Genomic DNA, 110,940 nt, shown 5'->3' with positions numbered 1-110,940 from the left:
GGTCTATCTCGAACGGCATCTGCCCGTCAGGCTGGCCGATGCGCGCCGGGTCCGCGCGCTGGCCTACGTGGTCGACCGCAATCACGGCCAATATGCGGGCCGGCTGTCCGACGAGGAGGTCTTGCGGCTCGTGCGCCAGGGAGAGGGCGTTTCAGGGCGCAATCCGGACTACGTCCGCTCCACCTATGATCACCTCATCGGCATGCACGTGGTCGACCCGCTGCTGCACCGGATCGTCGACGCGCTCGATCAGCAGTCCTGAGTCTCGTTCTCGCGCAGATCCTCGAAGATCGCGCGGCGGTCGTCCTCGGTGGCTGCGAGGCGATGGATGTGGAGTTCGGTGGCGCCCCGGTCGCGGACCCTGGCGAGCCAGCGCATCCGGGGCTGCTCGCTCGGATCGGAGGCGGCCATCGCGGCATCGACCACGATCCCGGTGCCTGCGGCGTCCCGCTTCACGGCGAGGATCACCGCGTCGGTGACGTCGAGAAGCTCCGTCTCGTTCAGCGGATGGACCCCGACGATGTAGCGGCGTCCCGAACGGCCGCGCCAGGAGCTTAAGGTCGAAGAGGAGCGAAGCCCTGCGGTCGCCCGTAGCCGTTCCTCGCGCACGCCAGCCCTCCGCATTCGGTCGTTGCGGAGATCCCGCATGGCCGCATTCCAGGATATGGTTCGTTTGTTCGCCATATGTTCTTATATGTAAGAACGGGCGCGTGAGTCGTCAAGATTGCCGAAAGCTTGGCTGCGCCTGGGTTTGCGGGATTTTGTGCGCTCCCGCACTCGACCCGTCTGTCGGCGGCCCCGTCAGACCTTCGACAGCGACGCCCCGGAGGCGGATGCGGGGCCGAGGCCGAGTTCCCGGCGGCCTTCCTCCAGGAGCCGGTTGGACGACGTCTCGATCCGCTCCTGCACGAGCCTGAAGAACTCCTCCCGCGGCAGTCCGGGGGCGATCGGGTCCTGGACCTCGATCCGCACCGTGCCGGGGCGGCGGATGAACTGGCGGCGCGGCCAGTAGAGGCCGGAATTCATGCCGATCGGAACGCAGGGAAAGCCGAGATTCTGGTAGAGATGGGCCACGCCGTACTTGTAGGCCGGGGGAGCGCCCGGCGGGCGACGGGTGCCCTCGGGGAAGATGATGATCTGGCGGCCGTGCTGGGCCTCGTCCCTGGCCCGGGCGGTCATCTGGACCAGGGCGAACGACCCGGCCTTGCGGTTGACCGGCACGCAGCGCGCCTTCGCCAGGTACCAGCCGAAGAAGGGGATCCACATCAGCTCGCGCTTGAGGATGTAGGTCGGGTCGTCGAGGATCGTCACGAGGGCGAAGGTCTCGAGGAACGACTGGTGCTTGGCCGCCACAAGGGCGCCGCCCGGCGGGATCTTCTCCTGGCCGGTGATCACCACGCGGGTTCCGGCGATCACGCGCAGAAGCCAGATCGAGGTGCGCCCCCAGGTCTTGACCAGTTCCATGAACATGCGGCGCGGCACCAGGAAGCCCGGGATCAGGATGATCAGCCACAGGATCAGGTTGGCGTAGAAGGCGACGTTGAACAGCAGGGAGCGGACGATGAGCATGGCTTCTTGGAAAACGGGAAGCGGAGCATCGTGCTCCGCGGGCCGCGCACCATAGAGGGTTTTTCGCCGGGGCTCTAGCGCCAGAGCGGCTCGGCGAGCATCTGCGCCTTGATGGGGGCTCCGCCGCTGATGATCTTCGCCACCGAGGAGCGCTCCGGATCGCCCTCGAACCGGGTCCGGACCCAGACGGCCAGGAACTTCAGATATTCCGTGAAGATCACCCGGGCGACGGACGGGTTGTGCCACCACTCGTGGGGATCGATGGTCGCCGCGACCGGGTAGGGGATCTTCTGGAGGTTCGGCAGGGCGTGGTCGAGCTCCACGAGGGTGCGCGGCATATGGTAGTTCGACGTCACCACGATGATGGCGTCGAACCCGTTCGCTTCGGCCCAGCGCCGGGTCTCGATGGCGTTGCCGATGGTGTTGCGGGCGCGGTAGTCGAGGTCCACGCAGCAATCGAACAGCCGCCGCTGGCCCGGATTGAGGCGGGCGATCTGGTCGCGGCTGGTGTTCTCGTTGACGCCGGAGATCAGGAGCCGCTTGGCATAGCCCTTGGCGAGCAGGTCGATGGCGTCGCCGATCCGCTGCGCGCCGCCCGTCATGGCGACGATCCCGTCGGCCCGGGTCTCGGGCGGCTGCTCGAATCGGTCGAGGTGATAGACGAATCCGAGAAATCCGAGGAAACCGGCGACCAGGACCGCGATGCAGCTCCAGAACCCGAAGGCCAGCAGGCGGTTCACCGGCGAACGTCGGACGGGATGCTTAGCCGTTGGCGCCATGGTCCAGCCCCAGCCCAAGGCCTCTGTGGACTCCGTGGCGCCCGGCGCACTCCAACTCTGCGTTCGCGAGGTCATCCTGGACGACATTAACGGAGATTGCGGCAATGGAGAGGCAACCCCTTCGGTTTGGGTCAACTGTCACCATCAACCATTTTCATTAAGAAATCGTCTCACGGTCAAGCGCGAGACGATGCCCGTGATGAGAGCGACCAGCAGCGCGATGAGGATCACCACCGCGTAGCCGCTCCAGCTGATCGTGAAGGCGCCGAAGAGCGCCTCGAGCTGGTCGCCCGTGGGGCTGGCCCGCCAGGAGCGTGTGACGAAGCCCAGGATCAGGGTGAGGATCAGGGCCGCCGCCGCCCCGATGGCGCTGCCGCGCAATCCCAGGCGGAAGAAGCGGCGCTGGAACTCCCGGGCGATGAAATCGTCGTTGGCACCCACGAAATGCAGCACCTCCACGACCTCCCGGTTGCCCGCCATGGCGCCCCGCGTGGCGAAGATCACGGCGAGGCCCGCGGCCACGAGCACCAGGGCGACGAGAAACACCCCGACGCCGATGATCGTGTTGGCCATGGTCGAGAGCCGGGACACCCAGAGGGCATGATCGTCCAGGGACGCGCCGGGCACCTCCCGCTGCAGGGATTGCCGCAGCGGGCCGAAATCGGGCTTCGCGTCCTGCTTGATCTTGATCACGATCAGGCGGGGAACCGGCAGATCCTTGAAGTCGAGCCCGGTTCCGAGCCACGGCTCCAGGAGACGCTCCGATTCCTCCTTCGAGAAGGCCTGGGCCTGCTCCACGCCCGGCGCCTGCCGGGCCAGCGCCACGGCGCGGTCCACGTCCTGGTCGATCGCGCGCTGCGGATTGGGGCGGATCTGGATCGTGACTTCCCGGGCGATTTCCGAGCGCCACTGGGCCGAGGAGGCCGAGACCAGTTCGGCGCCGCCGGCGCAGAGCGCGGCCAGGAAGGTCAGGATGGCGATGACGGCGGCGAGCGCCTGCCCGCCGGCCGAGTCGACCGGGACGAGCGGGGCGTTCCGGCTCAAGGAGGCGGGCAGGGAGCGCTTCTGCCCGTCGGGCGCGGCGGCCTTCCTCAGGCGGGGTTGGGACGCGGCGCTCATCTCAGGTCACTCGTCGATGTGCAGCCGGCCGTCGCCGAGCACGAGGCGGCGCACGTCGAGCTGATCCATGAGGCTGAAGTCGTGGGTCGCGATCACCACCGAGGTTCCGAGCCGGTTGAGTTCGATGAAGAGGCGCAGCAGGCGGCGGGCGAGCGACGGGTCCACGTTGCCGGTGGGCTCGTCGGCGAGCAGCAGGTCGGGGCGCACGATCAGCGCGCGGGCGATGGCGGCGCGCTGCTTCTCGCCGCCCGAGAGCACCGGCGGCAGCATGTGCATGCGGTCGCCCAGGCCGACCCAGCGCAGGAGCTCCACGACCTCCGCCCGGTAGCTCGCCTCCTCCTTGCCCTGCACCCGCAGCGGCAGGGCCACGTTCTCGTAGGTGGTCAGGTGGTCGAGGAGGCGGAAATCCTGGAACACCACCCCCATGCGGCGGCGCAGCGACGTGAGATCGTCCTTGGAGATCCGCGACACGTCCTCGCCGAACAGGGAGATCAGGCCGCGGGTCGGCTTCACCGACATCAGGATGAGCCGCAGCAGGGTCGTCTTGCCGGCGCCCGACGGGCCGGTGAGGAACTGGAAGGAGTTCGGCTCGATGGAGAAGGTCAGGTCGCGCAGGACCTCGGGGCCCATGCCGTAGCGCACGCCCACATTCTCGAAATGCACGGCCGCCGCCATGCCCTCGTCGTCGTCCTCGTGGTGAAACGCCCTCACGCGTGCTCTAGCCATCCTTGGAGGTTGCCGGTTCTTGTGGCGGACGAAGGCCGCGATTCGCCCTCTTATCGCCCCTGTATGGTTAGCAAGCCATAAACTTGCGGGACCTTGACGGAAAGCGAGGGTTTCGCGGGACATTGCCGCAGGAGGGACGGGGATCGCGCATCGCGCATCCTCCCCGCTGGCCATCGCCGGCCCCGTGCGGGCGGCCCCGGGAGGGGCGCCGAAACCCGCCCGTCAGCCGCGAAAACCATCGAGTCCGTTTGACATCCCGGGCCAAGCATGGTCGTGAAGGGGAAAGGCCCAGGGCCTTCCATTCTTTGCTGGATTGATGACGATGAGCACTGCCCCCCGCATCCGGGTTCTCTTCGACGAAGACACGATCGCCAGGCGCAACGAGGCCCTGGCCCAGGAAATCGCCGCCGCCAAGCCGCAGAACCTGCTCGTCGTCGCCGTGCTCAAGGGCAGCTTCATGTTCGCCGCCGACCTGATCCGCGCCCTGCACCGCTCGGGCCTCGCCCCGCAGGTCGAGTTCGTGCACCTGTCGAGCTATCTCGACGGCACCGTCTCGACCGGCAACGTGACGATCCTGCGGGACGTGGAGAGCGACGTGCGCGGCCGCGACGTGCTGCTCGTGGACGACATTCTCGAGTCGGGCCGGACGGTGACCTTCGCCAAGGACCTGCTGATGGCCCGCGGCGCCAAGAGCGTGAAGACCGCGGTGCTCCTGGAGAAGCCCGGCAAGCGCGCCGTGCAGATCAGCCCGGATTACGTGGGCTTCACCTGCCCGGACGTGTTCGTCGTCGGCTACGGCATGGACGTGGCCCATTCCTACCGCCAGCTCCCCTTCGTGGGCGTGGTCGACCACCTGGACAAGAGCCCCGACCTCTTCGATAAGCCGGAATGATCAGCCGTTGAGCCGCCAGATCGTCCCGTTGAGCAGGGTCGCATAGGCCACCCAGGCGAGATACGGCAGGAGGAGGAGGCCGGCCGTGCGGTCGAGCCTCCAGAAGGCGCGGATCGTCGCCAGGATCGCCACGATCAGGGCCGCGATCACCACGAGGCCCGCGAGCGGGCTCCTGCCGCCGAAGAAGGCGAAGGACCAGAGCCCGTTCAGGGTCAGCTGCACGAAGAACGCCACGATGGCGGTCCCGCGGCCGGGCCGGTTCTCCGGCAGGCTGAGGATGCGCCAGAGCGCGTACGCCATCAGGGCATAGAGCAGCGTCCACGCGACCGGGAAGGCCCAGTTCGGCGGCGTGAAGCCGGGCTTCTGCAGGGCCGCGTACCAGCCGGGGATGTTCGGCTGCGTGATCAGGCTCGCCGAGACCGCCACGGCCACCACCGGCAGCACGCTCACCAGGAAGCGCGGCAGCCGCGGCGTTGCATGGCTGCCCGGCGCAGTTTGGTCTGTATGCATGCTCGAAATCCCTCTATGAGGTGCGCATCATTGTCCCTGTGACGCAACCTGTCACGCTTGCGGAGGTTCCCTCATGTCGTCATCGCGTTCCCCGTGGTCGAAGCGCAGCCTGACCGCTCAGGCCATGGGCCATGTGGATCCGATCACGAAGGCGATCGTGCGGCCGATCCACGTGACGACCACCTATATCCGCGACGAGGACAACGCCTATTCGTCCGGCTTCGTCTACGGCCGGCCGGACAATGCCACCATCCGGGAGGCGGAAGAGGTGCTGGCCATGCTGGAGGAGGCCGAGGCCGGCGCCCTGCTGTTCTCGTCCGGCATGGCGGCGGCCACGGCCGTGTTCCAGGCGCTCGATCCCGGCGATCACATCGTGGCCTCCAAGGTCATGTACTGGGCCCTGCGCAGCTGGCTGATGACGGAAGCCGTGCGCTGGGGCCTCAAGGTCGATTTCGTCGAGACGGACAGCCTCGACGCCCTCCGGCAAGCCGTGAAGCCCGGTGAGACCAAGCTGGTCTGGATCGAGACGCCCTCGAACCCGCTCTGGACCGTCACCGACATCGCGGCCGCCGCCGAGATCGCCCATGCGGCCGGGGCGCGGCTCGCGGTCGATTCCACCACCGCCTCGCCGTATCACACCAGGCCGCTGACGCTCGGCGCCGATATCGTCATGCATGCGGCCACCAAGGTGCTGAACGGCCATTCCGACGTGGTGGCCGGCGTGCTCGCGGGCGCCAAGGCCGACGCCTTCTGGGCGCGGGTCGCGTCGATCCGCAAGATGCAGGGCGCCATCCTCGGGCCGTTCGAGGCCTATCTCCTGATGCGCGGCATGCGCACGCTCCACGTCCGGGCGGCCGCCCAGGCGCGGAGCGCGCTCGACCTGGCGCAGCGCTTCTCCGACCACCCGAAGGTCGCCCGCGTGCTCTATCCCGGCCTGCCGCAGCATCCCGGCCACGACATCGCGGCCCGTCAGATGGAGAACGGCTTCGGCTACATGCTGTCGATCCAGGTCTCGGACGGGGAGGCCGCGGCGATCCGCACGGCCGCCCGCGTCGGCCTGTGGAAGCGCGCCACATCGCTGGGCGGCGTCGAGAGCCTCATCGAGCACCGCGCCTCCATCGAAGGCCCCGGCACCCCGTGCCCGCCGGACCTCCTGCGCCTCTCCACCGGCATCGAGGACGTGGAGGACCTTTATCAGGATCTCGACGAGGCCCTGCGGGGCTGACGCTCGCTTCCGCGACCGTTCCGTCATGGCCGGCGCTGCCCCGGCCATCTCGAGACGGTGAAGCGGGAGGCTTCGATCCATCGGGATCACCGGGACGAGCCCGGTGACGGCCGGGGAGCCGCGTCGGCCGGGCTTATCCCCGCTCTTCGGCCCCGTTAGCCAGCTATCTTGATCCTGTCACAAAACCTGTGCTTCTCTCGGCTAGAGCATTTTTCGGCGAAGTGGATCCGGTTCGCCGTTAAAAATGCGGCAAGCCAACCAAGAGAGATGATTCCACGCCAGTGGAAACACCTCTAGACGCGAATGCCATTCGCCAAAAGACACGCCAAGGGAAGACCATGACACATTCCATCACCCGTCGCCGCGTCCTTCAGACCGGCGTCGCCGCCGCCGCCGTTGCCGGCATGCCCCGGTTCGCCGTCGCGGCCGGCCCGGTCGTGAAGCTCCGCATCCTGGAGACCACCGACCTTCACGTGAACATCTTCCCGTATGATTATTACCGCGATGCGGCGGACGACACGGTGGGCCTGGCGCGTACCGCGACGCTCGTGAAAGGAGCCCGGGCCGAGGCCAGGAACAGCCTGCTCTTCGACAACGGCGATCTGATCCAGGGCTCGCCGCTGGGCGACTTCGTCGCCTATCGGCGCGGCATGAAGCCGGGCGACGTGCATCCGATGGTCGCCGCCATGAACGAGCTCAATTACGATTGCGGCACGCTGGGCAACCACGAGTTCAACTACGGCCTGGAATTCCTTCAGAACTCCCTCGGGGCGGCGAAATTCCCCCTGGTCTGCGCCAACGTCATCAAGACGAACGGCGAGACCCTGCTCAAGCCCTGGCTCGTGCTCGACCGCGAATTCGTCGACGAGGCCGGCGCCAAGCAGGCGCTCAAGATCGGCGTGATCGGGTTCGTGCCGCCGCAGATCGTGCAGTGGGACAAGGCCAATCTCGACGGCAAGGCCACCACCATCGACATCGTCGACGCGGCCGCCAAGCATGTGCCGGAACTCAAGAAGGCCGGCGCCGACATCGTCGTGGCGCTCTGCCATTCCGGCATCGCCGGCGGCGAGCGCAAGGGCGGCGAGGAGAATGCCGCCCTGCATCTGGCCAAGGTCGAGGGCATCGACGTGATCCTCACGGGCCACCAGCATTTCACGTTCCCGGGCGGCAAGGAATTCGCCAACATTCCCGGCGTCGACGTGAAGGCCGGCACGCTGCACGGCAAGCCCGCCGTCATGGCCGGCTTCTGGGGCAGCCATCTCGGCCTGGTCGATCTCGAGCTGACCAAGGAGGGCGATGCCTGGAAGGTGGCGAATTTCCGCACCGAGGCGCGCCCGATCTACGACCGCGTCGACCGCAAGATCGTCGCGAAGGTCGATTCCGATGCGGCCGTCATGGCGGCCGCCCAGGCCGGCCACGACGCGACCCTGAAATACGTGCGCGAGCCCGTCGGCACGACGGCCGTGCCAATCCACTCCTACTACTCGCTCGTGTCGGACGACGCGTCGGTGAAGCTCGTCGCCGAGGCGCAGGCCTGGTACGTGGCCGACCAGCTCAAGGCCTCGCCGTTCAAGGACCTGCCGATCCTCTCGGCGGCGGCGCCCTTCAAGGCCGGCGGCCGCGGCGGACCCAACTACTTCACCGAGATCAAGCCGGGCCCGCTCGCCATCAAGGACATGGCGGACATCTACATCTATCCGAACACGATCCGCGTGGTGAAGGTCACGGGCGCGCAGGTGCGGGAGTGGCTGGAGCGCTCGGCCGGGATCTACAACCAGATCGACCCGGCCAAGGGCGGCGAGCAGGAGCTCGTCAACCAAAAGTTCCCGGCCTACAATTTCGACGTGATCGCGGGAGTGCAGTACAGGATCGACCCGACCCAAGCCTCGCGCTACGACGACAACGGCAAGGTCGTGAATGCCGATGCGCACCGCATCAAGGACCTGACCTATAACGGCAAGCCCGTGACGGACGATCAGCAGTTCCTCGTGGTGACCAACAACTACCGGGCCGGCGGCGGCGGCAACTTCCCCGGAGCGGACGGCACCACCATCGTGTTCGAGGCGCCGGACCTCACCCGCGACGCGATCATGCGCTACATCGTCGAGAAGAAGGAAGTGGCCCCGAAGGCCGACGGCTCCTGGTCGCTCGCGGCGCCCGCGGGCGTCACCGTGACCTTCACCACCGGCCCGAACGCCTCCAATTACCAGCCGGCCGGCATCAAGGTCGAGAAGATGGGCGACGCCCCGGAGGGCTTCGTGAAGTACCGCATCGTGAGCTGATCCTCACGCAAGCCGGATGCGAGGCGGCCGGGCGCGAGCGCATCGTGCGGAAAACCGGGTCCACTTTTCCGCACGATGCGCCGCTTCAGAGGTTGAGCACCGGATCGATCCCAAAAGTGGATCCGGTTTTCACGAGCGTGGCCCTTCGGGTCGCTGGCGCGGCCCGCTGGGTCCGTTCTGACCGATGCTCTCATTCAAGAAGAATGCATCGGATGGATCCCAAAAGGGCAAGTCCACTTTTCACGTCCGATGCTTTAGCGGCAAGATCGGCCCCTCTGGCGATTGAGAGAGCTTTAACGTCGCGTTAACCAGCGTCATCGCGAATGCCCGCATCGCTCCTGTCCGATCCTCATTGCCGCGCTGATTGTTTCGATGATTTTGCCGTTTTGCCGCTCGCCGTCGCTTCCCGTGACGTCGCTTCCCGTGACGTCGCTTCTCCTGGCATCGTTTCTCCTGGCATCGCTTCTCCCGGCTTCGCTCGCGCTGTCGACGGTCGCCGTGGCCAACGAGGTCGAGATCTGGACCGAGCCGCTCACCTCGACCTGGCTCGACGATCATCTGGCGGTCAAGCGTGCGACCCGGCCGCGCGCGCCGGTCCGGTTGAACCGCACCCAGGTCTGGGCCAGCGGCATTGCCCGCACCGACATGCAGGCCTTCCTGCCGACGGATGTCGATCGCGCGGTCGGGGCCAAGATGCAGCCGTTCCAGGATTATAACTTTCTGATCGGGACGGAGCTGGTCCGCGGCGGCCGCGACACGGCCCTCCTGTCGTCGAAAGCGAGCTGGGAGGCTTTCATGACGCGGGGCTGGGAGCGGCTCGGCGTCACGGTGGGACTGACGACGGCGGGCTTCCTCGACCCGGGGCAGAGCGCCTATTCGCAATCGCTGAGCGGCATCATGGACATTCCGCTCGATCTCTCCCTCCAGGCGTGGAGCACGGAGCTGCGGCTCTCTCCCAGCATGAATCTGGACGGCGTCAGCGGGGACATCAGCACGGGCCTCGTGTCGGAACTCGTCGGCCGGACCCGGCTGACCAAGCCGGCGGACCGGTTCCGGTCGGACCTCAAGGTCAGGCTCGGCTATGGGGTCGCGCCCAACACCCGGCCCGTCGCCTCCGCGACGCTCGAGCTGCGGATCGCGCCTAACCTCTGACGCCGGCAGCCATGGCGACGCTCCCGGCCCTTTCTTCGCACAACCTGGAGACCCGAATCCGCCCTCTGGCGCATATCTTGCTCGCCGAGGCGCAGGATGCCGTCTTCGCATGGCTTGAAAAATCGCGTGAAGGGAAGACATAGAACCGGGACTGCCAGCAGCGCCCGGGCTTCGACCCGTCGACGACGGGGCGCGTGATCGGAGAGAATTGTGGGACAGCTGACCTTCGACGGCCTCGGGCCCTACGACCTGCCCGATGCAACCCATGCCGATGCGCAGAAAGATGGCGACGGGTTCATGATCTCGTTCCGCCTGTGGAAGTCGGAGAAGGAATGGACCCTGGTCCGGATCCACGTGAGCGACCAGGAGGCCGAGAAGCTCGGCCGCCAGATCGGAGATGCCCGCGTCAGATCGGATGGATCGACCATCATCTAGCGCACCGTGCGAAAGAGTGGACCCGGTTTTTCGCGTCGAACGATGCGCCAGCCCAGAGTGGAGCATCGGACAATCGGGATCACCGGGACGAGCCCGGTGATGACGTGGCGGGTGGGACAGGCCCGTTGATGACGTGGACACGGTGGTGCGGACCGGCGCCGACACCCCGTCATGGCACCCTCCGCCCTTCCCGCCACCCTCCGCCCGTCATGGCCGGCCTTGTGCCGGCCATCCCGATTGTCTTGAGCACGGCGCCTCTCGGAATCGGGATCACCGGCACAAGGCCGGTGATGACGTGGAGAAGATGGTCAGAGCCCGGTGATGACGGGGTGCCATCCGGCCGAGCGATCAAGACAGGGTTCCGGACGATGCGCCCCTTGAGGCGGGGAGCATCGGATCCGATCCCAAAAGTGGACCCACTTTTCGCTGACGCGGCCCTCTGGGTCACGTCCGATGCTCTAGACCCGATGGTGACCGACCGTCCCGATTCCAAGCGAGGGGCGTCGCCAGGATGCTTCCGGACCCGGCCAACGAACCTCTCAAAAGCCGCATTGTCGCTCTAGACGAGGGGAATCAGCAGCGCAACGATCGGCTGCTGTCCTTTTAGGCGCAATCCTGCCCTCGAAGCCCATTTCATTTCGAGGTGTACCATGAAGACGCAACTGCAGCCGATCCGCGGCTATCGAGCGCTCGTCGTCGACCGCTCGACAGGGAACTTCGCGACGCATCATCTCAACAGCGATGATCACGAGCTCGCCAATGAATGGGCCCGTTGCCTGGCTCAATCGTGCCGAGTGGAGCTTTGGCATGACGCTCAGCTTGTCGGGTCCTTCCCTCCCATGGTGAGCCGCAGGGCGGCGCATCTCGATTGAGGCGTCCGCCCTGAGCCGGGGCGTGCCCTTACAAATGACGTGTTGACGCGATATGTTTGAGGGATCAGCGGTTCCCTAGCGCATCGGACGGACCCAGAGGGCCGCCTCATCCGATGCGCCGGTCAAGACAGGGAGCCTCGGATCAATCCCAAAAGTGGTGTCCACTTTTGGGTCCGAGGCTCTGGTCAGCCGCTGCCCCTTTGGGCGCATGAGGCGTCTCGAAGCTTTTCGGGCTTTGGAGAATGACGCATGCCAGTCGATCTGCCGCCGAACAAGAAGCCCCCTCTTTCCGCCGAGGCCACGTTCAACCTGTTGCTGGACCGGTCCTTGAACTGGCTTGCGGTGGTCGTGGTGATCGCCCTGCTGCTGTGGGCCTACGAGCTGGGTCTCATCCCGCTCACCTAGCGCATCGGACCCAAAAACGGGTCCACTTTTCACGTCCGATGCTCGAGACGGCGCGCCGTGCACGAGCGGCCGCAACCTCAAGGCAGCGGGATCAGATCGCTCATGGTCTCCGGTTTCGGCTCCTTGCCGAGGCGTCGGCGCTTGGCCAGGATGAGGGTGCCGTTCAGCTCGCCGCCGAAGAGGAAGATGGCGCCGAGCGTATAGAGAAAGATCAGCGCCACCATGGCGGTGGCGAGACCCCCGTAGGTCGACGCGTAGGCCCCTGGATAGAACTCGAGATACCAGCTGAAGGCGAAGCCGCCGAGAAGCCACAGGGCCAGCGTCACGCCGACGCCCGGCAGCACGGCGCGGAAGCGGCGGCGTCCCGCGGGCACGAGCTTGTGGGCGAAGAGCAGGCCGGCCACGATGACGACGGTCGCCACCCCGACCCGCAGGAACCCGATCAGGCCGTCGAGGGGCTTCAGCGCCGGGACCCAGGAGAGCACGCCGCGCCAGACGAAGGGGCCGAGCACCACGAGGAACGCCAGGGCGAGCAGCATCATGGCGCCCGCGATGACGAACGCGATGGATTCGAGGCGCGTCAGCCACCAGGCGCGGGTTTCACGCACGCCATAGGCGCGGTTGAGTCCGACCCGGAGGCTCTCCACGCCGCTCGATGCGAAATAGAGCGCGAGCACGAGGCCCAGGGTCACCACGTCGCTGCGCCGCACCGACAGGATGTTGTGCACCTCGCCGGCGATCGGCCCCGCCACCTCCTTGGGCCACGCCTCGAGGATGATGTCCGCCACCTCGTCGGCCAGGGTCCCGGTCCCGAACAGGCTCGCCAGGGCCGTGACCAGGATCAGGAATGGAAACAGCGAAGTCAGCACCGAGAGGGCGATATGGCTCGCGATCGCCCAGGAATCGTGCAGCACGAAGCGGGTGGACGCGATGGCGACGAGTTCGAGCCAGAGGCGAAGGCGGTTCAAAAGACGGGTCTCCAGGGTGCTGGAGATGGTGCGGCGGAGGCCGAGGGCAAGGAAGCCGCGCCGGCGAGGGTTTCAGAGTCGCGCGATCGGAACCCCATTGTCCTCCCTCCCGGCTCCTGGCCCCTGCGGGTCGACTTTTAGACGAGAGCGCGCGGATCGACAAAGGCCGAGGTTCGGGCCTACAAGCCGGTAGATCATTCGCGCTCCTCCACGGCCATGAACCCCACCGTCTTCGCCCGCCTCGCGCCCCCGCTCTTCGTGCTCATCTGGGCGACAGGCTTCATCGTCGCCCGGTTCGTGGCGCCCTATGCGGAGCCGCTGACCTTCCTGCTCGTCCGGTACGTTCTGGCCACCCTGGTGCTGGCCGGCATCGTCACCGCGGCACGGGTGTCCTGGCCCCGCACCTGGCGCGATTGGCGCAACAGCCTGATCGCCGGCATCCTCCTGCACGGGCTCTATCTCGGTGGCGTCTTCTGGGCGGTGAAGCACGGGTTGCCGGCGGGGATCTCCGCCCTGGTGGCCGGCCTCCAGCCGCTGGCGACAGGTCTTCTGGCCGGACCCCTGCTGGGCGAGCGGGTGTCCCCGCGCCGATGGGTCGGGATCGGCATCGGCTTCATGGGAGCGGCGCTCGTGGTCGCCCCCAAGCTGGGAGATGGCGGCGTGCCGCCGCTGGCGCTCGCGATCTGCGTGCTCGGAATGCTCTCCATCACGTTCGGGACGATCTGGCAGAAGCGCACCGGCAGCAGCCTCGATCTGCGGGTCAATGCGGCCATCCAGTATATCGGAGCGGCCGCCGTCACCCTGCCCCTCGTGCTGCTGACGGAGGAGGGGCACATGGAGTGGAGCCTGCCGCTTCTGGGCGCCCTCGCCTGGGCCGTGCTCGGGCTGTCGATCGGCGCCATCGGGTTGCTGCTCTTCCTCATCCGCCAGGGCGCCGTCGTCGGCGTCGCGACGCTGCTCTACCTGGTGCCGCCGGTCGCAGCGCTCATGGCCTTCGCACTCTTCGGCGAGACCCTGAGCCTGGTCCAGCTCGCCGGCATGGGGCTCGCCGCTCTCGGCGTCGCGGTGGCGAGCCGGAGCTGAAACGCGAAGAGCCCCGGGAAGCATGCCTTCCGGGGCTCTTCGCACGGTTGCGCTATTTCGTGATCTTCACGGAGACCGGATCGCTCGCCGGGAACGTCTCCTCCACACCTTCGTCGAGGAGCTCGTCCTGGTGCTTCTTGCGGTTCTCGGACCCCTGGTCGTCCTTGCGCTCCGGCTTGTCCGTCGGGGTGTCCTGCCTGCGGTCCTTATCGGTCATGGCGTTTCTCCATCATGAGGATTTGAGCTCGTGTTGAGAGGTCAACGCAACAGGCCAAGCTTCGATCCTTCCGACTGGCTAAAGCATCGGACGTGAAAAGTGGACTTGCACTTTTGGGATCAATCCGATGCTTTCTTCTTGAATGAGAGCATCGGTCAAGACGGACCCAGCGGGCCGCGCCAGCGAAAACCGGGGTCACTTTTCGCTGACGCGGCCCTCTGGGTCCGTCCGATGCTCTAGGAACGAAAACGGCGCCTTCCGGCGCCGCTCTCTCCCTCGGATCGACAGGATTCAGCGCGGCTGCCCCTGCTGCTGGTTGACGAAGTAGTCGAAGGGCAGCTCGGCGATGCGGAACCAGGTCAGCTCCTTCTCGCGGAAGGCATTCCAGGAATCGTACACCTTCTTGAACTTGGGATTGGAGGCGGCAATCTCGTTGTAGAGCTTGTAGGCTTCCTTGTAGCTCTGCTCCATCACGTCCCGCGGGAAGGGACGAAGCTGCACGCCCTGGCCGACGAGGCGGCGGATCGCGTCGGCGTTCTGCGCATCGTACTTGGCCACGCACATGGCATTGGCCTCTGCGCAGGCGGCTTCGAGAATGGCTTTGTAATTGGCCGGCAGCTCGTTCCACTTGCTCATGTTCACGTAGAGCGAAGGCTGCGCGCCGCCCTCCCAGAAGCCCGGATAGTAGTAGTACTGGGCGACCTTCACGAAGCCGAGCTTCTCGTCGTCGTGCGGCCCCGAGAACTCCACCGCATCGAGAGTGCCGCGCTCGAGCGCCGGGTAGATGTCGCCGGCGGCGAGCACCTGGGGCACCACCCCGAGCTTCTGCATGATCTGGCCGCCCATGCCGGCGATGCGCATCTTGAGGCCCTGCAGGTCGGCGATGCTTTTGATCTCCTTGCGGAACCAGCCGCCCATCTGGGCGCCCGTCTGACCGGCCGGAATCGGATAGATGTTGTAGTCCTTCGTGAACTCGCGGACGAGATCGAGCCCTCCGCCGTAATGCATCCAGGCATTGTGCTGGCGCACGTTCATGCCCCAGGGCACGGAGGTCTCGAACATGAAGGTCGGGTCCTTGCCGATGAAGAAGCTCGACAGGGTGTAGGAGCACTCGACCGTGCCGTTCTGCGTGGCGTCGAGGGTCTGGAGCGCCCCGACGATCTCGCCCGCGGCGAAGACCTGGATCTGGAACTTGTTGTCGGTGGCGGCCGCGACGCGCTTGGCGATCATCTCGCCGGCGCCGAAGAGGGTGTCGAGGCTCTTCGGATAGGCCGAGCTCATGCGCCAGCGGATCTCCGGCTGCGCCTGGGCGAGCGCCGGGGAGGAGACGGCGCCTGCGGCCGCCGCCAGGCCCGCACCTTTGAGAACTTTTCTTCTGTCCATGAGCATTTCCTCGACCGATTTATGTCGTCACTGCCGGTTTGGCTGAACATTCCATAAAGCCGGAGGAGGGCCGCTGTCACTCCGCCTTCCGTTGGGACAGTTATGCAGCCGGGAGGGCCTAGCTATGCGTTGGCGTCATTGAGGCCGATAGGCGGCAACCGCCGTGCACGTCGCCACCGGTCGGTCCGGTGATTCCGATTGTCGGAAGCACCGCGCTCTTCGGATCGGAATGGCCGGCACGATGCCGGCCATGACGCGGGAGGGGTCTGCCTCCAATCGTCCGAAAAGGCCGCGGGACGATTACCGTTCCTCCGTACCGCCCTTGGACAGTGGACGCTGCTGCTGGCCGCTATGGGCGCGGGCGGAGCGCTTCGGCGGCTTCTCGTCGCCGGTGGAGGAGGTCGAGCGCCCGCCGGACTGGCTCGCCGTGGGACGGCCGCGCACCAGCGTGCCCTTGGGCACGTCCACCGCGTTTCCGGGGGCCGGGACCCGGGCCCGGGACGTGGCTCCGCCGCTCATGCCGGTCGGCCCAGTGGTGCCTTCGGTCTGCGCGCCGCGGGGCGCCGGGCTCTTGGCCGCGGTGGTGTTCACGCTGTCGGCGATCTCCTCGTTCGACATCCGGAAGCCGGCGTCGTCGTCTTCCTCTTCCGGCACTTCCTTGAAGGAGTGGATGCCAGCCTTCGAGCCGCTCGTCGGGCGGTTGTCGTCCACATGATCGATGTCGAGTTCCGGATCGAGCTTTTTCGAGGCTCCCATGATGCCGGTGGCTTTCGCCGCGGCCCGCTTGGTGTTGCCGACGTCGTTGCGCTGGGTCGGGCCGGCCACGAAGTCGTCGCCGGTCTCTTCCAGGGTGACGTCGTTCAGCACCTCGTCGACCGGCGGCTCCGGGGGGCGGCCACGTTTGTCTTGCGCCATGGACTATTCCTCTTCCTTGGTTTCGAGCAGACTGCGTGTCTGCGGCTTGCAAAGGCAACGTCCTGTCGAAGCCGGGTGTTCCGGCCCCGGATCCGTGAAAACGGGGCCGATTTCCCTTATTTGCCAAGCTCTTTCTGGATGTCCTGCAGGAGCGTCAGATGCTCCCTGATCTGCCCGCTGGCGAGGCGCGCCACATTGGCCGTCTCACGGTTGCCGGAGCCCTGCTTGAGGTAGCTCTCCTGAAGCTTCAGCAGGTCCTGGTGGCCCTGAATCTGCAGGGCGACGTAATCACGATCGAAGGCGTCTCCCGGCTGCGCCTTCGAAAGACGCTCCATGGCTTCCGAATCCTTCTGCGGCAGTTCCGGGGCCGTCGCGGCGGATTGCCGAGCGCCCTGTGTGGTGGAGGCGGTCGCGTTCGGATCGGCGAAGGAATGCATGATGTCGGTGAGCAGGTTCTGCTCGCCGATCTCGAAATCGGCGAACTGCTTCACGCGCGGGTTCTGCGCCTTGCTGTGCGCGAAGTTCGACTGTTGCAGCGACACGGTGCTGAGCGCCAGGACCTGCTGCACGTATTGGCGCTCGACCTGCGATTGCTGCTGGCCCATGGCGGCCGGCGCGCTGTTGGCCTGGCCCTGCCGGGCCGGGGTCTGCGTGTCCTGCGGGGCGCCGCCCTGCTGAGTGCGCTGCTGGCGCTCCTGCGCGTTCCGGCCAAGAGCCGGGTTGGCCTGCGTTTCCGCGGGCTGCGGCGTCGTGGACTGGGGAATGGCCTGGTTCTGCTGCTGGGCGAGGGCGGGAAGGCTGGCGGCGGCCACGAGGCCGGCGATCACGAGACGGCGTGACGACATGAAGGGCTCCTGCAAACGGATTGTGAGAGCGAACGCTTGCGGGAGGGTTTGGTTCGGGCAGCAGGCGCGGGCGGCCTGTCCTATCCGGCTTTCGCAAGCGCGAGACCGGTCACGATCATGAGGGCCGATGCCCACCGGGCGATGCCGAACCGTTCCTTCAGGACCATTGCGGCGATCAGCGCGGCGAACAGGACCGAGGTCTCGCGGACGGCGCCGACCAGGCCGATCGGGGCCTTCGTCATGGCCCACAGGGCCGTCCCGTAGGAGATGTTGGCGATGGCCCCCGCGGCAACGCTCTTGCCCCATACGGAGGCCGGCGCGCTGAACAGGGCCGCTCCCTGAAGGTAGATCATTCCCGGGACCATGAGGGCTCCCGTGAGCGCCATCATCGCGAGCAGGTATCCGGAGGAATTGCCCGACAGGCGTGCGCCCACGCCGTCGACCAGGGTGTAGCCGACCACCGTCGCGGCGGTCAGAGCGGCGACCGTCAGGCTCCGCGCGTTCAAGCCGCCGCGGCGCACGGCATCGATGCCGAGGCCGAGAATGCCGCCGCACAGCACGCCGATCCCCAGCCAGGTCACGGGCTTGAGCGTTTCGCCCAGGAGCAGCATCGCCAGGAGCGTGGTGAACAGGGGCGCGCTGCCTCTCACGAGCGGATAGATGGCGGAATAATCCGCGTACCGGTAGGCGAGGCCGATCAGGACGAAATACGCCACGTGGATCAGCGCCGATCCCGCCAGGTGAACGCAACTGGCCGCGGCGGGCAGGCCTGTGACGAGCAGGGCCGGAACCGCCGCGAGAGCCGACCCGATGGCGATCCGGCCGGCCTGGATCAGCGGGTCGCCCTTGCCGGATTTGGCCATGGCGTTCCAGCTCGCGTGCAGGAACGCGGCGACGAGAACGAGGGCGAAGACATCGAGGGACATCGCGGGTCGGGATTTTCGCGGCGGCGGGCCGTCCCTTGCTACATCATGGCGGCGGCCCGGGGAAGCCGAATGCCGCTGCGAAGCGGCGTTCGACCTTTCCTGCCCGATGATCAGCACCAATCCTTGTCGGACGTCATCTGCATTTCGTCGGCCGCGCGCTTGATGTCGGCGAGATCGACCGGATCGCTGAACGGATCCTCGTCGAGCACCGTCACCCGGTTCAGGCGCTTCTGCCAGCGCCGCAGCTCGTCGATATAGGGCTGATATGGCACCCGCTTCAGGCGCCCATTGTCCTCGACCAGATCGCACAGGCCGTTGTGCAGCCATTCGCCCGTATGCCAGTCGGGCATGTCGACCGCCGGGAACAGGCATACGCCGTGCAGGTCGATACCCTTGCGCACCGCCGCCAACGATTCCTCGACGATGTCGCAGAGCCAGTCCGGGCGGCCTTCGCGCAACCCGCTCGTTTCGCCCACGATCATCGGGCGCCGGTAGCGCTCCCAGGCATACGACAGGAGATCGCCGAGCGGCCGGATGCGCTCGTCATGCGGCTCGAGCGACGCGTGCGGCCCGTTCTCGCGGTATTCCATCTGGCCGAACGAGTAGCAGTTGACCCCCAGGATATCGAGCACTTCCGGCGAGCCGCCGAACTCAGGGTGCCGTCGTCCGGCGATCACGTCCCAGGCATAGAACGTGTCCGTGTAGGTTTCGTGCTCGGCCTCGTCCTTCAGGTCGGGCCGGTCGCGGGGCGCGACCACGAGGATGAGCGGATCGATATGCACCATGCGGGCCTGCGGGTCGACGGCCCGGATGGCGTTGACGGCCGCGATATCGGCCCGGCACAGGGACAGGCGCAGCCTGTGTCGCAAGTCGTCCGTCCTGCCGAACGGCGCCGTCCAGCCCCACTCGCCGCCCATGAAGGCGAAGAAGGTGATCTCGTTGATGGGGGTGAAGAAATGCGGGCCGCGGATGCGCGGCGTCAGGTATTCGGCAGCGGCCCGGGCATAGGCGGCGAACCTTGCCGCGAATTCCGGGCCGAACGGATCGAGGCCGTCGGGATAGCCGTAATGGCACAGGTCCCAGATCGGCAGGATCTGGTGCCGGTTCATGGCCGCGATGAAGGGATCGAGGCCGGAGAAGTCGTAGGCGCCACCCCTGTCCACGAAGGGCCAGGGGATCCCCTGGCGGGCGACCGCGATGCCGAGCGAGCGCAGGAAGGCGTAATCCTCCTCCACATGCTCCCGGTGCTGCGTCTCCGCGACGAGGTCCCGCCGGCCCTGGTCCTTCCAGATGAAGGTGGAGCATTCGAAGCCCGACAGGAAGAAGGTTGGGAAGATTCCCGCCTGGACGGCGGAGGCGTCGGCGTTTCCCGGCGGCGGCGGATCGTGCAAGGCGGCGTCTCCCTCGAATCCGTGGACGGGACCGGCCCTGTGGGACGCAAGCGCGACCATCCACCGTCAGGACAAGCTCAGGGACGACGAGCGGTTCCTCGCCCGGATCCCGAGCTCCGCGATGAACTTCGACCAAGCGCGTCCGTTGTGACAGAGGGGGATCAGGCACGGGAGGGCTTATGCAGGAGCGGACGACACGGACCATCGTGCTGGCGATCGCGGTGCTGCTCGCGCTCGTGGCGCTTCAGCCCTCCGTGACCGGCTATCTCTTCTCGGCCCGGGAGCCGCGGCCGGTCGCGGCGCGCGGCGACCTGTCTGACTACGAGCAGTCGACGATCCGCGTGTTCGAGACGGTGGCGCCCTCCGTGGTTCAGGTGGTGGCCCTGCAGGGCCGCGGGCCCTCGGGCGGAGAGCCGGCGGGATCCGGCACCGGATTCATCTGGGACGCGGCCGGCAACGTGGTGACGAACAACCACGTGGTCGAGAACGGCTCTTCCTTCGTGGTGCGCCTGGCCTCGGGAGAGGTTCTGCCGGCCGAGGTGGTGGGCCGCGCGCCGAACTACGACCTGGCGGTGCTGCGGGTCGAGCGCCGGGGCGGGCTGCCGGCGCCGGTTCCGGTGGGACGCTCGGCCGATCTCAAGGTGGGCCAGACGGCCTATGCCATCGGCAATCCGTTCGGTCTCGACCAGTCGCTCACCACCGGCATCATCAGCGCCCTGAAGCGCCGCCTGCCCACCAGCGGCGGCCGCGAGGTCGCCGACGTGATCCAGACGGACGCGGCGATTAACCCGGGCAATTCCGGGGGGCCGCTGCTCGATTCCGCCGGCCGCCTGATCGGCGTCAACACGGCGATTTTTTCGCCCTCTGGCACCAATGCGGGCATCGGCTTCGCCATCCCGGTCGACGTGGTCAACCGCGTGGTGCCCGAGCTCATCCGCAGCGGCCGCGTGCCGACCCCGGGGATCGGGATCCTGGCCGGCGACGAGACGCTTGCGGCCCAGCTCGGCGTGAACGGCGTAATCGTGGCCGGCGTCGTGCCGGGCTCGCCGGCGGACCGGGCGGGCCTGCGCGGCGTCGACACGCGGGCCGGCATCATCGGGGATGTCATCGTGGGCGTGGAGGACGCGCCCGTGCGGCACCTGTCGGACCTGACGGACAAGCTCGAGAGCACCGGCGTAGGGAGTACGGTGTCGCTGACGATCCTGCGCGACAACCGGCGGCAGAATGTCGAAGTGGCGATCGTGGATGTGGGAGAACAGACGCCGCGCACGCGCAGACCATAAAGAGAACAGAACTTCGGCCGGGTCCGATTTGTTTCCTGGGGGCCGAAACTTTCATCCGATCCCGCCGTTAGCCATCGAACCTTCACCAACGGAGGAGCGAATGAAACCTGACAGCACCGAACCCAACATCCTGGTGCAAAGCTCGGCAGTCGATCTGGGCGACATGTTTCCCGAATATGCGAAGACCAACATCCTTCAGGTTGCCGGAAAATACTTCGGTCACCTGAGCTCGGCCTCGGTTCACGTGACGCGCGAGGGCATCACCTATCGCTGCACGGTGAACATGCAGATGGGCGCGCTCAAGATGATGAGCGGCGAGGCCAAGAACAAGGACCTCTACGCGGCCTTCCGGGCCGCCCTGCAGAAGACCGGAAAGCAGCTCCGCCGGTCCAAGCGCGAGCTGCGCGAGGACAAAGCCGAGCGCATCGACAAGGACATGCTCCTGCGTGAAGGTACATCGCCGCGCCGCACGGAACGGCGCAGTGAAGACATCGCCCCGGCAGCCAACGACGAGGGCGAGTACCGCGCCGCCGCCGAATAATCCGACAGGTTGAGGCCTCCGCCGCACTCGGCTGATCTCAAGGCCGGGAGGTGCGTTTCACTCGCACGTCATCACCGGCCTTGTGCCGGTGATCCCGATTGTCTGAAACGCAGCGCTCTATCTGTCGGGATGGCCGGGACAAGCCCGGCCATGACGTGGTGAGGGTGTCACTGCTTGCGGCGACAAGCCTGACATCACCGGAGCGGTGTCGTGTGAACAAAAATGGCCGGGCGCAAGGCCCGGCCATTCTCATGAACTCTGCCGGGAGGGTGCCGCTCAGTTCAGCCGCACGCCTTCCGGCGGACGCTCCGAGCCGACCGTCACGTCCCCGATCATCAAGCCCATGGGGCCCGCATGCACGGGCACGGTCTCCCCGTCGCGGATCTCGCCCGACAGGATGAGCTCCGCCAGCGGGTCCTGCACGTGCTTCTGGATCACGCGCTTCAGGGGGCGCGCCCCGTAGGCCGGGTCGTAGCCCTTCTGGCTCAGCCAGTTGCGCGCCTCCTCGTCGAGCTGCAGCACGATCTTGCGATCCTCCAGCAGCTTCTGCAGGCGGCGCATCTGGATATCGACGATCGCCCCCATCTCCGAGCGCTTCAGCCGGTGGAACAGGATGATCTCGTCCACGCGGTTGAGGAACTCCGGCCGGAAGTGCGAGCGCACCACCGTCAACACCTCGTCGCGCACCGCATCGGTGTCCTGGCCCTCCGGCTGGTTCACCAGATATTCGGCGCCGAGATTCGACGTCATGATGATGAGCGTGTTGCGGAAGTCCACGGTGCGGCCCTGGCCGTCCGTGAGGCGTCCGTCGTCGAGCACCTGCAGCAGCACGTTGAACACGTCCGGATGCGCCTTCTCGATCTCGTCGAACAGCACGACCTGATAGGGCCTGCGGCGCACGGCTTCGGTCAGCGCGCCGCCCTCCTCGTAGCCCACATAGCCGGGAGGCGCGCCGATGAGGCGGGCGACCGAGTGCTTCTCCATGTATTCCGACATGTCGAGGCGGATCAGCGCCGTCTCGTCGTCGAACAGGAAGCTCGCGAGCGCCTTCGTCAGCTCGGTCTTGCCGACACCCGTGGGGCCGAGGAACATGAACGAGCCGATCGGCCGGTTCGGATCCTGCAGGCCCGCGCGGGCGCGGCGCACGGCGGTCGACACCGCCGAGACGGCCTCGGCCTGGCCGACGACGCGCTTGCCGAGATCCTGCTCCATGTGCAGCAGCTTCTCGCGCTCGCCCTCGAGCATCTTGTCGACCGGCACGCCGGTCCAGCGCGACACCACCTGCGCCACGTGATCGGGCGTCACGGCCTCTTCCATCAGGCCGCCGCCGTCGGCTTTCGCCTCCACGTCGGCGAGCTGCTTCTCGAGCCCGGGAATGACCCCGTAGGAGAGCTCGCCGGCCTTCGCCCAGTCGCCGTTGCGCTGTGCGGACGCCAGCTGGTTGCGGGCCTCCTCGAGCTTCTTCTTCAGGTCGGCCGCAGTGCCGAGCTTGTCCTTCTCGGCCTTCCAGCGCGTCGTGATGGCGTCCGACTGCTCCTCGAGGTCCGCCAGCTCCTTGGTGAGGCGCTCCAGGCGGTCCTTGGAGGCGGAATCCGTCTCCTTCTTGAGCGCTTCCTGCTCGATCTTCAGGCGCACGATCTCGCGGTCGATGTTGTCGAGCTCCTCGGGCTTCGAATCGACCTGCATGCGCAGGCGCGACGAGGCCTCGTCGACGAGGTCGATGGCCTTGTCGGGCAGGAAGCGGTCGGTGATGTAGCGGTTCGAGAGCGTCGCGGCGGCCACGAGCGCCGAGTCGGTGATGCGCACCCCGTGATGCTGCTCGTACTTCTCCTTCAGGCCGCGCAGGATCGACACGGTGTCCTCCACCGTGGGCTCGCTCACGAAGACCGGCTGGAACCGGCGGGCGAGCGCCGCGTCCTTCTCCACGTGCTTGCGGTACTCGTCGAGGGTGGTGGCACCCACGCAGTGCAGCTCGCCGCGGGCGAGCGCGGGCTTCAGGAGGTTCGACGCGTCCATAGCCCCGTCGGCCTTGCCGGCGCCGACCAGCGTGTGCATCTCGTCGATGAACAGGATGATGCCGCCTTCGGCGGAGGTCACTTCCTGCAGCACGCTCTTCAGGCGCTCCTCGAACTCGCCGCGGTATTTCGCGCCGGCGATCAGCGCGCCCATGTCGAGGGCGAGCAGCTGCTTGTCCTTCAGGGATTCCGGCACGTCGCCGTTGACGATGCGCAGGGCGAGGCCCTCGACGATGGCGGTCTTGCCGACGCCGGGCTCGCCGATCAGCACCGGGTTGTTCTTGGTGCGGCGCGAGAGAACCTGGATCGTGCGGCGGATCTCCTCGTCGCGGCCGATCACCGGATCGAGCTTGCCGTCGCGGGCGGCCTCGGTGAGATCGCGCGCATATTTCTTCAGCGCGTCATAGGCGTTCTCCGCCGTCGCGTTGTCGGCGGTGCGGCCCTTGCGCAGGGCGTTGATGGCGGTGTTCAGGCCCTGGGCGGTCACGCCGGCCTGGGCCAGAATCCTGCCCGCTTCCGTGTCCTTCTCGACCGCGAGCGCCAGCAGCATCCGTTCGACGGTGACGAAGGAATCGCCCGCCTTCTCGGCAGCCTTTTCGGCGGTGTCGAAGAAGCGCATGAGCTCGCGGGTGGCCTGCGGCTGCGAGGCCGAGCCGGACACCTTCGGCTGCTTGGCGAGCCATTGCTCGACCGCAGCATGGGCCTCGCGGGAGCGCCCGCCCGCGCGGTCGATCAGGCCGGCGCACAGGCCTTCCGGATCGTCGAGCAGAACTTTCAGCACGTGGCCGGGAGCCAGCTGCGGATGGCCTTCGCGCACGGCGAGGTTCTGCGCCGCCTGCACGAAGCCCCGGGCACGCTCGGTATACTTTTCGAAATTCATTCTCATCCCTCCTCAGATCCACCCGCCCTCCTCGAGGCACGGGCCGATCCTGCGATGTCGGACCTCCCTGGGGAGCATCCGCGAACCTTAGGTGGTGTGTCCAATTCGTCACAACAAGGGGGAGGAACCCGCTCGCGATGCTGGCATTGACCCTGCAACAGTCTTGAGGAGACCCCCATGACACGCGATCCGCGCTCGGACGCCGAGAAAGCCCGCGCCGACCTGGCCCGCAATGCGGAGCTCGGCCTGGCGGTCCCCGAAAGCCCGATCGAGGAGGGGCCTTCGGTCACGCCGGAGACCTTCGGCGACACCACCGAGAACGGACAGGTGCCCCCTCGGCCCGGCCAGACCCTGGCGCAGGCCGAGGCGGACCGCGACATCGGTGATTCGACCGGGACCATCGCCACGTCCCGGGACATTCCGGTCGACCCCAAGACCGTGAAAGCCCCGCCCACCCATCGCAGCGACGAAGAAGACGGCGTGCTCACCCGCGCCAAGGAGTGACGAATGATGGCCCTTTCCGATCTGATCGCCCGTTTGAGCCCGAGCCGCCGCCGCGCCGAAAAGGCCGAGAAGGCGCGCGACGAGCTGAAGGCCAATGCCGAGAAGGCCCTGCGCATGAAGCAGGAGGCCGGCCCCCAGGCCAACATCCCCGAGCACCAGACCTCCCATGAGGGCATGCAGAAGGACCCGCACATGGTGGAGTTCGACCGCTCGAGCGGCCGCGAGGCCGGCTTCACGCCCCAGCTCAAGCGGTCCAAGGTGGCCCGTTCGGGCGACGCCTCGTAAGGCTTGCGTCTGCGTCTGCAGCAGGCCCCGCCGTCTCGGCGGGGCCTGCTGTCTTGTTGTCTGACCCGCGCCGTGACTGGTCGCCCTCCTGTCGTCACCGGGCTTGTCCCGGTGATCGCGACGCCCTGAAACGCCGCGCTGTTCCGATCGGGATGGCCGGCGAGAGGCGAGCGATGACCGGCCGGCCATGACGTGAGAGGGCGTGGGTCGCTGCGGCTGCAGGTCGGTGATGACGGGTGCGGGTCCCTTGCCCGCTCGCGCGACGCCTTCTATCGATAGGCCATGAGCATCCGCATCGCCTCTCTCCAGCGCTATCCGGTCAAGGGTCTCTCGCCCGAGACCCTGTCCTCGGTCACCCTCACGAAGGGCGACTACTTTCCCGGCGACCGGCTGTTCGCCATCGAGAACGGCCCGGCCGGCTTCGACCCGGAGAACCCGCAGCATCAGCCCAAGATCAAGTTCCTGATGCTGATGCGCAACGAGGGCCTGGCGCGGCTGAAAACCCGCTATCTCGATTCGATCACGACGCTGTTCATCGAGGAGGGCGGCCGCGAGGTGGTGCGGGGCGATCTCTCCACGCGGGAAGGGCGGCTTTCCGTCGAAGCCTTCTTCCGCCGCTTCATGCCCGGGGAGCTGCGCGGCCCGCCGAAGGTGCTTGCCGCTCCGCAGGGCTTCCGCTTCACCGATTCCCGGCGCGGCTTCGTCTCGCTCATCAACCTGGCGAGCGTGCGCGCGCTGGAGAATGTGGTCGGGGCGCCGGTCGATCCCCTGCGCTTTCGCGGCAACGTCCACCTGGAGGGGCTCGCGCCTTTCGCCGAGTTCGACCTCGTCGGCCAGGTGCTGACCACGGCCTCGGGAGCACGCCTCAAGGTGACCAAGCGCATCGAGCGCTGCGCCGCCACCAACGTGGACCCGGACACGGGCATCCGCGACCTGGAGATCCCGAAGAGTCTCATGAAGGCCTATGGGCATTTCGATTGCGGCATCTATGCCGAGGTGGTGGACGGGGGCACGCTGGAGGTCGGGGAAGAACTCGCCGCCGAACAGGCGACGCTGGGGCTGTGATCTAGAGCATCGGACGGCCCGCTGGGTCCGTTCTGACCGATGCTCTCATTCAAGAAGAAAGCATCGGATGGATCCCAAAAGGGCAAGTCCACTTTTCACGTCCGATGCTTTAGCCTCGTGACGCCTCTCCCGGTCCTGGCCGGGCTCGTTCCGGCCATCCCTATGGTAAGAACGCCGCACCTCTCCCGTCGAGATCACCGGGACGGGCCCGGTGACGCCGAGACGTGGATTCCTGCCGGCCGTTCGTCCTGCCCTCAGCCAACAAAAAAGGGAGAGCCAGGCTCTCCCTTTCGGATCCTTCGTGAGGTGACGGCCTACTCGGCCGCCGGGGTCTCGGCCGGGTCCGGCGTGAAGCCGGCATTCTCGGCATTGGCCGCCTCGATCATCTCCTGGCGGGTGCGGCGGCGGCGGCGCGGACGGGGGGCCTCCTCGTCGTTGGCCGCTTCCTGCACCACCGGCGGAGCCGGGGGAGCCTCTTCCACGGCGGCCGGAGCCGGCGCGCGGACCGGGTTCGTCAGGAAGGCCGGCAGGGTGCCCTGCTCGGGCGTCTCGGCCTCATCGCGGCGTCGCTCGCGCGGGAAGCGCTCGCGGCGCTCACCACGCTCGAAGCGGTCGCTGCGCTCGGGCCGGTCGGTCCGCTCCGGGCGGTCTTGGCGGTCCTGGCGATCGAAGCGGGCAGGGCGGTCGGTCCGCTCCTGGCGCTCGCCGCCCTCGGAACGCGCCTCGTAGGGCTGCTCGTCGCGCGGCTGATCCTGTCGCTGGAAATCCTGGCGTGGGCCCCGGTCGCGCTGGAAGCGCTCGCGGCGGTCATTCCGGTCGCCGCGGTCCTGGCGATCGTTGCGGTCCTGACGGTCGCCCCGATCCTGACGGTCGTTGCGGTCGAAGCGCGGCTGGCGGTCGTTGCGCTCGCCCCGGTTCTCGTAGGGCTGCGGCTGGGAGCCGAAATCCTGGTCGTCGCCGTTGCCGTAATCCTGGCCGCCGGCCCGCTCGAAACCGGCCCGCTCGCCCTGGCCGAAGCCCTCGTCCTCGCCGCCTTCCTCGTCGAAGGGGCGCTGCTGGTAGCCATACTGCTCGCGCAGCTGCTCCTGGGCGGCCGCGATGATGCGGAAGTAATGCTCGGCGTGCTGGAAGTAATTCTCGGCCGCCACCGGGTCGCCGCTCGACTGCGCATCGCGGGCGAGCTGGCTGTATTTCTCGGCGATATGCTGAGCCGTGCCGCGGATCTTCACGTCCGGGCCGTTCGACTCGTAGCTCTTCGTCAGGGGATTGGGCCCCTTGTTGTTGTTGCGGTTGTTGTTACGACCGCGCATACGCCTGTTCTGTCCTGGTCTCATTGTTCGCTCTATGAGCCTCGCTGGTTCTTCACGCCCACGCGATATGCAAGCCAATATTCACCGAACGGGCTCAACGCCCACCGTTCGCGTGGCAACCGTCTGACGTTCGGCCATAGCCCGTCATGGGCTTCAGGCCATCCTTCAGTGTCGGGTTCAGATAATCGCGCCAGGCTGTTTCTGTTTCAAAAGCCCCTGCCTGCGCGATTGATATCGTTTGGTCTTCCGGCATGCCCCGAGGGCTGCCGATTTGTTTAGACCGAGGACGATCTCTAAGCCCGAATCTAGCGGGTTCCTCACGGTCCAACAAGGGCTAATTCCGATTTTATCCCGCCCTTGGACACAAAAGCCGCATCCTGTTCATCACGATCGCTTCATGGCGATGCAGCGGGGGTTGCCTGACAGATCGTGGGCGATCCGCAGGATTTCAAGGCCGTAAGCCCTTGCCAAGCTTCTTAAATCGTCCGCCTGATCGTAGCCGATCTCGACCACGAGCAGGCCGCCGGGCGCCAGCAGCCGCCCCGCCTCGCCCAGAAGGACCCGGTAGGGCTCGAGGCCGTCCGGGCCCCCGTCGAGGGCGAGAAGCGGATCATGGTCGCGGACCTCCGCGTCGAGGGTCGGGATCACCCCCGAGGCGATGTAGGGCGGGTTCGACACGACGAGGTCGAAGGGACCCGAGACCGCATCGGCCCAGCGGGAGAGGGCGAAACGGCAGCGGCCGCCGACGCCGTTCTCCGCCGCGTTGGCCCGGGCCGTCACGAGGGCCCCGAAGGACAGATCGATTCCCAGCCCCGTGGCGTTCGGCAGCTCGTGGAGGAGCGACACCAGGATGATGCCCGATCCGGTGCCGAAATCGACGATCCTGTGCGAGGCCTGTCGGTCCGGGAGCAACGTGAGAGCGGTTTCGACCACCGTCTCCGTGTCGGGGCGGGGCACCAGGGTCTCGGGGGAGAGGCGGAAGGGCAGGCCCCAGAACTCCCGGAGGCCGACGATGCGGGCGACCGGCTCCTGGGCGAGGCGCCGGCGCGTGAAGGCGAGGAGCGTTCCGGCCTCGTCGGGTGAGAGCGGGAGGTCCGGCCGGGTGATCAGGTCCGTGGCCGAAATGCCGAGGGCCGTCAGGAGGAGAAGCCTGGCGTCGAGCGCCGCGGTCTCGAACCCGGCCTCCTGGAGGGTCCGGCGCAGCTCCCTCAGGGCCTCGGAGCGGGTCGTCAAGACCGGGGGCCCGGCCGCGCGCTCACGCCGCTTGGTCCTGGGCGGCGAGTTGGGCCGCCTGATGCTCAGTGACCAGCGCGTCGATGAGCTCGTCCAGGGCGTTGCCGCCGATGACCTCCTCCAGCTTGTAGAGGGTCAGGTTGATCCGGTGGTCGGTCACGCGCCCCTGGGGGAAGTTGTAGGTGCGGATGCGCTCGGAGCGGTCGCCGGAGCCGACCTGGGCCTTGCGGTCGGCGGCCCGCGCAGCGTCCTTGGCGGTGCGTTCGGCGTCGTAGAGGCGGGCGCGCAGGAGCGCCATGGCGCGGGCGCGGTTCTTGTGCTGGGAGCGCTCGTCCTGGACGAACACCACCATGCCGGTCGGCAGATGGGTGATGCGGATCGCCGATTCGGTCTTGTTCACGTGCTGGCCGCCGGCTCCTTGAGCCCGCATGGTGTCGATCTTCAGGTCCGCGTCGTTGAGGACGACGTCCACGTCCTCGGCTTCGGGCAGCACCGCCACGGTGGCCGCGGAGGTGTGGATGCGGCCCTGCGTCTCCGTGTCCGGCACGCGCTGCACCCGGTGGACGCCGCTCTCGAACTTCAGCCGGGCGAACACCCCGCGTCCCTTGATCTCGGCCACCACTTCCTTGTAGCCGCCGGCCGTGCCCTCGCTCTCGGACACGATCTCGACCTTCCAGCCCTTCAGGTCCGCATAGCGGGTGTACATGCGCAGCAGGTCGCCGGCGAAGAGGGCCGCCTCGTCGCCGCCGGTGCCGGCGCGGATCTCCAGGATGGCGCTCTTCTCGTCGGCCTCGTCCCGGGGCAGGAGCATGATGCGCAGGTCCTGGGCGGCCTTCTCCAGGTCCGCGCGGGCCTGGGGCAGCTCGTCCTCGGCGAGGGAGCGCATCTCGGCATCGGTCGACGAATCGTCGATCAGGGCCTGGAGGCCGTTCAGGTTGTCCTCCATGGCGCGATAGGCCCGGATGGCGTCCACGACGCCATCGAGTTCGGACAATTCGCGCGACAGGGCCACGAAGGTCTCGGGATCCGGGCCGGCATTGAGCGTCGCCGTGATGATGTCATGGCGGGCCAGGATGGCGTTCAGGCGATCAGAGGGAGGGGCAATCGACATCAGACCGGAATACCATGGGTTTCCGCAAAATGGGCAAGCTTGGGGCGCAGCGTTTGGCCGCCCCCGGCGGTCTTCAGCTCCTCGCGGATCAGGGCGCTGAGCTCCGCGACGTTCATTTCCAGCAGCATGGCCTTCACGGGCCCGATGGCGGCCGGAGACATGGAGAGCGAGCGGAAGCCCAGCCCGATCAGGGCCATGGCCTCGAGGGGACGCCCGCCGATCTCGCCGCACACGGTCGCCAGGCAGCCGGCCGCCTGGGCCTGCTCGGCCACCATGTTGAGGGCCCGCAGCATGGGGGCGCTCAAGGGGTCGAACCGGTCCGCCACGCGCCGGTTCTCCCGGTCGATGGCGAAGAAGAACTGCATCAGGTCGTTGGTGCCCAGCGAGATGAAGTCGGCGCTCTCGCAGATCTCCTTGAGCTGGAACAGGAGCGAGGGCACCTCCAGCATGACGCCGAGCTTCAGGTCCGACGGCAGGGGGTGGCTGTGGTTGGCCAGATGGGCCTTCTCGCGCTCGACGATCTGCTTGGCGCGCTCGAACTCGTCGCAGGTCGCCACCATGGGGAACATGATCTTCAGCGGGCGTCCGGCCGCCGCCTTGAGGAGGGCACGGACCTGGGCGCGCAGCAGGCCCGGCCGGTCGAGCCCGATCCGGATGGCCCGCCAGCCGAGAGCCGGGTTCTCCTCCTCGACGGACTGCATGTAGGGCAGGATCTTGTCGCCCCCGATGTCCAGGGTGCGGAAGGTCACGGGCCGGTCGCCGGCTTCCGCGAAGACCGTGCTGTAGAGCGCCTGCTGCTCCGTGGCCGAGGGCATGCGCTCGGCGATCATGAACTGCAGCTCGGTGCGGAACAGCCCGACGCCGGCCGCCCCGGTCTCGGCGAGATGCGGCAGGTCGACCACGAGCCCGGCATTGATCTGCAGGGTGACCTCGACCCCGTCCTTGGTGACGGCCGGCACGTCGCGCAGCTTGAGATACTGCTCCTGCCGGCGGGCCCGGAGGCGCGCCTTTTCGGCATAGGCCGCCTCCACGTCGGGATTGGGCCGGATCTGCACCTCGCCGGCCGCCCCGTCCACGATGATGGCGTCGCCCGGCTCGGTCAGGGAGGTGGCGTTCGACACCTCGCCCACGGCCGGGATGCCGAGCGCCCGGGCCACGATGGCGATGTGGCTCGTCGGTCCGCCCTCCTCGAGCACGACGCCGCGCAGGCGCGAGCGGTCGTAGTCGAGGAGCGCCGCCGGGCCCATGGAGCGGGCCACCAGGATGGCGTTCTCCGGAAGCTGCGTCCGCTCGAGCACCAGGTCGCGCCCGACCAGGCGGTGCAGCAGGCGGTTGGCGAGGTCGTCCAGGTCGTGCAGGCGCTCGCGCAGGTAGGGGTCGGTCTGGCGCAGCATGCGGGCGCGGTTGTCGGACTGGACCCGCTCGACGGCGGCTTCCGCCGTCAGGCCCGAAGCCACGGCCTCGCGCATGCGGCGGAGCCAGCCCTGGTCGTGGGCGAACATGCGGAAGGTCTCCAGGACCTCCCGGTGCTCCCCGTGATGGGCCACGTCGCCGCGCTCGATCAGCTCGTCGATGGACAGCCGCACCTCGGCGATGGCCGAGTCCAGGCGCCTGAGCTCGGCCTCGCTGTTCTCGGCGATGAGGTTCTTGACCACCACGCGGGGCTCGTGGAGCACCACGTGGCCGAGGCCCACCCCGTCGGCGAGCGCGACGCCCTTCTGGTAGACGGGGCGGCGGAGCGCGATGCCCGTATCGACCGGCGCCAGGGCCTGCAGCTCGCCGGTGGCGAGCATCTCGGCCACCACCATGGCGGTGGTCTGGAGGGCCTCGACCTCCTCCTCCGTATAGACCCGGTAGGTGCGGTTCTGGACGACCAGGACGCCCAGGGTGTTGCCGGCCCGCAGCAGCGGCACGCCCAGGAAGGCGTGGTAGATCTCCTCGCCCGTCTCCGGCTTGTAGGAGAAGGCCGGGTGGCTCTGGGCGTCGGACAGGGCCAGGGGTTCGGCGGTGGACGCGATGAGGCCCACGAGGCCCTCGCCCGACCGCATGATGGTGAGGTGGACGGCCTCCCGGTTCAGGCCTTCGGTGGCGAACAGCTCGAGCACGCCGTCGCCGCGCATCACGTAGACGGAGCACACCTCGGCCACCATGTTGGCGGCGATCTGGGTGACGATCTTGTCGAGACGGTCCTGCGCCCCGACCGGCTCCGCCATGATCTCGCGGAGGCGGCGCAGCAGAAGGCGCGGACCGCCGGGAGCGCTTGGCATGAGCTTACAGTTCCCGTCCTCACGAGCCGGCAGGGCGAACCGGCGGCTACCTATGATGAATGTCGCAGCCCGACAGTTCCCTCGTCAATCAGGCTTGATCAAGGCCGTATAGCGAGTGGAGCGTGCGCACGGCAAGCTCCGTATAGGCCGATTCGATCAGAACCGAGAATTTGATCTCCGACGTGGTGATGGCCCGGATGTTGATGCCCTTGTCGGCCAGAGCCTTGAAGGCGCGCGCCGCGACGCCCGCGTGGCTGCGCATGCCCACCCCGATGGCCGAGACCTTCACCACGTCGGTCGCGCCCTGGAGCTCCTTGAAGGCGATCTCGTCCCGATGGCTGTTGAGGATGGCGCAGGCCCGCTCGTAATCGGCCGTGGGCACCGTGAAGGTCAGGTCCGTGGTGGCGGCGTTGTCGGACACGACCTGGATGATCATGTCCACGTTGATGTTGGCGTCCGCCAGGGGCACGAAGATCGAGGCCGCGATGCCCGGCTTGTCGGCAATGTCCCGCAGCGTGATCTGGGCTTCGTCGCGCGAATAGGCGATGCCCGTGACAACCTGCTGTTCCATGATGTCTTCCTCGTCGCAGATGAGGGTGCCGAGCTTGGGATCGGCGGGATCGTCGAAGCTGGAGCGCACGTAGGTCGGCACGCGGTGCATCATGGCGAGCTCGACCGAGCGCACCTGAAGCACCTTGGCCCCCAGCGAGGCCATTTCCAGCATTTCCTCGTAGGAAACCTTGTCCAGGCGCCGGGCCTTGGGCACGATGCGCGGATCGGTGGTGTAGACGCCGTCCACGTCCGTGTAGATGTCGCAGCGCTCCGCCTGGACGGCGGCGGCGAGCGCCACGGCGCTCGTGTCCGAGCCGCCGCGGCCCAGCGTCGTGACGCGGCCCGTGGGCTGGTGGACGCCCTGGAAGCCCGACACCACGGCGACCTCCCGGCCGTCCGTGAAACCTTTCAGGATCCCCGTGCCGTCGATGGCGGCGATCCGCGCCGAGCCATGGGCCTCGGAGGTCATGATCGGGATCTGCCAGCCCTGCCAGGAGCGCGCCTTGAGGCCCATCTCCTGCAACGCGATGGCGAGAAGGCCGGACGTGACCTGCTCGCCGGAGGCGACGACCACGTCGTATTCCTTCGAATCGTAGAGGGCGGAGGCGTCCTTGACCCAGCCGACGAGCTCGTTGGTCTTGCCCGCCATGGCGGACACGACCACGGCTACGTCGTAGCCGGCCTCGACCTCGCGTCTGACATGCCGCGCCACGTTGCGGATGCGCTCTACGGTGGCGACGGAGGTTCCGCCGAACTTCATGACGAGACGGGGCATGGGCAAGGAAGGCCGTGATGTGAAATTGATATTTTGCCCCTTCGCGCCGCGAAAAGGCGCGTATACATGACGGCAGGTCCGCGCCCTGTCAACGCGCGATTTCCCTGTCCGGAGGCCATTCTTGCGGAGGATCTCATGACGACCATCGACCCGGCCGAGGTCGCCCGATTCGAAAAGATCGCCGAGACCTGGTGGGATCCGAAGGGCCCCATGAAGGTCCTGCACCGGTTCAATCCCGTGCGCCTGGCCTATGTCCGGGACGAGGCCTGCCGCCGCTTCGGGCGCGATCCGCGCTCGGCCCGGTCGCTCGAGGGGATCACGATCCTCGACGTGGGCTGCGGTGGCGGCGTGCTGTCAGAGCCCCTGGCGCGCCTGGGCGCGCGGGTGACCGGGCTCGATCCGGCGCCCACCAACATCTCGGTCGCCCGGCTCCATGCGGAGCGGGCGGGGGTCCCGGTCGATTACCGCAACGAGACCGTGGAGACCGTGGTGGCCCGGGGGGAGACCTTCGACCTGGTGCTCGCGATGGAGGTGGTGGAGCATGTGGCCGACCGGCAGGCCTTCGTGGAGGCCTGCGTGCGGGCGGTGAAGCCCGGCGGATGCTTGGCCATGGCGACGATCAACCGGACCCTGCGCTCCTTCGCGTCGGCCATTGTGGGGGCCGAATACATCCTCGGCTGGCTGCCGAAGGGCACCCACGAATGGGACAGGTTCGTCACCCCCGACGAGCTGACGGACGCCATCCGCGCGGCGGGCTTTTCCGTCCACGACCTCGCGGGCGTCGCCTACAACCCGCTGCGGGACAGCTGGTCCCTGTCCCGCGACACGGCGGTCAATTATATGCTGCTGGCCGCGAAGGCCTGAGCGGCCGCTCCCGCGGGGCGAGGCGGAGCACCAGATAGCCCGCCAGTCCCGAGAGGGCCGAGCCCATGAGCACGCCGATCTTGGTGGCGTCCCCCAGCTCCGGCTGGTCCGGGAACGCAAGGGCGCCGATGAACAGGCTCATGGTGAAGCCGATGCCACAGAGCAGCGCGACCCCGTAGCACTGGGCCCGGCTCGCGCCCGCGGGCATGTCGGCGAAGCCCAGATGGACGGCCGCATAGGAGAAGGCATAGACGCCCACCTGCTTGCCGACGAAGAGGCCGAGCGCGATGCCCAGCGGCAGCGGGTTCAGGAGGCCGTCGAGGGACAGCCCGGAGAGCGACACCCCCGCATTGGCGAAGCCGAAGATCGGGATGACCGCATAGGCGATCCAGGGCTGCAGGGCATGCTCGAGCCGGTGCAGGGGCGAATCCTCCGCCCTGGTCTTCTTCGGGTTGGCATGGAGCGGGATCGTGAGGGCCAGCGCCACCCCGGCGAGGGTCGCATGGATGCCGGATTTCAGCACGAACACCCACAGCACCGCGCCGATGACGAGATAGGGCAGGAGGGACGTGACGTCGAAGCGGTTGAGGGCGACGAGCACGAGCAGGCACAGGGCCGCCCCGGCGAGCATCGGAAGCGAGAGGCCGCCCGTGTAGAAGAGCGCGATGACGATGATCGCCCCGAGATCGTCGAGAATGGCGAGCGCCGTCAGGAAGATGGTGAGGGATTTCGGCACCCGCGGGCCCAGGATGGCCAGCACGCCCAGGGCGAAGGCGATGTCGGTGGCGGTCGGGATCGCCCAGCCGTGGTGGAGCTGCGGCTCGTTGCGGGTGACCGCGAGATAGACGAGCGCCGGCACGATCATGCCGCCAAGGGCCGCGATCCCCGGCAGGATCCGGCGCGGCCAGGTGGAGAGCTGCCCGTCCAGCATCTCGCGCTTGATCTCGAGCCCCACCAGCAGGAAGAACACCGCCATGAGCGCGTCGTTGATCCAGTGCAGGACGCTCAGGCCCAGCACATAGGTCTTCAGGACGCCGAAATAGGCTCCGGCCAGGGGCGAGTTGGCGGCCGCGAGCGCGATCACCGTGACGCCCATGAGGATCATGCCGCCGGAGGCCTCGCTGTCGAAGAACCGGCGCATCAGCGAGACGCGGCGTTGCGGCCTCGGGTCGGTTTTCGGCTGATCCATGAAGAGCTCCGTGAAGCCTCGACCGGGCGTGAGGCATGATTTGGATAAAGCGCCCCGCCTGGCAAGCGTCCAATGACAAAACCAGGAGCAACTCTGCTCAATCCGGGCGCAGGGTCTCGACGAGATAGTCCAGGAAGGCCCGGACCCGAGCGGGCAGGTGGCCGCCGCCCACATAGACCGCGTGGATGCTTTCCATGTCGCCCGGATTGTAGGCCTCCAGCACCGGCACGAGCCGGCCGGCCTCCACGTCGGGACCGACATGAAGGCCGGACAGACGGCTGATTCCCAGGCCGGTCAGCACGAGAAGCCGCATCGACTCGCCGTCGCTCACCTGGGCGTTGCCGGTGGGCACGACGGCGGTCACGTTGCCCTGCCTGTCCCGGAACGGCCAGCCGTTGCTCTGGCGGGCGAAGCTGAAGCCGAGCAGGTTGTGCCGGGCGAGATCCTCCGGGCTACCCGGCGTACCGTGCCGGTCGAGATAGGCAGGCGCGGCCACCAGCATCATCCGGCTCTCGGCGAGCTTGCGCGCCACGAGCTGCGAGGACTTCAGGGGGCCGACCCGGATGGCGACGTCGGCCCGGTCCTCCAGCAGGTCGACTACCGTGTCGGTGAGCGTCACCTCCACGCTCACCTCGGGGTGCCGGGCGAGAAAGCCCGGCAGAAGGGGGATCAGGCGGTGGGTGCCGAACGGAACGCTCGTGTTCACCCGCAGCCGGCCGCGCGGGGCGGCGCCCGCGGCGGCGCTGCGCTCGGCCTCGTCGAGATCGGCCAGGACCCTCACGGCCCGGTCGTAGAAGGCAGCGCCTTCCGGCGTCAGCTGGAGCTTGCGGGTCGACCGGTTGACGAGACGGGCGCCGAGGCGGCTCTCCAGCCGGGCGACGAGCTTGCTCACCGCCGAGGGCGTCATCCGCAGGGCGCGCGCGGCGGCCGAGAAGCCGCCGAGCTCGACGGCCCGCACGAAGACCTCCATCTCGCCGGAGCGGTTGACGTCCGTCCTGGCCATTGTGACTTCAACTCACAAATTCTGTTCCGGCCGGCAGGCTAGTTCATAAGCGATCACGCGTCCATCTTGCCGCCACCAAGCGGCGCTTGCCGCTCCTCGCAAGGACGTGCTTCTCATGCCTCTCGCTCTTTACGCCCTGACGGCCGGTGCCTTCGGCATCGGGGTCACGGAATTCGTCATCATGGGGCTGCTGCTGCAGGTGAGCGCCGATCTCGGCGTGTCGATCTCGGCCGCGGGCCTGCTCATTTCCGGCTACGCGCTCGGCGTCGTGGTCGGCGCGCCGCTTCTCACCACGGTCACGGGCCGCTGGTCGCGCAAGACGGTGCTTCTCGCCCTCATGGTCGTGTTCACCCTGGGCAATCTCGCCTGCGCGGTCGCGCCGGACTACGCGACCCTCATGGCGGCCCGGGTGCTGACGGCGTTTGCCCACGGCACCTTCTTCGGCGTCGGCTCGGTCGTGGCCACGAGCCTGGTGCCGGCCGACAAGAAGGCCTCGGCCATCGCGGTGATGTTCACCGGCCTCACCGTGGCCAACATCCTGGGCGTCCCGTTCGGCACCTGGCTCGGCCAGGCCTATGGCTGGCGCGCCACCTTCTGGGCCGTCACCCTCGTGGGCGTCTTGGCGGTCGCCGTGATCGCGCTCTTCGTGCCCAAGGATCGCCAGGATACGGCCGAGGGCGGCAGCCTCGCGGACGAACTCAAGGTGCTGGCGCGCCGCCCGGTGCTGCTCGGGCTGCTCACCACGGTGCTCGGCTATGCGGGCGTGTTCGCGGTCTTCACCTATATCGCGCCGATCCTCACGGGGATCACCGGCTTCTCGGAGGAGGCGGTGTCGCCGATCCTGCTCGTCTTCGGCGGCGGCCTGGTGCTCGGCAACCTCCTCGGCGGCAAGCTCGCCGACCGGCGCCTGATGGCGACCTTGCTCGGGTCCCTCGCCCTGCTCGCCGTGGTGCTCGCCGCCATGACTCTCGGCGTTCATGACAAGATCATGGCGATCGCCTTCGTGGGCCTGCTCGGTGCCGCCGCCTTCGCGACCGTGCCGCCGCTGCAGATGTGGGTCCTGGAGAAGGCGGACGGCGCCGGCCAGAGCCTGGCCTCGAGCCTCAACATCGCGGCCTTCAATCTCGGCAACGCGCTCGGGGCCTGGCTCGGCGGCTTCGTGATCGATCACGGCCTGGGGCTCGGTTCGATCCCCTGGGTGGCGGCCCTGCTGCCCGCCTCCGGCCTCGTCCTGGCCCTGTGGAGCCGCAGGCTCGACCGCACCGACGCCTCGCCGGTGCTGGAGCCTGTGAAATCTCCTGTCTGACAGCGCCTATCAGCCCGATACCATTTCAGCACTGGCCTTCCGGCGTCGCGTCCGGGAGGCCAGGATCGTTTCGAGGCTGACGGGGCGATAGTCGAAGGCATCCACGCCCACGTCGAACTGGCGGGTCTGCGGCTTCAGCTTGCCGTGCGAGTGGCCGTGCAGGTCGATCCAGCCGCGGCCCATGTTCTTCCAGGTGCGGAACGCGTAGTGGCATAGGACGAGCGCGTGGCCGTCGAGCATGAGCTCCGCATAGGCCTGAACGCTGTCCCAGCCGCTGGCAGCAAGGGTTGTCGGCCCGTCGTTGTTGCCGGTGATCAGATGCTTGCGGCCGTTGAGGAGTCCCAGCAGTTCCTCGATCCGCTCCGGGCGCACATGGAGGGCGAAATCACCCAGGTGCCAGATCTCGTCCTCGGTCGAGACGACCTCGTTCCAGTTGGCGACCAGAGCGGCATCGTGCTCGGGGATGGTCCTGAACGGCCGCTTGTCGATTCGCAGCACCCGGGGATCACCGAAATGGGTGTCGCTGGTGAAGAAAGTCGCCAAGAGAAGCTCATCCTCATCGTCGTTTCCGATGAGGCGTAATCCCGCAGCGCAGCAGCTAGTTCCGATCGTCCGGGACGACGGGCAGCGGCAGCACGTCGATGCCTTCCTCCAACAGCGCCTTGGCTTCGGCGAGATCCGCCTCGCCGTAGATCGAGCGCTCTTCCGTCTCGCCGTAATGCATCTTGCGGGCTTCCTCGACGAAGCCTTTGCCGACATCCTCGGCGTTCTTCATGACGTGCTCGCGCAGGGCCCGCAGGGCCGCGCGCAGCTCCCGCTCCCGCTCGGAGAGGACCGTGACCGGCTGGGTGTCCGGCGCGGCAACCTTCGGGGCCCTGTCCGTGCGCGCGACCGACGGCGCCATGATCTGCTTCTCGACCTTGGCCGAGTTGCAGAACGGACAGGTCACGAAGCCGCGCTTGCGCTGCGTCTCGAACGCGTCGCTCGACGGAAACCAGCTCTCGAACTCATGGGCCTGCTCGCAGGCCAGGGCATACTTGATCATCTCTCGGTGAGACTTAAGGATTCAGACCTGGAATGAGAAGGGGGTCAGGCGATGGCCGCCTGGTCCGTCTCGATGGCGGGAACGACCTCGACCCTGAACGGCCGCGCGTTCTTGAGGGTTGGGATCCGGCCGCGCACCTCCGCCACGAGAGCGGTGTCGATCTCGGCCAGGAACACGCCGGGCTCCGTGCCGCCGTCCGCCAGCACCCGTCCCCAGGGGTCGATGATGACCGAATGGCCGAAGGTCTCGCGCCCGTCCTCGTGAAGGCCGCCCTGAGCGGCCGAGATCATGAAGGAGCCGGTCTCGATGGCCCTGGCCCGGTGCAGCACGTGCCAATGGGCCTCCCCGGTCTGCCGGGTGAACGCGGCCGGCGCGGAGAGGAACGAGGCGCCGTTCTCGGCCAGCGCCTTGTAGAGGGCGGCGAAGCGCACGTCATAGCAGATGGTCATGCCGAGATAGCCCCAGGGCGTCTCGGCGGCCACGGCCGAGGAGCCGCCCGTATAGGTGGCCGATTCGCGCCAGCTCTCGCCGTTGGGCAGGTCCACGTCGTAGAGGTGGATCTTGTCGTAGGAGGCGATGACCTCGCCGTCCTGGCCGATGAGGAACGCGCGGTTGGCGACCTTGTCGCCCTCCTTGACCGCGATGGAGCCGATCTGGACCACGATGTTCCGCTCCCGCGCCACCTCGCGCAGGGCGGCGAGCACCGGGTCCTGAGCCTCGGGCCCGACCTTGTCGAACAGCTCCGCCCGATCCCGGCACACCAGGGAGGTCATTTCCGGGGTCTGGGCGAAATGCGCCCCCTGGGAGGCCGCCTCGCGCACCAGCGCGACCGCGTCGTCGCGGTTCTTGAGGACGTCGCGCCCGGAGCGCATCTGGACGCAGGCGGCGGTGAAGCGGGTCGAGGTCATGAGTTCTGGTCTCCGTCAGGCCTGCAATAAAGGCTCAAGCTGGCCCCTGTCATCAAGAGCATACAGGTCATCGCAGCCGCCGACATGCCTCTCGCCGATGAAAATCTGCGGGACCGTGGAGCGCCCGTTGGCCCGCTGGATCATCTCGGCCCGGGCTTCCGGCTTCTTCTCGATGTCGATCTCGGTGAAGGCGACGCCCTTGTCGCCGAGAAGCTTCTTGGCCGCCGAGCAATAGGGGCACCAGCTCTTCGTGTAGATCGTAATGGATGGCATGACAGAGAGTTCTCCTTCGATGGCGAGGATATAGGGAGCGTTGCGCTTAGATCACAACTCCTGGACAACTCGGGCAAAGGCCAGAATATCCACGCAGGCCGCGCCGCCGCGCAGGAGCGCCCGGGATGCGGCGTTGGCCGTGGAGGCGGTGGTCAGCACGTCGTCGACGAGGAGCACGCGCCTGCCCTTCAGCCTGGCCTTCGCCTCGGCGGGCACGCGGAAGGCACCCTGGAGGTTGTCCTGACGCTGCGCCTTGGTGAGCCCGACCTGGCGGCGGGTGTGCTTGACGCGGGCGAGCAGGAACGGGTCGCACGGTATGCCGCACTGCGCCGAGACGGCCCCGGCCAGGGCCATCGCCTGATTGAACCGCCGCCGCCACAGCCGCCAGCGATGCAGCGGCACGGGAACGATCACGTCGGCCTCCCGCAGCAGCTCGGCGCCGGCCCGGACCATCATGCCGCCCAAGGCGCGGGCGAGTTCCAGGCGGTCGTCGTATTTGAGCCGGTGCACGAGCAGGCTCGCCGCGCCGTCGTATTCCGCCACCGCGCGGGCGCGCCGGAACACCGGCGGATCGGCCATGGCGGCCGGCGAGAGCCGTGGCCCGCCGAGATCCACCGCGAACGGCGTCCCCAGCCGCTCGCAGAAGGGCCGCTCGATGAAGCGGATCTGCGACCAGCAGCCGGCGCAAAGGGCGTGAGGTTCGCCGGTGGCGGCCTGGCAGGCGATGCAGGTCGGCGGATAGAGGAGGCCGAGGGCCGTATGCCATGCCGCGCGCGCCCCCGCCCGGAAGCGGGCGCTCAGCGGGATCGGCCGGATGTCGGCTGGGGCGTTCATGGGACAAGCTTAGCCGATGGGCCGGCTCCTGGCACCCGGCGCGGGCGGACAAAATAGTGCTTGGTTCCTGGCCGCGCCCGCGCCATATCCAGCGCCTCATGAGCACGCCTCTCGTTTTCGATCGCTCCCTTGTCCGCCGCCGCCTGGCCCGTGCGCTGCGCCAGGGGTATGTCGACTTCCTTCTGGTCCGCGCCGTTGAGGACTTGGAAGAGCGCCTCTCCACGGTGCTGCGGACCTTCTCCCTCGCGCTCGACGTGGGAACGCCGACGCCTGCCGCCGCCGAGGCCCTGCGCCGGAGCGGACGCGCCGAGACGGTGGTCCGCCTGTCGTCGGTAGCGGAGGAGGGCGGCATTCTCGGGGACGAGGAGCGCCTTCCGTTCTCGGGCGAGCGCTTCGACCTCGCCGTATCGCTTCTGGCCCTGCAGGGCGTCAACGATCTGCCCGGCACGCTCATCCAGATCCGCCGGGCGCTGAAGGCCGACGGCCTGTTCATCGGCGCGCTTCTCGGGGGCTCCACCCTGACCGAACTGCGCCAGTCCCTGACCCAGGCCGAAGCCGAGACCGAGGGCGGCGTCAGTCCGCGGGTGGCGCCCTTCGCCGATTTGCGCGACATCGGCGGTCTGCTGCAGCGGGCGGGTTTTGCCCTGCCGGTGACCGATTCGGACGTGGTCCGGGTGCGCTACGCCAGCGCTTTCGCGCTCATGCAGGACCTGCGCCGGATGGGGTTGACCAACGCCCTGCATGACCGGCGCAGGGTCCCCCTGCGGCGCGCGACCCTGATGCGGACGGCGGAGATCTACGCGGAGCGGTTCGGGGATTCGGACGGCCGCATTCCGGCGACCTTCGAGATCGTCTGGCTCTCCGGCTGGGCGCCGCATGAAAGCCAGCAGAAGCCCCTCCGCCCCGGCTCCGCCAAGGCCCGGCTGGCCGATGCCCTCGGCGTGAAGGAAGGAGCGCCCACGCGTCCGGTCGACAAGAAGTGATTCTCATCCCGCCTTGGGCCGCAACCCGCTTGCCCTATCTTCATCGTTGAGAAGACCTCTCTGGAAAGCCATGGACCCATGAAAGAGCCCGGACCGGATCATCCGATCACCATCACGAAGAACCCCCACCGAATCCGGGTCATGCTCGGCGGCTTCATCGTGGCCGAAACCACGCAGGCTCTGACCCTGCAGGAAGCGACCCTGCCGCCGGTCCAGTACATCCCCCGCGGGGACGTCCACATGGATCTCCTCGACCCCACCGAGCACAGGACTCATTGCCCCTACAAGGGCGACGCGTCGTATTTCACCGTCAACGGCGGCGGACTGGTGCGGGAGAACGCCGCCTGGAGCTATGAAGAGCCGGCTCCCTCGGTCGCGGCCATCAAGGACCATCTCGCCTTCTACCCGGAGAAGATGGACGCCATCGAGGAATTCGAGGATTAGGGTCTTCTCCTAATGGCTGAAGCGCAGGCGGGTTGCTGGCCCGCCGAGGCCGGGGCAATCTCCCGCGCAGAGGCCCCCATCGCGGGAAGATCCATGTCGCCCTTCACCTTCAGCACCGCTCCGTCCCTCATCGTCGGCTCCGGCAGCATCGCCCGGCTGGGCGAGATCACGGCCCAGCGTCTCGGTCCTCGCGTCTTCCTGGTGACCGACGCGGGACTGGTGAAGGCCGGGTTGATCGCGCCCGTTCTCCAGGTGCTGGAGGAGGCCGGCATCGTGGTCGACGTCTTCGACGCGGTCGTTGCCGATCCGCCCGAGGACGTGGTGCTGGCGGCTGTCGCCCAGGCGAAGGCCTTCGAGGCCCGGGCCGTGATCGGCTTCGGCGGCGGCTCCTCCATCGATGTGGCGAAGCTCGTGGCCCTTCTTGCGGCAAGCGACGAGAGACTTCCGGAGATCTACGGGGTCGGCATCGCCAAGGGCCCGCGACTGCCGCTCCTCGCCGTCCCCACCACGGCGGGGACCGGATCGGAGGTCACGCCGATCTCCATCGTGACCACCGGGGCGCATGAGAAGAAGGGCGTGGTCTCGGCCCTCCTCATCCCCGATGTCGCCTTGCTCGACCCGGATCTCACCGTGAACCTGCCGCCGGCCGTGACGGCGGCGACGGGCATCGACGCGATGGTGCACGCCATCGAGGCCTACACGTCGACGAGCCCCAACAACAACCCGCTCTCGCAGGCGCTCGCGAGGGAGGCCCTCTCGTGGCTCGGGCGCAACATCGAACGCGCGGTTCATCACGGCCAGGACATCGAGGCACGCTCGGCCATGCTGCTCGGCTCCATGCTCGCCGGTCAGGCCTTCGCCAACTCGCCCGTCGCGGCCGTCCATGCGCTCGCCTATCCCATCGGCGGGCATTTCGGCGTGCCGCACGGGCTCTCGAACGCCCTCGTGCTGCCGCACGTGCTGCGCTTCAACGCCTCCGCCTGCGAGACCGCCTACGCGGAACTCGCGCCTCATGCGTTTCCGGACCTCGCGGGACGGGCCACCGGATCGGCCTTCGTCGAGGGGCTCGCCGCCCTGTGTGCGAGGGTCGGGCTGCCGCCACGCCTGCGCGACGTGGGCATTCCCCGCGAGGCCCTGCCGATGATGGCCGAGGACGCCATGAAGCAGACGCGGCTTCTCGTGAACAATCCCCGGCCGGTCGCCCTTGAGGATGCCCGCGCGATCTACGAAGCGGCCTGGTGACGAACCCCATGGCAGACCGTCCGACGCGCCCCGACCGCTCCGCCTTCCGGCTGTTTCGCCCCGTCGCGACCCGCTGGATGGACAACGATGCCTACGGGCATGTGAACAACGTCCACTACTACTCGTATTTCGACAGCGCCGTGAACGCGTGGCTGATCGAGAAGGGCCTGCTCGCCATCGCCGCGAGCCCGGTCATCGGCCTGGTGGTGGAATCGGGCTGCACCTATTTCGAGAGCGTCGCCTTTCCCGACCAGCTGGAGGCCGGCATCGCGGTCGCGCATCTCGGGCGCTCCTCGGTGCGCTACCGGATCGGGATCTTCAAGACGGGCGCCGATCAGGCCGCCGCCCAAGGCCATTTCGTCCATGTCTATGTGGACCGGGCCACCCAGCGGCCGGTGGAGATCCCGCACGGGACCCGCGCGGCGCTCAGCGCGCTCGCCTGAGCCGCCCGGTGAAGGAGACCAGCGCGACGCCGGCCAGCACCACGGCACCACCGGTGAGTTCACGCGGGCCGATGCTCTCGTTGAGGAACAGCACGGCCATGACGGTGGTCCAGAACGGCCCGAGATAGCCCACCATCGAGGCGCGGGTCGGACCCGTGCGGCGGATCAGGTGCATGAAGAGCAGGATCGGCAGGGCCGTGGACAGGGCGCCGAGGGCGATGAGCGGCCCCCAATGGGCCGGCACGGCCGCGAAGGCCGAGGGGCCCACGAAGGCAAGGGCGAGAACCGTCGCGGCGAAGCCGGAACAGATCTGCTGACCCAGCGCCATCCTGGCCGGCTCCGCCTGCCGGACGCTGCGAACATAGATGTTCGCCGTCGCATAGCTGCAGGCGACCGCCACCATGACCAGCACGCCGATGGCGTCGATCCCGCTGTCCGGCAGGGCGGCGGGGCCGATCAGGATGCCCATGCCGAGGAAGCCGACGAGAACGCCCATGAGTCGCTGGCGTGTCAGTCGCTCGTCGGCGAACAGCCAGTGGGACATCAGAGCGACGATCAGCGGCGACGAGGCCTGGATCATGGCCGCGGGGGCGGTGGGGATCCGAGTCAGGGCATAGGCCACGAGCACGTTCGGCAGCCAGCCGTTCAACGTCCCGAGCACGGCCCAGATGCGCCATTCATGGCGCCGCGGCAGGATGCTCTTGCCCTGAAGGATGAACCACAGGGCCAGGGTCGCGGCGCCGATCAGGCCCCGCATGGCGGCGAGCACGAAGGGGTTCAGGTTCCCGCTCAGCTTCACGAGCACGAGCGCGCTGCCCCACAGAAGCGAGCAGATCAGCAGGTTGGAGATCACGAAGGCGGCCGTGGGAGCCGGCACCCCTGGAACCGCTTCGGCTGCTTGCTGAGACGACATGGAGGGTCTTCAGGGCCCGAGAAGGTCGACGAGGAACGGGATCAGCGGCTCGTCGGCGGGCGGCATGGGATAGCCGCGCAGCTCCTGCGCCCTGGCCCATGTCAGCCCCTGTCCCTCCAGCGGCTGCACGAAGCCCTCCCAGCGGCGGCAGACATAGAGCGGCATGAGGAGGTGGAAGGTCTCGTAGGGGTGGCTCGCGAAGGTCAGCGGCGCGAGGCAGGGTTCCTTGACCGTGATGCCGAGCTCCTCGCGCAGCTCGCGGATCAGGGTCTCCTCCGGGCGCTCGCCGGGTTCCACCTTGCCGCCGGGAAACTCCCACAGCCCGGCGAGCTGCTTGCCCTCGGGCCGCTGCGCCAGAAGGATGCGGTTGTCCGTGTCGATCAGGGCGACCGCGACGACGAGGGTGAGCTTGAGAGGGGGCAAGGGTGATCGGCCGATGGTTGGGGTGCAACAAGCCGCTCTCATAACCCGCTTCCCGTCCGAAGCGAACCGATTTCGCGGGACTCGACAACCAAAACGAAATCATATTACGTTATCGCGGCGGTTCGTGCTTTCCCTGACAGGAGTTCTCGTGATCCGGTCCATCGTCGGCGCAACAGCCGTTGCCGTCGCCTGCCATTTTGGAGCAGCGCCTGCATTCGCGCAGGACTGCTCGGGTCCCCCAGTCTCCTTCAACGGTGAAATGGTCGAGGTCGAAGGCGAGCTGACCGTGAAGGCCGGCAAAGGCTGCGTATTCACCATCAACGGAATTCCGGGCGCCCTGAGGGAGACCGTCATCTCCCAGAAGCCCAAGATCGGCCAGGCAGGCGTCGATGGTCTCAAGCCCTATTACATGGCCAAGCCCGGTTACCAGGGTGCGGACGAGTTCGCCTATACGTTCATCGGCATGAGCCAATATGGCGGTCCGATGCGCATCACCGTCAAGCGCAAGGTCACCGTGGTTCCCTGATCCCGATCAGCTCCGGTAGTCGCCGTTGATCTCCACATAGGCCTTGGTGAGGTCGCAGGTCCAGGTCGTGGCCTCGCCGCGTCCGAGGCCCAGATCGACCCGGATCGTGATCTCGTCGCCCTTCATGTAGGCGGTGGTCTTGGCCTCGTTGTATTCCGGATCGCGGGCGCCCTTGACGGCCACCCGGATGTCGCCGAACCAGATCGCCAGCTTGTCGCGCTCGGCCGGTTCGCCGGCCTTGCCGACCGCCATCACCACCCGGCCCCAATTGGCGTCCTCGCCGGCGACCGCCGTCTTCACCAGCGGCGAGTTGGCGATCGCCATGGCGATCCGCTTGGCCGAGGTGGCGCCCGTGGCGCCGGTCACCTTCACGGTCACGAACTTGCGCGCGCCCTCGCCGTCGCGGGCGACCTGCTGGGCGAGGTCGCACAAAAGGCCTTCGAGCGCGCTGCGGAACTCCTTGAGGCGCCGGTCGCTCGGCAGGGAGATCGCGGGGGCTCCCTTCGCGGCGGCCGTTCCCGTGGCGAAGAAGAGCAGCGTGTCGGACGTGGAGGTGTCGCTGTCCACCGTCACGCAGTTGAAGCTCTTGTCGGCGCCCTTCTTCAGGAGCGTCTGCAGCACCGGGGCGGCGATGGGCGCGTCCGTGAAGATGAAGGACAGCATGGTGGCCATGTCGGGGGCGATCATGCCGGCGCCCTTGGCGATGCCGTTGATCGTGACCTCGACGCCGCCGATGGTGGCCGTGCGGGTCGCCACTTTCGGGAAGGTGTCCGTGGTCATGATGGCCTTGGCGGCATCGAGCCAGGCGGTGGGCTTCGCCTTCTTCTCGCAGGCCGTGAGCACGCTCTCGAACTTCGTCGCGTCGAGCGGCTCGCCGATCACGCCCGTGGAGGCGATGAAAACCTGCGAGGCGCGGCAGCCCGCGGCCTCGGCGGCGATGTCGGCCGTGAGCTTGACCGCTTCCGCGCCCTTCTTGCCCGTGAAGGCATTGGCGTTGCCCGAGTTCACCACCAGCGCCCGGGCCGTGCCCTTGCCGAGATTCTTGCGGCACCAGTCCACCGGGGCCGACGGGCATTTGGAACGGGTGAAGACGCCCGCCACGCTCGTGTCCTTGGGCAGGGTCACGTAAAGAACGTCGGTTCGGTTCTTGTATCGGATCCCGGCCTCCGCCGTTGCGATCCGGACGCCGTCGATGGCGGGAAGCGTCGGAAACGACCTGGGGGCGAGCGGAGACACGGACTTGGACATGCAATGGGTCTCGGGGTGAGCGGATGGAATACCGTTTAGGAAAGGGGACCTGTGGTTTTTTAAGGCTTTTTGTCAAGTCAAAGGTGCCGGGACGCAGCCGTCGGGATCACGGAACGCAGCCGGTGTGTCCCCGTTGACCCGGTCTGCAAGCGATGGAGGCTTTCATGACGGGCAAACACCCCAAGACCAAACCTCAGGAGCGCCCGCGCAGCGACCTGGACGTCGATCCCGGCATCGGCCGGTCGAAGGGCACCACCATGTCCGGCGAGGATCCGCGCGATCTCGATGGCGGCTCGACCTTCCAGGGCGATGTGGAGAACCAGACCACCCGGGAGGGGGGCGTCGATCCGAACCGGATGGGCCGGACGAACAAGTAGACGGCTGACGCGCGACATGAAAAGGGCGGCCCTGAAGGCCGCCCTTTTGAACGGGAGAAGCCGAGCTTACTGCTGCTTCTGCTCGACGAGGTTGCCCTTGTCGTCCAGGCGCTCGATCTTGGCGTTCTTGCGCAGGCCCATGATCAGGTCCTGCTGCGCCTTGCGGGCCAGGTAGGTCTCGACCTGATCCTTGGTCTCCTCGAAGGTCGGCGCCGGCTTGGTGCGCTTCTCCTCGACCTTGATCACGTGCCAGCCGAACTGGCTCTTCACCGGATCGGAGATCTGGCCGGGCTCGAGCTTGAAGGCGGCCTCGGCGAAGGGCTCGACCATGCGGTCCTTGGTAAAGAAGCCGAGATCGCCGCCATCGGTCTTGGAGCCGGGATCCTTCGAGACTTCGCCGGCCACCTTGGCGAAATCCTCGCCGCCCTTCACGCGGACCGCGATCTTCTTGGCCTCGTCCTCGTTCTCGACCAGGATGTGGCGGGCCCGGACCTCCTGCTCGGCCGGGACGCTCTTGACCGTCTCGTCGTAGAGCTTGCGGGCGGCTTCCGGAGTGACGGCCTTCTTGGCCTCCTGGTCGAGATACTCGTCGAGCAGGGTCTTGTCGCGGTTATAGGCGAGCTTGCGGGCGAATTCGGTGCCGCCGCCGACCTTGGCGGCCTCGGCCGCCTTGGCGCCGAGCTTCAGGTCGATCATGTAGCCGGTCAGGAGATCGCGCTTCTGGGCTTCCGGAACGTTCGGCATCTGCAGGGCCGGATCCTCGGCCGCCAGGGCGAGATCCCCTTCCGTGATGTCCACGCCGTTGACGCGGGCGATGACCTTGGACGCCTCCACGGCCGGCACGGCGGCCGGGGAGGTGGCGGGCGCGGGAGGGGTCTGGGCGAGGGCGGCCCCGGCCAGGAACGGCAGGGCGACCCCGAGGGTCAGGAGGCTCTTCCGAACGTTGAGTGAGCGAGACATATGGTTTCCTCTGGTGAGCGTGATCGCCCACGGACAGCGACGATCAGATGGCTGAATGTGTTTACGTTTGCAAGAGATGGCATATTTATGTCACTGCATCGCCGCTCGCGGGGTCTTGAACAGGTCCGCCGGGCCGGTTCGGGGATGCCTTGGGGCTGCGCCACTAAAGGCGCAGTCTTTAAGATGCGCTCCGGCGTAATTAGGTCTATAAGGCGGCGCAAACGCCCCTTTCTCCTGCATTCTGGAATTTCGAAGGCTCTCGATGTTCGGTTCTCTCGCGAAGAAAATCTTCGGCTCGGTCAATGATCGCCGTCTGAAGTCCTACCGGCCGAAGGTAGCGGCCATCAACGCGATGGAGGCCGAGCTGGAGGCCCTGTCCGACGAGCAGCTCCGTGCCCGCACCGAGGACTTCAAGGCCCAGCTCGCCGCCGGCAAGACCCTGGACGACATCCTGGTCCCGGCCTTCGCGACCGTCCGCGAGGCGGCCAAGCGCACCCTGGGCCAGCGCCACTTCGACGTTCAGCTCATCGGCGGCATGGTGCTCCACGAGGGCTCGATCGCCGAGATGCGCACCGGCGAGGGCAAGACCCTGGTGGCGACCCTGCCGGTCTACCTCAACGCGCTCGCCGGCAAGGGCGTCCACGTGGTGACGGTCAACGACTACCTCGCCCGGCGCGACTCCGAGTGGATGGGCCAGATCTACCGCTTCCTGGGGCTCTCCGTCGGCGTGATCGTCCACGGGCTCGACGATGCGGAGCGCGCGGAGGCCTATGCAGCCGACATCACCTACGGGACCAACAACGAATACGGCTTCGACTATCTGCGCGACAACATGAAGTACGAGATGGCGCAGATGGTCCAGCGGGGCCACAACTTCGCCATCGTGGACGAGGTCGACTCGATCCTCATCGACGAGGCCCGCACCCCGCTCATCATCTCCGGGCCGCTCGACGACCGCTCCGATCTCTACAACGCCATCGACAAGGTCATCCCGCGCCTCGCCAAGAGCGAATACGAGCTCGACGAGAAGCAGCGCTCCGTGGCCCTGACCGAGGCCGGCACCGAGAAGATCGAGGAGCTCCTGCGCGCCGAGGGCCTGCTCAAGGAGGGCGACCTCTACGACGCCCAGAACGCCACCCTGGTCCACCACATGAACCAGGCGCTGCGCGCCCACACCCTGTTCCAGCGCGACAAGGACTACATCGTCCGCAACGGCGAGGTGGTGATCATCGACGAGTTCACCGGCCGCATGATGCCGGGCCGCCGCTACTCGGAAGGCCTCCACCAGGCGCTCGAGGCCAAGGAACACGTCCAGGTCCAGCCCGAGAACCAGACCCTGGCCTCCATCACGTTCCAGAACTACTTCCGCCTCTACGACAAGCTCGGCGGCATGACCGGCACGGCCGCAACGGAAGCCGACGAGTTCCTGGAGATCTACAACCTCGAGGTGGTCGAGATCCCGACCAACCGTCCGGTCTCCCGCCTGGACGACGACGACGAGGTCTACCGGACCATGGAGGAGCGCTACCAGGCGGTCATCCGCGACATCGAGGAATCCTCCGCCAAAGGCCAGCCGATCCTGGTCGGCACCACGTCGATCGAAAAGTCCGAGCATCTGGCCGAGATGCTGATCAAGGACGGCTATACCCTCATCGACTTCGAGAACCCGCAGGCCCTCGAACCGCTCTATCGCGATGCGCGAGCCGGCCGCGGCACCAAGCATTTCGCCGTGCTGAACGCCCGCTTCCACGAGCAGGAAGCCTTCATCGTCGCCCAGGCCGGCGTGCCGGGCGCGATCACGATCGCCACCAACATGGCCGGCCGCGGCACCGACATCCAGCTCGGCGGTAACGCCAAGATGCGGATCGAGCGCGAGCTTGCCGGCGTCGAGGGCGAGGAGCGGGCCCGTCGCGAGAAGGAGATCCTGGACGAGGTGGCGGCCTTCAAGGAGAAGGCTCTCGCGGCCGGTGGCCTCTACGTGCTCGGCACCGAGCGCCACGAATCCCGCCGCATCGACAACCAGCTGCGCGGCCGGTCCGGCCGTCAGGGCGATCCGGGCCGCTCCAAGTTCTACCTGTCGCTCCAGGACGACCTGATGCGCATCTTCGGCTCCGACCGCATGGACGGCATGCTGCAGAAGCTCGGCCTGAAGGAAGGCGAGGCCATCATCCACCCGTGGATCAACAAGGCGATCGAGCGCGCCCAGGCGAAGGTCGAGGCCCGCAACTTCGACATCCGCAAGAACATCCTGAAATACGACAACGTCATGAACGACCAGCGCAAGGTCGTCTTCGAGCAGCGCAAGGAGTTCATGGCGGAAGAGAGCGTGCGCGAGACCATCGACGACATGCGCCACGGGGTCATCGAGGACATCGTCTCCCGGGCCATCCCGGAAAACGCCTATGCGGAGCAATGGGACGTCGAGGGCCTGAAGCAGAACGTGGCCAACTTCCTCAATCTCGATCTGCCGGTCGAGGAATGGGCGAAGGAGGAGGGCATCGCCGACGACGAAATCCGCGAGCGCATCACCAAGGCGGCCGACGAGGCCTATGCCCAGCGCATCGAGGCGAATACGTCCGAGGTCATGAACTACGTGGAGAAGCAGGTCCTTCTCCAGAGCCTGGACCACCTCTGGCGCGAGCACCTGGTGACCCTCGACCACCTGCGTCAGGTCATCGGCTGGCGTGGCCTGGCCCAGCGCGATCCGCTGAACGAATACAAGTCCGAGGCCTTCGAGCTGTTCAACTCCCTGATCGGCCACCTGCGCGAGCAGGTGACGGGCCAGCTCATGCGCATCCAGGTGGTGTTCCAGCAGCCGGAGCCGCAGAGCCTGCCGCCCATGTTCGCCCAGCATCTCGATCCGGCCACCGGCGAGAACGAGTTCGATCTCGCCCAGGGCAACGGGCTTGCCGCCGCCCCGGCACTCGGCTTCGCGGCCACGGCCGCCGGAACGGATCCGGCTCCGTCCCGCGATCCCAACGATCCCTCCACCTGGGGTCGGGTGAGCCGGAACGAGCCCTGCCCCTGCGGTTCGGGCAAGAAGTTCAAGCATTGCCATGGCCAGTTCGTGGCCTGAGACCCTGGACTCTCGAGCATCGAAAGCCCGGCCATCGTGCCGGGCTTTTTGCTGCGCCGGAGGCCGGAGCGCCGCCCCGATACCTCCGTTGCGCCAGGGGATCTCCGAAGCCGGAAGGGGTAAGATACGGTCAGCCAAGGTTTCGCAGCTCTGGGCGGCGTCCGGCCGGATTGAAGCGGCAGGACGGCCCCAGAGAGAAGGAAAGGAGAGGGCCATGTCTCACATCGGAAGCTGTTTCTGCGGCGCTGTCCAAGTGGAGGTCAGCGGATCCCCGGAGGCCATGGGCTATTGTCATTGCCAGTCCTGCCGTTCCTGGTCCGGGGGGCCGGTGAACGCGTTCAGCCTGTGGAAGCCCGAGGCCGTGCGGGTCACGTCCGGCGCCGAGCATCTCGCGACCTTCCAGAAGACCAAGTTCAGCCAGCGGCAGTACTGCTCCAAATGCGGCGGGCACCTGATGAACAACCATCCGACGCTCGGCCTCGTCGACGTGTTCGCCGCGACCATTCCCACCCTCAATTTCATTCCGGCCGTCCACTTCAACTATGCGGAGACGGTGCTGCCCATGCGGGACGGCTTGCCGAAGCTGAAGGATTTTCCGGCCGAGGCGGGGGGATCCGGCGAGATGATGGCCGAATGATCCTCGGAGCACCCTTCGCTGTGGACCCTCGGGGCGGGCCCTACGACAGGTCAGAGGCCGGCCCGCGGCACCTCTCTACAGTTCCTGACCCGTCGCCGCCGTCGGCGCGTGCGGTTCAGGGACATCGTCCCACAGGCTTTCGCTGGTATCGCAGTCGGCTTTCGGCACAATGCCCGCGGGCTCGAGCGATGGGGCGGCGTCGGACGGGGCGGCGATCTCGGTGACGATCTTGGTTCGAGTCTCGGTCAGGAACTGCCTGCGCTCCCGGATCGGAATCATGAACGCATTCGGGCCGCCGACCACGCAGTCGCGGTAATAGGCGTCCAGGGTCACGTCCTCCCGACGGTCGGGGCGCCTGAGCAGGATGGGAAGGCCGTTGATCGTCACCCCCCGGGCCACCGCCCTGTCCCGCGCCTCGGTGACCAGGGGCCCCTGGTTGTTCGCGCCGTCGCCCGAGATGTCGATGACGCGCCGCCCGGACCGGAAGGATGCGGAGGAGAAGAGATTCAGGCTGAAGTCGATGGCTTCCGCGATGGACGTCCCGGCTCCCCGGCGGATTGGCGCCCGGGCGAGCCGATCGGCGAAGGCGAGGCTGTCCTTCGCGTCGTCCAGAACGGTCCAGGGGACAACCACATGCTGGACATGCGGATGGGCCCCGGCCCATTCCACGTAGGCGACCGCGATGCGTCCCAGCACACCCCCACGGATGGCCTGATGCACCGACGGCGAGCGGAAGGCTTCCACATAGCCCTGGCGCTGCAGCTCCTGCTCATCCGGATCCATGGAGGTGGAGATGTCGACGGCCAGCACGAGGGCGAGATCGACCTCGTCGGGCGGCCGTTGCCAGGCCGGAGCGAGAGTCAGAAGCCCCGCCGCGAGAGCGGGAAGAAGCCATGGAGCCTTGGGATACCGCATCGCGATCTCCCTCGGAAGATCTTCGGTCTCCTCGGATCGTCCGATGTTACGTCAGCTTTCCTTCCGCCGGTAGGCCTCGTGACAGCCGCCGCAGTTCTGGCCGACCCGCTGGATCGCCGCCTGCAGGCTGGCCTGATCGGTCACAGAGGCCTGGACGGCCGTCGCATCCTGCTGCAGCTTGGCCGCATGGGCGTCGAAATCCGCCTTTCGTTCCCAGATGGCGGGAAGCGCCGCGGTCTTGCCCTGATGGGAGCCTGGCGGGAAAAGGGCCGGAATCTGCTGCGCGTTCTGGGCGATCCGCTGAAGGGCGGCCTGCGCGGCGGCGGCATTGAACGGAGCCTGCCCTCGGGCCATGCCGGTGAGGGTGCGCACCTGTTCCTGGTTGTTCTTCATCAGGTTCTGGCGCTGGGTGATCGGATCGCCTGATTGGGCCAGCACCCCGATCCCGCCCGGGATCACCATGCAGAGTGCGGCCATGACGGTCTTTCGCATGACGGTCAGCCTTTCTCCCCCGTTGCAGGATGTCCTTTTCCACCGGACCAGACCATAGGAAATGAGGGTTAGAGGTCGCTTTCGGCGGGAATGTCCGGGGCCCGAACCCCTGACACTTTGCCCGACCGCGAACCCTCGCAGGCCGGCGCGAGCCGTGCCATAAGGCCGCCGCAACCCCTCAGGCTTTTAGAGACCCATGATTCGCGTCGAGAATGTCAGCAAGCAGAACAGCCACAGGATCCTCTTCATCGAGGCCTCCGGAACCCTTCAGAAGGGGGAAAAGGTCGGCCTGGTGGGACCCAACGGCGCGGGCAAGACGACGCTCTTCCGGATGATCAACAAGGAGGAGCAGCCCGACGAGGGCCAGGTCTCGGTCGATCGCGGCATCACCATCGGGTATTTCAGCCAGGATGTCGGCGAGATGGCGGGCCGCAGCGCCGTGGCCGAGGTCATGGAAGGTGCCGGCCCCGTGAGCGCGGTGGCGGCCGAATTGCGGGAGCTGGAAGCCGCCATGGTGGATCCCGACAAGGCGGACGAGCTCGAGGCCATCATCGAGCGCTACGGCGAGGTGCAGGCGCGCTACGAGGAGCTGGACGGCTACTCCCTCGAGGGCCGGGCGCGCGAGGTCCTGGCCGGCCTGGGCTTCAGCCAGGAGATGATGGATGGCGACGTGGGTGCCCTGTCGGGCGGCTGGAAGATGCGCGTCGCGCTCGGGCGCATTCTGCTGATGCGTCCCGACGTCATGCTCCTCGACGAGCCGAGCAACCACCTGGATCTCGAGAGCCTGATCTGGCTCGAGGAGTTCCTGAAGGGCTACGAGGGCGCCCTGCTCATGACCTCGCACGACCGCGCCTTCATGAACCGCATCGTCAACAAGATCATGGAAATCGACGGCGGCTCGCTCACCACCTATTCCGGAGATTACGAGTTCTACGAGCAGCAGCGCGCGATGAACGAGAAGCAGCAGCAGGCCCAGTTCGAGCGCCAGCAGGCCATGCTCGCCAAGGAGATCAAGTTCATCGAGCGCTTCAAGGCGCGCGCCTCGCATGCCGCCCAGGTGCAGAGCCGGGTCAAGAAGCTGGAGAAGATCGACCGGGTGGAGCCGCCCAAGCGTCGCCAGGCGGTGGCGTTCGATTTCCTGCCCGCGCCGCGTTCGGGCGACGACGTGGTCAGCCTGAAGGGCGTGCACAAGCGCTATGGCAGCCGCAGCATCTACGAGGGGCTGGACTTCGCGGTGCGCCGCAAGGAGCGCTGGTGCGTGATGGGCGTCAACGGCGCCGGCAAGTCGACCCTGCTGAAGCTGGTGACGGGCTCCGCCGCCCCCGACGACGGCACCGTCACGATCGGGGCGAGCGTGAAGATGGGCTATTTCGCCCAGCACGCCATGGAGGTGCTGGAGGGCGACCGGACCGTGTTCGAGTTCCTGGAGGATTCGTTCCCGCAGGCCGGGCAGGGCTCGCTGCGCACGCTGGCCGGCTGCTTCGGCTTCTCCGGGGACGACGCGGAGAAGAAGTGCCGCGTGCTCTCCGGCGGGGAGAAGGCCAGGCTGGTGATGGCCAAGATGCTCTACGACCCGCCGAACTTCCTGGTGCTCGACGAGCCGACCAACCATCTCGACATGGCCACGAAGGAGATGCTGATCGACGCCCTGTCCAAATACGAAGGCACCATGCTGTTCGTCTCGCACGATCGCCACTTCCTGGCCGCCCTGTCCAACCGGGTCCTCGAGCTGACCCCCGAGGGCATCCACCAGTACGGCGGCGGCTATACCGAATACGTGGCGCGCACCGGCCAGGAGGCTCCGGGCCTGCGGCATTGAGCGGCCCATCCCCGAAGGCGACGAGACGCAAGCCCGGCCCCGCGCCGGGCTTTTTGCTGCGCGGGACACCGGTTCCGAATGCGGGAGTGCGACGTCAGCTTGAGGCAAGCATCGTGGTCGATAAGGCAGGGACCACAACAACGATTTTTGAAGAAAGGTCTGTCAAAGGACCTGCTTCGCAACCCTTTCTCATTTCGGGCCGAAACATCATGGCATTGAATACGTCTCTTCCGGTGCTCATCGTCGACGATTACCAGACGATGCTGCGCATCATCCGCAACCTCCTGAAGCAGATCGGCTTCAACGACGTCGATGAAGCCAAGGACGGCTCTGAGGCCCTGGGCAAGCTCAAGGAGAAGAAATACGGGCTCGTGATCTCCGACTGGAACATGGCGCCGATGACCGGCTTCGAGCTGCTCCAGAAGGTCCGCGCCGACGCGGATCTGAACGCGCTTCCGTTCATCATGATCACCGCCGAGGCCAAGACCGAGAACGTCGTGGCGGCCAAGCAGGCCGGCGTCAACAACTACATCGTGAAGCCCTTCAACGCGGAGACCCTGCGCTCGAAGATCGCCGCCGTGCTGGGCGAGTAGCCGCCATGCGTCTTCCGCCACCCGTCTCTTTCGACCCATTGAGTCTGGATCTCCTGGCTCAGTCCCGCGAGAGCATCGCCGCCCGACGGCATGCGGAAGTCATGCGGGGCATGGCGGCCATTCATGCGGCACTCGAGCCGAACAGCGGCGCGTCGAAGGCCCTCCTGGACCAGATCCGGACCGATCTGCGCGAGGCGCTCAGGCTCAAGGAGGAGCTCGACGCCATCACGGAATCGATCCAGCGCACGAAGCGGGAAATCGCAACCCTGCATTCCCGCAGCCCGGGCGGTCAGGTGACCAGCGTCACCGACGAACTGGGAGCCGTCGTGTCCGGCACGGAAGCGGCCACCAACAGCATCCTGGCGGCCGCCGAGGAGATCGACGAGATCACCGGAACGCTCTCCGCGCGCCTGTCCGGCGAGGACGCCGCCATGGCCCAACGGATCTCCGACAGGGTCATCACGATCTTCGAGGCCTGCAACTTCCAGGACATTACCGGACAGCGCATCAGCAAGGTCGTCGGCTCGATGAAGTTCATCGAGGAGCGCGTGACCCAGATGGCGCACATCTGGGGCGGCCTGGAGAGCTTCAACGACGTGGAGGCCTTCAAGATGCCGGAGCGGGAAGGGGACGAGGCTCTGCTGAACGGGCCTGCCCTCGACGGCGATCCGACACGCACGTCCCAGGATGCGATCGACGCCCTGTTCGGGTGATCGGCCCTGCCCGGCGAACAACCCGGGAATCCACCCGAGAGCCCGGCCTTTTGCCGGGCTCTCGGGTGCCCGTCATTGCCGCACCAGGGTGAGATCGGTCGTCGCCCGGAGGGGCCCGTTCTCGCCGATGCGATCCGTCACGACGATCCTGAAGCGATCCGGATCGAGGCTGGCGACGCGCATCTGGGCCGTCGTGTCGCCGTAGAGGGGTCTCGGCCATTCGATCGCCAGATCGAAATCCGTTCCCACCTGCCGGCCCTTGAGTTGGGCGGTCCCGACCCGCGACCCCGTATAGGTGCCGTTGACCTGGCCGGACCGGGGATCCCAGGACAGGCGGGCGCTGACCGATCGCGCGATCAGCAGGTAGGCCCGGCACGTGCCCTGGAGAGCCAGGCTCGAGGCGCCCTGCTGCTGGATCGTGAAGCTGCAGCTGACCTGATGGGAGGACGCGTCCGGCCCCTCCAGGATGGTTCCCGTGCCCCAGAAGGAGCCCGCGTAGCGTTCGACGACCGCCGGGGCGGCGCCCGCGCTGCCGGCTGCGATCCAGAGCGAGAGAACAGCGCCACGGGAAAGCCCTTGAGCGAGGCGATGCATGGATGTCTCCTTTCGGTCGGCGGGGCCGGATCCGCATCAGGCTGCCGATCCGAAATGCTGGAGGGAGATATGGGTCAGGCCCGCAGAGTCGCCGAGTGGCTGGCTCGGCCATGACGGACCCGGCCGGGAGCGGCGTCGTGGCAGGGCGATCAGTCACGGCGATCACTCACGGCGATCACTCGGCGCTGCATGAGGCTCGGCAAGGCAGGCCGACCGGGTTCGGGAGCATGGCAGGACCTCTCCTCGGAAAGCCCGGACGATGCGGAAAAGCTTCCCGCCCAGGCGGTCACTCAACGAAAAAGGCCCGCCGGAGAGGCGGGCCTTGGGATGTCTCTGCTCCCTGGGAGGCTCAGTTGGCCACGGCCACATTGACCTTTTCTGGACCCTGAGCCCGCTTCTGGGGCACGGCCTTCGTGGCCGGAGCCGCCCTGACGGAAGCAGGCGCAACCTGCACCGTCTCGGCCACGGGCTGCGACGCCGACGAGCCGAACAGGCCGGCCACGCCGCCGAGCATCTTCTTGTAGAAGGGCGTCTCCTGCGAGGAGGGCGTCTCCTGCGAGGAGGCCGCCGCCGCCACGGCCACCGGAGCGGTCTGCTGGGTGACGGCCTGACGGGTTTCCGGCTGCGAGGCGGGAACCTCCTTCATGGACGCGAAGGCGAGGGCGGTCGACGGCGCATCGATCTTCTCGCGGCCGCTGTCGTCGAGGGCGATCTGCCGCGGGCCGGAGGAAATCCCCTCCGTGCGGCTCACGAATCCGAGCTTGGTGTCGGACACGCCCGTCGCATTGGCGAGGGCCTCGCGGAAGGATTCGTGCGTGTCGCCGTCGTTGTAGACGAGCCTGATCGGCTTCTCGCCCTTGGCGATCAGATCGGCCACCTCCTGCTCGTCGTGGCGCTGCTTCTGGGCCACGGCCGCCACGGTGCTCTCATCCGCGTTGAAGACGTAGCGCCGGTTGGCGACCGCCACACGCAGCTCATCCTTGGAGATATCGAAGGTGTCGGAGCCTTCCTTCAGGTTCTTCCAGAAGCCGATGTTCGGATCGAGGCGATGCTTGGCCAGATTCTCGGCAGTCATCCGGAACGGATAGGACTGGAACTGGAAGCCGCGCTGACCGGCGCTGAGCGCCTCGCGGGCGATCGCGTAAATCTCGGCGATGTTCTGGTCCGTCATGGCGAAGCAGCCGCGCGACGAGCACGCACCATGCACCATGATGTCGCCGCCGTTCCGGCCGAAGGACCGGTCGTAGGCGTTGGGATAGCCGGTGTCGAACGACAGGTAATAGGCCGAATTCGGGTTCATCTGCGACGGGGTGACCGTGTAGAAGCCCTCCGGCACCTGACGGTCGCCTTCGCGGGTCTTGGGGCCGAGCTGGCCCGACCAGCGGCAGATCGGATAGGTCTTGAGCAGGGCGTATTTGCCGTTGGAGCCGCGCTTCCAGACCTCCAGCTCCGATTCCTTCTTATAGGCCCGGACCAGGATGGGGTCGTCCTTGGACATGCCCTTGGTCGACATCAGCGCCATCGTGGCGGATGGAATCGGCACGAGGTGTCGGGTGGAGCTACGGGAAAGCTGGTCGTCCTGGCAGGCAGCAAGCGCGAGCACCAGGCTCGCGGCCAATGCGAAACGCTTCATCATGGGGGACCCCGCAATTCTTGATCTGCCGGCCTCTGTGCCGGTCAGTTCCCCTTCAACCCCTAAATCGTTAGCCTTAACTGGCCCTTACTGCAAGCGGAGCCGTAATCGAGTTATGCTGAACGGAAGGTAAAAAAACCGCCTGCGATGGGCCGGGGTGATGCTCATGGGAGGGAGCCTATCTCTTCCGAGGGAGGCATGGCCCGTGCACCGGGCGAAACCCGCCCGGTTTCAAGCAAATCCTGGAGCCGGTCGGGCGAATCCTCGAGCATCGGGCGCAAAAGTGGGAACCGGTTTTGCGTGAAAAGATGCTTTAAAACAAATGCCTAAAGCATCGGCCGTGAAAAGGGGACCTGCTTTGGGGTCCGATGCTCTAGAGTTTGCGGCCGATGTTGAGGAACTTGTCGGCGCGATGGTCGCGGATCTCGGCCGGACCCATGTTGCCCAGATCGTGCAGGGCTTCCTCGATGGCGTTGCCGGTGGCCTGGATAGCCGCCTCCGGCTCCCGGTGGGCGCCGCCCACGGGCTCCGTCACGATGCCGTCGATGATGCCGAGGCGCAGGAGGTCCTGGGCGGTGATCTTCATGTTCGTGGCCGCGTCCTGGGCGCGGGTGGCGTCGCGCCAGAGGATCGAGGCCGCGCCCTCCGGGGAGATCACGCTGTAGATGGCGTGTTCCAGCATGAGGACCTTGTTGGCCGTGGCGATCGCGATCGCGCCGCCGGAGCCGCCTTCGCCGATGACCACCGATACGTTGGGCACGCCGAGCGAAAGCTGCATCTCGGTCGAGCGGGCGATGGCCTCGGCCTGCCCGCGCTCCTCCGCCTCGATGCCCGGATAGGCGCCCGCGGTATCCACGAAGGAAATGACCGGCAGACCGAACCGGTCGGCCATCTCCATCAGGCGCACGGCCTTGCGGTAGCCTTCGGGGCGGGCCATGCCGAAATTGTGCCGGATGCGCGTCTCGGTGTTGTGGCCCTTCTCCTGGCCCATCACGCAGACCGGCTGGCCGCGGAACCGGCCGAAACCGCCCACGATGGCCTCGTCCTCGGCGAACTTGCGGTCGCCGGCGAGCGGGGTGAACTCGGTGATGAGCCCGGCGCAGTAATCGACGAAGTGCGGGCGCTGGGGATGGCGCGCGACCAGGGTCTTCTGCCAGGGCGTAAGCTTGGCATAGAGCTCCTTCAGGGCGTCGGCGGCCTTGACCTCCAGGCGGGAGATGTCGTCGGTGATGGAGACGGCATCGCGGTTCTCACCGAGCGCCCGAAGCTCCTCGACCTTGGCTTCCAGCTCGGCGACAGGCTTTTCGAAATCGAGATAACTGCGCATCAGACTCTACGGCATCGGGCCCAAAAGTGGATTTGCACTTGTGGGACGAACCCGATGCTTCCTCCTTTATGAGAGCATCGTTCAGGCAGAAAACCGGATCCACTTTTCCGCACGATGCTCTGGTGGAAAAATGAAGGCCGGCGAGACCGGATAGCCCTGCCGAAGCGGCCGGACACTGGCGTTTCGCAGGGGCCAAGTCAAGTTGAGCCCCGCCTTACTCTCTCAAAACCCGGCAAAATCAAGGAGGAGGCTGCCATTCGCGATGCCGGCGCCGCGGGCACTGGAGCGAAGACCGGCGCGAGGCGGCGGGAGCGGCGCACCGCGTGGACGGCGCCCGGCCGGTAGAGCTGCTTCGTCGCCTCCACGATGTGGAGGCCCGCGAAAGGCAGCGAGAACCCGGCCCCGACCCGCTCCCAGGCCTGCGCGCTCTGGAGCAGGAGACGGTTGCGCAGGGGCGGCACGTAGAGGGTTTCCGCCCAGCCTTCCGGCGAGAACCAGGTCTGGCGCATCAGGCTCTTGAGCTGCGAGCGGCTGTACGGCTGGCCATAGCCGAACGGCGTGGTGTCCATGCGCGCCCACAGGCCGCGCCGGTTGGGCGCCACCAGGATGATCCGCCCGCCCGGGGTGAGAATGCGCCAGATCTCGTGCAGGAGCTCGCTCGGGCTCTCCACGGTCTCGAGGGCGTGGACCACGAGAACCCGGTCGATGGAGGCATCGGGCAGGGGCATCATCAGCGGGTCGACGAGGGCCGAGGCCGAGGCGCCGGTGCTGGGCCAGTTCACCACGCCCTGGTTCGCCGGCATGAAGGCGAGGGTCCGCTCGCTCTCGTCCTTGACCGCCGAGAGATAGGGTGGCGCATAGCCGAGGCCGAGCACGCGCAGGCCCGTCAGCGGCCCCCAGAATCGGTCGATGGCACGCCCGACGAAGCGGCGCGTCACAGCCCCGAGGGGACTGGCATAGAAGCCGCGCAGATCGGTGATGTCGATGCTCATGGCCTCAACAGGGTGCCTCTCGCTCCGGCCCGGCCTGCGCATTGCGGCGCTCCGGGTCTGGTTTCACGCGCCGACTGTTCCATGATAGCTCAGAGCACATCAAGACAAGGTGCCCCGATGTCCGCCCAGATCCACGCCTTTCTCTGCCTTCAGGACAATATCGGTGTTCTGATCCACGATCCCAATACGGGCGCCTGCGCGGCGGTCGACGCGCCGGACGAGGGTGCGATCCTGGCGGCTCTCGCCCGGACGGGCTGGCGGCTGACCGACATCCTCATCACGCACCGGCACGGCGATCATGTGCAGGCCGCCCAGCCCCTGAAGCGCCGCACCGGATGCCGCGTGGTGGCTCCGGTCAAAGCCCGCGAGGCGGTGCCGCATGCCGACGCCTATGTCCGGGAGGGCGACACGGTGCATGTGGGCGGCCTTCAGGCGCATGTCTGGGAGACGCCCGGGCATTGCCTGGATCACGTGTCCTACTGGTTCGCCGCGGACCGGGCGCTGTTCGCCGGCGACACCCTCTTCACCCTCGGCTGCGGGCGGATGTTCGAAGGAACCTACGCCGAATTCTGGGCCTCGCTCCAGCGGCTGGCCGCCCTGCCGGACGAGGCCCGGGTCTATTGCGGGCATGATTACACCCTGTCCAATGCGCGCTTCGCGCTGGCGGCCGATCCGGACAACGAGGCGCTGCGGGCGCGGGCCGCGGAGGCCGAGACAGCCAGGACCGAGGGCCGCTTCCTCGTGCCCACGACCATCGGACAGGAAAAGGCCGCCAACCCGTTCCTGCGCGCCGGGGAGCCCGCCCTGGCGAAATCCGTTCATAAGGAAGGAGCGGCCCCCGTGGAGGTGTTTCAGGCCTTGCGCGAATGGAAGAACCGGTTCTGATGGGCGGCATGACCTTGCGGGAGCGGACAGCCTCATGAACGACCACAGCCTCATCATCGGACTCGAGAGCCGTCTCCTGAACGCCTGGCCCTCGTTCGATTATCAGCTCTATGACGGCTGGGTTCTCCGCCTTGCCAACGGCTATTCGAAACGCGCCAATTCCGCGACGCCCTTCCGCCCGGATATCGGTCTCGACGATGAGCTGCTCGACTACATGATCGCGCGCTTCGTAGAGGCCAATGTGCGCCCGACCTTCCGTCTCAACGGGGTGCAGGAGGGCGGTGCCGACGAGCTGCTGAAGCAGCGCGGCTTCAAGGAGGTCGAGCCGACCCATGTGCTCACGGCCCCGATCGCGAGCAGCGATTGCGAGATCGACCCCGAGGTCAATCTCGACCCGCACGCCTCCAAGCGCTGGGTGCGGGCGGCGGCGGAGTCCTACGGCGGCGACAAGGCCGACGACGAGACCCTGATGAGGATCGTCTCGCGGATCCGCCAGAAGACGGCCTTCGCCACGCTGAGCCTCGACGACAGGCCGGTGGCCTGGGGCCTGGGCGTGGTGGAGCGCGGCTATGTCGGCCTCTACGACATCGTGGTCGCGCCGGACCTGCGCGGCATCGGCCTCGGCCGCCGCGTGGTCGCGAGCCTCATGGCCTGGGGCTGCGGGCAGGGGGCGCACACCGCCTATCTCCAGGTGCGGGAGGAGAACGAGATCGCCCGCGCGCTCTACGGCACCCTCGGCTTCGAGACGGCCTACCGCTACACGCACCGGGTCATGCCGGGGCGGTCTTCTTCTTCGGCGTGAGCGTCGCCACAAGCGCGCCGGCCACGATGAGGCCGCAGGCGAGCGCCAGCGTCAGGGTCGGTTCCGCGTAGCCGGCGACCACCAGGAGCAGGGTCGACAGCACCGGCGTTGCATAGGACGCCACCCCGAGGAAGCGGATGTCGCCGCGCTTCATGCCGATGTCCCACACATAGAAGGCTGCGCCCACCGGACCGAGGCCGAGCGCCAGAAGGGCGAGCCACTGCGTCGTCGTCTCGGGCCAGACGGTGGTCTCGAAGGCCAGATGGCAGACGAGGCTCAGGAGCGACGTCATCAGGCAGAACCCGGCCACCGCATCGGTCGGCACCTGGCCGAAGCGGCGGGAGAGAACCGAATAGCCGGCCCAGACGAAGGCCGCGACGAAGGCGCAGAGATAGCCCGGCATGTATTCGGCGCGCGCGTCGAAGGCGCCGCGTCCGGCGATCAGCACCACGACGCCCGCGAAGCCGAGCAGCGCTCCCACGATATGCGCGCGCCGCAGATGCTCGCCCGGCAGCAGCGAGGAGAACAGCACGATCAGCAGGGGCCAGAGATAGTTGATCAGGCCCGATTCGGCCGGCGGCGCCCAGCGCAGGGCCGCGAAGTAGAGCGCGTGATAGCCGAAGAGCCCGCCGATCCCCAGGGCCCAGACGATCGGCTTCTGCCGCAGGGCCTTCAGACCCTGAGGGCGGGCGATCCAGGTCGTCACGCCGACCAGCCCGCCGACCAGGAACGTCATGGCGTTGAGCTGGAACGGAGGGATCGTGCCCGTCGCCGCCGTGAACAGGGCGAGCATGGACCAGAGCAGGATGGCGGCAAGGCCGATGGTGGTGGCGGTGCGAGTTGTCATGGTGGCCGCCACCTATCACGACTCCCGCCGGGAAGCGAAGCGCCGCGGCGGATCCTGCCGGAAATTCGAGAGCCTCGGACGTGAAAAGGGGACCCACTTTCGGGATCGAATCCGATGCTCAAGCCTTTGAGCGGCGCATCGTCCGGACCCCTGTCTTGATCGCCCGGTCGATCCACCACCCCGTCCTCACCGGGCTCGTCCCGGTGATCCCGCTTCTGAGAGGCGCCGCGCCCCAAGAGATCGGGATGGCCGGCACAAGGCCGGCCATGACGTGGAGAGGGTGGTGTGAGCGGGTGACGACACCCGCCACGTCATCACCGGGCTCGTCCCGGTGATCCCGATTGTCCGATGCTCCCCTCTTGGCTGGCGCACCGTTCGACGGGAAAAACCGGGCCCACTTTTTCGCACGGTGCGCTAGTAGGTGGTGCGCCCGCCGCTCAGATCGAAGGTGGCCGCCGTGGTGAAGGAGTTCTCCTCCGAGAGCATCCAGGCCACCATGGCGGCGATCTCGTGCAGTTCGGCGAAGCGGTCGCGGGGAATGCGCACGCGCATGTATTCGATGAATTCCGGCGTCAGGGATTCGAGGATCTTCGTCTTGGCCGTGGTGGGCGTGATGCAGTTGACCGCGATGCCGGTCTTGGCCAGTTCCTTGCCAAGGGATTTGGTGAGCCCGATGATGCCCGCCTTGGCGGCGCTGTAGGCGGCAAGGTTCGGATTGCCCTCCTTGCCGGCGACCGACGCGATGTTGACGATCCGGCCGTAATCGTTCTCCAGCATGATCGGCACGATGGACCGGCAGCAATTGAAGGTGCCGGTCAGGTTGACGTCCACCACGCTGCGCCACTCCTCGACGGAATAATCGGCGAGCGGCTTGACCGGCCCGGTGATCCCGGCGCCGTTCACGAGGCCGTCGATGCGCCCGAAGGCCCCGCGGGTCTGCTGCGCGGCATGTTCCACCGAGAGGCTGTCGGCCACGTCGACGCTCAGGCCGATGCAATCCTTGGACAGGGCTGCGGCGCTCGCCTCGGTCTCCTCGAGACGGAGATCCCAGATGGCGACCCTGGCGCCCGATTGCACCAGGCGCTCGCCGATCGCATAGCCGATGCCGCGGGCGCCCCCCGTGATCACGACGGTCTTGCCCGCCATGTCGATGCGGTTCATGCCTCAAGTTCTCCGTGTTGCAAGAAGGGATGCGCCGCATCGGGCCCGGAGCGCGGCGTCGGACCGCCTCCGGGACGATGTCGTGCGGATCAGGCCATGTACTGCCCGCCGTTGACGGACAGGGTCGAGCCGGTGACGAAGCCGGCCTCGTCGGCGGCCAGGAAGAGCACGCTGCGGGCGATCTCCTCCGCCTCGCCGAGGCGTCCGACCGGAATGAGCGGCAGGATCTTGGACTTGAGCACCTCTTCGGGGACCGCCTTCACCATCTCGGTGGCGATATAGCCCGGCGCGATCACGTTGACCGTGACGCCCTTGTTGGCGTTCTCCTGCGCGAGCGCCTTGGCGAAACCGATCACGCCCGCCTTCGCGGCGGAATAGTTCGCCTGACCCATCTGGCCCTTCTGGCCGTTGATGGACGAGATGATGATGATGCGCCCGAATCCGCGTTCGCGCATGCCCTCGATCACGGGGCGCGTGCAGGTGAACATGGAATCGAGGTTGGTGCGGATGACGGACGACCACTGGTCGTAGGTCATCTTGTGGAACATGCCGTCGCGGGTGATGCCCGCGTTGTTCACCAGGATGTCGACCGGGCCGAGCTCGGCCTCGACCGCCCGGATGCCGCTCTCGCAGGAGGCCGCATCGGACACGTCGAACTTGAAGACCGGAATGCCGGTTTCACCCTTGAACTGGTTGGCGGCCTCGTCATTGCCGCCGTAATTGGCCGCAACCTTGTAGCCCGCGTCCTTCAAGGCTTTTGAAATCGCGGCACCGATGCCGCGGGTGCCACCGGTGACCAAAACGACACGCGCCATGCTGTTTCCTTCCCAAGACCGTTCGTGCGGATCTCTCGAGGATCCCTTCGCCGTGAGGCGGTCGGAATGGACCGCCTCACAACATAGCTTAGGCTATTTGACGGAACGGGGAAGGGCGAGGCTCCGGAATTTCACCGAGCCTCGCGACGTTTTTGGCCCGCGAGGCGACCGTCAGCGCTCGAGGCACCTTCAGCGCTCGAGGCACATGGCGACGCCCATGCCGCCGCCGATGCACAGGGTGGCGAGACCCTTCTTGGCGTTGCGCCGGCCCATCTCGTGCAGGAGGGTGACCAGGACCCGGGCGCCCGAGGCCCCGATGGGGTGACCGATCGCGATGGCGCCGCCGTTCACGTTCACGATGGACGGATCCCAGCCCATGTCCTTGTTGACCGCCAGCGCCTGGGCGGCGAAGGCCTCGTTGGCCTCGACGAGGTCGAGGTCGGACACTTTCCAGCCGGCCTTTTCCAGGGCCTTGCGGGAGGACGGGATCGGGCCCGTGCCCATGATGGCCGGGTCGACGCCGGCGGTTGCCCAGGAGGCGATGCGGGCGAGCGGGGTCAGGCCGCGCTTCTCGGCCTCCGCCTCCGTCATGAGCACGACGGCGGCAGCGCCGTCATTGATGCCCGACGCGTTGCCGGCCGTGACCGTGCCTTCCTTGGAGAAGGCGGGGCGCAGCTTGGCGAGAGCTTCGACGGTGGTGCCGGCGCGGATATACTCGTCCTGATCCACCACGATGTCACCCTTGCGGCTCGCAATCGTCACGGGCGTGATCTCGTCCTTGAAGCGGCCTTCCTTTTGGGCAGCCTCGGCCTTGTTCTGGGACGCCGTGGCGAACTGGTCCTGCTCCTCGCGGGTGAGCTGCCAGCGCTGGGCCACGTTCTCGGCGGTGTTGCCCATGTGGTAGCCGTGGAAGGCATCCATCAGGCCGTCCTTGAGCATGGTGTCGACGAGCTTGAAATCGCCCATCTTGGTGCCGGCGCGCATATGGGCGGCATGGGGCGCGAGCGACATGGATTCCTGGCCGCCCGCCACGATGATCCCGGCATCGCCGTTGGCGATCTGCTGCATGCCGATGGCGACCGTGCGCAGGCCCGAGCCGCAGAGCTGGTTCAGCGCCCAGGCGGTCTTCTCCTGCGGCACGCCGCCGGCCATGGCGGCCTGTCGGGCCGGGTTCTGGCCCTGGCCCGCGGTGAGGATCTGGCCGAGGATCACCTCGTCCACTTCCGCGCCGTCGACCTGGGCCCGCTCCAGGGCCGCCTTGATGGCGATGGCGCCGAGCTCATGGGCCGGGGTGTTGGCGAAGGCCCCGTTGAACGAGCCGACGGGGGTGCGCGCCGCGCCGACGATGACGATGCTGTCTCGGGCCATTCCTCTCTCCTCATGCTGTTTGTCTGGTCGCAGAATGAATGTAGTGCCGGTCCGATCAAATCCCCAGGGGGTGGGATGTCAAGGATCGGATCATGCAACCCAGCCCTGTGGGCCTTAGACTTTTGGCGCTTTGATCGTTCGGGATAAGACTTATAATCATGGAAGCCTGGCATCCCGCGGATCGGGATGAAGGATGCCGGGCACGGTGGATCTCCCGGGAGCGTATCGGGCACAATGGCGACGGACAAACAACCGACGGTCATCAAGAAATATGCCAACCGCCGCCTCTATCACACGGGTACTTCGACCTACGTGACCCTGGAAGACCTAGCGGGCATGGTGCGCAAGGGCGAGGATTTCGTGGTCTACGACGCGAAGTCCGGCGAGGAGATCACCCGGTCGGTTCTCGCCCAGATCATCTTCGAGCAGGAGAACAAGGAGGGGCCGAACCTCCTGCCCGTCACGGTGCTGCGCCAGCTGATCCGCTTCTACGGCGACAGCATGCAGGCCCTGGTGCCGAGCTATCTCGAATTCTCCATGAACAATCTGTCCCAGGAGCAGCAGAAGCTCCGCGAGCAGATGGCGCAGGCCTTCGGCCCCTCGGCCTTCCAGGCCATGGAGGAGCAGGTGCGCAAGAACATGGGCTTCTTCACCGAGGCCATGCGCATGTTCTCGCCCTTCCCGCAGTCGCAGGCGCCCTCCGGCGCTCCCGAGGCGAAGCCTTCCGCGAGAGGCGAGGGCGGGGACGACCTCGACCGCCTGAAGCAGCAGATGGCCGACATGCAGGCCAAGCTCGACAAGCTGGCCAGCAAGTAGCCTCTCGCGACGCCCGGATCGTCAGCCTCGCGCCTTCTTCAGCATCCGGTGGAGCGCCGAAGGCTGCTGCACCGCCTCCGGGGCGCCGAACAATCCGCCCTGCAGATAATCCACCCCCCAGGCCGTCAGCAGGCGGGCCGTCGCCTCGTCCTCCACCCATTCCGCCGCCGTGGCGATGCCGAGGTGCTGGGCCCGGTCGATCAGGGTCCTGACCATGAGCCGGTCGGCGGTCGAGCGCTTGAGCGGCTGGATGAAGACGCCGTCGATCTTGAGGAGGTCGACAGGCAGCATCCGCAATTGGCCCGGCGTCACGTAGCCGGCTCCGAAGCCGGTGAGGGACAGCCCGACCCCGAGGGCCTTCATGGCATGGAGCCGGCCCAGGGTCTTGCGGCACTCGGTCAGGGCCGCCTCGGGAACCTCGATCACGAGCCGGGACTCGATGCCCGGGCGGGCGCCGAGGTGAGCGGCCAGCAGGGCCAGCCATTCGGCATCCTGGAGCGTTCTGGCCGAGACCGGCAGCGCCAACCGCAGGCCGGGGTGATCGTTGAGGTGATCGGCGGCCAGTTCCAGCATGCGGGCGTCGACCAGAAGGGCGAGGTTCGCCTCCTTCAGCCTCGGCACCGGGCCGAGCAGGATCGGATCGCCCTCGGGGTGCGTCAGGCACGCGACGGCCTGCATCAGGGCCGGGGCGCGGCTTTGTGTTTCCACCACCGGCTGGCAGGCGAGGCTCAGGCTGCGGTCGTTCAGGGCCGCGATCCAATCGAACGGCGCCTGCTCGGCCGCCCGGGAGGCCTTGCTCGGCCGGGCGTCGTAGAGGGTGCAGGAATCGCCGCGCTCGAGGCCGGATGCCAGCGCCTGCTCGGCGAAGCGCAGCAGTTTCGGAGCCTTGAAGGTATGATCCGGCGCGCAGGCGGCTCCAAGACGCAGGGAGCGAGCGGCCGGATGATCCTGCATCAACCCGGCGAGCCGCCGCATGGCGCTCGGAGCCTCCGTGGCCGGGCAGGAGGTCAGGGCCAGGGCGAAGCGGTCGGGTCCGAGAACGGCGAAGAGATCGTGGCGGCGCATTATCGGGCGCGCCATCCGGGCGAGTTCCGCCGCGGAATCGCTGCCATCGCCCTCAAGCGCGCCGACGATCAGGGTGCAGGTCTGGGAGACCCGCACCGCCTCGTTGATGCCGTTCTGGATGCCGCACAAAAGCTCCGAGCGCTGCTGCAGCATGGCGGGCACCAGATCCCGGTCGCCCGGCGCCCGGTCGAGCCGCAATTGGCCCCGGGCATAGGCCGGGCGTCCCTGGACATCCTGCTGCCAGCGGCCCGCATCCTCGACCATCACCACCCGGTCCGGCTCGAAGCGCAGGGCGTACCGCGTCTCGTAAGCACGGCTCGGGCTCCCGGTCATGCCGATGGCGTCCTGACGGGAGAGGCCGCAGCCGGGCTCGACGAGCCAGGAGAACGCCTGACCGGTCTTCGGCAGATCCCGGGACGGCAGACCCAGCGCCTCGGCGGCGCCGGGCCCCCAGGTCAGGGTGTCGGACACCATGTCCCAGGCATACACGATGCCGCTCACCGGGGGTCGGACGGACGGTGAGGCTTGGCGCGGCGACCGGGATACGCCCCTGAAAAGTCCCGTCCGGCCCTGCCCCTTCGTCGCCATCACGCTCACCCTCGACTCTACGCACAGATCGGGGATGGCTGAGGGCACCTCTCGAAAGCCTCGCCGAAACCCCGGAAAACCAAGGGATGCAGGATCGTCCCTCAGGCTTAATGAAGGGTAAAATGCGATGGAAAATCAGTCCGTTTGGGGATAACGGGCATAAAAAAACCGGCGCTCGAGGCGCCGGTTCGGATTGTCGCATGCCGCGTTGGATTACGCGTCGGTCTTCACCTTCAGGACCTGACGGCCACGGTACATGCCGGTCTTCAGGTCAACATGGTGAGGACGGCGCAGCTCGCCGGAATCCTTGTCCTCGATGTAGGTCGGGGTCTTCAAGGCATCCGCGGAGCGACGCATTCCGCGCCGCGAAGGCGACGTTTTTCTTTTTGGAACGGCCATATCTCGTCTCCGGTTAATATAGCGGAGCGCCCGCTCAACCGGGGAACGCTCACATCTCAAACTTGATGAGGTTGCGCCTCATACAAGGTCTTTGGGCAAATATCTAGCCCCTGAAAGCAATCCGAGGGTTTTTCATTGCCGCAGGGCGGTTCCTTGCGGCTTGAGGCAGTCGCTGAAGGGAGCAGCCCTTTCCATGCGGGCCTGGAGCTGGCCCGCCAGGGCCCGATGGCCGGGCCGCGGGCGGGCCGGGTTGCGGACCAGGGGGTTGGGCAGCGCCCGCGCCAGAAGGGCGGCCTCCTGGCGGGTCAGGTTCCTGGCCGGCTTGCGGAAGTATGTCCGGGCGGCCGCCTCGGCGCCGAAGACGCCGTCGCCCCACTCGGCCACGTTGAGATAAACCTCCATCATCTTCCGCTTCGACCAGATCAGGTCGAGATAGAGCGCGACCGGGATCTCCAGACCCTTGCGGACATAGGACCGGCTCGGCCACAGGAAGAGGTTCTTGGCGACCTGCATGGGGATGGTCGAGGCGCCCCGGGACGGACCATCCTCGTCGGCGGCCTCCACCACGTCCCACAGGGCATCCCAATCGACGCCGCTGTGCTCGCAGAAGCGGCTGTCCTCGGCGGTCATGACCGCCAGGGGAAGGGAGGGCGAGATCTCGTCGAGCCCGACGAAGTCCCGCTCGACCGGCTGCAGGGTCAGCCAGCGGCCGAGCATCAGGGTCGAGGCCGGCGGCACGACCCAGTACAAAAGGCCTAGCCAAAAGACCGCCCCAACCCATAAGAGGATGAGACCGAGGCCGATCCGGACGAGGCGGCGGACAAAGCGGGCAACCGTCATCGGCTCCCGCGGCCGTCCCGACCGCAGCGTCCATTTCGGTCGCAACCGTTCACCCGCATTTCCCTCGGACGGAGCGGCAGCCCCTTCCGGATTCAGGCTCGTCATGGCGCCATCCACCAGCACTTTCACGACGCGGCTCTCCGATGCCGCGAGGGTTGTCGAAGCAAGTCTCGAAGCCTTGCTAACAGACAAAGCCGCTCCCGGCGAGCTTGCCCGGCCGCCCCGCCTCATGGCCGCGATGCGTCATGCGGTCCTCGGGGGCGGCAAGCGCCTGAGGCCGTTCCTGACGCTCGAGGCGGCCCGCCTCCTGGGAGCGGAAGGGCAGGGGGCGCTGCGGGCGGGCTGCGCGGTCGAGCTTCTCCACTGCTATTCCCTGGTCCATGACGATCTGCCCTCCATGGACGACGACGACCTGCGCCGGGGGCGGCCCACCGTGCACAAGGCCTATGACGAGGCCACGGCCATTCTCGCGGGCGACGCCCTTCAGACCCTCGCCTTCGAGGTTCTCGCGGATCCCGCCACGGCGTCGGAGCCTGCCATTCGCTCCGACCTCGTGCTCGGCCTTGCCCGCGCCTCGGGGCTCGGGGGCATGGTGGGCGGGCAGCTGCTCGATCTGTCCGCGGAGGGCCGCTACGGGTCCGTCGACATGGGCGAGGCCGACGTGCGCCTGCTGCAGATGATGAAGACGGGGGCGATCCTCACCTTCTCGGTGGAGGCGGGCGCGATCCTGGGGCAGGCGGATGCCGCGGCGCGCCGAAGGCTCGTGGCTTACGGGCGCGCGCTGGGAGCCGCCTTCCAGGTCGCCGACGACATCCTCGACCGCGAGGCCTCCGCCGAGGCGCTCGGCAAGCGCACGGGCAAGGACCAGGAGAAGGGCAAGGCGACCCTCGTCGACCTGCTCGGCATGGACGGCGCCCGCCGCGAATGCCGGCAGCTCGTCGAACAGGCGGACAGCGCCCTCGACGGCTTCGGCCCGCAGGCGCTGGTTCTGCGCGAAGCGGTCCGCTTCGTCGTCGAACGGCAGGTTTGAGCCCGCGTCAATCCTGGGTCGTCGGAACCCAGAATGCCAGCTTGACGTGACCCGGGCGGCGGTTGTGCGGCACGGAGCCCGCAGGGATGCCGCCGTTGGCCAGAATGACCTTTCGCGAAGCATCGTTGTCGTCGTCGCAGGTGATCAGCACGCGCGAGAAGCCCTCCGAGCGGCAGACCGGCAGGATCATGCGCAGGGCCTGCGTGGCGTAGCCGCGGCGCTGCTTCCAGGGCACGATGGTGTAGCCGATATGGCCGTAGACGGCGAGCGGCAGCTCTTCCGTCCCGGGCTGGAAGCGAAAGCCGATGCGGCCGCAGAACGTGCCGTCGCTGATCCAGTAATCGTGCGCCGGCAGGCGCGGCACCTCCTGCCCGTCCGCCAGCCGGACCATCGGGCTGTGGTAGAGGTCGTGGAGAAACCGCTCGGGATCGCGCCGGAGCTGCAGGAGCTGCTCGCGGCTGACGTCCTGGTCCGTGTTGGGTGACCATCCGCGCTCGAGAGCATCGGCATAGAAGGGAAGCCAATCCAGGCTCGGGGGGATGAGGCTGATGTCAGTCATGGAGCATCGAAACTGACATCACGTTCTCTCGCGCGCAACAGGCTTACACCGTGACCTGGGTGCCCACCTCGACGACGCGTCCCGTGGGGATCTGGAAGAAGTCGGTGGCGTCGCTCGCCGATTTCGCCAGGCCGATGAACAGCTTGTCCTGCCAGAGCGGCATGCCGGACTGGCTCGCGGGGCGGATCGAGCGGCGGGACAGGAAGAACGAGGTCGCCATGATGTCGAACTTGAAGCCTTGCTTGCGCAGGATCGCGAGGCCCCGGGGAATGTTGGGCGTTTCCATGTAGCCGTAGCTCAGGCGGATGCGCCAGAATGAATCGCCCACATGCTCAATGGCCACGCGGTCCTCGTCCTCCACGCGCGGAACGTCCGCGCTGTTGACGGTCAGGATCACGTTCTTCTCGTGCAGCACCTTGTTGTGCTTGAGGTTGTGCAGCAGGGCCGCCGGGGCGGTATCCGGGTCGCTGGTCAGGAAGACGGCGGTGCCCTTCACCCGGTGCGGCGGGCTCTTCTCCAGCATCTGCACGAGCTCGAGGAAGGGCACGTCGATCTTGCGGGTCTTCTCGAACAGGATCCGGGTTCCCTTCACCCAGGTCCACATGAGCACGAAGAAAACGCCCGCGATGACGAGCGGGACATAGCCGCCGTCGAGGAGCTTCACCAGGTTCGAGGACAGGAAGGTGAGGTCGATCAGGAGAAGCGGGATCATGATGAGCCCGGTCTTCACCGGCCCCCAGCCCCAGCTCCGGCTCATGACCACGCAGGCGAGCAGGGTGGTGACCACCATGGTGCCGAAGACCGCAATGCCGTAGGCGCTGGCGAGATTGCTGGAGGAGCCGAAGAGCAGCACCAGGCTGACCACGGCGGCGAGCAGGAGCCAGTTCACCCGCGGCAGATAGATCTGGCCCTGATGGGTCTCCGAGGTGAAGCGGACCTCCAGCCGCGGCAGGATGCCGAGCTGGACGGCCTGCCGGGTCAGGGAATAGGCGCCCGTGATCACGGCCTGGCTCGCCACGATGGTTGCCAGGGTGGCGAGGATCACGAGGGGCAGGAGCAGCCAGGGCGGGGCCAGAAGGAAGAAGGGATTGGCGATGGCATCAGGGTTCGACAGCACGAGCGCACCCTGGCCGAGATAGTTCAGGGCGAGAGCCGGAAAGACCACCGTGCTCCAGGCCGTGCGGATGGGCCTGCGGCCGAAATGGCCGAGATCCGCGTAGAGCGCCTCGGCGCCGGTCACGGCCAGGCAGACGCTGCCGAGGATCGCGAAGGCGGTGCCCGGGTGCGTGACCAGGAAGGAGACGCCGTGATACGGGTTGAACGCGAGCAGGACCTCCCAATCGTCGGCGATGTGGAGGAGGCCGAGGGCCCCCATGCTGATGAACCACAGGAGCGTGAGAGGGCCGAAGAAGGCCGCCACCTTGCCGGTGCCGCGGCTCTGCACGGCGAAGAGGGCGACAAGGATCGCCACGGCGCCCGGCAGGATATAGGCCTCGAAGGACGGACCCACGAGCTTGAGTCCTTCCAGGGCCGACAGCACGGACATGGCCGGCGTGATCGCCGCGTCCCCGTAGAAGAGGGCCGCGCCCGCCATGCCCATCATGAGGATCGGAAGGCTCCGTCGCCCGAGCGCGCGCTGCGCCAGGGCGACCAGGGTGAGCGAGCCGCCTTCGCCCTTGTTGTCGGCCCGGAGCAGCAGGACCACGTATTTCACCGACACGGTGAGGATGAGGGCCCAGAGCAGGAGCGACAGGATGCTGATCACGAGCTCGCGGGTCAGGGGAACGGGCGTTCCATGGTGACCGCCGGTGGCGGCCAACACCGTCTCCCGCATGGCGTAAAGCGGGCTGGTGCCGATATCGCCATAGACGACCCCGATGGCGCCGAGGGTCAGGGTCCAGAAGCTCGCCTTGAAATGGCTGTCCGGTAAGGTGGCCTCAGGGGCTGCGGAATCTGCATGTCCCGGGGCAACGGCGTGCTGTTCTGCCATGTGTGCTTTTCTTTGCGGACGTGCCCGCGGACGGCCCTTGTTGAAGTACCCTGTAGACGACGAAGGGCGGCCCCCTTCTCCAACGAGCGCAGCGGCCGTCATTGCCGGCGCGGCGGCTCTCTAGCATATCGCGCCTTAGCTTAAAAACGGAATTTCGCAGGAGGTTCCATGGCCACGCTTGCCGCCTCACTCGGCGGCGTCGCGCCCCGGCTGGCCATAGCTCTTCTCGATGTAGTCGATCACGATCTTCTGGAAATCCTGGGCGAGCGTCGGGCCGCGCAGGGTCATGGCCTTCTTCCCGTCGATGAAGACAGGTGCCGCGGGCTGCTCGCCGGTGCCGGGCAGGGAGATGCCGATATTCGCGTGCTTCGACTCGCCCGGCCCGTTCACGATGCAGCCCATCACGGCCACGTTGAGGTTCTCGACGCCCGGGTAGATCCGGCGCCACTCGGGCATCGAGGTGGAGATCCAGGTCTGGATGTCCCGGGCCAGTTCCTGGAATACCGACGAGGTGGTCCGCCCGCAGCCCGGGCAGGCGGCGACGAGCGGCACGAAGGTTCGGAACCCCATGGTCTGGAGCAGTTCCTGGGCGGTCTTGACCTCCAGGGTCCGGTCGCCGCCGGGCTCCGGGGTCAGGGAATAGCGGATCGTGTCGCCGATCCCCTGCTGGAGCAGGATCCCCATGGCGGCCGAGGACGCCACGATGCCCTTCGTGCCCATGCCGGCCTCGGTGAGCCCGAGATGGATCGCGTAATCGGAGCGGCGGGCCAGATCCTGATAGACGGCGATCAGGTCCTGCACCGCCGAGACCTTGGCCGACAGGATGATCCGGTCGCGCCCGAGGCCGATCTCCTCCGCACGGGCGGCGGAGAGCAGGGCCGACTGGATCATGGCCTCGCGGGTGACCCAGCGCATGTCGCGCGGGCTCGCCGAGGCCGCGTTCTCGTTCATCAGATGCGTCAGCAGCTCCTGGTCGAGAGACCCCCAGTTGGCCCCGATCCGGACCGCCTTGCCATGCCGGATCGCCTGCTCGACGATGGCGCCGAACTGCCGGTCCTTCTTCTCCCGGAAGCCCACGTTGCCCGGATTGATGCGATACTTGGCGAGCGCCTCGGCGCAGGCCGGATGGTCGGCGAGGAGCTGATGGCCGATATAATGGAAGTCGCCGACCAGCGGCACGTCGACGCCGAGCCGGTCGAGCCGCTCGCGGATCTTCGGCACGGCCGCGGCCGCCTCGTCGCGATCGACGGTGATGCGCACGATCTCCGACCCCGCGCGGGCGAGCGCCGCCACCTGGGCGACGGTCGCGTCCACGTCCGCCGTATCCGTGTTGGTCATCGACTGGACCACGATCGGCGCGCCGCCGCCGACCATGACGGATCCGACGCGCACGCCCACCGTACGGTGGCGCGGGGCGGAGCCGGCGAGGCTTTCGGAGACGGGCTCAGAGGGCGAGATGAGGGACATGCTGCATTCCACGACGGCAGCTCCAGGCTGCCGCCGTTTAGCTGATGCCAAACATCTGCTTCGTCAAGCGCGGCTTAATGGTGCGGAGAACGTCGCCTCAGTGAACGTCCTGGCACCGGGCGCAACGCCCGGTGATCTCCAGAACCTTCGTGCGCGGCTGGTAGCCCTGATCCCGGAGGACCTTGAGCACGGTCTCGGCCACGTCCGGGGACGCGATTTCGTTCACGTCCCCGCATCCGTCGCAGATCAGGAACGCCGTCGTGCGTGCGCCGGCGACGGTCCCCGAACTGGCGATGTAGGCGTTGCGGCTCGCCAGCCGATGCACCAGCTCCTGCTCGATGAGGAAGTCCAAGGCGCGGTAGATGGTGATGGGAGCCATGCGCCGCCCCTGCGAGCCGAGCAGATCCACCAGGTCGTAGGCGCCGAGCGGCCCGTCGACCCCATGGAGAGCTTCGAGCACCCGGCGGCGGATCGGGGTGAGCCGCGCGCCCTTCGATCGGCAGACGGCTTCCGACTGGGCGATGGCGCGTTCCGTTCTGTCCGAGTCGGTCGGAGCGTCCGCGTGGGAAAGTCTGTGGTGAAGCGATAATGCATGGGCCATTGGATCATCCCTGGCTAAATGACTAAAATCTGGCGCCCCCGCCTGCTCTGCGCCCCGTGCGAGGCACGAATCCACCCAATTCATATAGGTTATAACACTACATAAATAAAGTGGGGAAACGCCCCCGCGTCTGCAATCCAACGTTGCAGATTTGCATAGAGTCGAGCTAAAGCATCGGACCCAAAAGTGGACTTGCACTTTTGGGATCGATCCGATGCTTTCTTCTTGAATGAGAGCATCGGTCAGAACGGAATACCGGGGCCACTTTTCCGTCCGATGCTCTAGGGCTGCCGGAAGCGCCAGACGCTCGAGCTCTTCACGTCGGAATCCTCGAGAGTCCGGGTGACAGGCACTTCGTAGACGGCGAGGTTCTCCAGGCGATCCTTGGGAAGGTAGCTGCGTCCGGGATCGCCGATCAGGACGGTGGCGCCCCTCCGGCTCAAGGAAAGCAGCCAGTCGGTCACCCGCTCGGCGAGATCGCGCTCGTAGCAGATGTCGCCGGCGAGCACCGCGTCCCAGCCGCGATCCTGCCCCACGACGTCCTCCCGGAGCGGGGTGATCGACGAAACGCCGTTGGCCGCGGCGTTCATGCCGATCGCCGCGACCGCGAAGGCATCGATGTCGCAGGCGGTCACCGCGGAGGCGCCGGCCTTCATGGCCGCGATGGCGACGAGGCCCGAGCCCGAGGCGAAATCCAGGACGCGCCGCCCGCGGACGGTTTCCGGATGATCGAGGACGTAGCGGGCAAGCGCCTGTCCGCCCGCCCAGGCGAAGGCCCAGAAGGGCGGCGGCAGGCCGATCTCGCCCAGTTCCTCCTCGGTCTTCTGCCAGAGCTCCGTCGCTTCGTCGGCCACGTGCAGGGAGATTTCCGGCGCGTGAGGCACGGGGCGGAGCCGGGTCTCGGAGCGGATGAAGGCGATGGGGTCGGAGATCATGAGGCCAGCATCGAGCGGTAAAGCCGTTTGACGCTCTCGATGACATCCCGTTCCGTGAAACCGTCGAGAACGCGCGTGCGCGCCGCCTCGCCCATGCGGGCGACGATGTCCGGCTGGCCGGACAAGGCCGTGAGCGCCTCCGCCAGGCCGTCCGTGTCGTCGGCCGGAACGAGGCGCCCTTCGATCCCGTCCCGCACCAGGGTCCGGCAGCCGGGAACATCGGTCGTCACGATGGCGCGGCCGCAGGCGGCGGCCTCCAGCAGCGTCCGCGGAAGCCCCTCGCCGCCGCGCGAGGGCAGGCAGGCCACGTGATGCGCGCGCCAGACGGCGGCCACGTCCCGCGTGGGCCCATGCCAGGAGATGCCGGGCTCGGCGCTCCAGGCCTTCAGGGTCTCCTCCGGAATCGCCTTCGGGTTCGAGGGATCCGGGGCGCCGTAAAGGGAGAGCTCGACGGCCGCGCCCTCCGCCCGTGCCCGACGGACCGCTTCCACGGCCAGGTCGATGCCCTTGGACCAGAGCATGCGGGCCACCACCGCAATCCTGAGCGGCGGCTGCACGGGCAGGGGGGTGGGCCGAAAATGGTCCGGGTCGATGCCGGCTCCGCCGAGAATGGTGACGCGCTCGCTCGCGGGATCGAGCCCGAGGAGCTTGGGATCGTCCGTGTTCTCGAAGACATAGCGGGTCTGGCGGGTTTCGAGCCCGCGCACGAGCAGGCGCACGGCGCGCTGCGAGAGGCGTGCGATCCTGTCCGTCCGGGCTCCCAGGAAGCCCGAGCCGGTCAGCGCATAGACCCGGCGGCCGATCCCCGCCAGGGCGGCCGCGAAGCCTCCGACCAGGATTCCCTTGAGGGCGATGCAATGGACGAGATCGGCCTTCTCGGCCTTCAGGATCGCGGCAAGCTGACCGGCCGCATAGCCGGCCGCCATGGGATTCAGGCTACGCCGCTCGGCTTCGAGCGGGACCACTTTCGCCCCCGTGGCCTCGATCGCCTCCCGGTGCGTGCGCACGCGGGTCACGACCGTGACCTCGAGCCCGAGCTCGCGGGCCGCCTTGGCCATGGGCAGGAAATGGGAGGCGAAGAACCAGTCCTCGGTGATCACGAAGACGATCTTGCGGCCTTGGACGTCAGGCAGGGACAAGGAAGACAAGGGATGATCCGGATGAAGAGGCTGGGCCCTTCTAACCCCCGCGAAGGGCAAAAGGGAACTCCCCCGATCGGGACCCGTTGCCGTCATCTCGAAACATGGGAGACAACCGACATGCCGGAATGGCTGCCGACCGTCCTGGCCACGATCGCAGGCCTCCTCTCGACCTCGAGCTTCATTCCCCAGGTGGTCAAGGCATGGCGGGAGCGCGACACGCGGGCCATCTCGAAGCACATGTACGTGGTCACGGTGACGGCCTTCGTCCTGTGGTCGGCCTACGGGTTCCTGATCGGCAGCTGGCCCGTGATGGTCTTCAACCTGCTGAGCCTGGTCCTGAGCGCCACCATTCTGGTCTTCAAGATCCGGAACGACCGGGGCAAATCGTCAGGGGCGAGGACGCCCAGGGAACCCGCGATGGCACGGACCGGTTGACGTTCTGCTTTTTCCAAAAGGCCTTCCATGCCGGAACCGAACGCCACCGCCGAGAATGTCATCGACCCGCGTGACGCCGCCGAATCGGCGGGGTTGCGGTACGTCTCCGACGAGGAGCCCGGCATCCGGCGCAGGAAATCCGGCAAGGGCTTCACCTATACCGGCCCCGACGGCAGGACGATCGACGACAGGTCGATCCTGGAGCGCATCAAGTCGCTGGCGATCCCGCCCGCCTACACGGACGTGTGGATCTGCACGAAGGCGAACGGCCACATCCAGGCCACGGGCCGCGACGCCAAGGGCCGCAAGCAGTACCGTTACCATCCGGCCTTCCGGGAGGTTCGCGAGAGCACGAAATACGAGCACATGCTGGAGTTCGCCCGCGGGCTGCCGGCCATCCGAAAGACCATCGACGCACATATGAGCCTGCGCGGGCTTCCGCGCGAGAAGGTGCTGGCCACGGTGGTGCATCTGCTCGAGAACACGCTCATCCGGGTGGGCAACTCCGATTACGTCAAGCAGAACAAGAGCTATGGCCTGACCACCCTGCGCGACCCGCACGTGAAGGTCGACGGCGGCGAGCTGCGGTTCCAGTTCAAGGGCAAGAGCGGCAAGACCTGGCGCCTGCAGGTCAAGGACCGGCGCATCGCCAAGATCGTGAAGGCCTGCCAGGATCTGCCCGGTCAGGACCTGTTTCAATACCTCGACGAGAACGGCGAGCAGCAATCGGTCACCTCGGCCGACGTGAACGCCTACTTGAAGGAAATCACGGGAAGCGAGATCACGGCCAAGGACTTCCGGACCTGGGCCGGCACCGTTCTGGCGGCCCTGGCTCTGGCCGAATTCGAGGCGTTCGACAGCGACGCCAAGGCAAAGAAGAACATCCGGGCGGCCATCGAGAAGGTGTCCGCCCGCCTCGGCAACACGCCGAGCATCTGCCGCAAATGCTACGTGCATCCGGAGGTCTTCGCCTCCTATCTCGACGGCGGCCTGCTCCTGGACGTCAAGGAAGAGATCGAGACCGAGCTGCGCGAGGATCTCGCCAGCCTCAAGCCCGAGGAGGCGGCCGTGCTGGCGCTGCTGGAGCAGCGCATCTCCCGGGAGGTCGAGAAGCAGCCCGCGAGGAAGCGCCGCCGCCCGTCGTCCAGGAAATCCGACAAGACGGAGCCCGAGATGCGGGTTTGAGACGATGCCTGGTTCATGGTCTGCCCGGATGAAGTCGAGCAGCGGTCCGGGATCAGATGCCGGACCGGTCGAGCCTCTCACGTCATGGCCGGGCTCGTCCCGGCCATCCCGATGACGTGAGGCGCCGAGCCCATCCGATCGGGATCACCGGCACAAGGCCGGTGACGACAGGGAGGAAGGATGACGCTCAGGCGCGGCCCAAGCCTTGACGCCTCTCCCGTCCCATGGTCCATCGCATCGGCAACGAACGGACGGGACTGTGATGGCACCGTGGACGATAGGGGCGGCCCTCGCGGCTTTCCTGGCCTGCTTCCTTGCGGGCGAAACGGCGCCCGCTCTCGCGCAGGGGCGCGAGCCCCGGAGCTGGCCCGAGGTCAAATGCGACCGCTACCGGAAAGCCTGGTCCGATGCGCTCGCCCATAGGGGCACGAAGGGTCTGGGCCGGGAGTTTCTCGAGCGCCATGAGGCTTTCCTAGCCTCGGGCTGCACGACGAAGGGCGACGTCTGCCCACGCACGGCGGAGGAACTCGATCTCGCCAACATGATGGTCGTCGCCGCCATGAATGCCGGAACGGCGAGCACGTTCCCGCCCTTCGCCTGCCGCAGGTGAAGGGATGGGTGAAGGGACAGACGGCCCCTCCGACGGTCGAACATTCTCCCGCCTGACCCGTTAGGGCTTCGCCACCTTCATTCCAGCGAGGCCTCCCCATGCGCATCCATCATCTCAATTGCGGTTGCATGTGTCCCGTCGGCGGGCGGCTGTGGGATGGCGTCAGCCGGGGCCTGACGGGACAACTCATCTGCCATTGCCTCCTGGTCGAGACGGACACCAGCGGGCTCGTCCTCGTGGATACGGGATTCGGCTCCCGGGACGTGGAGGATCCCTATGGGCGGATCAGCCCGCTCTTCATCCACACGAACCGCATCCGGCTCGAGCACCGCTACACGGCGCTGGAACAGGTGAAGAGCCTCGGCTTCTCGCCCCGCGACGTGCGCCACATCGTGCTGACCCATCTCGATTTCGATCATGCCGGCGGCCTCGAGGATTTCCCGGAAGCCGTCGTCCATGTCCTGCGCGCGGAGGTCGAGGAAGCCGAGGTGAGGCACGGCTTCATTCACCGCCGCCGCTACAGTCCCGGGCAATGGGACGAGGTGCGCGACTGGCGGTTCTACGATCCCACCGGGGAGCGCTGGTTCGGATTCGGCTCCGTGCGCGACCTCGACGGGCTGCCGCCCGAGATCCTGATGATCCCCCTGCCGGGCCACACGATGGGCCATGCCGGGATCGCCATCGACACGCCGGACGGGTGGCTGCTCAATGCGGGCGACGCCTATTTCTACCGGCACGAGATGGACGCGGACCCGTCCTGCACGCCCGGTCTCGCGGCTTATCAGCGGCTGATGGAGGAGGACCGGGGGCTGCGCCTTCACAACCAGGAGCGGCTGCGGGATCTCGCCAATGACGGGCGCAGCGACGTCAAGATCTTCTGCAGCCACGACCCGATCGAGCTCGAAGCCCTGCAGCGCCTGAGCACCGGATGGCGCCCGATCCGGGCGGACCGTCGTCCACCCTTGCGGGCTCATTGAGCCGCGTCCCCTGGTCCCTGCCTGCCGCCGCCCTAAAAGCAGGCAGGTAGGCCGACGAGGGGAAGAGGACATGGAATTCGACGCCCTGATGCTTTCGCGCATCCAGTTCGCGTTCACGATCGCCTTCCACATCATCTTTCCGGCTTTCACCATCGGTCTCGCCAGCTGGCTCGCGGCGCTCGAATTCAACTGGCTGCGCACCGGAAATCCGCTCTACCGCACGCTCTTCCGGTTCTGGGTGAAGGTGTTCGCGGTCTCCTTCGGCCTCGGCGTCGTGTCCGGCATCGTGATGAGCTACCAGTTCGGCACGAACTGGTCACGCTTCTCCGAGTTCACCGGCAACGTGCTCGGTCCGGTCATCGCCTACGAGGTCATCACGGCCTTCTTCCTGGAGGCTGCCTTCCTGGGCATCATGCTCTTCGGCTGGGAGAGGGTCGGCGACCGGCTCCATTTCTTCGCCACCTGCATGGTGGCCCTGGGGACCCTGATCTCCGCCTTCTGGATTCTGTCAGCCAATTCCTGGATGCAGACGCCGGACGGGTTCGCCATCGAGAACGGCAAGGCGGTGCCGGTCGACTGGTTCAAGGTCGTGTTCAATCCGTCCTTCCCCCTGCGCTATGCGCATATGGTCATGGGCTGCTACCTGACGACCGCGTTCGCGGTCGCCGGCATGTCCGCCTGGATGCTGCTCCGGCATCCGCACGACGCTCCGGCGGCGAAGCTCGCGGGATCGCGTCGCTCCCTGTCCATGGCGCTGTGGTTCGCGACCATCTTCGTGCCGATCCAGATCGTCATCGGCGATCTCCACGGCCTCGGCGTGCTCAAGTACCAGCCGACGAAACTGGCCGCCATCGAGGGCAACTGGGACCGCATGGCGAACATGCCGCTGCGCCTCTTCGCCATTCCGGACGAGGTGGCGGAAACGAACCATTACGAGATCGGCATTCCGAAAATCGGCAGCTGGGTTCTCACGCATGCCTTCCACGGCGTCGTGCCGGGCCTGAAGGAGGTTCCCCGGGACGAGCGCCCGCCCGTCTGGCCGGTCTTCTTCTCCTTCCGCATCATGGTCGGCATCGGCTTCGCGATGCTCGGACTCGGCCTGTGGAGCCTGTATCTGCGCTGGAAGGGTACGCTGTTCAGCAACAGGCCGTTCCTGACCGCCGCCATGATCATGACGCCCTCGGGCTTCGGCGCCGTGCTCTTCGGCTGGTTCACGGCGGAGATCGGCCGCCAGCCCTGGGTGGTCTACGGACATCTGCGCACGGTGGACGCGGTGTCTCCCATCGCGCCCGGCGCGGTCACCGCATCGCTCCTGACCTTCATCGTCGTCTATGCCTTCGTGTTCGGCTTCGGCTCCTATTATCTCGCCAAGCTCCTGCGGCGCGGGCCCGATCCGATCGAGGACATCCGGGGAGACGATCTCGACAAGAAGCCGAAGCGTCCGTTCTCGTTGCCCGACGAAGGGCTCGAAGGGCGCTCTCGACATCGTGCACAGCCGGCGGAATAGGAGGGCGAGGCATGTTCGGCTTCGGGATGGAACACGAAGGACTGGCCTTCTGGCTGCCGCTGATCTGGTCGGGTCTGATCGCGGTGGCCGTGGCCATGTACGTGATCGTCGACGGGTTCGATCTCGGCGTCGGCATTCTGTTCAAGGCGGCCCGCAGCGGGAACTGGCGCGACCGCATGATGTTTTCGGTCGCACCGATCTGGGACGGCAACGAGACCTGGCTCATCCTCGGCGGCGGCGGTCTCTTCGCCGTGTTCCACATCGCCTATGCGGTGCTCATGCCGGCCCTCTACGTGCCGATCATCCTCATGCTGATCGCGCTGATCTTCCGCGGCGTCGCCTTCGAGTTCCGCTTCAAGGCGGACCGGTCGAAATTCCTCTGGGACAACGCCTTCTTCTTCGGCTCGCTGCTGGCGACCTTCTTCCAGGGCATGGTGCTGGGCGCCTTCGTCCAGGGATTCGCCACCGACGGGCGCCAGTTCACCGGCGGCACCTTCGATTTCCTCACGCCCTTCAGCGTGCTCACCGGCCTCAGCCTGATCTTCGGCTACGGGCTTCTCGGCGCGACCTGGTGCGTGATGAAGACCACGGGCGAACTGGAGATCTGGGCGCGGCGCATGGCCGTGCGCTTTCTCGTCGCCACCGTGCTCGCCATGGCGGCCGTGTCCGTGTGGGTGCCGTTCCTGGGGCGGCAGATCGAGACGCGCTGGTTCTCCTGGCCCAACATCGCGTTCCTCGCGCCGATTCCCCTGGTGACCGCGTACGTGGCCTACAGGCTCCTGCGCGATCTGGAGGAGGGGCGTCATGTGCGCCCGTTCTTCCTGGCGGTCGGCCTGTTCCTGCTTGGCTATCTCGGTCTCGGGGTCAGCCTCTTCCCCTACATCGTGCCGCCGAACCTCACGATCTGGGACACGGCCAACACGGTGAACTCCCAGCTCTTCGCCCTGGTGGGCTTCGCGATCGTGCTGCCGATCACCTTCGCCTACACGGCCTATGCCTATTACGTCTTCCGCGGCAAGGTGGCGGACGAGATCTCCGGCGGCGGCTACGGTTATCACTGATGGGGGCCGAGACGCACCGTCCGCCGGAGCCGCGTTCGAAGCGCCTGCTCTGGTTCGTGGCCCTGTACGGGGCGAGCCTCGCGGTGTTCGCGGGGCTCGTCTACGGGCTGAGGCTGATCATCCCTCATTAGCGCATTTTTCGGCGAAGTGGATCCGGTTCGCCGTCAAAAATGCGGCATGGCAAAGAAGAGAGGTAATTCCACGCTAGTGGAAACAGCTCTAGCGATAGGTGCCGATGAACCCCTTGTCGGTGACCACGACCCAGCGGGCGCCGCGACGCTCGATGCCTTCGATGCGGCCGACGCCCGGGAGGACGCCGCCCGGCATGACCTCGTAGAGGCGTCGGTTGCGGTTCTCGACCAGGGCCGCGCCGTCATAGACCTCGCGCAGGACCCATCCGTCGACCGGCTCGCTCCTCGCCAGCTTGGGAGCCGGGGGCTCCGGCTTCAGCGCGACCGCCTCCGGCTTCGGGGCAGGGGTTTCCTCCTTGAGGGCCGCTTCCGTGACCGGAGGCGCGGCGGGCGCCGCCGGCTTCGGGTTCAGGCCGGCTAGGGTGGTGAGGATCTGGCTCTCCATCCGGTCGAGCCGATCCTCGAGACCCGCAAGCTTCCTGCCGGGCTCCTGCAGGCTGGTGGCGAGGCGCTCGATCCTGTCGGAGAGCTTCGACTGTTCGGAAGCCGAGGAGGTGGAGGCGGTGTGCTCGACATCCTTGAACGCGACCACGGTTTCCCGCAGGGCGTCGAGATCCGTGCTCAGGCGGGCAAGAATCTCCCGGCTGCGGGCCGTCTCGGCCTCGAGCCTGCCGACGGCGTCCCGGTTGGCCAGGGTTCCCACGTAGGAGGCCGACCACCCGGCTCCGACGAGCACGAGGGCCACGGCGGCCTGGGCGAGGAAACGGGCCGCGGAGGATGTCGCGCCGGCCGGGACCTTCTCCCGGGCCGGTCCCTCGGGGGAGGAGAATTTCGGGCGAAGCTTCGCGCTTCTGATGGCCTCTTCCAGGGCCGCGCTGGCCGTGGGGTCGATCTGGACGGGTCCGGCGGACGATGCGCCGGTCCGTTTCGCGGCTTCGCTGCAGTCCTGAGAACGTATGTTGATGTCCATATTCCGACCTCATTTCCAGGTCAGAGACCATTAACCCTAAAAGTTTACCAAAGCGTTATCCCTGGCGTTAAGTCATTGCATTGCATGACCTCTCCGAACGAAGAGGGGCATAAAATTTGCAGGGCGGTCTCTAAGTTTTTGTTGACAATGTTACATAGAATAGGGTTACAAAAGGTGTCGTTACGGAACGCGACCACCTTAGGGGCATCTCGATACCCATAAGAGTGCTGAGAAACCTGGCCTTCCAGGCCTAACTATAACGAGATACTCTTGTGGGGCCACAGCCCGACATCGCAGCCATCGTCAGGTGGCAAACGTTGTGATAAGGTATATCCTTACGCTACGGTTCTACAATCTTGACGGCGCCGGGTCACTGGTCCGCCTATCGGAAAGACAACATGAAGCAGGCATCGAGAAATCGGGAAGAAAGCACAGAGGTCCAAGACGCTCTGAAATCGTGCCTTCCCTCCTTCACCGGGGTTGCCGCCTTCTCGGCAGTGGTCAACCTTCTGGCTCTCACGGGCTCCATCTACATGCTCCAGGTCTATGACCGGGTGCTGTCGAGCCGGAGCATTCCCACGCTGATCGGTCTCTCGCTGATCACGCTTGCCGCCTATGCGCTCTCCGGTGGCCTCGACATGCTGCGCGGCCGGATGCTCGCCCGCATCGGCGCCCGTTTCGACGAGATCCTCTCGCACCGCGTCTTCGATCTCGTGGCCACGATGCCGCTCAAGGGAGCCAAGCAGGCCGAGAGCATGCAGCCGATCCGCGATCTCGACACGATCCGCGGCTTCCTGTCGAGCCTGGGCCCGACGGCCCTGTTCGACATGCCCTTCATGCCGATCTTCCTCATCGGCTGCTTCATGATCCATCCCGGCATCGGCGTCATGTCGGTGGTCGGCGGCGTCGTCATCATCCTCCTGACCCTGTACACGGACGCCAAGAGCAAGGCCCCCTCCTACGAGGTGACCAAGAGCGGCGCCGAGCGCCATGCCATGGCCGAGACCAGCCGCCGAAACGCGGAGGCCATCAGGGCCAACGGCATGCTGGGCTTCCTGGCCAAGCGCTACGACGAGGTGCATGTCCGCCACGTCAATGACGGCCTGCTCGCCAGCGAATCCTCGGCCGGGATCAGCGCCTTCGCCAAGGTGTTCCGCATGGTGCTACAGTCGGCCATCCTCGGCCTCGGCGCCTATTACGTGATCCAGGGCCAGATGTCGGGTGGCCTGATGATCGCCGGCTCGATCCTGATGTCCCGCGCCCTGGCTCCGATCGAGATCGCGGTCGCCCACTGGAAGGGCTTCACCGCCTCCCGCCAGGCCTATCGCCGCCTGCAGCACATCATGACCCTCGTGCCCGCCCAGGGCCAGCGCATGCCGCTGCCGGCCCCGAAGGCCGCCCTGTCGGTGGAGGAGGTCTACGTGGGGGCTCCCGGCGCTTCGCTGCCGATCGTCCAGGCCGCCTCGCTCCAGCTCCAGGCCGGTCAGGGCCTCGGCCTCATCGGCCCCAGCGCCTCGGGCAAGTCGACCCTCGCCCGTGCCCTCGTGGGCGTCTGGCCGACCCTGCGCGGCGAGATCCGCCTCGACGGCGCGGCTCTCGACCAGTGGGAGCCGGATGCGCTCGGCCGGCACATCGGCTACCTGCCGCAGGACGTGGAGCTGTTCGAAGGCACCATCGCCGAGAACATCTCCCGCTTCCAGCCCGATGCGAAGCCGCAGGACGTGATCGCCGCCGCCCAGACGGCCGGCGCCCATGAGCTCGTCCTCAACCTGCCCGACGGCTACGACACCCGGATCGGCGAGGGCGGAGCCTCCCTGTCGGGCGGCCAGCGCCAGCGCGTGGCCCTCGCCCGCGCCCTCTACGGCAACCCGTTCCTGGTCGTGCTCGACGAGCCGAATGCCAGCCTCGACGGCGCCGGCGACGAAGCCCTGAACCAGGCCATCCTGTCGGTGCGCAAGCGCGGCGGCGTCGTCGTGGTCATCACGCACCGTCCGGCCGCTCTCGGCCAGGTCGATCAGGTCGCCATCATGGAAGAGGGCCGCATCAAGGCCGCGGGCCCGCGCGACGAGGTCCTGCAATCCGTCATGAAACGCAATGCGACGCCGGCACCGGCTCCGGTGCGGCCGCAGCAGGCTCCGGCCGCCCAGGCGGCGAACCTGCGAGAGGTTGGTTAAATGTTGGTCGTTCAAGCTCCCAAGAAACCCTCCGTCCACCAGCGGATCCTGCGCCAGTCCACCATTGGCGGCGTGGCGATGATCGCCCTCTTCGGCGGGACGATCGGCCTCTGGGCCGCGACCTCGACCCTGTCCGGCGCCGTGGTGGCCGGCGGTCAGTTCGTGGTCGATACCAGCGTCAAGAAGGTCCAGCACTCGACCGGCGGCATCGTCGGCGAGCTGAAGGTCAAGGAGGGCGACCGGGTCTCCCAGGGCGATCTCCTGATCCGCCTCGACGAGACCATGACCCGGGCCAACCTGCAGGTGGTGGCCAAGCAGCTCGACGAATATCTCGGCCGCCAAGCCCGCCTCGAGGCGGAGCGCGACGGGGCGTCCGAGGTCAAGACCCCGGAGGAATTCGCCAACCGGTCCAGCGACCCGGCGGTTCAGAAGATCATGTCCTCCGAGCGCACGCTGTTCCTGGCCCGCGGCGCCTCCCGCGACGCGCAGAAGGACCAGCTCAGGAAGCGCATCGCCCAGTCCCAGGACGAGATCGTGGGACTGAAGGCGCAGCAGACCGCGAAGGCCCGCGAGGCGGATCTGATCGTGGCCGAGCTGAAGGGCGTTCGTGACCTCTACGACCGGAACCTGGTTCCGATCACGCGCCTGAACGCGCTCGAGCGCGACGCCGCCAGCATCGAGGGCCAGCGCGGCCAGCTCATCGCGGCCGTCGCCCAGGCCGAGAGCCGCATCGCCGAGACCCAGTTCCAGATCATCCAGATCGACGAGCAGATGCGTGCCGAGGCCATGCAGGAGCTGCGCGAGATCCAGGGCAAGATCGCGGAATACACCGAACGGCGCGTGGCCGCCGAGGATCAGCTGAAGCGCATCGACATCCGGGCGCCCAGCGACGGCTTCGTCCACCAGCTCAACGTTCACACGATCGGCGGCGTGATCTCGCCGGCCGAGCCGGTGATGAACATCGTTCCGGTGAACGACAAGCTGGAGCTCGAGGCCAAGGTGCTGCCCAACGAGATCGACCAGGTGAAGATGGGACAGAAGGCGACCGTCAAGGTCCATGCCTCCAACGCGCGCATGATTCCGGACCTCCACGGAACGGTCCAGCGGATCTCGGCCGACGTGTCCCGTGATCAGCAGACCGGCGCGACCTTCTACACGATCCGGATCGAGTTGCCGCAGGACGAGGTCAAGAAGCTCGAGAACATCCATCTCATCGCCGGCATGCAGGCGGAGGTCTTCGTCGAGGTGAACCAGCGCACCCCGTTCGAATATTTCTTCAAGCCGATGCAGGAGCAGATCGCCCGCGCCTTCCGCGAGCACTGATCCCGCCTGTCCTGAGACGCCGACAGACCGCGGCCGGTGCCGACAGCACCGGCCGCGGTTTGCGTTTCAGGCATGGCTCGAGGCCCATCCCGCCTCGCTCAAGCCTGGAAAGTTCCGCCCGGGGGCCCATAACAGGGGCGAAGGCCGCGCTCCCCGGGGCCTTCCATCGAGGTCGAACGCCGACGGCTCGCGCCGCGGCCCGGGGCCTCGATGTCGGTGTCGAATCTCTTGAGGAACCAAGCGCTTTGAGGATCATCTTCCGCTTTGGCGGTATCGCAATGCTTGTCGCGGCCATCGTCATCCTGGCCGTGCTGCCCTTTGCGACATCCTTCGTGGAACAATGGTCGCGCCGCGATGTCGAGCTGCGATCCCGCCTCGTGTTCAATTCCGTCCGCGACCAGATCAGCGGGCTGCTCGCCCGGAACGACACGCAGCAGGCCGGCATCCTGTTCGAGCGGATCGCCTCGGACGAGCGGGTTCTCGCCATCGGCTATTGCGACGGGCAGGAGCTGCGCTTCCCCACCAGCAACATGCCGCCGTCCTTCTCCTGCTCCGAGGCGTCCCGATCGGACGCGGAAAGCTTCTCCGTCGTCAGGAATCAGGATCACAACGTCCTGGTCAGCTCGTTCCCGCTGAATGCCGCGAACCGGCCGGGCCACCTCGTGGTTTTGCACGACCTGAGCTATGCCGACCAGCGCGGCGGCGAGGCGAGAAACTACCTCTTCCTCGCTCTGGCCGGTGTCGCCTTCGGGGCCGCGGCCCTCGCGGCCATGATCGCGGCCATCATCATGCGCCGGTGGCTGGCCTCGATCCGTCAGGCTCTCGAGAGCGCCCGGACGGGCAATGCCACTCCGCCCGTGGAGGAGAACATCATTCCCCTGGGCCAGGAGATCCGCGATGTGCTCCAGGAGCTCGAAGCCTCGCGGCGGACCATCGATGCGGCCCATACGGACTGGAGCCCGGAGACCCTGCGGGCCGCCCTGTCCAACGAATTGTCCGGCTCCGAGGTCATCGTGGTGTCCAACCGCGAGCCCTACATCCACAACCGCACCGAGGGCGGCGAGATCTCCCTGCAGATCCCGGCGAGCGGCCTCGTCTCCGCCCTGGAGCCGGTGGTGCGCGCCTGCGGCGGCACCTGGGTGGCCCACGGTAGCGGAACGGCCGACCGGGACACCGTCGACGCCAGCGACCGGGTGCCCGTTCCCCCCAATCACCCGTCCTACACCCTGCGCCGCGTCTGGCTCTCGGAGGAGGAGCAGGACGGCTACTATTACGGCGCGGCCAACGAGGGCCTCTGGCCCCTGTGCCACATCGCCTTCGTGCGTCCGATCTTCCGGGAGTCGGACTGGCAGTTCTACCGGTCCGTCAACGAGAAGTTCGCGGAGGCCATCGTGGCCGAGGCCAAGCGCGAGGACCCGATCATCCTCGTGCAGGACTATCATTTCGCCCTCCTGCCGCGCATGATCCGCGACCGGCTGCCCCGGGCGACCATCGTGACCTTCTGGCACATTCCGTGGCCGAATGCGGAAACATTCGGCATCTGTCCCTGGCGCGAGGAGATCATCGACGGTCTGCTGGGCTCGTCGATCCTCGGCTTCCACACCCAGGCGCATTGCAACAATTTCCTGGATGCGGTCGATTCCTACGTGGAGAGCCGCATCGACCGGGAGAAGGACTCGGTGTTCTTTGGCGGCGAGGAGACGCTGATCCGGCCCTATCCGATCTCCATCGAATGGCCTCCCACCGCCATGGAGGGGCAGAAGTCCGTGGAGGAATGCCGCAGGATCGTGCGCGAGCGTCTGGGACTGTCCCCGGACATGCGCATCGGCGTCGGCATCGAGCGCTTCGACTACACGAAGGGCATCATCGACCGCATGCAGGCCATCGACGCGCTCCTGACCGAACATCCGGAATGGCACGGAAATTTTGCTTTCGTTCAGGTGGCGGCGCCTACCAGGAGCAAGCTGTCAAATTACCGCCAACTCCAGGAAGAGGCCGAAGCCTTGGCGCGCGAGATCAATGAGAAGCACGGCCGCGGCGATGACGAGCCGATCAAGCTCCTCATCCGCCATCACGAGCCCGACCAGGTCTTCGAGCTCTTCAGGGCGGCGGATCTGTGCATCGTGTCGAGCCTGCACGACGGCATGAACCTCGTGGCCAAGGAATTCGTGGCCGCCCGGGACGATGAGCAGGGCGTGCTGATCCTGTCGGCTTTCGCCGGCGCGTCCCGCGAATTGTCCGAGGCGCTGATCGTGAATCCCTACAATGCCCACGCCATGGGCGAGGCCATCAATCGCGCGCTCACCATGCCGCAGCCCGAGCAGCGCGAGCGGATGCGGCTGATGCGCGATCAGGTCAAGGAGCGCAACGTCTATCGCTGGGCGGGCCAGATGCTGCTGGCCGCCTCCCGCCTGCGCAAGCAGCAGCGGATCCGGCGACTGATCGCGAAGGGACGGAGGCTTGCGCCGGCCAATGCGTGAGGCTCCTGCAGGACAAGGCCCGATGCCCGACACGAACGAGCGTTACGCCCTCTTTCTCGATTTCGACGGAACGCTGGTGGACATCGTCGAGCGTCCGGACGCGGTCCGGGTGGACCCGGCTCTTCCCCCGGTTCTGACGCGCCTTCAGGAGCGGCTCGGCGGCGCGCTCGCCATCATCAGCGGCCGTCCCGTCGCGTTCCTCGACGGACGCTTCGTGCCCCATGCCTTCGACATGGCCGGCCTTCACGGGCTCGAGCACCGGATCGCCGGGAAACTGTCCATGTGCGATCCGGACGAGCACCCGGCCCTGCGCGCGGCGGTCGAGCGCCTGCGCGCGATCGTGTCGGGCAAGGAGGGCGTGCTCATCGAGGACAAGGGCTGCTCGGTCGCGGTTCACTGGCGCCTGGCCCCGCACGAGAAGGATTTCGCTCTCGCCACCGCCCACGCGGCCGTCGAGGCGCTGGGCGCGGATTACCGTGTTCAACACGGGAAAGCTGTGGCAGAAATCCTTCCCTCGGCGGCCGGGAAGGGCAAGGTGATCGAGCGATTCCTCCAGGAGGCCCCCTACAGGGGGCGGCGTCCGGTCTTCGTCGGCGACGACCTGACCGACGAGAACGGGTTCAAGGCCGTGAATGCGCATGGCGGCCTGTCCGTGCGCATCGGCGCGGGAGATACCATTGCCAAGGTTCGTCTTGGAACGCCTGCGGATCTGCGACATTGCCTGTCCACGTGGGCTTTCGAAGGAACCCTGCCTTTCAAAGGGGATGATTGCTGACATGAGTTCGCTTGATCTTGCCGTTATCGGCAACTGCACGATCTCGGCCCTGGTGGACCGCCGTGCCCAGATCGTCTGGAGCTGCTTTCCTCGCTTCGACGGCGACCCGGTCTTCTCCGCGCTGCTCGACAGCCCCGAGGGCCAGACCGATGCGGAGCAGAAGGGCGTCTTCGCCATCGACATGGTCGGCATGGTGTCCTGCGAGCAGACCTATCTCGAGAACACGGCGGTTCTCGTGTCGCGGATGACCGATTCCTTCGGCAACATCCTCGAGGTCACGGATTTCGCCCCGCGCTTCAAGCACTACGACCGCACCTTCCGGCCGCCGATGCTCATCCGCCGGGTCTATCCGGTGAAGGGCCGCCCGCGCATCCGGGTGCGGCTGCGCCCCCATTACGACTGGGGCAGCTGCCCGCCGAACCTGACCCGCGGCAGCAACCATCTGCGCTTCGTCGGGCCGGCCTATTCCCTGCGGCTCACCACCGACGCCTCCGTGTCCTACGTGCAGGACGAGCGCCCCTTCGTGGTGGACCGGCCCCTGTCGTTCTTCTTCGGGGAGGACGAGCCTCTGCGGTCCGAGACGGATTCCACCGCCCGCGCGTTCCTCGACAGCACGGTGGATTTCTGGCGCGACTGGGTGCGCTCGCTCTCGATTCCGTTCGACTGGCAGGAGGCGGTGATCCGCGCGGCGATCACGCTCAAGCTGTGCAATTACGAGGAGACGGGCGCCATCGTGGCGGCGCTCACCACCTCGGTGCCGGAAGCCCCGCACACCAAGCGCAACTGGGATTACCGCTATTGCTGGCTGCGGGACGCCTATTTCGTCATCCAGGCCCTCAACCGGCTCGGCACCACCAAGACGATGGAGGAATACCTCACCTACATCACCAACATCGTCGACGACATGGAGGCCATCCCCGACCAGAAGGACATGCCGCCGCTCTTCAGCATCACGCGCTCGCCGGACCTGGAGGAGCGCGAGGCGACGGCGCTGGCCGGCTATCGCGGCATGGGGCCCGTGCGGGTCGGCAACGCGGCCTATACGCAGATCCAGAACGACGCCTATGGCAGCATCGTCCTGGCGTCCGTCCATGCGTTCCTGGACAAGCGCCTGATCCGCACCGGCAACCGGGCCCTGTTCTCCCATCTGGAGAAGCTGGGACAGCGCGCCATCGAGGTCTTCGACCAGCCCGATGCCGGCCCGTGGGAGCTGCGCACCAAGGCGGCCGTGCACACGTTTCCGAGCGTGATGTGCTGGGCGGCCTGCGACCGCCTCATCAAGATCGCCGAGGCCATGGGCCGCGAGGACCGGGCCGCGTTCTGGCGCGAGAACGCCGACCATATGCACCGGGTGATCAACGAGCGCGCCTACAATCCGGAGAAGGGAACCTTCGTGTCGTCCTTCGACGGCGAGGATCTCGACGCGACGCTCCTGCTGCTCGCCGAACTCGATTTCGTGAAGCCGGACGATCCGCGCTTCATCGCCACCGTGGAGGCCGTGGGCTCGAAGCTGCGGCGCGGCGATCTTCTGCTGCGTTATGATGTGGAAGACGATTTCGGCCTCATGCATACCGCTTTCATGATCTGCGGCTTCTGGTACGTGGATGCCCTGAACGTCATCGGGCGCAAGGACGAGGCGAAGGAACTGTTCGAGCACATCCTGAGTTTGCGCAATTCATTCGGACTCTTCTCCGAGGATGCGGACTTCACGACCGGAGAGCTGTGGGGCAACTTCCCCCAGACCTATTCCATGGTCGGTCTCATCAACTCCGCGGTTCGCCTGAGCCGGAGCTGGGAGGAGGCGTTCTGATCATCGGGATCGGGCGCGTGACGCGGAAAGGACGATAGGTTTCGATGTTCGCATTTCCTGTTCTGCTCGGGGATATCGGCGGAACCAACGCCCGCTTCGCCATGCTGCCCGCGCCGGGTGCCGCCGTTCGGCTGCTGCCCAGGACCCTGACGGCACAGACGCCGGACCCCGTGGGGGCGATCCGGATCGCGCTCGAAGCCTATGACGGGCCGGCGCCCCGCTCCGCCATCATCGCGGTGGCGACGCGGGTGGACGCGCCCGCGATCCGCCTTACCAACGCCCATTGGGTGATCGACGCGAAGGCCATCGGGCAGGCCCTCGACCTTGAGCGCGTGACCCTGGTCAACGACTACACGCCCGTCGCCGCCTCGGTGACGGTGCTCGACGAGACCAAGGGCGATCTCGCGCCGATCGGCAGCTTCCCGGCGGCGAAGCCCGGGGCGCGCGTCGTGCTCGGGCCCGGAACCGGCCTGGGCGCCGGGGCGCTCGTTCCCGTGGAGGACCGCCTGGCGATCCTCGCCACCGAAGCGGGCCACATGGAGTTCGGCCCGACGAACGACGAGGAGACCGCCATCTGGCCGCATCTGGAGCGGGTCGGCGGACGGGTCTCCGGAGAGGTCGTGCTGTCCGGTCCCGGCCTGTTCCGCATCGCCAGGGCGCTCGCGGCCCATCGCGGCGTCGATTGCCCCTTCAGGATCCCCAACGACGTCCTGGCGGCGGCCCGCGAGGGGGATGCGCTCGCAAACGATGCGCTGTCGCATTTCGCGCGCTTCCTCGGGCGCTTCGCGGGCGACCTGGCGCTGACCTTCGAATCCTCCGGCGGCGTCTTCATCGCAGGCGGCATCGCGCCCCGCATGGTCGACATCCTCCAAGCCGGCGACTTCCGCGAGGCCTTCGACCGCAAGGCGCCGCACGACGGCTGGGCCCGGAAGGTGCCCGTCTACGCCATCGTCAATCCGGAGCCTGCCCTGGAGGGGCTGGCCGCCATCGTGTCGAATCCGCAGCGTTTCGTCTTCCAATCGCAGGGGTGGCAGGCTACCTGACGGGGTCAACCCGACCTATGGGGCCGCGTCGCCCCGTGGCCTCCACCGATTGTCGAGTCATGAGAACAGAACAGATTGCCCTGTCCCCCCTGGCGCCCGGAGCCGACCTGTCGCTGACGGTCCAGCGCTTCGGCTCCGCGGGCGCCCGCCCCCGCGTCTATGTCCAGGCGTCGCTCCATGCAGACGAGATCCCCGGCATGATCGCCGCCCATCACCTGCGCGAGCGCCTCGGCGCGCTCGAGGCCGAGGGCCGGATCAGGGGCGAGATCATCCTGGTGCCCTCCGCCAATCCCATCGGCCTCGCCCAGCGGGTGATGGGCGACCATATCGGCCGCTTCCACCTGGCCGACGGGGTCAACTTCAACCGCGGCTATCCTCACCTCGTGCCCAAGGTGGCCGAGCGGGTCGAGGGCAGGCTCACCCAGGACGGGGAGGCGAATGTCCGCGTGATCCGGGAGGCCCTGCGGGCCGAACTCGAAGCCTGGCTTCCGTCGAACGCCGCCGAGGTCATGAAGAAGGCCCTGCTGGGGCTCGCCCAGGAAGCCGACATCGTCCTCGACCTGCACTGCGATTCGGAAGCGGTGGTGCATCTCTACACCCATGGCCGCTCGGAGGAGGAGTTCGCCCCCCTCTCGGCGCTGCTCGGCGCCCACGCCTATCTCATTGCCGACGTGTCGGGCGACGAGCCCTTCGACGAGGCCTGCAGCCGGCCCTGGGCGGAACTTGCCGAGCGCTTCCCCGATCATCCCGTCCCCTTCGCCTGCCACTCGACGACCCTCGAGTTCCGGGGCGAGCGGGACGTGACCCACGAGACGGGCCGGGCCGATGCGGCCGCGATGATCGATTACCTGACCCTGCGCGGCGTCGTTGCCGGCGAGGCTCCCGCTGTGCCCGAGGCGCTCTGCCGGGCGACGCCGCTCGCCGCCTCCGAGCCCGTCCAGGCTCCGGCCACCGGCATTCTGGTGTTCCGGACCGAGGTCGGCACGAGCGTGAAGGAGGGCGAGGTGATCGGCGAGGTGATCGATCCGCTCACCGGCGCCATGACCCTGGTCAGGTCTCCGACCGACGGGGTGATGTTCGCCCGGATCGCCGTGCGCTTCGTGACCCGGGGCATGCGGCTCGCCAAGGTGGCCGGCACGGAGGCGAAGCGCACGGGCAAGCTTCTCGGGGCTTAGAGCATCGTGCGGAAAAGTGGATCCGGTTTTCCGCCCCGAACGATGCGCCAGCCAAGAGTGGAGCATCGGATCCGATCCCAAAAGTGGGTCCACTTTTCACGTCCGATGCTCTAGACGTCCGGTCGAGACACGACCCTTTCGTCATCACCGGCCTTGTGCCGGTGATGACGATCGGAAAGGCGCGGCGCTTCGTTCCACCGGGATGGCCGGGACAAGCCCGGGCATGACAGGAGGGGGATGCCGGCGCGCACGCCGATAAGCCACCTCCGGGCGCAAAAAGAAAGGCCGCCCCGAGAGGCGGCCTTTCCATTGTCGGTTCCACGGCCCGTGAGAGCCGCACCTGCGCATCGCTCGATGCGGAAAACCGGATTCCACTTTTCCGCGCGATGCCTCGTGCGTTACGCACTGATCTCGGCAGAGGCCAAGATCCAGGTCACGGCAACCGGGGACCGTAGGGTATGACAATGAGACACTGGATCACCTCCTTTCGCTGTTGACGGGAAACCCCCATATGGGGTGAGAAGAGCCCAGCGAAAGGGCAGGGCGCTGCGGCGTTCTGTCCCCCACCGTCGTTCCCTGAGAATTTTGTAAGAGCCATGACCGATCTTCCGGCCCCCGTGGGCCGCCGCCGCACCTTTGCGATCATCTCCCACCCGGACGCGGGCAAGACCACCCTGACCGAAAAGCTCCTGCTGTTCGGCGGCGCGATCCAGCTCGCCGGCGAGGTGAAGGCCAAGAAGAACCGCGTCTCGACCCGGTCCGACTGGATGGGCATCGAGAAGGAGCGCGGCATCTCGGTGGTGACCTCGGTCATGACCTTCGAATACGGCGGCTGCGTCTTCAACCTGCTCGACACGCCGGGCCACGAGGACTTCTCGGAGGACACCTACCGGACCCTGACGGCCGTCGATTCCGCCATCATGGTGATCGACGCGGCCAAGGGCATCGAGGCGCGCACCCGCAAGCTCTTCGAGGTCTGCCGGATGCGCGACATCCCGATCGTGACCTTCATCAACAAGATGGACCGCGAGGCGCGCAACCCCTTCGACCTGCTCGACGAGATCGAGAAGACGCTCGCGCTCGACACCTCGCCGGTCACCTGGCCGATCAGCCAGGGCCGGAGCTTCGCCGGCACCTTCGACCTGCACCGCAACATGGTCCGGCGCATCGACACGGACGAGGAGCCGACCGCCGTGTCCGGTCCGGACGATCCGAAGCTCGTGAGCCTGCTGCCGCCGGAGGAAGCCGATGCGTGGCAGGAAGAGGTGATGCTGGCCCAGGAGGCGTGCAAGCCCTTCGACCTGCAGGCCTTCCGCGAGGGCCATCTGACGCCCGTGTTCTTCGGCTCCGCCTTGCGCAATTTCGGCGTGCGCGACCTGATCGACGCGCTGGCGGCTTACGCGCCGCCGCCCCGCGGCCAGGAGGCCGACAAGCGCCTCGTGGAGGCGGGCGAAGGCCGCATGACCGGCTTCGTGTTCAAGATCCAGGCCAACATGGATCCCAACCACCGCGACCGCATCGCCTTCATGCGCATCTGCTCGGGCAAGCTCCAGCGCGGCATGAAGGCGAAGCTCGTGCGCACGGGCAAGCCCATGAGCCTGAACTCGCCGCAATTCTTCTTCGCCCAGGACCGCGCCATCGCGGACGAGGCCTGGGCGGGCGACGTGGTCGGCATCCCGAATCACGGGACCCTGCGCATCGGCGACACGCTGACCGAGGGCGAGGACATCGTCTTCCGCGGCGTGCCGAGCTTCGCGCCGGAAATCCTGCGCCGCATCAAGCTGCAGGACGCCATGAAGGCGAAGAAGCTGCGCGAGGCGCTGCAGCAGATGGCGGAAGAAGGCGTGGTGCAGCTCTTCGTGCCGCAGGACGGCTCGGGCGCCATCGTGGGCGTGGTCGGCGCGCTCCAGCTCGACGTGCTGAAGGAGCGTCTGGGGGCCGAATACGGCCTGCCGATCGACTACGAGCCGACCCGCTTCTCCATCTGCCGCTGGATCACGGCGGATGACCCGAAGGAGCTCGACAAGTTCATCGACAGCCATCTCTCGTCGATGGCGCGGGACCTCGACGACGCGCCGGTCTTCATGGCGCCGAACATGTTCAACCTCCAGTACGAGGTCGACCGCTACAAGGCGATCCAGTTCTCGGACGTGAAGGACTATCAGAAGAAGGCGGCGTGACGGCCGCTGTGGACGGGTCCTGCCGCTCCGCCGCAAACTTGCGGCGGAGCGCAGGCCTCTCTATAAAGGGCGCCGGACGCCGCAGATGGGTTCGTTTCGACAGGATGTGTGCCGCAATGGATTTCAACCGGACAGCAATGCCGACCTGCCTTGCCACCGGGGACATCCATATCCATGCCTGCTTCGATCACTCTCTCCCGCCTCTCCTGGTCCGCGCCTGACGGACGCTCTCTCTTCTCCGATGTCGATCTGAGCTTCGGTCCGGAGCGGACGGGGCTCGTCGGCCGCAACGGCGTGGGCAAGACCACGCTTCTCAAGCTGATCGCCGGCGAGCTGCAGCCGCGTTCCGGCAGCGTCCTGCGCCACGGCACCTTCGGGGTTCTGCGCCAAGCGGTGCAGGTCGATCCGGCTGAGACCCTCGCGTCCCTGTTCGGTGTCGTCGATGCGCTGGCGCTCCTGCGCCGCGCCGAGAGCGGCATGGCCTCGGCCGAGGAACTGGCCCATGCGGATTGGACGCTCGAAACGCGCATGGCCGCCGCGCTCATGCGGGTGGGCCTCGATTCCGATCCGGACACGCCCCTCTCGGCTTTGTCCGGCGGGCAGGGCACGCGGGCCCGTCTCGCGGCGCTCGTCTTTCGGGAGCCCGACGTCCTGCTCCTCGATGAGCCGACCAACAACCTCGACCGTGACGGGCGCGCGGCGGTGATCGACCTCCTCGCCGGCTGGAAAGGCGGGGCGATCGTCGTCAGCCACGACCGGGCCCTGCTCGACGCCATGGACGCGATCGTCGAACTGACTGCGCTCGGGGCCGCGCGCTACGGCGGCAACTGGAGCCGGTACCAGGAGCGAAAGACGGTGGAACTCGCAGCGGCTCGGCGCGACCTTGCGGATGCCGAGAGGCGCGTGGCCGAGATCGACCGGAAGGCGCAGGAGACGGCCGAGAGAAAGGCGCGCAAGGACGGCGCGGGCAAGAGAAGCCGCGCCAAGGGCGACATGCCGCGCATCCTCATGAACGGTCTGAAGAATCGCAGCGAGGAAACGAGCGCCAGCAACGCGCGCCTCTCCGAGCGCCGCCGCGTCCAGGCTCACGAGGACGCCGCCTCTGCACGCGAGCGGATCGAGATCCTGCAGCCGTTCTCCGTGGTGCTGCCGCCGACGCATCTGCCGGCCGGCCGGACGGTTCTTGCCATGGAGGCCGCAAGCGTCGGCTACGAGCCCGAGCGTCCGATCCTGCGCGATCTCACGTTCAGCATCACCGGGCCGGAACGCGTCGCGGTCGTGGGCCCGAACGGTTCGGGCAAGACGACGTTGCTCGCCCTGATCACCGGCACGCTGCAGCCCTGGAGCGGAAGCGTGAGAACCGGGGCGGACTTCGCGCTGTTCGACCAGCAGGTGAGCCTGCTCGATCGCTCGGCATCGATCCGCGACAACTTCCGCCGCATCAACCCGGAGGCGAGCGAGAACGACTGCCGGGCCGCTCTGGCCCGGTTCATGTTCCGGGCCGATGCGGCGCTCCAGCCCGTCTCGGTTCTCAGCGGCGGGCAGCTCCTGCGGGCGGGCCTTGCCTGCGTACTGGGCGGGCCAAAGCCGCCAGCTCTGATGATCCTCGACGAGCCGACGAACCACCTAGACGTCGATTCGATCGAAGCGGTCGAGGCCGGATTGCGAGCCTATGACGGCGCGCTGCTGATCGTCAGCCACGACGAGGCCTTCCTGGAGGCCGTCGGGGTCTCCCGCAGGCTAGAGCTGCTTCCCCTCACGTGGAATCATCTCTTGTCTTTGCCGAGCCGCATTTTCTGACGGTGAACCGGATCCACTTCACCGAAAAATGCTCTAGATCTCACGGATGCGCGAGACTGATGGGCAAGATCGGCTTACGCCGCCAGCTTGCGCTCGGCGTAAAGCTCCTGCACCTGCGCGATGTCCTGAAGGGACGGTAGGCTCGCCTCGTTGCCCAGATGCTGGATCGCATGGGCCGAGGCCGCGCGGGCGAAGATGAAATGCTCGCGCCAGGGCAGGTCGGGACGGGCCATGGCGGAATACACGTAGGCGCCGTGGAAGATGTCGCCGGCCCCGTTGGTGTCCACCACCTTGTCGCCCGGCACGTTGAGCGCCGGAAGGACGCTCTCCTGGCCGGTCTCGTCGTACCAGACGAGGCCGCGCTCGCCCAGGGTCACGCCGCCGATCCGGCAGCCGCGGCCCTTCAGGTATTCCAGCATGCCGGAGGGGCTCAGGTCCATCTGCTCGCAGAGGCGCTCGGCCACGATGGCCACATCGATGAATTCCAGGAGCTCGTGGGTGTTGGAGCGCAGGCCGCCACCGTCGAGGGAGGTGAGGATGCCGGATTCGCGGCAGATCTTGGCATAGTGCATGGCCGCGTCGGCCTGGTGGCCGTCGAGATGCAGGGCCTTGCAGCCCTGGAGGTTGAGCGGCGGCACCGGATGCAGGTAATGGTCGTCGCGGCAGCGCACGATGGCGCGCTTGCCGCCCCGCGGCATGATGAAGGACAGGGATGATTCGTGGACCTTCCGGTGGTGGACCGAGATGCCGTATTTCGCCGCCATGTCTATGAACATGCGGCCGAGCCAGTCGTCGGCGATCGAGGTCAGGAGATCGGGCGGCAGCCCGAGCTTGGCGCAGGCGAAGGCGGCCGTGACCGCGTTGCCGCCGAACGAGATCGCGTAATCCCTCGCCACGGTCTTCTCGTCGCCGGTCGGAAGCTCGTCCGCCAGGAAGGTCACGTCGATATAGGTCTGGCCCACGAAGAGAGCATGCATCGGAGATAGGTCTTGGATCTGATTTCGCCGCTGAAGTCTTGGACGAGCGGGGCCGATTAGGCAAGCTCTTCCGGGGCAGCGACGGGGCCGGTCAGGCTTGAGGCTCGCCCCTTCCTTGTCATCACCGGCACAAGGCCGGTGATGACAAGAAGGAAAAGCAGGGGTCGAAAGCCGTTGCGAGGAACCGTCACGCCCGGTTGAGCGTGGCCGCGAGCCGGGCCGCGGTGAGCGCCGCGTCGAGATCGGTCGCGATGAACTCGACGGGTGCCACCAGCTTCTTCCGGAAGGCCGCGGCCAGGACGGGGTGGAGCCGGGCGGAGCCGCCCACCAGGGCCACGGGCCGCGGGCCGAGGCGCTTGATGAGGGCGTTGGCGAGGCGGGCCAGTTCCTCGCCCGCTTCCCGCAGGATGTCGAGCGCGGTGCCGTCGCCGGCCTGGGCGGCCTCGCCCACGGCGCGGGCCAGGGAGCCGATCTTGCCGCGGTCGCCGCCATAGACGAAGGAGCGCACGATGTTCCAGTCCGTGCCGCCCAGCGCCCTGGAGAGAGCGGCGCCGAGCGCGGTCGTCCAGCCGGAGCCGGGGTTTTCCTCCTCGGCGCGCAGGACGGCTTTCAGAGCCTCGCGGGCGATCCAGAAGCCGGAGCCGCCGTCGTCGATCAGGTTGCCGCGCCCGCCGACCCGGATGACCTCCTTGTCCTCGGACAGGTAATAGCCGATGGAGCCGGTGCCGCTATAGACCAGGATGCCTTCGCCGAGCGCGAAATAGGACAGGTAGGCGATCCACATGTCCTCGGCGACGAAGACCCGGTCGGAGGTGAGCTCGAAGGTTTCCGCGAACAGGGCCCGCATGGTCGCCTCCGCGGGCGTGTCGCGGGTCAGTCCCGTGATGCCCGCGATGATGCCGAGCGGCCGGCCCTGCGTCATCACGGCCTGGGCCATGTCGAGGACGATCTGCCGGGCGCGCTCCTCGGCGGCGGCGGAGAAGAGGTGGCCGGTCAGGGGAGCGACGGAGCCCTGGGCCACGCAGCGGCCGTTCGCATCCGCCAGCCGCCAGCGCGTGGCGGTGCCGCCCGCGTCGATGCCAAGCCCCAGCCCCATGAATCGTCGCCTTCTTCAGACCCTTGCCCGGATGACTTTGTTACGGCGTCTTGGAGAAGTCCGCCAGGGCTTTGCGCAGATTGCCACCGTGTCGCTCGAGCGCAGTGCGCGCCTCCGCGACGCCCGCGCCCAGGGCGATGAGGACCGCCGTCTTCAGGTCGCCGTCCGCCTGCCGGATCGCCTCGACGGCGGTGGCGTCGTCGCAATCGGTGATCTGCGAGACCATGATCTCGCTGCGGCGGCGCAGCTTGGCGTTCGTGGCGCGCATGTTCACCATGAGGCCGCGATAGACCCGGTCGAGCCGCACCATGATCAGGGTCGAGAGCAGGTTGAGGATGATCTTCTGGGCCGTGCCGGCTTTCATGCGGGTGGATCCCGCGATCACCTCCTCGCCCGTATCGGCGAGGATCGGGTGGGAGCAGGCCGTGAGGATCGGCGTGTCCGGATTGTTGGAGATGCCGATGGTCTGCGCCCCGCGGGAGGCCGCTTCCTTCAGGGCCGCGATGGTGAAGGGCGTCCGGCCGCTCGCCGCCACGCCGATCACCACGTCGTCCGGACCGATATCGTTGCCGCGGATCCCGGCAATGCCTTCCTCGATCGAATCCTCGGCATTCTCGACCGCCTGCATGATGGCGCCCGTGCCGCCGGCGATCAGGTAGACCACCCGGTCGTCGGGCCAGTTGAAGGTCGGCGGCAGTTCCGTCCCGTCCTGGACGCCGATGCGGCCCGAGGTGCCGGCCCCGGCATAGACGAGGCGCCCCCCGCGACGCAGGCGCTTGACCGCCTCCTCGGCGGCTGCCGCGATCGCCGGCAGGGAGGGTCGGACGGCGGCCACCGCCGAGAGCTGGCCCTCGTAGAAGGCCGCAAGGATGTCGAGGCTCGGCCAGGTGTCGAGATCCTGGAAGCGGGTGCTGAAATGTTCTGTCGCCATTCTGCCAACTTTCTTCCAGACCAGTATAGGACCAGTTGATGGCCGCAACAATGGTCCGCAGAGGGATCAGGCAAGGGAGGCGGTCAAGATTCTGTCGGCATCCTTAAAGCGGCTCCCGTCGGTCGAACAACGCGATCACCTGCTCGCCCGTTGCACGGCGCAGGCCGAGGATGCCGCTGTCCTTGTGCCGGCTCGGATGGACCCGGTTGGTGAGCAGCGACCAGGCGAGGCCGCGCCTGAAATCGAGCCAGAGGCCGGTGCCGGTGAAACCCGTGTGGCCGATAGTGTCGGGCGAGCAGGCATCGCCCCCGTGCCAGCCGGGATGGAAGCCCTCCCACCCGACCGTTCGCTTCTCCGATTCGCGGGTGCGGATCGCCGCCATGGAGGAGGGCGAGAGGCCGGAGCCGGCGAGAAGCCCATGGGCGAAGTCGAGCACGCCGTCGATGGTGCCGAACAGCCCGGCATGGCCCGAGGCGCCGCCGAGCGCGAAGGCATTCTCGTCGTGCACCTCGCCGCGGACGACGCGCCCGCGCCAGGTGTCCCGCTCCGTCGCCGCGCAGAGCGCCGGATCGGGCCGGAACGAGAATCGTTCGGGCAGGGGCTGGTCGATGAGCGACCGGCCGGTGATGCGCTCGATGGCGATGCCGAGCAGCATGAAGTTGATGTCGGAGTAGACCGGCGGTCCGGGCTGCCAGACGCGCTGCAGGATGAAGGCCCGCAGGGTGCCGGGATCCTGGCCGTAGGTGTAGAGCGGCTCGACGGCCGGCAGATGCGTCTGGTGCGCCAGGCATTGCCGGAAAGTCAGGCGCCGCTCGGCGGCGTTCATGTCGTACTGGCGCAGATCCGGAATGACCGTCACGAGGGGATCGTCCAGGGCGATCCTGCCGGCCTCGACCAGTTGCAGGATCCGCGTCGTGGTGAAGATCACCTTGGTGAGCGAGGCGAGGTCGAACCACGTTTCGCGGGAAAGGCTCTCGCGCTCCGGCTCGATCTGCGCATGGCCGGCCCATCGCACGGCGCGTTCGCCGCCGGTCGTGACGAGGCCGAGCACGGCCCCGGGAATGCTGCCGTTCTGGACGGACGCGGCGGCAGGCGCGAAGGCCCGGTCGATCATCGTGTCGAGCGCCATGGCAGGATCACGCGGCCCGGTGCAGTTCGCCGCCGGGCATGGGATGCGGCACGCCCGTCGTGGTGGGAAGGCTTAAGGGAAGGCCCAGCGTGGAGCGCACCGCGAGATAGCCGAAGGCCTGCGCTTCGAGGAAATCCCCGTCCCAGCCGACGCTCTCGACCGGATCGACGGCAACGCGGAGTTCCGCGGCAAGGCGCTTCATGAAATGCGCGTTGCGCCGCCCGCCGCCAGTGACGAGCCAGCGTTGCGGCGCACGCGGAACGTGGCGCAGGGACGCGACGACGGATTGAATCGTGAACTCCGCGAGCGTCGCGGCGCCGTCCGCGTCGGACAGGGTCTCCACACCCTTGGCGCGGGCATGGAAATCCTGGCGGTCGAGGGATTTCGGGGCCGGGCGGTCGAAGAAAGGATTTCCCATGAAGGCCGCCACGAGGGCCGCATCCGCCCGGCCGGAGGCCGCGAGCTGTCCGTTCTCGTCGAAGCTCAGGCCGCGCCGGCGCAGGACGAAATCGTCGAGCAGCGCGCTCGCCGGGCCCGTGTCGAAGGCGATCACCGTGTCGCTGTCGATATAGGTGACGTTCCCGACGCCGCCGAGGTTGAGGATCATGACCGGCTGGGGGAGCCTGTTCGCCAGGGCGCGGTGATAGAGCGGCACGAAGGGCGCGCCTTCGCCGCCCGAGGCCACGTCCGCGTGGCGGAAGCGGTCAACGGTGTCGATGCCGAGCCGCGACGCCACCCTGTCGCCCAGGCCGAGCTGGCGCGTGAAGCGCACCTCCGGCCGGTGATAGACCGTCTGGCCATGGAAGCCGATCAGGCTCACGTCGCCGGCGGGAATCCCGGTCTCCGCCATGAAGCGCCGGATCGCCGCGATATGGGCGTCCGTCACCGCCTGTTCGAGATCGTCCAGCGGCTCGCTCTGGGCCCGCGCCGGCTCGGCGATCAGGGACTGGAGGGTTCGCCGCAGGTCGTCCGGGTAGGAGAAGGTCCGCCCGGGACCCGGTCGCACGGCGGCATCGCCGTCGGTCTCCACGACCGAGACGTCGATGCCGTCCATGGACGTACCGCTGATCACGCCGATGGCTTTGACGATGGGGCGCTGCGACATGGACGGCTCCGAAGCTGGTCTGGTTGCGCGGCGAACCATAGCACAGGCGCTGAACTGGTCCAGAGTGGTATGAGATTGGACCATGACAGGGTGCCGCCGATGGCCTATAAATCCCTGCGGCTTCCAAGGGAGACAGAACGACAATGGTCAGGTCAGCACTGCGCACCGCTCTGGGTGCAGGTTTCATGGTGGCGGCGATCGCTTCCGCCTCGGCTCAGGTCTTCGAGATCGGGGTGGACAACGGCCCCACGGGGCTCGACCCGCATCTCATCACCGCCTTCCCGAGCTTCATGGTGGTGAACGGCACCATCTACGAGGGCCTGACCGCCATCGACAAGGACCTGAAGATCGTCCCCGGCCTCGCGGCATCCTGGACCGTCGCGCCGGACGGCAAGACCTATACCTTCAAGCTGCGCCCGGGCGTGACATTCCATGACGGCTCGGCCATGGAAGCCGAGGACGTGGCGTCCACGATCAAGCGCGTGCTGAGCAAGGACATCGCGTCGCCCCTGGCGAGCCGCCTGTCGGCCGTCGAGAGCGCCAGCGCGGTCGACGCCGCGACCGTGGAGCTGAAGCTCAAGGAACCGTCCGCCGCGCTCCTGAGTTCGCTCGCCACCATCGCCATCGTGCCGAGCGCCATGGAGGCGAACAAGGACGCCCTGCAGAAGGCGCCCGTCGGCACCGGCCCGTACAAGTTCCAGGAATGGCAGCCCAACGGTTTCATTCTCCTGACCAAGAACGAGGCCTATTGGGACAAGGGCCTGCCGAAGCTCGCAGGCCTCAAGTTCAACATCGTGCCCGAATCGGCCACCCGTCAGGTCGGACTGAGCAACGGGCAATACGCGCTTCTGCCCAACATCGACGCGGCGACCGCGCTGCAGCTCAAGGGCAAGCCGAACGTGAAGCTCTCCGAGACCATGGATCTCGCCTACACGCTCGTCGGCATGAACGTGTCGAAGCCGCCCTTCGACAACCCGAAGGTGCGCGAGGCGGTCAACTACGCCATCAACCGCCAGGAGATCGTGGACGCGGCCCTGTTCGGCGCCGGCGTTCCCGGCGGTCCCCTGTCGCCCGCGCTCAAATCCTGGGCGGTCGATGTGAACCAGTTCACCTGCTACAAGCCCGATCCCGCCAAGGCGCAGGCGCTCCTGAAGGAGGCGGGCGTCGCCACGCCGGTCGCCGTCACCATGAAGGTCCTGCCGCGCCAGGACGTCAAGGACATCGCCCAGGTGGTGCAGGAGCAGCTGAACAAGGCCGGCTTCAAGGTCGAGCTGGTCAATCAGGAACAGGGCCAGTTCATCCAGGATTGGCGCAACAGCAACTTCGACCTGTTCGCCTCGATCAATGCCGGTCAGCCGGATCCGGACGATTACTTCTACCGCACCTTCCGCACGGGTGGCTCGACCAACGTGTTCAAATACTCGGACGCGGAGATCGACGGGCTGCTCGACCAGGCCCGCACCCAGCAGGATCAGGCGGCGCGCAAAGCGGCCTACGACAAGGTGCAGCAGAAGCTCGCCTGCTCGGGCCCGGTGGCACACCTGACCTACGGAACCCTGTTCTCGGCCATGAACGGCAAGCTCCAGGGCTTCGAAACGATGCCGAACCGTTCGCTCATGATGCTGCGCAACGCATCCTACTGACCATCACCCGTCATCCCGGCGCCGCGCGGGCGGCGCCGGGAGCGTTTTCTTCGAAGAGCCCGTCCGCATGAACCGCGTCCTGCTCGCACGTCTCGTCGACCTCGTCATCGTCCTCTTCGGCGTGTCGGTCATCGTGTTCCTGATGATCCGGATGATCCCCGGCGACGCGGTCGCGATCATGCTCGGGGCGAACACCGAGATCACGCCCGAGCGCATGGCGGAGCTCAACCGCCGCGTCGGCCTCGACCGTCCCATCGTCGAGCAATATCTGATCTGGGCCGGCTCGGCCCTGCGCGGCGATTTCGGCACCTCCCTGTGGACCGGGCGGCCGGTCTCGACCGAGATCCTGCTGCATCTGTGGCCGACCCTCGAGCTCACCTTCCTGTCCCTCGTCATCGGCGCGGTGCTGGCCGTGCCGGTCGGGTGCCTGATGGCGCAGACCCGCGGCGGCGCGGCCGATGTCGCCATGCGCGTCACCGCCATCGCCGGCCTGACGATCCCGTCCTTCTGGCTCGGGATCGTGCTGATCCTGCTTCTCTCAACCTGGGCGCCGGGCTTCGCGTCGCTGGGCTATGTGCCCTTCTCGGAGGATCCCGTCGGCAATCTCCAGCGCATGGTGCTGCCGGCCTTCGCGCTCGCCCTGCCGATCCTCGCCAATCTCTCGCGCCTCGTGCGCTCGGCCATGCTCGACGCGCTCGGGCAGGATTATGTCCGCACGGCCCGGGCCAAGGGCCTGCCGGAGCGGCGCGTCGTCTACAAGCACGCCCTGCGCAACGCCCTGATCCCGTTTCTCACCAGCGTCGGCATCATGACCGGATACCTGCTCGGCGGCGCCATCGTGGTCGAACAGGTCTTCGCCATTCCGGGCCTCGGCCGCCTGATCCTGGGCGCCATCGCCGAGCGCAACTATCCGCTGATCCAGGCCACGATCCTCGTGGTGACGGCGGGCTTCGTCCTGGTGAACTTCCTGGTCGATTTCCTCTACATCGTCGTCGATCCCCGCGTGAGGGCCTGATCCGTGTCGCGTCTGGCCAAGAACAAGCTTCTCGCCTTCGCGGTCGCCCTGGTGGCGATCCAGCTCGTCCTCGCCCTCGGGGCGCCGCTCTTCGCGCCTTACGACCCGATGGCGCAGAGCGTCGCGCGGCGCCTGCGGGCGCCGTCCTGGCTGAACTGGTTCGGCACCGACCAGCTGGGCCGGGACGTGCTGACGCGCATCCTCTACGGGTATCGCACCTCGCTCATCGCCTGCCTGCTCGCGGTCGGCATCGCGCTTCTCGCCGGCGGCGCGCTCGGGCTCGTGGCCGCCTATTACCGCGGCTGGCTCGATCGCATCATCATGCGCATCATGGATGTGCTCTTCGCCTTCCCGGTGATGCTGCTCGCCATCGGCATCATCGCGGTCCTGGGTCCGCATACCTACAGCGCGGCCGCCGCCATCGCGGTCGTCTACACGCCCATCTTCGCCCGCCTCCTGCGCGGCCCGGCGCTCGTCCTGTGCGAGAGCGAATACGTGGCCGGCGCGAAGGCCATCGGGGCGTCGGACGCGCGCATCATCTTCCTGCACATCCTGCCCAACCTCGCCTCCGTGATCCTGGTCCAGACGAGCCTTCTGCTCTCGGCCGCCATCCTGGTCGAGGCCTCGCTGTCCTTCTTAGGCCTCGGCACGCAGCCGCCGACGCCGTCGCTGGGCCTGATGCTGTCGGAAGGCCGCAACTTCCTCATGCTCTCGCCGTGGAGCGCCGTCTTCGCGGGCTTCGCCATCCTGTTCCTGTCCTTCGGCTTCAACCTCCTGGGCGACGCCCTGCGCGACACCCTCGATCCGCGCCTGCGGGGCCAGCCGTGATCGTAAGACCGGCCGGACCCGCGGACGTCCCGGCCCTGGCGGCCGTCGCCGAGCGCTCCTATCGGGCAGCCTTTGCGGGCATTCTGGAGGAGGATGCGCTCGCCGGCCGCAGCGCCGCCTTCTTCGCGGAGAGGTTCGCCGCCTCGTGGGAGCGCATGCTGGTTGCGCTGTCCGGCGAGACGCCCGTCGGCTTGCTGCTCATGACCGACCGGCACATCGACATGCTGTTCATGGATCCCGGTGCGGGCGGCCGGGGCGGCGGCGCGCTTCTCCTGCGGGAGGCGGAAGCGCGCGGTGCGACGAGCCTCGAATGCTTTCGCGACAATCACGGCGCCCGACGCTTCTACGAGCGTCACGGCTGGCGGGTGACGCGGGGCTATGCGCGCGAGTTCGCGGGGCGCGATCGCAGCTTCGTCTTCTACGAGAAGGGCTGATCGTTCGGCGCGAGGTCTCACTCCCTCTCCGTCATGGCCGGACTCTCCTTCACGTCATCACCGGGCTTGTCCCGGTGATCCCGCTTCCGTAGGGCGCTGCGCTTCACCGGATCGGGTTGGCCGGGACCAGCCCGGCCATGACGTGGAGGGTGGTGCCAGCCGGGTGTCTCATCCTCCCACGTCATCACCGGGCTTGCGCCGGTGATCCCGCTTGTCTGAAGCGCCGCGCTCTTCCGATCGAGATGGCCGGGACAAGCCAGGCCATCACGGGGAGGGTAGCAGGACCACGGCGGGAGCAGTGATCCCGGGAGGGTTGAACCGCTCGTTGCTACAGCGACACGACCCGTCCCGTCCGCACCGCCTCGTCGGCGGCGAGCACGATACGAAGCGACCGGACCGCATCGTTCATGTGGTCGGTCAGGTCCAGATCCTCCCGGATCGCCCGCAGGAGGAAGCGCTGCTCCCGTTCGCAGAGGGCGTCGTGGTCGGGCTCGTCCGTGGTGCTGATGCGCTCGTCCGCCTTCGCGAAGGTTCCGTCGTCTCCGAGCGCCGCGTGGTGCAGCAGGATCTGGTTGGTCTTGGTGTGGGCGTTGATGTCGTCGGAGCGGATGTCGCCGACGGTCTCGGCCATGACGATGCTGACGCTGCCCTTCGGGCCGATCACGTCCTTCACGAAATAGGCCGTCTCGCTCATCATCGGGCCCCAGCCGGCTTCGTACCAGCCGACGGAGCCGTCGTCGAAGGTCACGTGGAGATGCCCGTAATTGTACATGCCGTCCGGCATGTCGTCGGTGAGCCGCGTGCCGACGCCGTGGACCTGCACGGGGTTTGCCTTCGTGATCTGGCACATGACGTCGACGTAGTGCACACCGCAATCGACGATCGGCGAAAGGGATTGCAGCAGCCGCTTGTGCGCCTCCCAGGCGGCTCCGCTCGATTGCTGATTGAGGTTCATGCGGAACACGTGGGGCGTGCCGAGCGTCCGGGCGATCTCGATGAACTTGATCCAGGAGGGATGGTGGCGGAGGATGTAGCCGATGACGAGCTTGCGCCTCGTGCGGATCGCCGTCTCGATCACGCGCTCGGCATCCTTCACATTGTCGGAGAGCGGCTTCTCGACGAAGACGTGCGCGCCCGCCTCCATGGCCCGGATGGCATAGGCGGCGTGGGTGTCCGACCAGGTGTTGATCGACACCACGTCCGGCCGCACGGCCTCCAGGGCCTCGTCGAAGTCGGAAAAGCGCGGTGCGTCCTGCAGGGCGGCCGGAAGGCTCATGCCGTCGATGTTGCGCGTGCAGAGCCCGGCGATCTCGTATCCGTCGATCCGGCTGTAGGCGAGGGCGTGGGACAGGCCCATGTTGCCGAGCCCGACCACGAGAACCCGTTGTACGCTCATCGATAGACTCCGTTCAGTTGTCGTTGCCGCCGATCCAGGTCTGCTTCACCTGCAGGGCCTCGTCGAGGAGAACCAGGTCGGCGCGATAGCCCGGGGCGATGCGGCCCATCTCATGGTCCAGGCGCAGGAACCGGGCCGGGATGAGCGATGCCA

Annotated in this window: 108 protein-coding genes (1 of these 108 only partly in view); 51 read left to right on the top strand and 57 right to left on the bottom strand. The window is 67.2% G+C overall.

Going from position 1 to position 110,940, the window contains the following annotated elements:
* A protein-coding gene (locus OCW50_RS21460; protein ID WP_262298879.1) for a gamma-glutamylcyclotransferase crosses the window boundary here: on the top strand, window positions 1–262 show its end. It extends 275 nt beyond the left edge of the window; 262 of the gene's 537 nt are visible here — the last part of the coding sequence; its start codon lies off the left edge, out of view; it ends in the stop codon at window positions 260–262.
* On the opposite strand, the gene OCW50_RS21455 is transcribed toward OCW50_RS21460, so the two are convergent.
* The 5 genes from OCW50_RS21455 to ftsE all read right to left on the bottom strand — a co-directional run bounded on the left by OCW50_RS21455 (window position 250) and on the right by ftsE (window position 4,142).
* Window positions 250–648: a hypothetical protein gene (locus OCW50_RS21455; protein ID WP_262298878.1), complete on the bottom strand. Its 399-nt coding sequence runs from the start codon at window positions 646–648 to the stop codon at window positions 250–252. The genes OCW50_RS21460 and OCW50_RS21455 overlap by 13 nt on opposite strands.
* Before the next feature lie 153 nt (window positions 649–801).
* A complete protein-coding gene (locus OCW50_RS21450; protein WP_262298877.1) occupies window positions 802–1,569 on the bottom strand; it encodes a lysophospholipid acyltransferase family protein in 768 nt (255 codons plus the stop codon).
* 74 nt (window positions 1,570–1,643) lie between these two features.
* Window positions 1,644–2,348 carry a YdcF family protein gene (locus OCW50_RS21445; protein WP_262298876.1) on the bottom strand — a complete coding sequence of 235 codons (705 nt, stop codon included), beginning with the start codon at window positions 2,346–2,348 and terminating at the stop codon, window positions 1,644–1,646.
* A gap of 144 nt (window positions 2,349–2,492) precedes the next feature.
* Window positions 2,493–3,467 (bottom strand): cell division protein FtsX, encoded by a 975-nt coding sequence (locus OCW50_RS21440; protein ID WP_262272871.1) that lies wholly within the window; start codon window positions 3,465–3,467, stop codon window positions 2,493–2,495.
* 6 nt (window positions 3,468–3,473) lie between these two features.
* The gene (gene ftsE / locus OCW50_RS21435) at window positions 3,474–4,142 is read right to left on the bottom strand and encodes a cell division ATP-binding protein FtsE (RefSeq protein ID WP_262272878.1); all 669 of its coding nucleotides are present in this window, start codon (window positions 4,140–4,142) and stop codon (window positions 3,474–3,476) included.
* 373 nt (window positions 4,143–4,515) lie between these two features.
* On the opposite strand from ftsE, the gene hpt reads away from it, so the two are divergent.
* A complete protein-coding gene (gene hpt, locus OCW50_RS21430) occupies window positions 4,516–5,085 on the top strand; it encodes a hypoxanthine phosphoribosyltransferase (protein WP_262272872.1) in 570 nt (189 codons plus the stop codon).
* Here hpt and OCW50_RS21425 read toward each other — a convergent pair whose 3' ends face one another.
* Window positions 5,086–5,595: a TspO/MBR family protein gene (locus tag OCW50_RS21425; protein WP_262272873.1), complete on the bottom strand. Its 510-nt coding sequence runs from the start codon at window positions 5,593–5,595 to the stop codon at window positions 5,086–5,088.
* Window positions 5,596–5,668: 73 nt separating this feature from the next.
* Here OCW50_RS21425 and OCW50_RS21420 point away from each other — a divergent pair, with 73 nt between their 5' ends.
* The 6 genes from OCW50_RS21420 (at window position 5,669) to OCW50_RS21395 (ending at window position 11,966) form a co-directional block, all read left to right on the top strand.
* The gene (locus OCW50_RS21420; protein ID WP_262298875.1) at window positions 5,669–6,820 is read left to right on the top strand and encodes a trans-sulfuration enzyme family protein; all 1,152 of its coding nucleotides are present in this window, start codon (window positions 5,669–5,671) and stop codon (window positions 6,818–6,820) included.
* 338 nt (window positions 6,821–7,158) lie between these two features.
* The gene (locus OCW50_RS21415) at window positions 7,159–9,102 is read left to right on the top strand and encodes a bifunctional 2',3'-cyclic-nucleotide 2'-phosphodiesterase/3'-nucleotidase (RefSeq protein ID WP_262272875.1); all 1,944 of its coding nucleotides are present in this window, start codon (window positions 7,159–7,161) and stop codon (window positions 9,100–9,102) included.
* A 423-nt stretch (window positions 9,103–9,525) separates the two neighbouring features.
* A complete protein-coding gene (locus OCW50_RS21410) occupies window positions 9,526–10,254 on the top strand; it encodes a hypothetical protein (protein ID WP_262298874.1) in 729 nt (242 codons plus the stop codon).
* Between the two features lie 210 nt (window positions 10,255–10,464).
* Window positions 10,465–10,689 (top strand): hypothetical protein, encoded by a 225-nt coding sequence (locus OCW50_RS21405; protein WP_262272877.1) that lies wholly within the window; start codon window positions 10,465–10,467, stop codon window positions 10,687–10,689.
* A 650-nt stretch (window positions 10,690–11,339) separates the two neighbouring features.
* On the top strand, window positions 11,340–11,561 hold the full coding sequence (locus OCW50_RS21400) for a hypothetical protein (RefSeq protein WP_262298873.1): 222 nt from the start codon (window positions 11,340–11,342) through the stop codon (window positions 11,559–11,561).
* A gap of 249 nt (window positions 11,562–11,810) precedes the next feature.
* Window positions 11,811–11,966 carry a hypothetical protein gene (locus OCW50_RS21395; protein ID WP_262298872.1) on the top strand — a complete coding sequence of 52 codons (156 nt, stop codon included), beginning with the start codon at window positions 11,811–11,813 and terminating at the stop codon, window positions 11,964–11,966.
* 77 nt (window positions 11,967–12,043) lie between these two features.
* On the opposite strand, the gene OCW50_RS21390 is transcribed toward OCW50_RS21395, so the two are convergent.
* A complete protein-coding gene (locus OCW50_RS21390; RefSeq protein WP_262298871.1) occupies window positions 12,044–12,934 on the bottom strand; it encodes a YihY/virulence factor BrkB family protein in 891 nt (296 codons plus the stop codon).
* A gap of 216 nt (window positions 12,935–13,150) precedes the next feature.
* On the opposite strand from OCW50_RS21390, the gene OCW50_RS21385 reads away from it, so the two are divergent.
* The gene (locus OCW50_RS21385; RefSeq protein ID WP_262298870.1) at window positions 13,151–14,017 is read left to right on the top strand and encodes a DMT family transporter; all 867 of its coding nucleotides are present in this window, start codon (window positions 13,151–13,153) and stop codon (window positions 14,015–14,017) included.
* A gap of 52 nt (window positions 14,018–14,069) precedes the next feature.
* On the opposite strand, the gene OCW50_RS21380 is transcribed toward OCW50_RS21385, so the two are convergent.
* The 6 genes from OCW50_RS21380 to OCW50_RS21355 all read right to left on the bottom strand — a co-directional run bounded on the left by OCW50_RS21380 (window position 14,070) and on the right by OCW50_RS21355 (window position 19,694).
* Window positions 14,070–14,234, bottom strand: coding sequence for a hypothetical protein (locus OCW50_RS21380; protein WP_262298869.1), 165 nt, complete (start codon window positions 14,232–14,234; stop codon window positions 14,070–14,072).
* Window positions 14,235–14,525: 291 nt separating this feature from the next.
* Window positions 14,526–15,617: a TRAP transporter substrate-binding protein gene (locus tag OCW50_RS21375; protein ID WP_262298868.1), complete on the bottom strand. Its 1,092-nt coding sequence runs from the start codon at window positions 15,615–15,617 to the stop codon at window positions 14,526–14,528.
* A 300-nt stretch (window positions 15,618–15,917) separates the two neighbouring features.
* Window positions 15,918–16,532: a hypothetical protein gene (locus tag OCW50_RS21370; RefSeq protein WP_262273467.1), complete on the bottom strand. Its 615-nt coding sequence runs from the start codon at window positions 16,530–16,532 to the stop codon at window positions 15,918–15,920.
* Between the two features lie 116 nt (window positions 16,533–16,648).
* Window positions 16,649–17,377 (bottom strand): DUF4142 domain-containing protein, encoded by a 729-nt coding sequence (locus OCW50_RS21365; RefSeq protein ID WP_262298867.1) that lies wholly within the window; start codon window positions 17,375–17,377, stop codon window positions 16,649–16,651.
* Between the two features lie 80 nt (window positions 17,378–17,457).
* Window positions 17,458–18,303: an EamA family transporter gene (locus OCW50_RS21360; protein WP_262273465.1), complete on the bottom strand. Its 846-nt coding sequence runs from the start codon at window positions 18,301–18,303 to the stop codon at window positions 17,458–17,460.
* 110 nt (window positions 18,304–18,413) lie between these two features.
* Window positions 18,414–19,694 carry a glycoside hydrolase family 1 protein gene (locus OCW50_RS21355; RefSeq protein WP_262273464.1) on the bottom strand — a complete coding sequence of 427 codons (1,281 nt, stop codon included), beginning with the start codon at window positions 19,692–19,694 and terminating at the stop codon, window positions 18,414–18,416.
* Window positions 19,695–19,873: 179 nt separating this feature from the next.
* Here OCW50_RS21355 and OCW50_RS21350 point away from each other — a divergent pair, with 179 nt between their 5' ends.
* Window positions 19,874–20,977: a S1C family serine protease gene (locus tag OCW50_RS21350; protein WP_262273463.1), complete on the top strand. Its 1,104-nt coding sequence runs from the start codon at window positions 19,874–19,876 to the stop codon at window positions 20,975–20,977.
* 100 nt (window positions 20,978–21,077) lie between these two features.
* Window positions 21,078–21,518, top strand: coding sequence for a ribosome hibernation-promoting factor, HPF/YfiA family (gene hpf, locus OCW50_RS21345; protein ID WP_262273462.1), 441 nt, complete (start codon window positions 21,078–21,080; stop codon window positions 21,516–21,518).
* 276 nt (window positions 21,519–21,794) lie between these two features.
* Here the strand turns inward: hpf and clpB are convergent, their stop codons facing one another.
* Window positions 21,795–24,413, bottom strand: a complete 2,619-nt coding sequence (gene clpB, locus OCW50_RS21340; protein WP_262298866.1) for an ATP-dependent chaperone ClpB — start codon at window positions 24,411–24,413, stop codon at window positions 21,795–21,797.
* Window positions 24,414–24,590: 177 nt separating this feature from the next.
* On the opposite strand from clpB, the gene OCW50_RS21335 reads away from it, so the two are divergent.
* The 3 genes from OCW50_RS21335 to OCW50_RS21325 all read left to right on the top strand — a co-directional run bounded on the left by OCW50_RS21335 (window position 24,591) and on the right by OCW50_RS21325 (window position 26,267).
* Window positions 24,591–24,917 (top strand): hypothetical protein, encoded by a 327-nt coding sequence (locus tag OCW50_RS21335; RefSeq protein ID WP_262273460.1) that lies wholly within the window; start codon window positions 24,591–24,593, stop codon window positions 24,915–24,917.
* A gap of 3 nt (window positions 24,918–24,920) precedes the next feature.
* Complete coding sequence (locus tag OCW50_RS21330; protein ID WP_262273459.1) at window positions 24,921–25,202, top strand: hypothetical protein; 282 nt, start codon at window positions 24,921–24,923, stop codon at window positions 25,200–25,202.
* A gap of 282 nt (window positions 25,203–25,484) precedes the next feature.
* On the top strand, window positions 25,485–26,267 hold the full coding sequence (locus tag OCW50_RS21325; protein WP_262298865.1) for an MOSC domain-containing protein: 783 nt from the start codon (window positions 25,485–25,487) through the stop codon (window positions 26,265–26,267).
* A gap of 314 nt (window positions 26,268–26,581) precedes the next feature.
* Here the strand turns inward: OCW50_RS21325 and OCW50_RS21320 are convergent, their stop codons facing one another.
* The 5 genes from OCW50_RS21320 to OCW50_RS21300 form a co-directional block, all read right to left on the bottom strand.
* Window positions 26,582–27,577, bottom strand: a complete 996-nt coding sequence (locus OCW50_RS21320) for a DUF4167 domain-containing protein (RefSeq protein WP_262298864.1) — start codon at window positions 27,575–27,577, stop codon at window positions 26,582–26,584.
* Window positions 27,578–27,961: 384 nt separating this feature from the next.
* Window positions 27,962–28,810: a peptide chain release factor N(5)-glutamine methyltransferase gene (gene prmC / locus OCW50_RS21315; protein ID WP_262298863.1), complete on the bottom strand. Its 849-nt coding sequence runs from the start codon at window positions 28,808–28,810 to the stop codon at window positions 27,962–27,964.
* Window positions 28,811–28,832: 22 nt separating this feature from the next.
* Window positions 28,833–29,921, bottom strand: coding sequence for a peptide chain release factor 1 (prfA, locus tag OCW50_RS21310; protein ID WP_262298862.1), 1,089 nt, complete (start codon window positions 29,919–29,921; stop codon window positions 28,833–28,835).
* Window positions 29,921–32,188 (bottom strand): phosphoenolpyruvate--protein phosphotransferase, encoded by a 2,268-nt coding sequence (gene ptsP / locus OCW50_RS21305; RefSeq protein WP_262298861.1) that lies wholly within the window; start codon window positions 32,186–32,188, stop codon window positions 29,921–29,923. Before ptsP ends, prfA begins: the two co-directional genes overlap by 1 nt.
* An 88-nt stretch (window positions 32,189–32,276) precedes the next feature.
* Window positions 32,277–33,515 (bottom strand): aspartate kinase, encoded by a 1,239-nt coding sequence (locus OCW50_RS21300; RefSeq protein ID WP_262298860.1) that lies wholly within the window; start codon window positions 33,513–33,515, stop codon window positions 32,277–32,279.
* A gap of 135 nt (window positions 33,516–33,650) precedes the next feature.
* Here OCW50_RS21300 and ubiG point away from each other — a divergent pair, with 135 nt between their 5' ends.
* The gene (gene ubiG, locus OCW50_RS21295; protein ID WP_262271991.1) at window positions 33,651–34,379 is read left to right on the top strand and encodes a bifunctional 2-polyprenyl-6-hydroxyphenol methylase/3-demethylubiquinol 3-O-methyltransferase UbiG; all 729 of its coding nucleotides are present in this window, start codon (window positions 33,651–33,653) and stop codon (window positions 34,377–34,379) included.
* Here the strand turns inward: ubiG and nhaA are convergent.
* Window positions 34,348–35,568 (bottom strand): Na+/H+ antiporter NhaA, encoded by a 1,221-nt coding sequence (gene nhaA, locus OCW50_RS21290; protein WP_262298859.1) that lies wholly within the window; start codon window positions 35,566–35,568, stop codon window positions 34,348–34,350. The two genes, ubiG and nhaA, sit on opposite strands and share 32 nt — an antisense overlap.
* 97 nt (window positions 35,569–35,665) lie before the next feature.
* Window positions 35,666–36,571 carry a LysR family transcriptional regulator gene (locus tag OCW50_RS21285; protein WP_262271993.1) on the bottom strand — a complete coding sequence of 302 codons (906 nt, stop codon included), beginning with the start codon at window positions 36,569–36,571 and terminating at the stop codon, window positions 35,666–35,668.
* 115 nt (window positions 36,572–36,686) lie between these two features.
* On the opposite strand from OCW50_RS21285, the gene OCW50_RS21280 reads away from it, so the two are divergent.
* Window positions 36,687–37,877, top strand: coding sequence for an MFS transporter (locus OCW50_RS21280; RefSeq protein ID WP_262298858.1), 1,191 nt, complete (start codon window positions 36,687–36,689; stop codon window positions 37,875–37,877).
* 9 nt (window positions 37,878–37,886) lie between these two features.
* Here the strand turns inward: OCW50_RS21280 and OCW50_RS21275 are convergent, their stop codons facing one another.
* From OCW50_RS21275 to OCW50_RS21255, 5 genes are read right to left on the bottom strand one after another with little or no spacing between them, the layout of a single operon-like run.
* The gene (locus OCW50_RS21275; RefSeq protein WP_262271995.1) at window positions 37,887–38,420 is read right to left on the bottom strand and encodes a metallophosphoesterase family protein; all 534 of its coding nucleotides are present in this window, start codon (window positions 38,418–38,420) and stop codon (window positions 37,887–37,889) included.
* A gap of 55 nt (window positions 38,421–38,475) precedes the next feature.
* Entirely contained in the window at window positions 38,476–38,922 is a 447-nt protein-coding gene (locus OCW50_RS21270; RefSeq protein ID WP_262271996.1) for a DUF1178 family protein, read from the bottom strand.
* A gap of 44 nt (window positions 38,923–38,966) precedes the next feature.
* Window positions 38,967–39,830 (bottom strand): carbon-nitrogen hydrolase family protein, encoded by an 864-nt coding sequence (locus OCW50_RS21265; RefSeq protein ID WP_262271997.1) that lies wholly within the window; start codon window positions 39,828–39,830, stop codon window positions 38,967–38,969.
* A gap of 15 nt (window positions 39,831–39,845) precedes the next feature.
* Window positions 39,846–40,103 (bottom strand): glutaredoxin 3, encoded by a 258-nt coding sequence (gene grxC, locus OCW50_RS21260; RefSeq protein ID WP_262298857.1) that lies wholly within the window; start codon window positions 40,101–40,103, stop codon window positions 39,846–39,848.
* A gap of 51 nt (window positions 40,104–40,154) precedes the next feature.
* Complete coding sequence (locus tag OCW50_RS21255) at window positions 40,155–40,937, bottom strand: ComF family protein (RefSeq protein WP_262298856.1); 783 nt, start codon at window positions 40,935–40,937, stop codon at window positions 40,155–40,157.
* A 98-nt stretch (window positions 40,938–41,035) separates the two neighbouring features.
* Here OCW50_RS21255 and OCW50_RS21250 point away from each other — a divergent pair, with 98 nt between their 5' ends.
* From OCW50_RS21250 to OCW50_RS21235, 4 genes are all read left to right on the top strand, one after another.
* Window positions 41,036–41,920, top strand: a complete 885-nt coding sequence (locus OCW50_RS21250) for a methyltransferase domain-containing protein (RefSeq protein WP_262298855.1) — start codon at window positions 41,036–41,038, stop codon at window positions 41,918–41,920.
* Between the two features lie 78 nt (window positions 41,921–41,998).
* A complete protein-coding gene (locus tag OCW50_RS21245; RefSeq protein ID WP_262272000.1) occupies window positions 41,999–42,364 on the top strand; it encodes a DUF427 domain-containing protein in 366 nt (121 codons plus the stop codon).
* Between the two features lie 93 nt (window positions 42,365–42,457).
* The gene (locus OCW50_RS21240) at window positions 42,458–43,606 is read left to right on the top strand and encodes an iron-containing alcohol dehydrogenase (protein ID WP_262298854.1); all 1,149 of its coding nucleotides are present in this window, start codon (window positions 42,458–42,460) and stop codon (window positions 43,604–43,606) included.
* Between the two features lie 8 nt (window positions 43,607–43,614).
* The gene (locus OCW50_RS21235; RefSeq protein ID WP_262272002.1) at window positions 43,615–44,049 is read left to right on the top strand and encodes an acyl-CoA thioesterase; all 435 of its coding nucleotides are present in this window, start codon (window positions 43,615–43,617) and stop codon (window positions 44,047–44,049) included.
* Here the strand turns inward: OCW50_RS21235 and OCW50_RS21230 are convergent.
* Both OCW50_RS21230 and OCW50_RS21225 read right to left on the bottom strand, forming a co-directional pair.
* A complete protein-coding gene (locus OCW50_RS21230; RefSeq protein WP_262298853.1) occupies window positions 44,033–44,962 on the bottom strand; it encodes a DMT family transporter in 930 nt (309 codons plus the stop codon). The two genes, OCW50_RS21235 and OCW50_RS21230, sit on opposite strands and share 17 nt — an antisense overlap.
* Window positions 44,963–44,971: 9 nt before the next feature.
* Window positions 44,972–45,385, bottom strand: coding sequence for a (deoxy)nucleoside triphosphate pyrophosphohydrolase (locus OCW50_RS21225; RefSeq protein WP_373371485.1), 414 nt, complete (start codon window positions 45,383–45,385; stop codon window positions 44,972–44,974).
* A 148-nt stretch (window positions 45,386–45,533) separates the two neighbouring features.
* Between OCW50_RS21225 and OCW50_RS21220 the strand changes: the two genes are divergently transcribed.
* Window positions 45,534–45,911 carry a hypothetical protein gene (locus OCW50_RS21220; protein WP_262298851.1) on the top strand — a complete coding sequence of 126 codons (378 nt, stop codon included), beginning with the start codon at window positions 45,534–45,536 and terminating at the stop codon, window positions 45,909–45,911.
* Window positions 45,912–45,917: 6 nt separating this feature from the next.
* Here the strand turns inward: OCW50_RS21220 and argJ are convergent, their stop codons facing one another.
* Complete coding sequence (argJ, locus tag OCW50_RS21215; RefSeq protein WP_262298850.1) at window positions 45,918–47,159, bottom strand: bifunctional glutamate N-acetyltransferase/amino-acid acetyltransferase ArgJ; 1,242 nt, start codon at window positions 47,157–47,159, stop codon at window positions 45,918–45,920.
* A gap of 164 nt (window positions 47,160–47,323) precedes the next feature.
* Here argJ and OCW50_RS21210 point away from each other — a divergent pair, with 164 nt between their 5' ends.
* The gene (locus OCW50_RS21210; protein WP_262272007.1) at window positions 47,324–47,536 is read left to right on the top strand and encodes a hypothetical protein; all 213 of its coding nucleotides are present in this window, start codon (window positions 47,324–47,326) and stop codon (window positions 47,534–47,536) included.
* A 66-nt stretch (window positions 47,537–47,602) separates the two neighbouring features.
* Here the strand turns inward: OCW50_RS21210 and OCW50_RS21205 are convergent, their stop codons facing one another.
* On the bottom strand, window positions 47,603–48,496 hold the full coding sequence (locus OCW50_RS21205; RefSeq protein WP_262272008.1) for a peptidylprolyl isomerase: 894 nt from the start codon (window positions 48,494–48,496) through the stop codon (window positions 47,603–47,605).
* 262 nt (window positions 48,497–48,758) lie between these two features.
* Between OCW50_RS21205 and secA the strand changes: the two genes are divergently transcribed.
* Together secA and OCW50_RS21195 are read left to right on the top strand one after the other, a co-directional pair.
* Complete coding sequence (gene secA, locus OCW50_RS21200; RefSeq protein ID WP_262272009.1) at window positions 48,759–51,572, top strand: preprotein translocase subunit SecA; 2,814 nt, start codon at window positions 48,759–48,761, stop codon at window positions 51,570–51,572.
* Window positions 51,573–51,786: 214 nt separating this feature from the next.
* Window positions 51,787–52,209 (top strand): GFA family protein, encoded by a 423-nt coding sequence (locus OCW50_RS21195; RefSeq protein ID WP_262272010.1) that lies wholly within the window; start codon window positions 51,787–51,789, stop codon window positions 52,207–52,209.
* 75 nt (window positions 52,210–52,284) lie between these two features.
* On the opposite strand, the gene OCW50_RS21190 is transcribed toward OCW50_RS21195, so the two are convergent.
* A complete protein-coding gene (locus OCW50_RS21190; RefSeq protein ID WP_262298849.1) occupies window positions 52,285–53,124 on the bottom strand; it encodes a DUF1194 domain-containing protein in 840 nt (279 codons plus the stop codon).
* A gap of 51 nt (window positions 53,125–53,175) precedes the next feature.
* Window positions 53,176–53,616: a c-type cytochrome gene (locus tag OCW50_RS21185; protein WP_262298848.1), complete on the bottom strand. Its 441-nt coding sequence runs from the start codon at window positions 53,614–53,616 to the stop codon at window positions 53,176–53,178.
* Between the two features lie 196 nt (window positions 53,617–53,812).
* On the opposite strand from OCW50_RS21185, the gene OCW50_RS21180 reads away from it, so the two are divergent.
* From OCW50_RS21180 to OCW50_RS21170, 3 genes are all read left to right on the top strand, one after another.
* A complete protein-coding gene (locus tag OCW50_RS21180) occupies window positions 53,813–55,435 on the top strand; it encodes an ABC-F family ATP-binding cassette domain-containing protein (RefSeq protein WP_262272013.1) in 1,623 nt (540 codons plus the stop codon).
* A gap of 209 nt (window positions 55,436–55,644) precedes the next feature.
* Window positions 55,645–56,028, top strand: a complete 384-nt coding sequence (locus OCW50_RS21175) for a response regulator (protein ID WP_173949939.1) — start codon at window positions 55,645–55,647, stop codon at window positions 56,026–56,028.
* A gap of 5 nt (window positions 56,029–56,033) precedes the next feature.
* The gene (locus OCW50_RS21170; RefSeq protein WP_262298847.1) at window positions 56,034–56,741 is read left to right on the top strand and encodes a protein phosphatase CheZ; all 708 of its coding nucleotides are present in this window, start codon (window positions 56,034–56,036) and stop codon (window positions 56,739–56,741) included.
* Between the two features lie 72 nt (window positions 56,742–56,813).
* Here OCW50_RS21170 and OCW50_RS21165 read toward each other — a convergent pair whose 3' ends face one another.
* The 4 genes from OCW50_RS21165 to OCW50_RS21150 all read right to left on the bottom strand — a co-directional run bounded on the left by OCW50_RS21165 (window position 56,814) and on the right by OCW50_RS21150 (window position 61,287).
* Window positions 56,814–57,335 (bottom strand): hypothetical protein, encoded by a 522-nt coding sequence (locus OCW50_RS21165; RefSeq protein WP_262272015.1) that lies wholly within the window; start codon window positions 57,333–57,335, stop codon window positions 56,814–56,816.
* 349 nt (window positions 57,336–57,684) lie between these two features.
* On the bottom strand, window positions 57,685–58,971 hold the full coding sequence (locus OCW50_RS21160) for a L,D-transpeptidase family protein (RefSeq protein ID WP_262272016.1): 1,287 nt from the start codon (window positions 58,969–58,971) through the stop codon (window positions 57,685–57,687).
* Between the two features lie 370 nt (window positions 58,972–59,341).
* Window positions 59,342–60,295, bottom strand: a complete 954-nt coding sequence (locus tag OCW50_RS21155; RefSeq protein WP_262272017.1) for an acetyl-CoA carboxylase carboxyltransferase subunit alpha — start codon at window positions 60,293–60,295, stop codon at window positions 59,342–59,344.
* Between the two features lie 197 nt (window positions 60,296–60,492).
* Entirely contained in the window at window positions 60,493–61,287 is a 795-nt protein-coding gene (locus tag OCW50_RS21150) for a class I SAM-dependent methyltransferase (RefSeq protein ID WP_262272018.1), read from the bottom strand.
* A gap of 117 nt (window positions 61,288–61,404) precedes the next feature.
* On the opposite strand from OCW50_RS21150, the gene gloB reads away from it, so the two are divergent.
* Together gloB and OCW50_RS21140 are read left to right on the top strand one after the other, a co-directional pair.
* A complete protein-coding gene (gene gloB, locus OCW50_RS21145) occupies window positions 61,405–62,172 on the top strand; it encodes a hydroxyacylglutathione hydrolase (RefSeq protein ID WP_262272019.1) in 768 nt (255 codons plus the stop codon).
* Between the two features lie 34 nt (window positions 62,173–62,206).
* Complete coding sequence (locus OCW50_RS21140) at window positions 62,207–62,974, top strand: GNAT family N-acetyltransferase (RefSeq protein ID WP_262272020.1); 768 nt, start codon at window positions 62,207–62,209, stop codon at window positions 62,972–62,974.
* Here the strand turns inward: OCW50_RS21140 and yddG are convergent.
* From yddG to OCW50_RS21120, 4 genes are all read right to left on the bottom strand, one after another.
* Window positions 62,943–63,821 (bottom strand): aromatic amino acid exporter YddG, encoded by an 879-nt coding sequence (gene yddG / locus OCW50_RS21135; RefSeq protein WP_262272021.1) that lies wholly within the window; start codon window positions 63,819–63,821, stop codon window positions 62,943–62,945. The two genes, OCW50_RS21140 and yddG, sit on opposite strands and share 32 nt — an antisense overlap.
* Before the next feature lie 414 nt (window positions 63,822–64,235).
* Window positions 64,236–64,982 carry an SDR family NAD(P)-dependent oxidoreductase gene (locus tag OCW50_RS21130; RefSeq protein WP_262272022.1) on the bottom strand — a complete coding sequence of 249 codons (747 nt, stop codon included), beginning with the start codon at window positions 64,980–64,982 and terminating at the stop codon, window positions 64,236–64,238.
* A gap of 89 nt (window positions 64,983–65,071) precedes the next feature.
* Entirely contained in the window at window positions 65,072–65,797 is a 726-nt protein-coding gene (phbB, locus tag OCW50_RS21125) for an acetoacetyl-CoA reductase (protein WP_262298846.1), read from the bottom strand.
* Between the two features lie 189 nt (window positions 65,798–65,986).
* The gene (locus OCW50_RS21120; RefSeq protein WP_262298845.1) at window positions 65,987–67,165 is read right to left on the bottom strand and encodes an acetyl-CoA C-acetyltransferase; all 1,179 of its coding nucleotides are present in this window, start codon (window positions 67,163–67,165) and stop codon (window positions 65,987–65,989) included.
* A gap of 234 nt (window positions 67,166–67,399) precedes the next feature.
* On the opposite strand from OCW50_RS21120, the gene phaR reads away from it, so the two are divergent.
* On the top strand, window positions 67,400–67,981 hold the full coding sequence (gene phaR / locus OCW50_RS21115; protein WP_262273121.1) for a polyhydroxyalkanoate synthesis repressor PhaR: 582 nt from the start codon (window positions 67,400–67,402) through the stop codon (window positions 67,979–67,981).
* A 21-nt stretch (window positions 67,982–68,002) separates the two neighbouring features.
* On the opposite strand, the gene OCW50_RS21110 is transcribed toward phaR, so the two are convergent.
* From OCW50_RS21110 to mtgA, 3 genes are all read right to left on the bottom strand, one after another.
* A complete protein-coding gene (locus OCW50_RS21110) occupies window positions 68,003–69,634 on the bottom strand; it encodes an EAL domain-containing protein (RefSeq protein WP_262298844.1) in 1,632 nt (543 codons plus the stop codon).
* Window positions 69,635–69,847: 213 nt separating this feature from the next.
* Window positions 69,848–70,033, bottom strand: a complete 186-nt coding sequence (gene rpmF, locus OCW50_RS21105) for a 50S ribosomal protein L32 (protein WP_262298843.1) — start codon at window positions 70,031–70,033, stop codon at window positions 69,848–69,850.
* 132 nt (window positions 70,034–70,165) lie between these two features.
* Complete coding sequence (gene mtgA, locus OCW50_RS21100) at window positions 70,166–70,978, bottom strand: monofunctional biosynthetic peptidoglycan transglycosylase (RefSeq protein WP_373371484.1); 813 nt, start codon at window positions 70,976–70,978, stop codon at window positions 70,166–70,168.
* Between mtgA and OCW50_RS21095 the strand changes: the two genes are divergently transcribed.
* A complete protein-coding gene (locus tag OCW50_RS21095) occupies window positions 70,977–71,903 on the top strand; it encodes a polyprenyl synthetase family protein (protein ID WP_262298842.1) in 927 nt (308 codons plus the stop codon). The genes mtgA and OCW50_RS21095 overlap by 2 nt on opposite strands.
* Window positions 71,904–71,910: 7 nt before the next feature.
* On the opposite strand, the gene OCW50_RS21090 is transcribed toward OCW50_RS21095, so the two are convergent.
* From OCW50_RS21090 to OCW50_RS21065, 6 genes are all read right to left on the bottom strand, one after another.
* A complete protein-coding gene (locus OCW50_RS21090; RefSeq protein ID WP_262298841.1) occupies window positions 71,911–72,462 on the bottom strand; it encodes a GNAT family N-acetyltransferase in 552 nt (183 codons plus the stop codon).
* Between the two features lie 43 nt (window positions 72,463–72,505).
* Window positions 72,506–74,452: a potassium transporter Kup gene (locus tag OCW50_RS21085; RefSeq protein ID WP_262273117.1), complete on the bottom strand. Its 1,947-nt coding sequence runs from the start codon at window positions 74,450–74,452 to the stop codon at window positions 72,506–72,508.
* 186 nt (window positions 74,453–74,638) lie between these two features.
* On the bottom strand, window positions 74,639–75,919 hold the full coding sequence (gene ispG / locus OCW50_RS21080) for a flavodoxin-dependent (E)-4-hydroxy-3-methylbut-2-enyl-diphosphate synthase (RefSeq protein ID WP_262298840.1): 1,281 nt from the start codon (window positions 75,917–75,919) through the stop codon (window positions 74,639–74,641).
* Window positions 75,920–76,016: 97 nt separating this feature from the next.
* Window positions 76,017–76,520: a Fur family transcriptional regulator gene (locus OCW50_RS21075; RefSeq protein ID WP_262298839.1), complete on the bottom strand. Its 504-nt coding sequence runs from the start codon at window positions 76,518–76,520 to the stop codon at window positions 76,017–76,019.
* 281 nt (window positions 76,521–76,801) lie between these two features.
* Window positions 76,802–77,455: a class I SAM-dependent methyltransferase gene (locus OCW50_RS21070; RefSeq protein WP_262298838.1), complete on the bottom strand. Its 654-nt coding sequence runs from the start codon at window positions 77,453–77,455 to the stop codon at window positions 76,802–76,804.
* Window positions 77,452–78,603, bottom strand: a complete 1,152-nt coding sequence (locus OCW50_RS21065) for a glycosyltransferase family 4 protein (RefSeq protein ID WP_262298837.1) — start codon at window positions 78,601–78,603, stop codon at window positions 77,452–77,454. Before OCW50_RS21065 ends, OCW50_RS21070 begins: the two co-directional genes overlap by 4 nt.
* A 111-nt stretch (window positions 78,604–78,714) precedes the next feature.
* Here OCW50_RS21065 and OCW50_RS21060 point away from each other — a divergent pair, with 111 nt between their 5' ends.
* From OCW50_RS21060 to OCW50_RS21030, 7 genes are all read left to right on the top strand, one after another.
* Window positions 78,715–79,032: a SemiSWEET family sugar transporter gene (locus OCW50_RS21060; protein ID WP_262298836.1), complete on the top strand. Its 318-nt coding sequence runs from the start codon at window positions 78,715–78,717 to the stop codon at window positions 79,030–79,032.
* Between the two features lie 27 nt (window positions 79,033–79,059).
* Window positions 79,060–80,217, top strand: a complete 1,158-nt coding sequence (locus OCW50_RS21055) for a DNA topoisomerase IB (RefSeq protein WP_262298835.1) — start codon at window positions 79,060–79,062, stop codon at window positions 80,215–80,217.
* 262 nt (window positions 80,218–80,479) lie between these two features.
* Complete coding sequence (locus OCW50_RS21050) at window positions 80,480–80,827, top strand: hypothetical protein (protein ID WP_262298834.1); 348 nt, start codon at window positions 80,480–80,482, stop codon at window positions 80,825–80,827.
* 98 nt (window positions 80,828–80,925) lie between these two features.
* Window positions 80,926–81,804 carry an MBL fold metallo-hydrolase gene (locus OCW50_RS21045; protein WP_262273109.1) on the top strand — a complete coding sequence of 293 codons (879 nt, stop codon included), beginning with the start codon at window positions 80,926–80,928 and terminating at the stop codon, window positions 81,802–81,804.
* Between the two features lie 70 nt (window positions 81,805–81,874).
* Entirely contained in the window at window positions 81,875–83,311 is a 1,437-nt protein-coding gene (locus tag OCW50_RS21040; protein WP_262298833.1) for a cytochrome ubiquinol oxidase subunit I, read from the top strand.
* An 11-nt stretch (window positions 83,312–83,322) separates the two neighbouring features.
* Window positions 83,323–84,372, top strand: coding sequence for a cytochrome d ubiquinol oxidase subunit II (gene cydB / locus OCW50_RS21035; protein WP_262273107.1), 1,050 nt, complete (start codon window positions 83,323–83,325; stop codon window positions 84,370–84,372).
* A complete protein-coding gene (locus OCW50_RS21030; RefSeq protein ID WP_262273106.1) occupies window positions 84,372–84,503 on the top strand; it encodes a DUF2474 domain-containing protein in 132 nt (43 codons plus the stop codon). The genes cydB and OCW50_RS21030 overlap by 1 nt, the downstream gene beginning before the upstream one ends.
* An 88-nt stretch (window positions 84,504–84,591) precedes the next feature.
* Here the strand turns inward: OCW50_RS21030 and OCW50_RS21025 are convergent, their stop codons facing one another.
* Window positions 84,592–85,473 (bottom strand): hypothetical protein, encoded by an 882-nt coding sequence (locus OCW50_RS21025; RefSeq protein ID WP_262298832.1) that lies wholly within the window; start codon window positions 85,471–85,473, stop codon window positions 84,592–84,594.
* Between the two features lie 398 nt (window positions 85,474–85,871).
* Between OCW50_RS21025 and OCW50_RS21020 the strand changes: the two genes are divergently transcribed.
* The 9 genes from OCW50_RS21020 (at window position 85,872) to OCW50_RS20980 (ending at window position 100,233) form a co-directional block, all read left to right on the top strand.
* A complete protein-coding gene (locus OCW50_RS21020; RefSeq protein WP_262298831.1) occupies window positions 85,872–87,647 on the top strand; it encodes a type I secretion system permease/ATPase in 1,776 nt (591 codons plus the stop codon).
* The gene (locus tag OCW50_RS21015) at window positions 87,648–88,970 is read left to right on the top strand and encodes an HlyD family type I secretion periplasmic adaptor subunit (RefSeq protein ID WP_262298830.1); all 1,323 of its coding nucleotides are present in this window, start codon (window positions 87,648–87,650) and stop codon (window positions 88,968–88,970) included.
* 278 nt (window positions 88,971–89,248) lie between these two features.
* Window positions 89,249–91,450 (top strand): alpha,alpha-trehalose-phosphate synthase (UDP-forming), encoded by a 2,202-nt coding sequence (locus OCW50_RS21010; RefSeq protein WP_262298829.1) that lies wholly within the window; start codon window positions 89,249–89,251, stop codon window positions 91,448–91,450.
* Between the two features lie 22 nt (window positions 91,451–91,472).
* Window positions 91,473–92,225: a trehalose-phosphatase gene (gene otsB, locus OCW50_RS21005; protein WP_262273371.1), complete on the top strand. Its 753-nt coding sequence runs from the start codon at window positions 91,473–91,475 to the stop codon at window positions 92,223–92,225.
* Between the two features lies 1 nt (window position 92,226).
* A complete protein-coding gene (locus OCW50_RS21000; RefSeq protein WP_262273370.1) occupies window positions 92,227–94,035 on the top strand; it encodes a glycoside hydrolase family 15 protein in 1,809 nt (602 codons plus the stop codon).
* Window positions 94,036–94,136: 101 nt separating this feature from the next.
* Window positions 94,137–95,078, top strand: a complete 942-nt coding sequence (locus tag OCW50_RS20995; RefSeq protein WP_373371483.1) for a glucokinase — start codon at window positions 94,137–94,139, stop codon at window positions 95,076–95,078.
* A 59-nt stretch (window positions 95,079–95,137) separates the two neighbouring features.
* Window positions 95,138–96,253, top strand: a complete 1,116-nt coding sequence (locus OCW50_RS20990; RefSeq protein WP_262298827.1) for a succinylglutamate desuccinylase/aspartoacylase family protein — start codon at window positions 95,138–95,140, stop codon at window positions 96,251–96,253.
* Between the two features lie 596 nt (window positions 96,254–96,849).
* Window positions 96,850–98,433 carry a peptide chain release factor 3 gene (locus OCW50_RS20985; RefSeq protein WP_262273367.1) on the top strand — a complete coding sequence of 528 codons (1,584 nt, stop codon included), beginning with the start codon at window positions 96,850–96,852 and terminating at the stop codon, window positions 98,431–98,433.
* A 174-nt stretch (window positions 98,434–98,607) separates the two neighbouring features.
* Window positions 98,608–100,233 (top strand): ABC-F family ATP-binding cassette domain-containing protein, encoded by a 1,626-nt coding sequence (locus OCW50_RS20980; RefSeq protein WP_262298826.1) that lies wholly within the window; start codon window positions 98,608–98,610, stop codon window positions 100,231–100,233.
* Between the two features lie 74 nt (window positions 100,234–100,307).
* Here OCW50_RS20980 and OCW50_RS20975 read toward each other — a convergent pair whose 3' ends face one another.
* From OCW50_RS20975 to OCW50_RS20955, 5 genes are all read right to left on the bottom strand, one after another.
* Window positions 100,308–101,210, bottom strand: coding sequence for a sugar kinase (locus OCW50_RS20975; RefSeq protein WP_262298825.1), 903 nt, complete (start codon window positions 101,208–101,210; stop codon window positions 100,308–100,310).
* Between the two features lie 187 nt (window positions 101,211–101,397).
* Window positions 101,398–102,306, bottom strand: a complete 909-nt coding sequence (locus OCW50_RS20970; protein ID WP_262273365.1) for an N-acetylglucosamine kinase — start codon at window positions 102,304–102,306, stop codon at window positions 101,398–101,400.
* Window positions 102,307–102,346: 40 nt separating this feature from the next.
* Complete coding sequence (locus OCW50_RS20965; protein ID WP_262273364.1) at window positions 102,347–103,237, bottom strand: N-acetylmuramic acid 6-phosphate etherase; 891 nt, start codon at window positions 103,235–103,237, stop codon at window positions 102,347–102,349.
* Window positions 103,238–103,340: 103 nt separating this feature from the next.
* Complete coding sequence (locus OCW50_RS20960; protein WP_262298824.1) at window positions 103,341–104,366, bottom strand: serine hydrolase domain-containing protein; 1,026 nt, start codon at window positions 104,364–104,366, stop codon at window positions 103,341–103,343.
* Window positions 104,367–104,373: 7 nt separating this feature from the next.
* Window positions 104,374–105,471 (bottom strand): anhydro-N-acetylmuramic acid kinase, encoded by a 1,098-nt coding sequence (locus tag OCW50_RS20955; RefSeq protein ID WP_262298823.1) that lies wholly within the window; start codon window positions 105,469–105,471, stop codon window positions 104,374–104,376.
* A 143-nt stretch (window positions 105,472–105,614) separates the two neighbouring features.
* Between OCW50_RS20955 and OCW50_RS20950 the strand changes: the two genes are divergently transcribed.
* The 4 genes from OCW50_RS20950 to OCW50_RS20935 all read left to right on the top strand — a co-directional run bounded on the left by OCW50_RS20950 (window position 105,615) and on the right by OCW50_RS20935 (window position 109,391).
* Window positions 105,615–107,114: an ABC transporter substrate-binding protein gene (locus tag OCW50_RS20950; RefSeq protein ID WP_262298822.1), complete on the top strand. Its 1,500-nt coding sequence runs from the start codon at window positions 105,615–105,617 to the stop codon at window positions 107,112–107,114.
* Between the two features lie 67 nt (window positions 107,115–107,181).
* The gene (locus tag OCW50_RS20945; protein WP_262273360.1) at window positions 107,182–108,129 is read left to right on the top strand and encodes an ABC transporter permease; all 948 of its coding nucleotides are present in this window, start codon (window positions 107,182–107,184) and stop codon (window positions 108,127–108,129) included.
* 3 nt (window positions 108,130–108,132) lie between these two features.
* On the top strand, window positions 108,133–108,957 hold the full coding sequence (locus tag OCW50_RS20940; RefSeq protein WP_262298821.1) for an ABC transporter permease: 825 nt from the start codon (window positions 108,133–108,135) through the stop codon (window positions 108,955–108,957).
* The gene (locus OCW50_RS20935) at window positions 108,954–109,391 is read left to right on the top strand and encodes a GNAT family N-acetyltransferase (RefSeq protein ID WP_262298820.1); all 438 of its coding nucleotides are present in this window, start codon (window positions 108,954–108,956) and stop codon (window positions 109,389–109,391) included. The genes OCW50_RS20940 and OCW50_RS20935 overlap by 4 nt, the downstream gene beginning before the upstream one ends.
* Window positions 109,392–109,719: 328 nt before the next feature.
* On the opposite strand, the gene OCW50_RS20930 is transcribed toward OCW50_RS20935, so the two are convergent.
* Together OCW50_RS20930 and OCW50_RS20925 are read right to left on the bottom strand one after the other, a co-directional pair.
* Window positions 109,720–110,787, bottom strand: a complete 1,068-nt coding sequence (locus tag OCW50_RS20930) for a Gfo/Idh/MocA family protein (RefSeq protein ID WP_262298819.1) — start codon at window positions 110,785–110,787, stop codon at window positions 109,720–109,722.
* Window positions 110,788–110,800: 13 nt separating this feature from the next.
* A complete protein-coding gene (locus OCW50_RS20925) occupies window positions 110,801–110,929 on the bottom strand; it encodes an amidohydrolase family protein (RefSeq protein ID WP_373371487.1) in 129 nt (42 codons plus the stop codon).
* Window positions 110,930–110,940 lie beyond the last annotated feature (11 nt).

It is taken from the genome of Microvirga sesbaniae (assembly GCF_025460805.1).
GTDB lineage: Bacteria > Pseudomonadota > Alphaproteobacteria > Rhizobiales > Beijerinckiaceae > Microvirga > Microvirga sesbaniae.
Note: the sequence above shows the minus strand (reverse complement) of the source record. Positions and strands in the feature narration are given on the sequence as shown.

Bases quoted from the DNA above. Each gene is read 5' to 3' on its own strand.
- OCW50_RS21400 (WP_262298873.1), top strand. From the start codon at position 11,340: ATGAAGACGCAACTGCAGCCGATCCGCGGCTATCGAGCGCTCGTCGTC.
- OCW50_RS21365 (WP_262298867.1), bottom strand. From the start codon at position 17,377: ATGTCGTCACGCCGTCTCGTGATCGCCGGCCTCGTGGCCGCCGCCAGC.
- OCW50_RS21420 (WP_262298875.1), top strand. From the start codon at position 5,669: ATGTCGTCATCGCGTTCCCCGTGGTCGAAGCGCAGCCTGACCGCTCAG.
- OCW50_RS21120 (WP_262298845.1), bottom strand. From the start codon at position 67,165: ATGGCCCGAGACAGCATCGTCATCGTCGGCGCGGCGCGCACCCCCGTC.
- OCW50_RS21210 (WP_262272007.1), top strand. From the start codon at position 47,324: ATGACGGGCAAACACCCCAAGACCAAACCTCAGGAGCGCCCGCGCAGC.
- OCW50_RS21285 (WP_262271993.1), bottom strand. From the start codon at position 36,571: ATGGCCAGGACGGACGTCAACCGCTCCGGCGAGATGGAGGTCTTCGTG.
- OCW50_RS21085 (WP_262273117.1), bottom strand. From the start codon at position 74,452: ATGGCAGAACAGCACGCCGTTGCCCCGGGACATGCAGATTCCGCAGCC.
- OCW50_RS21130 (WP_262272022.1), bottom strand. From the start codon at position 64,982: ATGAACCGCATCGACATGGCGGGCAAGACCGTCGTGATCACGGGGGGC.
- OCW50_RS21020 (WP_262298831.1), top strand. From the start codon at position 85,872: ATGAAGCAGGCATCGAGAAATCGGGAAGAAAGCACAGAGGTCCAAGAC.
- OCW50_RS21320 (WP_262298864.1), bottom strand. From the start codon at position 27,577: ATGCGCGGTCGTAACAACAACCGCAACAACAACAAGGGGCCCAATCCC.
- OCW50_RS21025 (WP_262298832.1), bottom strand. From the start codon at position 85,473: ATGGACATCAACATACGTTCTCAGGACTGCAGCGAAGCCGCGAAACGG.
- clpB (WP_262298866.1), bottom strand. From the start codon at position 24,413: ATGAATTTCGAAAAGTATACCGAGCGTGCCCGGGGCTTCGTGCAGGCG.
- OCW50_RS21045 (WP_262273109.1), top strand. From the start codon at position 80,926: ATGCGCATCCATCATCTCAATTGCGGTTGCATGTGTCCCGTCGGCGGG.
- OCW50_RS21335 (WP_262273460.1), top strand. From the start codon at position 24,591: ATGACACGCGATCCGCGCTCGGACGCCGAGAAAGCCCGCGCCGACCTG.
- OCW50_RS21190 (WP_262298849.1), bottom strand. From the start codon at position 53,124: ATGCGGTATCCCAAGGCTCCATGGCTTCTTCCCGCTCTCGCGGCGGGG.
- OCW50_RS21375 (WP_262298868.1), bottom strand. From the start codon at position 15,617: ATGGACAGAAGAAAAGTTCTCAAAGGTGCGGGCCTGGCGGCGGCCGCA.
- OCW50_RS21055 (WP_262298835.1), top strand. From the start codon at position 79,060: ATGCCGGAACCGAACGCCACCGCCGAGAATGTCATCGACCCGCGTGAC.
- OCW50_RS21170 (WP_262298847.1), top strand. From the start codon at position 56,034: ATGCGTCTTCCGCCACCCGTCTCTTTCGACCCATTGAGTCTGGATCTC.
- OCW50_RS21180 (WP_262272013.1), top strand. From the start codon at position 53,813: ATGATTCGCGTCGAGAATGTCAGCAAGCAGAACAGCCACAGGATCCTC.
- OCW50_RS21240 (WP_262298854.1), top strand. From the start codon at position 42,458: ATGTCGCCCTTCACCTTCAGCACCGCTCCGTCCCTCATCGTCGGCTCC.
- OCW50_RS20955 (WP_262298823.1), bottom strand. From the start codon at position 105,471: ATGTCGCAGCGCCCCATCGTCAAAGCCATCGGCGTGATCAGCGGTACG.
- OCW50_RS20965 (WP_262273364.1), bottom strand. From the start codon at position 103,237: ATGGCGACAGAACATTTCAGCACCCGCTTCCAGGATCTCGACACCTGG.
- grxC (WP_262298857.1), bottom strand. From the start codon at position 40,103: ATGCCATCCATTACGATCTACACGAAGAGCTGGTGCCCCTATTGCTCG.
- OCW50_RS21280 (WP_262298858.1), top strand. From the start codon at position 36,687: ATGCCTCTCGCTCTTTACGCCCTGACGGCCGGTGCCTTCGGCATCGGG.
- OCW50_RS20990 (WP_262298827.1), top strand. From the start codon at position 95,138: ATGAGAACAGAACAGATTGCCCTGTCCCCCCTGGCGCCCGGAGCCGAC.
- otsB (WP_262273371.1), top strand. From the start codon at position 91,473: ATGCCCGACACGAACGAGCGTTACGCCCTCTTTCTCGATTTCGACGGA.
- gloB (WP_262272019.1), top strand. From the start codon at position 61,405: ATGTCCGCCCAGATCCACGCCTTTCTCTGCCTTCAGGACAATATCGGT.
- OCW50_RS21415 (WP_262272875.1), top strand. From the start codon at position 7,159: ATGACACATTCCATCACCCGTCGCCGCGTCCTTCAGACCGGCGTCGCC.
- OCW50_RS21040 (WP_262298833.1), top strand. From the start codon at position 81,875: ATGGAATTCGACGCCCTGATGCTTTCGCGCATCCAGTTCGCGTTCACG.
- OCW50_RS21110 (WP_262298844.1), bottom strand. From the start codon at position 69,634: ATGGCGACGAAGGGGCAGGGCCGGACGGGACTTTTCAGGGGCGTATCC.
- OCW50_RS21395 (WP_262298872.1), top strand. From the start codon at position 11,811: ATGCCAGTCGATCTGCCGCCGAACAAGAAGCCCCCTCTTTCCGCCGAG.
- OCW50_RS21070 (WP_262298838.1), bottom strand. From the start codon at position 77,455: ATGATCTCCGACCCCATCGCCTTCATCCGCTCCGAGACCCGGCTCCGC.
- OCW50_RS20930 (WP_262298819.1), bottom strand. From the start codon at position 110,787: ATGAGCGTACAACGGGTTCTCGTGGTCGGGCTCGGCAACATGGGCCTG.
- OCW50_RS21255 (WP_262298856.1), bottom strand. From the start codon at position 40,937: ATGAACGCCCCAGCCGACATCCGGCCGATCCCGCTGAGCGCCCGCTTC.
- OCW50_RS21050 (WP_262298834.1), top strand. From the start codon at position 80,480: ATGGCACCGTGGACGATAGGGGCGGCCCTCGCGGCTTTCCTGGCCTGC.
- OCW50_RS21195 (WP_262272010.1), top strand. From the start codon at position 51,787: ATGTCTCACATCGGAAGCTGTTTCTGCGGCGCTGTCCAAGTGGAGGTC.
- hpt (WP_262272872.1), top strand. From the start codon at position 4,516: ATGAGCACTGCCCCCCGCATCCGGGTTCTCTTCGACGAAGACACGATC.
- OCW50_RS21455 (WP_262298878.1), bottom strand. From the start codon at position 648: ATGCGGGATCTCCGCAACGACCGAATGCGGAGGGCTGGCGTGCGCGAG.
- OCW50_RS21445 (WP_262298876.1), bottom strand. From the start codon at position 2,348: ATGGCGCCAACGGCTAAGCATCCCGTCCGACGTTCGCCGGTGAACCGC.
- nhaA (WP_262298859.1), bottom strand. From the start codon at position 35,568: ATGGATCAGCCGAAAACCGACCCGAGGCCGCAACGCCGCGTCTCGCTG.
- OCW50_RS21270 (WP_262271996.1), bottom strand. From the start codon at position 38,922: ATGATCAAGTATGCCCTGGCCTGCGAGCAGGCCCATGAGTTCGAGAGC.
- OCW50_RS21235 (WP_262272002.1), top strand. From the start codon at position 43,615: ATGGCAGACCGTCCGACGCGCCCCGACCGCTCCGCCTTCCGGCTGTTT.
- OCW50_RS21265 (WP_262271997.1), bottom strand. From the start codon at position 39,830: ATGACCTCGACCCGCTTCACCGCCGCCTGCGTCCAGATGCGCTCCGGG.
- OCW50_RS21150 (WP_262272018.1), bottom strand. From the start codon at position 61,287: ATGAGCATCGACATCACCGATCTGCGCGGCTTCTATGCCAGTCCCCTC.
- OCW50_RS21350 (WP_262273463.1), top strand. From the start codon at position 19,874: ATGCAGGAGCGGACGACACGGACCATCGTGCTGGCGATCGCGGTGCTG.
- phaR (WP_262273121.1), top strand. From the start codon at position 67,400: ATGGCGACGGACAAACAACCGACGGTCATCAAGAAATATGCCAACCGC.
- OCW50_RS21000 (WP_262273370.1), top strand. From the start codon at position 92,227: ATGAGTTCGCTTGATCTTGCCGTTATCGGCAACTGCACGATCTCGGCC.
- OCW50_RS21330 (WP_262273459.1), top strand. From the start codon at position 24,921: ATGATGGCCCTTTCCGATCTGATCGCCCGTTTGAGCCCGAGCCGCCGC.
- OCW50_RS21360 (WP_262273465.1), bottom strand. From the start codon at position 18,303: ATGTCCCTCGATGTCTTCGCCCTCGTTCTCGTCGCCGCGTTCCTGCAC.
- OCW50_RS21010 (WP_262298829.1), top strand. From the start codon at position 89,249: ATGCTTGTCGCGGCCATCGTCATCCTGGCCGTGCTGCCCTTTGCGACA.
- OCW50_RS21230 (WP_262298853.1), bottom strand. From the start codon at position 44,962: ATGTCGTCTCAGCAAGCAGCCGAAGCGGTTCCAGGGGTGCCGGCTCCC.
- OCW50_RS20960 (WP_262298824.1), bottom strand. From the start codon at position 104,366: ATGGCGCTCGACACGATGATCGACCGGGCCTTCGCGCCTGCCGCCGCG.
- prfA (WP_262298862.1), bottom strand. From the start codon at position 29,921: ATGTCGATTGCCCCTCCCTCTGATCGCCTGAACGCCATCCTGGCCCGC.
- OCW50_RS20985 (WP_262273367.1), top strand. From the start codon at position 96,850: ATGACCGATCTTCCGGCCCCCGTGGGCCGCCGCCGCACCTTTGCGATC.
- OCW50_RS20945 (WP_262273360.1), top strand. From the start codon at position 107,182: ATGAACCGCGTCCTGCTCGCACGTCTCGTCGACCTCGTCATCGTCCTC.
- ubiG (WP_262271991.1), top strand. From the start codon at position 33,651: ATGACGACCATCGACCCGGCCGAGGTCGCCCGATTCGAAAAGATCGCC.
- hpf (WP_262273462.1), top strand. From the start codon at position 21,078: ATGAAACCTGACAGCACCGAACCCAACATCCTGGTGCAAAGCTCGGCA.
- mtgA (WP_373371484.1), bottom strand. From the start codon at position 70,978: ATGACGAGCCTGAATCCGGAAGGGGCTGCCGCTCCGTCCGAGGGAAAT.
- OCW50_RS21325 (WP_262298865.1), top strand. From the start codon at position 25,485: ATGAGCATCCGCATCGCCTCTCTCCAGCGCTATCCGGTCAAGGGTCTC.
- OCW50_RS21250 (WP_262298855.1), top strand. From the start codon at position 41,036: ATGAGCACGCCTCTCGTTTTCGATCGCTCCCTTGTCCGCCGCCGCCTG.
- ptsP (WP_262298861.1), bottom strand. From the start codon at position 32,188: ATGCCAAGCGCTCCCGGCGGTCCGCGCCTTCTGCTGCGCCGCCTCCGC.
- ftsE (WP_262272878.1), bottom strand. From the start codon at position 4,142: ATGGCGGCGGCCGTGCATTTCGAGAATGTGGGCGTGCGCTACGGCATG.
- cydB (WP_262273107.1), top strand. From the start codon at position 83,323: ATGTTCGGCTTCGGGATGGAACACGAAGGACTGGCCTTCTGGCTGCCG.
- OCW50_RS21175 (WP_173949939.1), top strand. From the start codon at position 55,645: ATGGCATTGAATACGTCTCTTCCGGTGCTCATCGTCGACGATTACCAG.
- OCW50_RS21030 (WP_262273106.1), top strand. From the start codon at position 84,372: ATGGGGGCCGAGACGCACCGTCCGCCGGAGCCGCGTTCGAAGCGCCTG.
- OCW50_RS21205 (WP_262272008.1), bottom strand. From the start codon at position 48,496: ATGTCTCGCTCACTCAACGTTCGGAAGAGCCTCCTGACCCTCGGGGTC.
- argJ (WP_262298850.1), bottom strand. From the start codon at position 47,159: ATGTCCAAGTCCGTGTCTCCGCTCGCCCCCAGGTCGTTTCCGACGCTT.
- OCW50_RS21440 (WP_262272871.1), bottom strand. From the start codon at position 3,467: ATGAGCGCCGCGTCCCAACCCCGCCTGAGGAAGGCCGCCGCGCCCGAC.
- OCW50_RS20950 (WP_262298822.1), top strand. From the start codon at position 105,615: ATGGTCAGGTCAGCACTGCGCACCGCTCTGGGTGCAGGTTTCATGGTG.
- OCW50_RS21370 (WP_262273467.1), bottom strand. From the start codon at position 16,532: ATGGCGCAAGACAAACGTGGCCGCCCCCCGGAGCCGCCGGTCGACGAG.
- OCW50_RS21015 (WP_262298830.1), top strand. From the start codon at position 87,648: ATGTTGGTCGTTCAAGCTCCCAAGAAACCCTCCGTCCACCAGCGGATC.
- OCW50_RS21140 (WP_262272020.1), top strand. From the start codon at position 62,207: ATGAACGACCACAGCCTCATCATCGGACTCGAGAGCCGTCTCCTGAAC.
- OCW50_RS20995 (WP_373371483.1), top strand. From the start codon at position 94,137: ATGCTGCCCGCGCCGGGTGCCGCCGTTCGGCTGCTGCCCAGGACCCTG.
- OCW50_RS21095 (WP_262298842.1), top strand. From the start codon at position 70,977: ATGGCGCCATCCACCAGCACTTTCACGACGCGGCTCTCCGATGCCGCG.
- rpmF (WP_262298843.1), bottom strand. From the start codon at position 70,033: ATGGCCGTTCCAAAAAGAAAAACGTCGCCTTCGCGGCGCGGAATGCGT.
- OCW50_RS21155 (WP_262272017.1), bottom strand. From the start codon at position 60,295: ATGCGCAGTTATCTCGATTTCGAAAAGCCTGTCGCCGAGCTGGAAGCC.
- OCW50_RS20970 (WP_262273365.1), bottom strand. From the start codon at position 102,306: ATGGGGCTGGGGCTTGGCATCGACGCGGGCGGCACCGCCACGCGCTGG.
- OCW50_RS21245 (WP_262272000.1), top strand. From the start codon at position 41,999: ATGAAAGAGCCCGGACCGGATCATCCGATCACCATCACGAAGAACCCC.
- OCW50_RS20975 (WP_262298825.1), bottom strand. From the start codon at position 101,210: ATGCATGCTCTCTTCGTGGGCCAGACCTATATCGACGTGACCTTCCTG.
- OCW50_RS21425 (WP_262272873.1), bottom strand. From the start codon at position 5,595: ATGCATACAGACCAAACTGCGCCGGGCAGCCATGCAACGCCGCGGCTG.
- OCW50_RS21165 (WP_262272015.1), bottom strand. From the start codon at position 57,335: ATGCATCGCCTCGCTCAAGGGCTTTCCCGTGGCGCTGTTCTCTCGCTC.
- OCW50_RS21160 (WP_262272016.1), bottom strand. From the start codon at position 58,971: ATGATGAAGCGTTTCGCATTGGCCGCGAGCCTGGTGCTCGCGCTTGCT.
- ispG (WP_262298840.1), bottom strand. From the start codon at position 75,919: ATGTCCCTCATCTCGCCCTCTGAGCCCGTCTCCGAAAGCCTCGCCGGC.
- phbB (WP_262298846.1), bottom strand. From the start codon at position 65,797: ATGGCGCGTGTCGTTTTGGTCACCGGTGGCACCCGCGGCATCGGTGCC.
- OCW50_RS21380 (WP_262298869.1), bottom strand. From the start codon at position 14,234: ATGACCGATAAGGACCGCAGGCAGGACACCCCGACGGACAAGCCGGAG.
- OCW50_RS21185 (WP_262298848.1), bottom strand. From the start codon at position 53,616: ATGCGAAAGACCGTCATGGCCGCACTCTGCATGGTGATCCCGGGCGGG.
- OCW50_RS20980 (WP_262298826.1), top strand. From the start codon at position 98,608: ATGCCTGCTTCGATCACTCTCTCCCGCCTCTCCTGGTCCGCGCCTGAC.
- OCW50_RS21385 (WP_262298870.1), top strand. From the start codon at position 13,151: ATGAACCCCACCGTCTTCGCCCGCCTCGCGCCCCCGCTCTTCGTGCTC.
- OCW50_RS21060 (WP_262298836.1), top strand. From the start codon at position 78,715: ATGCCGGAATGGCTGCCGACCGTCCTGGCCACGATCGCAGGCCTCCTC.
- yddG (WP_262272021.1), bottom strand. From the start codon at position 63,821: ATGACAACTCGCACCGCCACCACCATCGGCCTTGCCGCCATCCTGCTC.
- OCW50_RS21090 (WP_262298841.1), bottom strand. From the start codon at position 72,462: ATGACTGACATCAGCCTCATCCCCCCGAGCCTGGATTGGCTTCCCTTC.
- OCW50_RS21075 (WP_262298839.1), bottom strand. From the start codon at position 76,520: ATGGCCCATGCATTATCGCTTCACCACAGACTTTCCCACGCGGACGCT.
- OCW50_RS21300 (WP_262298860.1), bottom strand. From the start codon at position 33,515: ATGCCCCGTCTCGTCATGAAGTTCGGCGGAACCTCCGTCGCCACCGTA.
- OCW50_RS21450 (WP_262298877.1), bottom strand. From the start codon at position 1,569: ATGCTCATCGTCCGCTCCCTGCTGTTCAACGTCGCCTTCTACGCCAAC.
- secA (WP_262272009.1), top strand. From the start codon at position 48,759: ATGTTCGGTTCTCTCGCGAAGAAAATCTTCGGCTCGGTCAATGATCGC.